Below are 115,343 nucleotides of genomic sequence, written 5' to 3' on the forward strand. Positions count from 1 at the left end.
AGGCACTGACGCCAATAAACGTTACCTCAGAAGGGATAACCACAGACGTGACGCTGGAACCAAAGAAGGCATAATCGCCTATCGCAACAAGGTCGAAGGGCAAATCCACGGCATCCAGGGAATCACACTGGTAATAGCAACGGTCCACTATTTCACGCGCCTCATCATTGGTGAGCGTCATTTCCTCATAGCCATCATCATAAGCGCAGGCCGTGAATAATGCCGTCAGCATCATTAGTGTTGGGTATAGTAGTCTCATTGTTTTCATAAGCGGTATATTTAGATTACAGGTCAGGTTAGGTCAATCATTAGATTCTCATTTGCAAATATATGAAAAACCGAACTGTTTTGCAAATAAATCGAACAAAAAAAACAGCTTTATTGCACATTAGAATAATACTGTGCAATAAAGCCATTGAAAAAGACGGGAAGCGGGCGATAAACCCCTACCGCTTATCTGTATTCTATTTCATCTTCACCACGAGCGGCTGCCTGATGCCACGCATGGTCCAGTCGATGCGCTGCTGCCATTCATCCTGCGTGCGGACATCAAATTTCGACCATGCCGAACCGAAGTAGTAAGTATAGGGCTCGCCAGAGTAGTTGTCCACGATGCCGATGGCATGTCCCTCGTTGCCACCACGCTTATCCTTCATGGGCAGGAACCTCGTCTCGCCTACCCCGTTAGGGAAGAGCGTAGCCACGAAGAGCTGACAGTTGTTGACAGGCACATTATCCGTAGGATCGGCATAATGCAGATAGTCCTTGCCCAGCACAATGCCCCGTTTGGCATCAGAATGGATGACCACACCCGTGGCAAACTCCACAGGCATCGTGATGCCATCATACCAGACGGTCATCTTACAGAAGTTAGAACCCTTGTCGAGGGTGATGATGCGATGCTCTGTCACCGTGTCGCCATTCAGTACCGTAGGCTTATAATTTAATTGTACGCGCATGCGCAGGGGACCCATGTCCAGCATCTGATAGTCGTTGAAGCAGTAAGGATAGACCAGCTCATCATCTACCATCAGGGCCGGCGCACCGCAACCCAGCGTAGCTCCAACCTGATAGACATCCGAACCACGTCCGTGGTCATGATGATAGGAGTTCAGGCGATAGAGCGAGTCGCCACGCTGACGATTAGCCTGACGCAGACGTTCCACCTCGGGCATCATCACCACATCCTCTATCCAGTAACGCTTGTCGAGCACCAGTTCGGGCGTGTTCTTTGTCCACACATCCGTGCCATAGCTCTTCTCGCCAGTTTTCTGGAGGGCAGGTCCATAGACACGGTAGGCACCACGGTCGTTCTCCCATGCAAAGTCATCCTTGCGCTCAGGGAAGATACGTCCGAAACACACCGTCTTATAGACCTTTGGCGTGCCACGGCGAATGGTGAATGTCTGCTTGCCCTTAGGACGTACACCTGCCTCGATGAGCACCTTGCCGTCGGCTGTCAACTGATAAGGCACTTCCAGTCCGGCCACGTCGCAGACAATAAACTGGCGTCCGCCATGGATACGCATTTTCCTGTATACCGAGTCGGCACTCACCTCAATGACCTGCTCACGATACTCGTCAGACGGATTCTCGATGGTCACCGTCAGCGACACACGACTCTTCTTTGCATCCTCGTAACGCAGACGTTCACAGGCAGCCAGAAGGAAGGCACCCACACCGAAGTTGGCCTGCGAACGGGCATTGACCGTCTTCGTGGGATCGGGCTTCTCGCCAATAGGCTGCACATAGCCCACGCTGCCATCGGGCTGCAGAGCCGTGAGCGCCAGGTAATTCCAGGCCTTGCCGATAACCGGCTCATACGTATCCTCATCCAGCAAACCATTGTTCACACCCCACAACAAGCCATAGGTAAAGAAGGCGGTGCCCGACGTCTCAGGACCCGGTGCATCCTCTTCGCAGAGCATCGAACGGCTCCAGTAGCCTTCAGGACGCTGCACGCGTGCCACACCCTGAGCCAGTTCACGAAAACGCTGCAGGAAGAACGCACGGTTCTTATAGTCGGCAGGCATATCGCTGAGCACCTTTGCCAGTCCGGCCAGCACCCATCCGTCGCCACGCGCCCAGAAACTCTTGCCGCCAGTGGATGTCTTTACCTTGGGAAAGATATACTTTGCATCACGATAATAGAGTTGTTCCTCCTTATCGTACATCAGTTCATCAGCCCATTTGAAGTTATCATAGAGCTTATCCAGATACTTCACATCGCCTGTCGCCTTATATAATTTAGTAAACACAGGCATAGCCATATATAGTGCATCAGCCCACCACCAGAAGTCGGCCTGCGGCTGACGAACCTCATAGTCCATCACCTCCAGCGCACGTGCAATCTTGTAGTCATCGGGCTGCATCTCGTAGATATCCAGGTATGTCTGGAAACAAATCTGCCAGTCACCGAAGAGCACATAGTCCTGTCCCTCACCATAGTTGGCATACTTCCATTTCTTCGGGTCCGTCTCGCGTGCACCCTGCCAGAAATTATAACGGGCCCACGCATCACTATAGGCCAGCCAACGGGCATTGCCCAACAGCTTGTATGCCTCCATATTACCCGTGTGATAAGCCGCCTCATCCCAGAAGGAGCGCGTTTTCGGGTTATGGTGCGATTGCCAGTAATCGTTCACCTTCGTGATAATCTCAATCGTTGGCAATGGCCTGACGGGCTTGCGCCTGACCTTTGCATCGGCCGTGAAGCATACGGCCAGACCGATCAATAGTAAGGTTAGTCTTTTCATATCTTCTTTTTTTATTTCAGGTTCTCGTTCATGAAGTTGATGCACTGGCGGAACAAGTGGTTACGCGTGTTGCCGCCAAAGATACTGTGGTTCTTGTTCGTATAGACCAACTGACGGAAATCCTTGTCGGCCTGGACAAGGGCATCCATATAGACTGCCGAGTTCTGATAATGCACGTTGTCGTCGGCCAGTCCGTGAACCAGCAGCAGGGCACCATGCAGTTTCTCTGCACGGGCAATCGGACAAACCTCGTCATAGCCAGATGCATTCTCCTTGGGCGTGCGCATGAAACGCTCCGTATAGACCGTGTCGTAGAAACGCCAGCAGGTAGGCGGTGCGATAGCCACGCCACAACGGAAGACAGGACGGCCCTCCGACATAGACATCAGCGTGTTCCATCCGCCGTACGACCAGCCCCAGATACCGATGCGGTCCTTATCCACATACGACTGTTTTCCCAGCCACAAGGCAGCTTCCACCTGGTCGCGAGCCTCCAGTTCACCAAGTCGCAGGTAGGTACATTTCTCAAACTCAGCCCCACGTCCGCCTGTGCCCCGGTTATCCACGCACACGCAGATATAGCCCTGCTGACAGAGGTACTGCTCCAGGATGGCACCCTGTCGGCCCATACCGATGTTCCAGGCATTCAGCACCTGCTGTGAACCAGGACCGCCATACTGATACATCACCACGGGGTACTTCTTATTCGGATCAAAATCCTTTGGCTTCACCATGTAGCCCATGAGCTGGACGCCCTCGCCGGTCTGGAAACTAAAGAGTTCCTTCGTTCCCATATCGTAAGAGGCGTATTTATCAGCCAGTTCCTTGTTGTCCACCAGCGTGGTCTGCGTCTTTCCCAGGTTATTACAGAGCGTATAGACCGTGGGATGATTCATGTCACTCCATACGCTGAGGAAATTCCTGAAGTCAGACGAGAAGATGGCCGAACTGCAACCCTCCCTATTGGTCAGGCAGTCCACCTTGCCGTCCTTATGCGACACGAAGACCTTCTGGTCGGTAGGACCACCGTTATAGCCTGCGAAATAAAGGTCGCCCGACATGTCATTATATCCATATACCTCCGTAACAACGAGGTTTGAGGGTTGTGCGACGCTGCGCATCAGCTGACCGTTCAGGTTGTACAGATAGATATGATTATAGCCGTCGCGCTCGCTGGTCAGCACCAGGTGCTTGTCGGTCACCACGAGATTGGCAAACACATTCTCGTTGATATATTTGTCCACCTTGTCCTCTACAATCAACTTGCACGTGGTGCTCAGCGGATTCACGGCATACACACGCAGACAGTCCTGATGACGGTTCAGCGTGAAAGCCAGCACCTTTGCGGGATCGCTGGTGGTGACGATACGGGGGATATAGCCGTCGGCATCGAGGGGCAACTGCATCTGGCGCGTCTGATGGCTCTTGATATCATAGCTCATCAAACTGACCTTCGAGTTGTCATCGCCAGCCTTCGGATACTTGTAGGTATAGGCGTAGGCACCCTTGTCCTCGGCATCCAGATGGAACATCGGCATAGAGAACTCCTTCACCTGACTCTCATCATAGCGAATCCAGACGATTTGCCTGGAGTCGGCCGTGAACACCATCGACGAGTTGAACGAGAACTCCTCCTCGTTGACCCAGTCGGGAATACCGTTGATCACCTCATTGAACTTACCATCCTTGGTCACCTGACTCTCGGCATTATTGTAGAGCAACTTCACCAGATGGATATTGTTGTCACGCACGAAAGCCACCTGTTCGCCGTCAGGACTCCACACGGGCGTCTGCTGCGGACCGCCATCGCTCAGCGGTTCCAGTTTATTATTGGCCACATGATAGATATAGTAAACGGCCGTGAACGAACGGCGATAGATGCTTTTCGTCTCTGTCTGGATCAGCAGTCGCTTACCCGTAGGACTCATCACATAGTCGTCAATCTTCTTGAGCTTGGCTCCACGGGCCTTTTCCACATCAAAGAGTACAGCCACCTGCTTGCCAGTCTTGAAGGAATACTGCACAATCTGCTTGCCATCAGCCGATATCTGGGCATACGTCTCACCATCAGACATCGGGGTGACAGCAGCTATCGTTGCTTCACGAAAAGTTCCTTTTGTAATCTCCTTTAAATCCAGTTTTCCTGCAGCCGACATCTGCGCAACAGCAGCTAACATCATTGCACCTATAATTAGTTTTTTCATATCTTTGCTAAATTTTGAAGCAAAAATACGAAAAATCTGCGAAAAACATAAGAATTACGATTAAATAATAGCGACTATTGATGATTTTTAGCACTCAGCAACTCATCATAGCCCACCTCTTTATGCTGCAGCATGTATTTCTCCACCTCCCGGATACGCTCGTTGCTGAAGATGCGCTGCTGCATCACCTGGTTCACCACATACTGGATCTTGGCCATGTGCTCATGGCGCAGCTCTGCGGAATCGGCAGCCTCTTCGGGCGTCGGATAGTGACGCAGGAGATAGAACGCAAGACAGTCGGGCACAATGTATTTTCGCGTCATCATGGCACGCTGCTGCTCCGTATAGCCGTATTTCTGATAGATAGGATAATTGGCACCCAGGTACTTGTCGAGCGAGATGCCCACCATCGAGTCGCCTACGATGACACTCTGGTCCAGCGAACCTATCTGGGTATAGATGCGCGGAATCTCCAATCCCGGAATATGCTTCGTCAGCCGGGTGAAACTCTTCGTCAGATCCTTATTCAGGTCGTCAATGTCGGCATACTGCTCATTGACACCCTGCATCAGGGCCTGCAGCGTGCTGTCCTGGAAGAAAATCAGGAAACGCGTGTTGATATCGGGGTCATCTACCCTACCCAACTTCAGCACATCCTCAATCAGCGTGCCCGTCTCCGTGGGATAGAGCGTCTTCATCTGCTGCAGGGCGGCGAAATCGCCTGATGTGAGGTAGAGGTATTCCATACGGTCGAAGCGCTCCACGACAATATCGCCAGTCTTCTCTGTATCTTCAGGAGACTGGAATTTCCATTGGCAACCTATGCATGCCATCATGGTCAACAGGAGCAGAAAAAAGAGCTTCTTCAACGTATGGAGATTTTAGATTTTGTTAAATTCGAGTGCAAAATTACTAAAATTTCTTGAATAATCCAAATTTTAACCTAATTTTTTTTAATTATAATTCACATTCCATGCTTTTCTGTTACTTTTGTACAAAAACTAAGACATCATGAAGTATCTTTTTCTCGCATTTGCGCTCTGTATGCCCATGGCCATGAGCGCCCAACAGACGTTGAACATCAGTGTAAAAAACCCCTTGTCCACAGACAGGACCGACCAGCCCGTAGTCCTCTCGCTTCAGGCTTATGGCGAGGTGCGCTCAGCCTTGGTGACATGCGGCGGTCAGGAGATTCCCTGTCAGTTGGATGATATCAATCTGGACGAGCAGTTTGACGAACTCTGTTTCCTCTCAGATCTCAAAGGAAAGGAACAGAAGACCTATACCGTGACCCTTTTCAAGGAGGGCGAGCCACGCACCTACCCTGCCCGCGTATATGCCGAGATGCTGATGCGTAATGACAAGGTGAAGGAGAAAAACAAGCACAACAATTTCGTGTCGAGTCTCACCGTGCGTGGCGACTGTGCCAATTCCTACAACCTGCTGCATCATCACGGCGTGGATTTTGAGAGCGAACTCAACGGCATCCGCATCTATTTCGACAAGCGTCAGACGCTCGACCTCTACGGCAAGTTCCAGAAACGCCTGGAGCTAGAGGCTACACAGTTCTATACATCGGCCGATCAGAAGAAAGCCGGTTATGGCGATGATGTGCTATGGGTAGGCAACACCTTCGGACTGGGTGCTTTTCGCGGATGGGACGGCAAGGAGCCTACAATGATTGATCCCGTGAAGAACCGTACCCAGCGCGTCGTTTCCTACGGTCCGCTGCGCACCATCGTGGAAATCATCGACCAAGGCTGGCAATTTCCATCAGCCATCAGCCATCAGCCATCAGCCGTCAACATGACCATCCGCTACACGCAGTATGCAGGTCATCGTGATACCGATGTGGATGTGTTCTTCAACCGCGACATGAAAGGTGCAGAGTTTTCTACCGGCATCATCAATGTGAAGGGGTCTGAGGAGTTCTCCGACAAGAAGGGACTGCGTGCCTGCTGGGGTACCGACTACCCCTCTACGGATACCGTGAAATGGAGCCGGGAGACCGTAGGACTGGGCATCCTGATACCCCGTCAACATATTGTCAGCGAGGAACCGGTCAATAAGGACAACTATGCTTTCGTGGTGAAAACAGACAATCGTCACCTGGCATACAAGGTGGTATATGGCTCAGCCAACGAGACCTTCGGTTTTCATTCTGCCAAGGAGTGGTTCCAGTGGCTGAAGACATGGCGAAAAGAAGTAGAGGCAGCGATTAAGGTAAAAGTGAATAGTGAAAAGTGAAAAATTTGCTACCGCAAGAAATAGTGAAAAGTGAAAAATCAGGCTTTCATCAGTTCAGCCATGATCATGTCGCTGACAAAAAGGCCATTGCGGGTCAGGCGCAGATGCTGCTGTTCATGAACCAGCAGGCCGTCAAGGATAAAACGCTGTGCCAGTCGCAGACAGTAGTCGGCATCCGCAGGCGCCAGTTTCGTAAGGTCAAGTCCTACTGATGTGCGCAAGGCCGTCATCACTATCTCATTATAACGATTATCAGGGGTGAGCTCTTCGTGTTCCACGCAGGGTTCACCCTTTTCCATACCCTCCATATACTGACGGATATCGGCCACGTTCCATTGGCGGTTCCTTCCGTCGAAGGAATGCGCAGCAGCCCCCAGACCGATATAGGGTGTCTGATTCCAGTAACTACTATTATGGCGTGAGTGATGCCCAGGCTTCCCCCAGTTGCTGATTTCGTAATGTTCAAAACCAGCCTCAGCCAATGCGTCCATCAGTAGGAAATACATCTGTCGTTCCAGTTCCTCGTCAATCTCGCTTACCTCACCCCGTTCTAACATTTTATATAGAGGTGTACCCTCCTCATACTGCAGCGCATAGGCCGAGATATGTTCTACGTCCAGCGCTATGGCCTGCTGGATATCACGCTCCCACTCCGCCATCGTCTCGTTGGGAAACCCGTACATCAGATCCACGCTGATATTTCGGATACCAGCCAGCCGCAACCTATCAACGGCCTCCTTCACCTGTTCGGCCGTATGACGGCGATGCAGGAAACGCAGGCGCTGCGACTGGAAGGTCTGGGCCCCCATCGATACTCGATTGACAGGCAGCGTCTTTAGCATTTCGGCAAACGCCTCTGTCACGTCATCCGGGTTACACTCTATCGTCACCTCGGCATCTGGCGAGATGTCAAACGTCTGATACAGATGGTCGAACAACTGGCGCAGCAGCGTGCCGGTCAGCTGTGAGGGCGTGCCGCCACCCAGATATACCGTCTCAACCATCTCGCCTCTTCCATCTTCCATCTTACATCTATCCTCCATTTCCCGACATAATGCATCCACATATCGTTGGCCCAATGCCAGCGACGTGGTGGAATAGAAGTCGCAATACACGCAGCGACTCTTACAAAACGGGATATGAATATAGATACCTGCCATTTATGAATATCTCTCGAGTGTATCAACCAACATTTTCTTCATTTTCTCACGCAGTTCCCCGGGTTCAAGCACCTCAATGCCAACACTATGACGCATGAGTTCGCCCAGGAAATCGGAAGTGGGACGGATATCATACGAGAAATCGGTATAGTCGGGCGTCGACTGCAGTTCGCGCTGCGAGTGATGCAGGGGCAACGTGCGCAAATAGTCGGGCATCCACTTATGGGCACGCAGCACCACATGGGCCAGAGGCGTGTCATTGGTCAGCACACCAAAATATTCCGAGAAATACTTCTGCGCAGAGAAATCTGCAGGCATTTCAAACGTCTCCTCAGTAAGACAGAGCGATGTGATGCGGTCCAGCGCATAGATACGCATCTGGTCTTCGTCGTTTCGGGCCAGCAGGTACCATCGCTGACGAAACAGTTTCAGGGCATAGGGACATACGGTTTTCTCGTAACCCTCGGCCTGAAATTTCTGATAGCCTATGCGCAGGCGGTGATTACAGCGGATGGCATGAATCATCATATCAAGATAGCGCTCGCCAGCGGGTGCATTCTCTAGCACCAGGCGCTCTTTCACGGAAGCACCCTCAGACAATGCGCCATGCACGGTAAGCGTTGAATAAATCCAACGTTCCAGGCTGTCGTCCTCCAGTGCCTCCTGATTGCCTATATAATACTTATAGGTACGGAGGTCGCAGTCAATGATAATGCCAAACATCTCAAGAATGGCATCGCGATGACGATTGAACGACGAGCGTTGCAGGGGTTTACCGCGGCTCACGTCTTCGGCTTTCCATTTCTGATTCAATTCTTCGAACGTAAGTCCACCGCAGCTCCTAAGTGTATTGATAATCCAGATGTACTGGCGAAATATCTGAGAATGTTTCATGACTGCAAAAATAATAAGATTTTCTGAAATCTCCAAATAACCGCGTTTTTTTTCATCCTCCCCTACTGACCTTTTTTCTAGGATAAGACAAACTCCAGAAGATTTATACGACCTTACGGATTCTTGCTTTATTTTTCAAAACGATCAGGAGAAACGTCACCATGATTCCAACGGAGGAAAAGGTTACACCAAAATCCCCGACATCTGCAAATGTCGGGGATATATGAGAAGAGTTAGTATTATCGCTAAGATGTCTTTATTTTACGAGAGCTTTTATTTCATTACTACCTTAATGCTTTTCTCGCCCACCTTGACAATAGCTATTGAGCCAAACTGGATGCTGGTGGCGATAGTCGCAATATTGCCGTGAGATACAGCTGTAGCAGCCAATTTTCCATCAGCAGTAAATACGCTGACATCTGTCCGGTCATCAATGCCTTCAACCGTAACAAATCCATTATCAGTTTTAATCAGGACGGGACGCGCAGCTATCTGAGCGACACCATTCGTTATGCCTTCCGTCTTGGGCAAAGCATCTATCCAACAGAGGGTAGCTGTAGCCAATTCTGAATTCTCACAACCTTCTTTAGTTGCATAGACGCTAATAGTATAAGTTGCATTGAGTTGAACCTCATTTCCACGCCCAGTTTTAATATCTTCATCAGAAATTGAATAATGACATATTGCACCATCGGTTTCAGAACTAAATGTCAATTTGCCGTTTTCATATGATATTGTAGGAACCTTACATTGTTCTCCTTTCATTTCTTCAATAAATACAAAGTCCTTCCAACCTTCTGTCTCTTTATATTTGTTTATAGTCCCTTTTGGCACGTACAGAGTTGCGTTCATTATTGTGTTGTCGCTAAAAACATGAATATAGTCATTCATGTTCCATTTAATAGGAAACGGTTCTTCAATCAATGAGGTGATTGTCATAAGATCAACATTCTGAAAGGCATTCATTCCAATTTCAACAAGATTCTTAGGAAGATTGATGCTTGTCAAACTGCTACAGTTTTGGAAAGCAAATTGACTAATATTTGTAACATTTCTTGGAATAATGATGCTTTCCAAACTACTACAGTCGCCGAATGCCTGAGTACCTAATGATGTTAAACTGTTGGGAAGTATTACTGAGGCTAAATTAACACAGTGATAGAACGTAGCATCCATTATTTCTGTTACGCCATCCGGTATAACTATACTTTTTAAAGCTTCGCAACCTGAAAATGCAGAATAACCAATGGTTGTTATTTTTTGAGGAAGATTAATGCTTTCCAAATTACTACATTCCTGAAAAGCACAGTCCCCTATTGAAACAACACCACTGGGAAGTGTAATAGAGGTCAATTTCTTGCACCCATTGAAGGAATACTTTCCTATAGATGTTACACCATCTGGAATTGTTACACTAGCTAATTCAGAACAACCATCAAAAATTCCATCGTTTATGGATGTTAAACTATTGGGAATGATAACATCAGTAACTTCGCTACCATTTATGTATAAATGATGAGCATAGTGAGTTGGATTTGTTCCTACATAGTCCATGTCGAAATGTATTTTACACCAATCTTCTATACTTGAGATATGAACGCCAGTTAATCCTGAACAATCATAGAAAGCACCGCCACCGATTTCCGTCACACTACTTGGGATAGTAACATCAGTCATCAGAAGACAATATTGAAAAGCCCCACTACCAATATGGCTTACGTTTTCAGGTATAACGAATTTGGTAAAAGCACAACTATAAAAAGCTTGCTTACCGATGGAGTTTATACTATTTGGAATCGATAAACTATTCAAATCTTTGCAACCAGCAAAAGCCGCATCCCCAATAGAAGTAACTTTTCTCGTTCTATTCATATATATCACTTCTCTTGGGATTGTGACAGATCCAGAATAGGTAGTTCTGTTCTGATCATAAACCTTATTAAGATACGTTACTTCCAGCTCTAAACCGCCATTGGTATAATTGTAGTAAATGGTAACGCCATCAGCATTCTTAACTGCAATGTCATAAGCACTTGCCACCAATGGCAGCAGAAACATCACAAGAAATAGTAGTTGTTTCTTCATAATCATATATTTTTTAGTTAATAAAGTTATTTAAATACACACAAAAAGAAAACGTGGACAATTTACTTCGTCTTCGTTCCTGAGGTATCGCCAAACACCTAACAATCTTAAACGAGTAAAAGCCCACGCTATCAAGCGTGAACTATCTACTTCAATTCTTGATTGTTTCTGCAAATTGGCGATTTTCAGGAACAAGAATCTAAAAGTGGATATTCATTCTATATGTCCTATTTCAGTTATATCTTTCTTCAGCCCATAGGCATTCGGTTTTAGAGTTCTACATTATTATTTATCGCTGAATTAGCTCAGCGATTACCTTTACTAACTCGTGAGCTGGTTCTACGATAGTGCTTAATTCTTCTTCATTAATTGAAAAGAAACAGTTGTAATCTCCCTTTTCACGCAATTGCTCCATTCGGGTAAGGAAGCCACCCAGCCTATCTTCTATAACACCTGTTTTGATGAAGTGCAATCCGAACTGGCTCAACATACCAGAATGTCTCTTACTGGCAAGCCCATGATGAATGAACAAAGCCTGAACAGCATGGAAACAAGCATAGTAGTAGCGGTTAGCAGCCAAATCCCATTGCTGCAAACCTCTCACCATTTCTGCCTGCTCCAAAAAGCGATTAGCTTTCTGCATCTGCAGTTCTACCAGGGTCTTTCTCTCTTCGTCATTCAAACTCATAGGGCAATGGCATCTTCTGTTACGTTGTGATAAAACGGAGTTATACGGCTGGCCTCCCACTCCTTCTTTGTATACATGATGGGATTGATCTCGGCGCCCAAATCCCACCCAAGTTTTGTCAATGGGTAGGTGATAGTGTCGTAATCTTCGGGAGTCAGTTTGTCTTTGTCGAGCACAATTAGTATGTCCCAATCAGATTCCTTACGGGCATCACCACGAGCCTGAGACCCATAGAGCAACGCCGTGGCCTGCTTGGGTAGACTCGCATCTAGTGTCTTTTTGATGTTTTCAATGATCGTCTTGTCCATAACCAATCGTTCTTCTCGCTGCAAAAATACAAAAAATTTCGATAACAAAAAAGAATTGCCTGTTTTTTCTTGAAAAAGTTGCATGAACCGAAAAAAGATCATAGTTACTGGTCTTTGATTCTTTGACAATAAACACCGCTTCTTTTCCGTTATTAGATATGGCATTAATATTTAGTTTTTAAAAAAAGTAGTACACCGATGTAAGTTTTCTGTTTTTCATGCGACTGATAGAGTAAAGAGTCAAATGAAACAAAAGAAGAAATGAACCAAAATGAATTAGAACAGCAGTTCGTCGCCCTCGTCGACGACCACAAGCAGATGATCTATAAGGTCTGCTTGATGTACGCTAGCGACGATGAAGGCATCAGCGACCTCTTTCAGGAGGTGGCGCTGAACCTGTGGAAGGCCTTTCCCCGCTTTCGTGGCGAGTGTAAGACATCGACGTGGGTCTATCGCATCAGCGTGAACACCTGCATCTCGCACCTGCGTCATCAGGGCACACAGCCCCTAACGGTGCCACTCACAATGTCGATGACAGACCTCTTCCCCGATGAGTCGGAACGCGAACAACTGCGAGAACTCTATCAGCTAATCAACCGTCTGGGCGAATTGGAACGCGCTCTGATTCTGCTGTGGCTCGACGACAGGTCGTATGAGGAAATAGCAGAGATGCTTGATATCTCGGTCTCGAATGTGGGAGTGCGCATCAACCGCATCAAGGCGAAACTCAAGCAAATGTCTAACAACTAAGAAAACAGAAACAACAATGGAACTACAGGAATTAAAACAGAAATGGACAATGCTCAACGACCGTCTGTCGAAGAGTGAGTTATATAACAAACGTGTGCTGATGGAGACCATCCAAGGTCATAACAAGACGGCCTATGAGCAACTGTCAAAGCAGGGCATCTTCAACTTCCTGACAACGCTGTTCGTGCCAGCTTTCGTGGTGCCCCTGCTCCATGAGAAGGGCATTTTCCACGACACCTCTTTCTATCTCCTTGAGGCTATCTGCGTGCTGGGAGTGCTGATGGTGGTCTGCCGACTCTTCATCACCAGTAAACTAAACGTCGTTGAGGCGCCAGGAAAACAGCTCAAGGCACTTGTCAACTATAAGCGCTGCTACGTCTATGAGTCAATCATCGGCACGCCCCTTGCTGCTTTCGGCATCTGCATCACGCTCTATCTGGAGCATATGACTTCGCCCCTTGGCATCTTCTTCGTGGCCCTCTTTTTCTTTACTGGCCTTTTCTGTGGCTGGATTGGATATCGCAGACACAAGAGTACCATGCAGGAGATTGAGAGAAACCTTAAGGAACTCGAGGGATTGTCGGCCTGAAAAAAGCACGTTTAGATTTTTAGTTTTTTGCGTACGTTTTTTACTATTACCCCCACCTCTCACTCCAAACGCGGGAAATGCCCTGTGGCAAAGGCTTAGAGGCCAGTGAGAGGTCTTTTTACCCTCTCACTGCCCTCTCACTACCCCTCTCACTCGGAATCTTCTGATTTCAGTAACTTTGAAATCGTATCTCTGTAACTATGGCATCGTATCTTAGCGAGTTTGATATCGTATTTTAGTAAATTTGACATCGCAACTCATTATTTTCCTGTTGCCAGGATGATTAAAGCAAATAGCCCGTACGTAGGGCACGGACTGAGAGTCCGCAGGCGTCGGACTCGGAGTTCGCTAACTACGTATTATTCCCTGTCATATGTAGAAACGACATATTACCAAAATTCCCTTTGAGTGAGAGGCCAGTGAGAGGTCAGTGGGAGGTCAAAATGCCCTCTCACTGGCCTCAAAGCCTTTGCCACAGGGCATTTCCCGCGTTTGGAGTGAGAGGTGGGGGAAAACGTCAAAAAAGCCTATTGGAAACTGAATTCCGTCTTCACTACCCCATCGCCATAAATGGTCTTGAAATCATTTTTCATAGAGATGACGGTATAGCCGTTCTTGCGCCATTTCTCCTCACGCTTAGCAGCCTCGGCGAGGTTGGCATGGTCGCGCTCGGCATCGTCGGCCACAAGCATGAAGGTGGCAGTGCGGTACTTAGGATTGCTCAGACAATAGTTGTGCATCGCCTCGTCGCCACTGCTGTTGCCAAACGACAGTACGGGTATCTTGCCTATCTCCTGACTGATCTGGCGCACCTTGTTGGTCTTCAGGTTCTTGATAATCAGACTGTCCGTGCGTACCAGATACTCATCCTTCTTCATGGTGTAGTCTACACCGATATTCCCGCCCTGAGCATTGGTAGCGAGACAAACGTCCATGCCAATGACCCTGTTGGGCTCGATGCCCAGCGACTCCACCAGGGAACGGCAGATAAAGCGGTCGGAACCGGAGACAACGTAATAGGTAAAGTCATGATCCTTCAGGTAGTCGAACACCTCCAGCATGGGCTTGTAGAAGCTCTGGGCGTAGGTCATCCCCGTGAACCCGTTGGCTGGCGTGGCGGCATACTTCTTCACATAGGCATCAAACTCGGCAATGGTCATGCCGGCATAGGCCTTGGCAGCAGCACGGGCATGAATCATATCGAAATGGTCGGGCAGCGCCACGCCCTCACGCACGAAATGGCGGATATTCAATGCAGCTTCGCGCACATCCTCTGGCGCCTTATCCTTATAGTCGGGATCGTCGAGGGCGCGATACTCCAGCAGATTATACTCGAAATAGGTGGGATAGAGTTCGCCAACAAACGTGCCATCCATGTCGAACGTGGCAATGCGGTCCTCCTTACAGATGAAATGGGCCGACTTCGGATTGGTCACATCCTCCACGTATGCTTTTAGCGTATCCAGCGCGTCGCACCGGTTCCACGAGGCAAAATACGTCTTTGGAAGCGGTTTCTCCGTCTGGTTATCATCCTTGCTGCACGACGTGAATAGCGGCCCCTGCGCAACCATGCACAGCAGGGCAAGCATCAATAAAAGATTTTTCTTCATATTCGTTAATAGTTTTATGTTTATCCGATTTTCTGAATTCCGGCTGCAAAATTAATACTTTTACATCAATAATGTATGCGGAAAACGATTTTTTTCATGGTTTTCTTTTTGCGATTTGCTCTCTAATTTGTATCTTTGCACCATGCAAAACTAAAAGAAGTATAATGTAATAGTACGCTATGAATAAGATTAAAACAATAGGTATTTTAACTTCAGGAGGCGACTCGCCAGGCATGAATGCAGCCATCCGCGCCGTGACACGTGCCGGCATTTACAATGGCTTCACAATCAAGGGTATCTACCGCGGCTATGACGGACTGATAAAAGGTGAGGTGAAGACACTGACCACCGAGGACGTATCAGGCATCATCAACCGTGGCGGTACGATTCTGAAAACAGCACGTTCAAAGGAATTTATGACACTCGAGGGCATGCAGAAAGCCTACGAGACCTGTCAGAAGGAAGTGATTGACGCATTGGTGATCATCGGCGGCAACGGTTCGCTGACGGGCGCAAGAAACTTCGGCATGGAGTTTGATTTCCCCGTGATTGGACTGCCAGGCACCATCGACAACGACCTTTATGGTACAGATGCCACCATCGGCTATGACACCACGATGAACACCATCATGGAGTGCGTGGACCGCATCCGCGACACCGCCAACTCGCACGAGCGTATCTTCTTCGTCGAGGTGATGGGACGCGACGCCGGCTTCCTGGCCCAGTACTGTGCTATTGCCAGTGGTGCCGAGGCTGCCATCGTACCAGAGGAGGTGACAGACGAAGACCAGTTGGCCGAATTCATGAAGCGAGGCATCCGCAAGTCAAAGAAGTCGTGTATCGTCATTGTGAGCGAGAGTCCCAAGTGCGGCGCCCTCTACTATGCCGACCGTGTGAAGAAGGAGTTCCCTGAGTTCGATGTACGCGTATCAATCCTTGGTCACCTGCAGCGTGGCGGCACGCCATCTGCCCGTGACCGTGTGCTGGCATCAACCACCGGTGTAGGTGCTATCGAGGCTATCATGCAGGGCCAGCGCAACGTGATGGTAGGCGTAAGAAACAACGACGTGGTCTATGTGCCCTTCTCAGAATGTATCCGCACCGACAAGCGCTTTGACAAGCGTCTGATTACCGTGCTTAATGAGTTGAGTATCTAAGCACAAGTCTTTCAAAATAAAAATACGCCCAAGAAAAAGTAGAAAGATTTTCTTTTTCTTGGGTGTTTTATTAATTCTTCTTATATTTGTAAGCGCTAATACTATACAGTTAGCCTATAGACAAAATAGTACACTTATGAAAAAAGGGCTTTTGGTAGCAATCGCCATCATGACGACGATAGGCGTACAAGCTCAGATATTCCCCGTTGGTATTGTCAGTGCACAGGACACGGTGAAGGGCTTCCAGTTTGGACTTATCTCATCGGTAACGACTGAAGGTGGTTACGGTTTCCAATTTGGCGGCGTATCGAACACATCTGGACATACATTCAACGGTCTGCAGATAGGTGGTGTCAGCAGCATTACCCAAGGCATGGATAAGGGGCTGCAGATGTCGAGCATTCTGAATATCTCATCCAAGCGAATGAACGGATGGCAGATGGGGACTGTCAACTATGCCGATTCGCTCAATGGTGCACAGATTGGTATTTTCAATGTGACACGCCAACATCCTCAAGGCTGGCAGGTGGGACTCGTCAACCTATCGTACGACTCGATAGGCCATAAGATAGGATTAGTGAACATCAACCCGGCGACTCATATCGACGTGATGACATATGCAGGTTCTTCGACCAAAATGAACCTGGCTGCGCGCTTTCGCAATCGCAGCACATACAACATCTTAGGTGTAGGCACACACTTCATGGGACTCGACTCCAAATTCTCGGGTGCCGTGTTCTATCGTCTGGGACAGTATGCACAGTTATCCCCGAAATGGAGTCTGAGCGGCGACGTGGGCTACTATCATGTGGAGACGTTCTCAAAGAATAACAACGACAAGCCGGAGCGCCTGTACTCCCTGCAGGCCCGCATCAATGCCGACTATCAGATAAGCAGTAAGATTGGGGCCTTTGCCTCTGTGGGATGGGGTGTGACCCGCTATTATGACCGTAACGAGACCTACAGGAACAGGCCGTTGGTGGAACTGGGCCTGACCTACCGCCAGCCTCGAAACCAGCACGACTCCTGGAAACGTGCATGGGACGAGAAGCGCTCAAAGATTGTGTTCACCGACTCCACGATGGCACTGCCCGAACCAAAGCGCTATTGGCAGGCTGCTGCCGAGGCAACGGGTATCAACGTAGGCGTACAGTTGTTTGACCGCTATGCCCTCAACTCGGACTTTGCCCAGACCACGCTGAACTCACTGAAGCGCAACTTCACCGACGGTATGGTATGGGATAACGACTTCTTTATCACCAACCTGTTTGCCCACCCCTATCACGGCAACCTCTATTTCAACGCGGCACGCAGCAACGGCCTCAGTTTCTGGGAGTCAGCCCCCTATGCGCTGGGCGGTTCACTGATGTGGGAGTTTCTGGGAGAGACGGAACCGCCTGCCATCAACGATATCATTGCCACCACCTGTGGCGGTATAGCCATCGGTGAGATGACCCACAGGCTGAGTCTCACAGTGCTCGACGACCGTGATAGAGGCTGCAGTCGCTTCCTGCGTGAGGCAGCTGCTACCATCATCAACCCCATACAAGGACTGCATCGTATCTTCAGCGGAGATGCCTGGCGCGTGCGTAGGGACCACTACCGCTATCATGACTTCAGCAAGATTCCCGTGGACATGTCGTTCTCTGTAGGTTGGCGTTATCTGGCCGACAACGGTGCCCTGTTCCGCGGCATCCATGCGCCTTACGTGAACATCACGCTGATGTACGGCACACCGGTAGACGGTGAGCGCCATACAACACCATACGACTTCTTCGACCTGGAGATGAATGCCGCCTTCGGTGGCGGACAGCCCTTCGTCAACACGCTGAACATCGTAGGACGTCTGTGGAGTACGCCTATTCTGGACAAGAAGGACATGGCGGGCGAATTTGGTATCTACCAGCACTTCAACTACTACGACGCCAAGCCCATTGAGGATGGGTCTGAGCTGACCCCCTACCGCATCAGTGAAGCCGCAGGCTTTGGTCCTGGCTTCATCTTGTCATTGCCACAGACAGGCGCCATGACGAAATTGGAACAGCGAATTTTTATGAGCGGCATCCTGCTGGGCGGTACAAAGAGCGACTATTTCAACGTGATTGAGCGCGACTACAACATGGGTAGCGGATTCAGCGTGAAGTCAAAGACGCAGATTGAATTTGGCAAGTTCGGACGGTTCATGCTCAACGCCAAATATTTCCGTATCTACACATGGAAGGGCTATGAGGACAAGGATCTGCAGGCCTTTGCCGACGGCACCAAGGATCTGCACTACCTGAATGTGCAGGGCGACCGCAGCAATGCGATGCTGCTGGTGGTGAACCCCGTCATGGAGATACACCTGGCAAAACAATGGTCTGTCACGCTCTCTGGCGCCTACTACTCACGTCGCACGTTCTACAAATATCACGACATGGTGAAAGCCAACACGTTTGAAACAAAAATGGGAATAACATGCCGATTATAAAAGTCCGATTATCTAGTTTTCTTGAAAGAATTTCCATTTTTCCTTGGGCATTTCGCTCAGATTTCTTAATTTTGTAGGCCGAAAATAAAAAATCAAAAACAAGCAAAGTTATGCTATCAGAAAAAGACCTCAAACAGATTGCTCAGCGTGGTATCACGAAAGAGCAGATCGAGACACAGTTGAAGGAGTTTGAAACAGGCTTCCCCTTCCTGAAATTGGAAGCAGCAGCTGCAGTAGGTAACGGCATCGTAGCCCCCAACGAGAGCGAGCGTCAACAGTACGTGAAAGCCTGGGAGGACTATAAGGCTGCAGGTAAGCGTATCGTGAAGTTCGTACCTGCCAGTGGCGCCGCCAGTCGTATGTTCAAGAATATGTTTGCATTCGTGGATGCCGACTATGACGTGCCTACCACCGATTTCGAGAAAAAATATTTCAACGACATTGAGAAGTTTGCCTTCTACGAGGCGCTGGATGCTGTCTGCGTGAAAAACGAGGGCAAAGGTATCAAGGCTCTGATGGCAGAAGGCAACTATAAGGCTGTGGCTGCCAACATGCTGAAGGCTGAGGGACTGAACTACGGTCAGCTGCCAAAGGGTATGTTGCTGTTCCATAAATACGCAGAGGGTGCCCGTACGCCCATGGAGGAGCACCTCGTGGAGGGCGCACTCTATGCCGCTTCAAAGGGCGAGGCTCACGTACACTTCACCGTGAGTCACGACCACCTGGAGTTCTTCAAGGCAAAGGTGGCAGAGAAGGCCGATGGCTTCGCACAGAAATACGGCATCAAGTATGATATCACATTCTCTGAACAGAAGCCCTCAACAGATACAGTTGCCGCTAATCCCGACAACACGCCATTCCGCGAGGCCGACGGTTCATTGCTGTTCCGTCCGGGCGGTCACGGTGCGCTCATCGAGAACCTGAACGAGATTGAGGCTGACGTTATCTTCATCAAGAATATCGACAACGTGGTGCCCGACCGTCTGAAGCCTGAGACCGTGGAATGGAAGCAGGTCATCGCCGGTGTACTGGTGAGTCTGCAGAAGCAGGCCTTCGAATACCTGCGTATCCTCGACGGTAACCCATCAGATGCCCAAATCGCCCAGATTGCCCAATTCGTAGAAAAGAACCTCTGCACCAATCCTAAGAATAGCAAGGTGGATGCCGAGTACCTGCGTCGCAAACTGAACCGCCCCATGCGTGTGTGTGGCGTGGTGAAAAATGTGGGCGAACCTGGTGGCGGCCCGTTCCTCACCTATAATCAGGACGGCACGGTATCACTGCAGATCTTGGAGAGCAGTCAGATAGATACCAACAATGCGGAATACATGAAGATGTTCACACAGGGCACTCACTTCAACCCCGTTGACCTGGTATGTGCCGTGAAGGACTACAAGGGACAGCCTTTCAACTTGCCCGATTTCGTGGATAAGACCACAGGATTCATCTCTTCCAAGTCAAAGGGGGGAAAGGAACTGAAAGCACTGGAATTGCCTGGGTTGTGGAACGGCGCCATGAGCGACTGGTCAACCATCTTCGTTGAGGTGCCTCTGGGCACGTTCAACCCCGTTAAGACGGTTAACGACCTGCTGCGCGATCAGCACCAATAAATGTTTGAAAAAAAGAAAAGAATGAAAAAATACACAGCCAAATACTACCTGATTCCTGCCACTATCTGCTTGGCAGGAATCGTGGCTATAGGCTACAACTATTTCTTCTCTGCTTTTGCCTCACAGGACAATAAGCAGTATGTCTACATCGATGAGGACGATACGGCAGACTCGGTATATGCAAAACTGGAGCCACTGGCATCACACAGCGCCCTCACAGGATTTCGCACGCTGGCACGTCATTACGACTACGACGGGCATATCCGTTCGGGACGCTATGCCATAGAACCTGGCATGAATACCGTCAGCGTGTTTCGTATGATGAGAAACGGCCGACAGGAGCCCGTGATGCTGACCATCCCGGAATGTCGCACCATGGAACAGATGGCTGCACGCCTATCAAAGAAACTGATGCTCGACAGCACCAGCATAGCGCAGGCACTGACCGATGAGGATTTCTGTGAACAGTTGGGCTACGACACCTGCACCATCGCCAGTATCTTCGTACCCAACACGTATGAGGTCTATTGGAACACCAGCATGGATAAGCTGATGCAGCGCATGATGAGCGAGCACGATAAGTTCTGGACGGAAGAGCGCAAGCAGAAAGCCAGGGAACTGGGATTATCGACAGACGAGGTGTGCACACTGGCCAGCATCATCGACGAGGAGACGGCCAACAATGCCGAGAAGCCCATGATTGCAGGGATGTATCTGAACCGACTGAAAATTGGCATGCCGCTTCAGGCCGACCCAACGGTGAAATTCGCCCTGAAGGACTTCGCCCTGAAACGCATCTATCATAACCACCTGGAGGTGAACAGTCCCTATAACACCTACAAGAACACAGGACTGCCTCCCGGCCCTATCAAGGTGGCTTCCATTCAGGGTATCGACGCTGTGCTCAACCGCGTGGCTCACACCTATATATATATGTGTGCCAAGGAGGACTTCTCGGGCACGCATAATTTCGCCACCAGCTATCAGGAGCATCTCAATAATGCGGCACGCTATGCGAAAGCACTTAACGAGCGAGGGATAAAATAATTATGAATTAAGATTTAAGATTTAAGAATTATTTTGTACCTTTGCAGTCTCAAAAATAAAAAACACAAGAAAAAGATTATATGGCAGAAATGATACAGAACGAAGGCGAGGAGAAGAAAAGCCTCAGCTTCGTAGAACAGATGGTAAAAGATGACTTGGCAGAAGGAAAGAACGGTGGACGCATGCAGACGCGTTTTCCACCAGAGCCTAACGGCTATCTGCACATTGGTCATGCTAAGGCCATTGCCATCGACTTCGGGCTGGCTAAAAAATATGGCGGCGAATGCAATCTGCGCTTCGACGATACCAACCCAGTGAAGGAAGATACCGAATTTATCGAGAATATCGAACAGGATATCAAATGGCTGGGATATGACTGGGCACATGTCTATTATGCCAGTGACTATTTCCAGGAATTGTGGGACTTTGCCGTATGGCTCATCAAGCAGGGACGTGCATACGTAGATGAACAGAGCGCTGAAGTGATTGCCCAGCAGAAGGGTACCACGACCAGCCCTGGTACAAACTCGCCTTATCGCGACCGTCCTGTGGAAGAGAGTCTGAAACTGTTTGAATTCATGAACAGCGGCAAGTGCGAGCCAGGAAAGATGGTGCTGCGCGCCAAGATTGACATGGCTCACCCCAATATGCTGTTCCGCGACCCTCTGATCTATCGCGTGCTGAATATCCCTCACGTGAAGACGGGCGATAAGTGGAACGCTTACCCTATGTACGATTTCACGCACGGACAGTGCGACTTTCTTGAGGGTGTCACACACTCTTGGTGTACACTGGAATTTGTGGAGCACCGCCCCTTATACGACCTCTTTGTTGGTTGGATGAAGGAATGGCTGGGCACGCTGGAGAATCCCCAGAAACTGGGTTGTCTGGAAAATATGGGTAACAAGTTTGCAGACTTTGAGGGTCCCCGTCAGACAGAGTTTAACAAGTTGAACTTGAACTATATCCTGCTGTCAAAGCGCAACCTGCGCACACTGGTCAGCGAAGGACTGGTCAACGGATGGGATGACCCCCGCATGCCGACAATCTGCGGTTTCCGTCGTCGCGGCTATTCTCCAGAAGGCATTAAGAACTTCATGGAGAAGATTGGCTACACAAAGATTGACGCGCTCAACGATATGGCGCTCTTCGAGAGTGCGCTGCGCGATGATTTGAATACGCGTGCCCTGCGTGTCAGCGCCGTGCTCGACCCCGTAAAAGTAGTCATCACCAACTATCCAGAAGGTCAGCAGGAAATGCTCACCGCTATCAACAACCCTGAAAACGAGGCTGATGGCACACATGATGTAGAGTTCAGCCGCGAAATCTGGATTGAACGCGACGACTTCATGGAGGTGGCCGAGAAGAAGTTCATGCGCCTGGCTCCCGGCAAGGAGGTGCGTCTGAAGAACGCTTATATCATCAAGTGTGACGAGGAACATCCCTGCGACAAGGATGCTGACGGAAAGGTGACCACCATCTACTGTACCTACGATCCCGAGACACGCAGTGGGCTGCCTGGCGCTAACCGCAAGATTAAGGGTAAGACACTGCACTGGGTAAGTTGTCACAACGCCGTAAAAGCAGAGGTGCGTCTCTACGAGCGTCTATGGAAAATGGAAAACCCACGCGACGAGTTGAAGCGTCTGGAGGAAGAGGAAGGTATCAAGGGTGCTGATGCATTGCGTCAGATGATGAACCCCGACAACCTACATATCCTTACCGACTGCTATATTGAGCCTTTCGCAGCAAAACTGCCTGCACTGAGCTATCTGCAGTTCCAGCGTATAGGCTACTTCAACGTTGATCCAGACTCTACACCTGAAAAGCCTGTATTCAACAAGACCGTAGGCTTGAAGGATACATGGAAGAAATAATGACGAATACAGGAGATAACTATTTCGACAGTGAGGAGTTTCATAAACTCCTCGATATTTACGAAACATCCATAAACGCAGGAGAACCTGTGTTTATGGATGCTGACGATTTGGTGGATATCGCTGACTACTACCAATACACAGGCGAGAAGGATAAGGCGGAAGAGGCCATCAGTCTTGCCCTGAGTCTTTCACCTGGTTCCTCGTCTCCCCTCACCTATCGCATTCATGAGGCGCTGTTTCAACAGAACGACCCACAGAAGGCGTGGGAGCTGCTGGAACAGATGATTGACAAGGAATCGCCTGACTATATTTTCGACCGCGCAGAGATCCTTATCAGTGAAGGAAATATAGAAGAGGCGGAAGAATATCTTGAGGAGAATTTCCGTGACCTGCCGTCTGACGAGCAACAGGATTTCATAGTCGATGCGGCAAATATCTTCATGGACTGGAGGTTGCCAGAAAAGGTGATACAGTGGGTAACAAGAGGCAATCCCAACGACCCCAATGTAAAGAACTCTACTGAATTCAAGGAAATCCTGGCCAAGGCCTTTGTAGAAATGGGCAAATACGAGGACGGCAAACGTATCTTCAATGAGCTCATCGACAAAGATCCGTTCTCCAAGAAATACTGGAACGCACTGGCATCGGCACAATTCATGAACGAAGACTATAGCGGAGCTATTCAAAGCAGTGAATATGCCATCGCCCTGGAACCTGAAGATCCGGAAGGATTCATCACCAAAGCCAACGGACTGCTGCGTCTGAACAACTTCGAGGAAGCGCTGAAATACTATCAACGTTATTTGGAACTGGAGCCCGATGATGAGTTTGCCCTACTCCACGAAGGAACATGCCTCATCAACATGCTGAAACTGCAAGAGGCTATAGAAGTCTTGAAGAAAGCACAGGCTATCACAACAAAAGACTCGTCTTATTTCTGGGATATCTACCAGGAACTGGCTTTTGCCTATGCGGAGAACAAAGAGCCCGACAAAGCGTTGGAGGTTTTAGATCAAGCAGAGGCTATGGAGTACGACCTTGTACAGATTCTACTCATCAGAGGACATATTTTTCTGACTGCAGAAAAACTGGATGAGGCAAAAGAAGCTTTCGGCAAAGCAATAAGAATGAGTGACTCACGTAAACAGACAATGTTACGCGTTATCGTGTCATTCCATGATAATCGCTATGTGGAAGGCGCATATGCATTCCTACAAAGATTCCTGACCCATTACGACGAGGAAGAAGAAGGCAAAAACACCGAGGGCTATGCCTACATGGCCTTGTGTTGCTACGAACTGAAAAAAAACGAAGAATTTCTCAGCTACCTGAAGAAAGCATGTGAAGTGAATCCTATGGAATGCAGAATAGCTGTAGGAAACTTATTCCCTGAAGATATCAAGCCAGAGAACTATTATCATTATATCAAAGACAAGTTAGACAGGGAATAATGAACGTTGCCACAAAATATTGAATATTAAGAATTAAGAATAAAAGATATGAATTGGATAAGCACCCTACTCGGAAATCTGAACTACGGTACCATACTGCTACTCATGCTACTGGAAAGTACAGTTATTCCTGTACCATCAGAACTCGTCGTTGCTCCTGCTGCCTATCATTCGGCCAGTGGTGAACTGAACATCTTCCTCGTTGTACTCTTTGCAACGATCGGAGCTGACCTGGGTGCTTCCATCAATTATTTCGTGGCGCTCTACGTAGGACGCCCCGTCATCTATAAGTTTGCCAACAGCAAATGGGGCAAGCTATGTCTCCTGAACCAGGAGAAGGTGGAGAAGAGCGAACGCTACTTCGACAACCACGGTGTTGCAGCAACACTGACAGGCCGACTGGTGCCAGGCATCCGTCATCTGATTAGCATTCCTGCAGGGTTGGCACGCATGACTTACTGGAAATTCCTGCTCTATACCACAATAGGTGCCGGTGCCTGGCATGCCATCCTCGCCGGATTGGGTTGGTATCTGCATGCCATCGTACCTGAAAATGAGCTTGAAGATACCATCAAACAGTATAATCACTATATCATTGCAGTCATTTTAGGCATCGTTGCCCTTGCTATTATATATATAGTGGTAAAAAATATCATCAAGGCAAAAAGCAGCAAATAATCCCTCATCTTTTTGATTTGTATCAAAAATAAGGGCTGTTATCGCACACAACAGACAAAAATCCATTGTCAGTTTAAAAAATCGTCGTACCTTTGCATCGTCAAAAGGAACAAAATCCTGATGACGTTAGGATAACAACACATTAATTAGTAAGGTAGGGACCGAAAGAAATTAAACATTAACATTAAAAATTTAAAAGGATAACATAAAAAACTCAAGGTCCCGAGTAAAGAAAAGAAAGGAAAAAGAGTATGAAGAAGATTGTTTTGATGGTAGTAGCCATGTTCACAATGACAATGGCATTCGCTGAGAACGAGAACAACAGCACACTGAACAGTGCAGAGGCCTACGATATGACAGTCAATATGCGTAAGCTGGCTGTTACTTTGGATTTGACTACAGACCAGATGGAAGCTGTGCAGGATATTCACACTGCATTCTGCAACGAGATGATGCTGGCTGCTAATGCACACAGCACAGAACGTAAAGCTCTGGTTGATCAGGCAGTTAAGAAGGATGTTCGCTACATGGGATTCATCCTGGACGAGAAGCAGTACAAGAAATATCTGACACTGCTGAACACCACACTGACCAATCGCGGTCTGAAATAAGAAGAACTAAATCGAAATTCACTTTATGATGAGGATGTCATGCAATTTGGCATCCTTTTTTCATGTTTTTTGGACGCTTTTCCACAAATTATTTGTACCTTTGCGCAGAAAATAATAAATAGACTAAAATGGACAACAAACAAAACAATTACATCTCCGTAAGTTATCAGCTCTACTCCATAGACAAAGACGGTTCAAAGAACCTGGTAGAACAGACAGAGCAGGGACGCCCATTCACTTTCATCAGTGGGTTTGGTTTCTCTCTCGACAGTTTTGAACAGCGCATTGTCAACATGCAAAAAGGCGAGAAATTCGACTTTACCCTGGCTCCCGCTGAAGCTTTTGGCGAGTATTTTGCTGAGGGTGTTCACAAACTTCCCCGTGAGGAATTTGTTATCGACGGTAAGTTTGACAGCGCCAACATCTTCCCCGGTGCAGTCATCACGATGAAGAACGAGGAAGGCCAGCACTTCATGGTGCGCGTCACCAAGGTAGAGGAAGACGGTGTGACACTGGATGCCAACCACCCCTTGGCAGGCGAAACCCTGCAGTTTACCGGTGCTATTCTAGAGAATCGCGAGGCTACTGCCGAAGAGATCCAGAAACTGATTGCACAGATGAGCCATGAATGTGGTGGTTGCGGCAGTTGCGGTGGTGACTGTGGCGGTGACTGTGGTGACGACCACGAATGCGGCGGCGGTGGCTGCGGACATTGCCACCACTAAGAGACGAAATGTCGTGATAACGAGATAATAACAATAACTATGGGCAATACGTTTGGGAAACTATTTACACTGACCACCTTCGGCGAGAGCCATGGTGCCGCCGTAGGAGGAGTGATTGATGGCATGCCGGCAGGCATCGACATTGATATGGATTTTATTCAGAGTGAGTTGAACAGACGTCGCCCTGGACAAAGCAAGCTGACAACATCACGAAAGGAGGCAGATAAAGTTGAGCTGCTCAGTGGTGTGTTTGAAGGCAAGAGCACAGGATGTCCAATAGGCTTCATCGTACGCAATGAGAATCAGCACTCGCAGGATTACGAGAACCTGCGTACGCTGTTCCGTCCTTCGCATGCCGATTTCACCTATTATAACAAATATGGTGTGCGCGACCATCGTGGTGGAGGCCGTTCTTCTGCCCGCATCACCATTAGTCGTGTCGTTGGTGGAGCACTGGCCAAACTGGCCCTTCGTCAGTTGGGCATCAGTATTCAGGCCTATACCTCTCAAGTAGGTTCAATCACCTTGGAGCGTGACTACCGCCAATACGACCTCTCACAGACTGAGACCAATGCCGTGCGCTGTCCTGACGCCAAGAAAGCAGAAGAGATGGCAGCATTAATAGAACAGGTGAAGGCTGAGGGCGATACCATCGGCGGAGTCATAACCTGTGTTATCAAAGGCTGTCCGGTAGGTCTTGGCGAGCCCGAATTCGATAAGCTTCACGCTCAGTTGGGCAGTGCCATGCTGGGTATCAATGCCGTTAAGGGCTTTGAATACGGTGAAGGCTTTGCCGGCGTCACTCAGCGTGGGTCAGAACAAAACGACCGCTTCACTGTGGGGCACGGTTCGCCCGTGACCACGCTCACCAACCACAGTGGGGGCATTCAGGGGGGCATCAGCAACGGACAGGATATTTATTTCCGCGTGGCATTTAAACCCGTGGCTACCCTACTCCGCCCTCAAGACACTGTTGACTTAGAAGGAAATCCCACCACATTTACAGCTCAAGGACGTCATGATCCATGCGTTTTGCCAAGAGCAGTCCCTGTTGTAGAGGCAATGGCAGCAATGGTTATTTTAGACAATTATTTATGCTTATCGGCATATAAAAATTAGGAAATATTCTCTCAAAATGCAAAATAAACAGAAAAATCCATTGTCGAATGGATTTTTTTGTTTATCTTTGCAATCGCTATAAGGGTTTGTGAAAATCCGAATATGCTTTAGTTAAGTCTAGTTTAGTTTTTGTGTTGGTTAAGGGCTGGCGATTGCCAGCCCTTATTTCTTATTAATACATCACTTTTCTCGAAGAAGTCTTACCACTTGCTGTTGTAGCCCGCATGATGTAGATTCCTTTATCTGGCCTACTGACACGTTCACCTGAGAGTGTGAAGAACTCCACACTGACGGGCGTTCCGTCGAGCACGCTACTAATACCAGAGGTGCCTCCCGTATGGTATTCCAACACAACGATGACAGACTGTTGCTCGCCTGTATTAGTAAAAGTAACCTCATCCTGTACGCTATTCAACACGAACTCAGCCTTGTTTGGAGCTGACGTCGTAGCAGTCAGATCAAGAATCTGGGCATCTGCCTCTGTGTAGTTTTTCCCAGCTACCTCTTTCCAATAACTAGTGCGACTACTGCTATTAGTACCAACCACACTCCAAAGCGTTAATTTCGTCACCTTGAAGCCTTCAGGCACATGGATAACATTTTGTGCGCCATTAGAGAGTTTGATACCTGTACGACTGATTCCATCAAACTCATAGGTCATTTTATCCCCCTTGCTGTAAGTCTTATCTATAGCAGAGGTATAGTTCATACTGAATCCAATATTATTAGATGGAGAAGCCTCAGCGCCTTCCAATTTGGTACAAGCAGCATCACTAGGTTGCCGAGACATATTACCCCAAGCCAAACAAACCTTCTTTGTCTCACCTACAGGCTCAGGGTCTGGAGTTGGGTCGTCAGGTTTCTCAGAACCACCAACTACCTTCAAGACACCGCTTGTATAAAGTTCAGATGTGTCCCAAGTCTGTCCTTCTCCAGGAGTAGCAGGAAGAATCTGAGCAAAGGTACCAGTAGCCGTTCCTGTGAATACCTTTATCTCGTCACCAGCATAGTAGGTCTTGTCCTGCATTGCCTCGTTCAACTTCAAAATGGCGGCACTACCTAGCTTCAGTCCACCACTGAATGTCAGGCCTTTATCAGAAGCCAGTGTGTCGCCCACCATCAGCGTACCATTGACTGTTACAGCAGCAGCCAGAGTGCCTTTACCAGCTAATGTGGCACCAGCCGAAACTGTAATGGCTCCCGTGCCAGTATGCTGTCCGTTAACGATGAGTGTACCTGCCTGCACTTGCGTCGTACCACTATAGATATTCTTGCCAGTAAGGCGCCATTCACCAGTACCTTGCTTCACAATGCTGGTCTTACCAATTTTTCCACCTTGAGCACGATCATCAATGATTCCCTTAAACGTCTCGTTCGTATTAGCCGTACCTACAATCCATGTTCCGCTGCCAGCATTCTTCACATCAAAACCAGATAGATAAGTGCCTGCATCACCTGACAGACCTCCAAGGTACAAAGTCGCTTGATTCTTTTTCGAGACAATCTGTGCCGTACCTTTCAAAGTAATAGTACCGTTTTTGATACCAGTACCATTATACGGTGCAAACTGACTATTTCCGGCAGAAGCCGTTCCTTTTACTATGACACGACCTGTGAAGTCATCCCAATTGCCTTCAAGATATTCACGTACCCAGAATACTTCCCATTCCAGCGTACCACTTCCGCTCACTTTATTAGCCATCTCACAATTGCGATAGAATGAGATTTTCGATGTAGTACCTGCCTTTGCCTCAATGGGGAAGGTGTACTTGGGGTTCTTGTCGTTTTCACTATGCGTAATAAACTGTCCACCAGCCATAACGAGTTTGCCAGCTGTTCCAAGACCTGCCTTTGATGTATTCTCCCCTTCAAGTACCAGAGTACCACCATTCAAAACCACGTCACCATCGAATTTGAAGAATTTCGTATTATTCGTTGCAACAGAAATCTGGCCTTCACCATCGATAATCAGGTTACCTTGTCCTTCGAGACTTCCACTCATTGTCACAACGGCCCCACTCTTTGCAATGTTCAACTCAGTATCACTATAAAGCTTTGCAGAACGATTGGTAGAGGTAGAAGCACCTGTATACTTATAGACGCCACCATCCATCACCCAGTTCTGAGCGAACTCCTGACTCATACCAAGTCCGCTGGCAACACCACCGTTCTTCAGTGAAGAGAACTCATAAACGCCGTCGTGCAGTACGGTAGCGCCCTCATATTGCTGATCTGAAGCGATGGCCAGCGTTCCCTTACCAGCCTTGTTCAAAGAAGCTGTACCACTAATATAGCCTGCACCGTTCAACGTCACGTTAGCATCACTCTTCACAACAACAGCCGTCTTCGGTGTAGCCTCACTAAGCGTGACAGTCTCATCGTTTACGGGATTAATCAGCCACTCACCATCACCTGTACCAGTAAAGGTCTCCACATCAATGATATCCACCTGTTCTGGACGCGTCTTCACGGTAAGTTCTGCTGTATAAGCCGACCTCTCCTCACCTTTATAGGCACAAACACGTACGATATAAGGCTTTCCTGCTTCCAACCCAGCATTCTGAATGATAAACTGTGCATCAGTCGTACGACCCATTTCTACGAAAGCACCGTCTTTCTGCAACTCTACTATAAAGCCATCTTCGTTATCGCTGTAATCGGCCCACGAAAGTGTCAGACTATTCGTCGTTGCAGAAGAGAGCTCCAGCAACAAGGGAGCGCGCAGGAAGAACTGACGATTATCCTTACCGATGCTATTGATATAGTTCTCAATATTGGCATAACCATTGTCGGCTATCGTCATCGCATCGTTTTTGGTCTTATCCGTGCCGTTAGCATCTTCCCATGCATCAGGCATACCGTCGCCATCAGTATCAACAGGCTTTGTGCCTTTAAACCAACTCCATGTGGTAGGCACACCGATTGGCAGTTCATTCTCATTTGTAATGAGCTTTCCTTTTGTACCAAACGACAGCACCTCGTCCACCATATAACAGTCGGCCAGATCACGATAAGGCAAAGAGGCACCCACCTCAGGCAGCAGTTTTTCTATCAGTTCATTGCCAGCCCATTTCTCCAGTTCCGGATAAGCGTATGGTGTGCTCACCTTGTCGCCGCCACCAGTACCAGTAAACAGCGTGGGATTCAACATACCATCACGATTTTTATCCTGCCAGTTATCGTTGCCATAGAAATGAAAATCGCTATTACCCCCCGTCAAGGCATCACCTCCCACAGCAGGTCCATTAATAAAGAGGTTGTTCTCTATGTTCACATAACTGCTTCCCTGAGAGTCACCGCCCATATTATAAGCATAGTTTTTCCAGTTATAGACCAAGTTATTGACATATTGGTTCGTACCCTTCACCTTGAAGTTACGAGTGGAGTTGTCTACGAGTAAAACACGATAAAGCGTGATATTGTCAGCCTGCATCAGACCACCAGCAGAGTGAGTCATCAAGCCCTGACCAACAATAGAGTTCATCAGCGTGATGTTCTGCGGAGCCGTTCCCTTGTTGTCCCAGTTTATAGAGAAATTCTCATCTTGTCCCCACGAGAACGAGCAATGATCAAAAATCATGTTCTGACCATTGGCAATACCACCTGCATCCTTATCCTTTGTGCCTACAGCACCCATACGGAAGCGCATATAACGTACGATGATATTATCGGCTGCCGAGAAACTTGTACCATCACCATAAACGGTAATGCCTTCACCCGGAGCCGTCTGACCTGCAACATAAAGGTTTTTGGAGAATACCAGACGTGAATTAATACGTATCACACCGGATACATCAAATACGACAATTCTATTTGGTTTACTCACTGCATCACGCAGAGAACCAGTACCAGAATCGTTAAGGTTTGTCACATGATACACACTTCCCATTCGTCCACCAGTAGCAAAACGGCCAAATCCTTGAGCACCAGGGAAAGCGAGTTGCTGGGCACTTACAGTCAGGCACATGGTCGACAATGCAAGGCTCACAAATAACTTGTTAGGTTTCATTTTTTTTATTGATATTTTTTAGTTTTAGTTGAATATTTGCGGCAAAATTACGATATTTTCTCCATATACCTCTTTTATATTAGAGAAAACGTCTATAATCTTTGGCTAAAAAAAATAGGAGCTACTGAATAGCTCCTACAATATCGTTCACATCGGCAACACCGTGTTTATCAAGCCAATCGTTGATACCATCACGTACCTTTATTGTCACTGCAGGATCAAGAAAATTAGCAGTTCCAATCTCTATAGCACGAGCACCACACATCAGGAATTCTATGGCATCCTCTGCCGTACTGATACCACCAAGACCAATAACAGGTATTTTCACTGCCTTAGCCACCTGATAAACCATGCGCAGAGCCACAGGCTTTACGCAAGGACCACTCAGTCCACCTGTACCGATAGAAAGTGTCTTACAACGTTTCTCTATGTTAACAGCCATTCCCATCAGCGTATTGATAAGGCTCACGCTGTCGGCTCCCTCTGCCTCTACTGCACGGGCAATCTCTGTAATATCCGTCACATTGGGTGATAGTTTGACAATCAGCGTCTTATGGTAAGCCTTACGAACAGCCTTTACCACGCTGGCAGCTCCAGCACAAGTCACACCAAAGGCCATACCACCATCCTTCACGTTAGGACACGAGATATTCAACTCGATAGCAGGAATATGCTCCAGCGCATCCACACGAGCAGCACACTCTGCATAATCCTCTGGCGAGGAACCACTGACATTCACAATATAATTGCCCTCCGTAGGCAACAGTTGGGGATAAATATGCTCACAGAAATAATCCACGCCCTTATTCTGCAGGCCTACGCAGTTCAACATACCCTGTGGCGTCTCTGCCATTCGCGGATAGTCATTGCCCTCACGAGGTTTCAGTGTAGTACCCTTCACAATGATACCACCAATACCTTTAAGATCTACAAAATCCTGGAACTCCAAACCATAGCCAAACGTACCAGAGGCAGTCATCACAGGGTTCTTCATTTTCAGAGCCCCAATATTTACTTCTAATCTTGCCATAACAATCTCTTTATATTAAATACGGGACCATCCTTACATACACACACATTCGTTGCCTCCGTGGTAGACGCATCTCCGTCGACTCTAACTTTCTCCACACAGCACAGGCAGGCGCCTAATCCGCAGGCCATCAGGTTCTCCAGGGATACCTCGCACTCAATGTCCTTTTCACGTGCATAACGAGCCACGGCCTTCATCATAGGTGTAGGACCACATACCTGAATCATATCAAATGATTCCTTCTGTAGCACGCTATGATTGGTAACAAAACCCTTCTCACCCATAGAACCGTCTTCTGTCGTTACTAATACGCGACCATATTTCTCAAACTCAGAGAGCATCAGCAAATCCTTTACAGAGCGGGCTCCAAGCAGGAACGTAATATCAACACCCTGTTCCTTGAGCAACTTACCAAGATAAAGAAGAGGAGCCACGCCAACGCCGCCACCAGCCAATAACATCCTGTGTCCCACGATTCGGTCGCAGGGAATCGTAAACCCATTACCCAGTGGCAGCACGCAATTCAGCTTGTCACCAGGCTTCATCTTTGCCAGCGTTTTTGTGCCTTCACCAACAGTAGCGACAAGCAGCCACAACTCGTTTTTCTCTTTATCTACAAAATTAATGGAAATAGGACGGCGCAGGAAAGTAGAAGCGGAACCGTCTACACGCACCTCAACAAACTGACCAGGGTTCATGGGAGGAAAAGCGTCCTGCTGAGTTAACTTTATCAACACATAGCGCTCGTGAACACGCTCCACAGACCGTACTGTCAAGTCTAGGATATACTTTTTCATTTACACCTTATTATATAATTCTGGGTGCAAAGGTAATACAAAAAAAAGAAAAAAGGAAACGAATGATACGATAATCTCATTCGCTTCCTTCATATTTCTACTTCTTCGCCGGTACAAAACTCTCCCACGTTTGATCATCATAATAAACGCGTATCTCTGTGACATGGCGTAAAGGCTTGTCAACTATTTTTATCTCTTCACGTACAATTTCTGACCGTGTATTTCGTACACCATTATTATAAGAGGGTGTAGAATGCCCCATTTGAGGCCTAAAATTGGCAGATTGAGGGATAACGGAACTGTTTGTGTCAAAATCCAAGACTTGCTCTTGACCAATTTGAGGGGATGAAACCCCATCATCTGTGGAAGCAACTTGATCTCCTGAGGGGGTAGGAGACTGTTGATACATATCTCCAATACCAAACATTAACCATTCAAGGCTAATGTCAGGAAATTTCTTTTTGATACTCTCAATGATGTTAATAGTAGGGCGAGTACGATCATTGAAGATACCACTTAGGGTTGCTGGAGTTGTTCCGATGGCACTAGCAAACACTTGTTGAGTCATGTGCTGCGCCTCCATGATCTGTCTGATTCTATCCTTCATATACTAATCAAGTCATTTTGGAGCCTAAAAAGGCGGTTTTCTTTTCAGTTTACAAAGGTAAAGCAAAAAATTGGATTATGCAACTTTTTAAAGAAGAATTTATAATATTAAAGTTTAAATATTTACTTTCATATTTGTAAATTCAAAGCAATAACTGAAAGTTTTCTTGATTAAGATTCATAAACTTAAAGTATAAGGATGTAAAGAGCATAAACAAAAATATTACAATTTCTTTATAATTTATTGGTATTTACAATATTATGCATGTATATAGCCATAACAACAAGTCCTGTATTCATAGATTTAAAGGTCTAAATCCTATAAATATGGCCTAAGAACAAAGGGATTACTAAAAATTCACGAATTGTACCCATTGCTTTAAATTTGCATACTACACTTTAATAATTAAATCATATCTATTTGATTTATAATATGTTATATCTAAACGTATAAAGCATTATAAATATACATTTATAATATCGAATACCGAGATTAAAATTTTAAAACCTAAAGTTTTAGTATTTTAAAATCCATAAGTTTACATTTTAAAATATATATATCATCTTTACATATTTACACTTTGAAAATTTTAATCTTGTAAAGTACGCGTTTTTAAACCAAAATAAACGTTAACGGTAAATCTGAGAGAGGCAAAAATTCGCAAGAATCAAATGCTTAAAAAATTCTGGACGAGCGTTCAAGAAGCTGAAAATTTTAAAAATATGAGGGTAGTTATTTCAGTGTAAATCCCCTATTTTAAGGCATCTAGAGCCAAAAAAAGCACCCTACCCGGATGCTTGTTCTAGATATTCTAGCGGCTAAAAAATAGCGTTTTTAGTGCAGAATGTAAAAAATAAGTTCTTTCATCAGTTCTTCTGGAGGGGTATTTGGGTTATCCAGGCCCTTACTTTTGGCATCAATCTCGCGTAGTTTAGAAATTATCTGCATCGTTTTCATTGCAGTGAAATTTCTCATGCCAGTCATATAGTCCTTCGCCGCCCACGAAGATCGCAATTCTAACCAGGCTGCAACCTCCTCCTGACTGCCCTTATTTGGCGAATAAAATGCGATCATTAGATTCTGGAAGTAATTAAAGAGCATTGGGAGAAATGAGTAGATACTACCAGCCTTTGGATTCTTGTCAAAATAATTGATTATCTGATTTGCTTTGTACACATTTCGGTTCACGATAGCATCGCGCAATTCAAAACCATTAAAATCCTTGCTCACCCCTATCCTATCTTCCACAACCTGGGGAGTAATCCTTCTGCTCTCCTCTGGCAAACCGAGAAGCACCTTTTCCAGTTCACTCACCAAGCGGCTTAAATCTGACCCAATAGCATCAGCGATAAGTTGCGTAGATTTGGGATCTATGCTAGCATTTTTCTGTTTGACGAATTCTTCGATAAAAGCAGGCAGGTCACGATCCTTCACTTTCTGACTCTCAAACAAGATACCAGCCTGCTGGATAGCCTTCACATATTCACGTTTGCGACCATCTATCTTACCATTTTTATGACAGATAACCAAGACTGTGGTTACTGAAGGCTGTTTCAGGTATTTCTCAAGCGCATCAGTATTCTTCAGATTCTGCGCCTCTTTTACGATAACAACCTGTCGCTCGGCCATCATCGGATAGCGACGTGCTGCATCAACAATCTGCGACGCATTCACATCCGAACCAAACATGATGGTCTGATTAAAATCACGCTCTTCAGGCTGTAGGACATGCTCAGCAATATAATCGCATATTTTATCGATATAATACGATTCCTCGCCCATAAGGTAGTAAACAGGGCGATATTGTCCGCTCCGTAACTCCTTCATAATGCTACTATAGCTCACATTTTTAGTTTCTGCCATTGTTCATTGCCAGATATTTTGTATCTTTGCAGTGCAAAGGTACAAAATAAATGGAAATAAACCTACCTCCATACGAAATAAAATTGCGTGAGCAGAACGGACGTCGTCAGATTTTCGACTTCCTGCGTCGCCGCTACGTGTCTCTGACGCCCGAGGAATGGGTACGCCAGCATTTCGTGCATTTTCTGATAGAACAGAAAGGATATCCCAAGGGGCTGCTGGCTAACGAAGTAGAACAAAAGATTGGTGACAAGAAACTGCGTTGCGACACCTTATTATATAATAAAGAGCTGCGTCCAAGGATGATTATTGAGTACAAAGCCCCTGAGATTGCCATCACGCAACGTGTTTTTAATCAGATTACGGTCTATAATTTCCTGCTCCATGTAGATTACCTCATCGTTTCCAACGGCCGACAGCATTACTGTTGCCGCATGGACTACGAAAAAGGGGAATATACCTTTTTACAGGATATTCCCCATTATACAGAACTATAAACAAATTCCGCTTAAATCATATCGTTGGCATCGGTAGCCTTCTTTGAATTAGAAGTCTTACGAACACTTGCGCCTGTAGCGCGACGACGTGTAGTCTTCTTCTCCTCGGTAGCAGGCTTTTCAGTCTTAACGCCAGCCAGCTCCGGATCAATCAGAATACGTCCACAATATTCGCAAACGATAACCTTCTTATGCATCTTGATATCCAACTGACGCTGGGGTGGAATCTTGTTGAAGCAACCACCACAAGCATCACGCTGCACGTATACGATACCCAGACCATTGCGGGCATTCTTGCGGATACGCTTGAAAGAGGTAAGCAGACGTGGCTCAATCTTTGCCTCCAGTTCGTGAGCTTTCTCCTTCAGTTTCTCCTCCTCTGCGCGCGTCTCGTCCATAATCTCGTCAAGCTCGCTCTTCTTCAGATCCAGGTCGCCCTGCTTTTCCTGCAGCATGTTCTGGTTGCTCTGCAACTCTTCCTGCTTCTCAGCGATACGGTGCTGAGCCTCATTGATTTTCTTGTTACAAAGTTCGATTTCCAAACTCTGGTACTCAATTTCCTTTGACAAGGTATCGTACTCACGGTTGTTACGTACCTCGTTAAGCTGCTGCTTGTAACGCTCAACACTGTTCTGAGCGTCAACAATCTCACCTTTTTTCTGAGAAATAGCACGGTCGAACTCTCCAATCTCACTCTCAATACGCTCAATACGCGTATTCAAACCTTCGATTTCTGCCTCCAAGTCCTCAACCTCGAGGGGAAGTTCACCACGCAAAGCCTTTTTCTCGTCGATAGCCGACAGGGCCTGCTGCAACTGGAAGAGGGTTTTCAGACGCTCTTCTACTGACAAATCTGTAGGATCTTTCTTTGCCATAATTTTCTTATTAATTTATATTGTTATCTCGTTATTTCGTTGTTCCGTAATCTCGTTATTACGTTATCACGTCAAAAATAAAAAATCGGATTCGTGATTGTCTCTGCTATCTCGCAGCGCACACCAGGACATTCCCTTTGAATAATCTCTTTAAAAATTTCCGAGGTAAACTGCTCACTCTCATAGTGACCGATGACGCAGATTTGAATCTCCTGCTCATGACCAAAGAATACATGGTAATGCATCTCGCCTGTGATAAAGGCATCAGCACCCTTGGCAATAGCCTCATCCAACATAAAATCGCCTGCGCCACCACAGATAGCCACTTTCTTCACAGGACGTGTCAGTAACTCATTGCAATGTGCACACTTCACGTCAAATCTCTCCTTCACCAGCGCGATAAAAGCCCTTGCCTCCATCGCTTCCGGCAGTTCTGCTATCACCATCGGTTGCTTGCTTTCTGCGCTCTCCGTGGTTTCTGTATGAACCCGCGCATCCAGTTTCTCAGCGATTTTAAAGTTCACGCCTCCCATTGCATTATCCATATTGGTATGCATGGAGATAACACAGACATCGTGCCTGATAGCCTTTCGTACTGTGCGCTGGACATCGTTCGCATCGCTCACCTGCTTCAATCCACGGAAGAGCAACGGGTGATGGCTCACCACCAAATTACATCCTTTGGCGATGGCCTCATCGACGATTTTTTCAGTCACGTCCAGACACAATAATGCCCCTGAAACCTCCACCTCTGTTAATCCAATCTGCAGGCCAGCATTGTCCCAACTTTCCTGCAGCGGCAGGGGCGCGAACTGTTCAAGGGCGCTCAGCACTTGTTCTATTTTCACGCTTTTAGTCGCTTTTCGGTTGCAAAGTTACAACTTTTTTCGTAAGAAAAACGCTTCGCAACTTCATTTTTACCCTTCTTTAACAATTTAAGCGCTTTTCATTTGTCCATTTTCCAAATAAATCGTATCTTTGCAACGATGAAAAAACTGATTCTTATCACCGGTGGGCAGCGCTCCGGGAAGAGCATGCAGGCCGAGAAAATGGCGCTCGAAATGAGTCCCAATCCCATCTATATGGCTACGGCTCATATATGGGACGACGAGTTTCGCGAACGCGTGCGCCGTCATCAGGAACGACGCGGCCCCGAATGGACTAATATTGAAGAAGAAATATTCCTCTGTCGTCATGATGTATCAGGTCACGTAGTCTTGATTGATTGCGTCACTCTGTGGCTCACCAATCTATTCTTCGCAAAAGAAAATGAGCCCAGCAATTCTGTTGATGAAATCCTCGAATCTGCAAAAATCGAGTTTGACCGTTTCACCAGTCAAGAAGCCACCTTCATCTTCGTCACCAACGAAATAGGACTTGGCGGTGTGAGCGAGAATGCCTTGCAGCGCAAGTTTACTGACCTGCAAGGTTGGATGAACCAATATATTGCCCAAAAAGCCGACGAGGTGATACTCATGGTATCAGGAATAGCGGTAAAAATCAAATAAGTAATGATAACTAAAGACGAGATACAACACAAGATAGACAATCTGAACAAGCCGAAAGGTTCTTTGGGGCGTCTTGAAGAACTGGCTTTGCAGATTTGCCTGATTCAACAAACACTAGAGCCACGCCTTAACCATCCTTGTCACCTTCTTTTAGGCGGGGACCACGGCATTGAACGCGAGGGGGTCAGTGTATCACCTCGCGAGGTCACTTGGCAACAGATGATCAACTTCACACATGGAGGTGGTGGCGTCAACATGTTCTCTCGGCAACACGGTTTCGACCTTAGCATCGTCGACGTAGGCGTGGACTATGATCTTTCGCAGGTGCCTGGCATCCTCAATCGTAAGATAGCTCGAGGCACTAAGAATTTCCTCTATGAGCCCGCTATGAGCGAAGCCGAATATCAGCAAGCCATCAAAGTGGGTGCCGATTTAGTTGACGCCTGCAAAGGAAAAGGCTGTAACATCCTGAGTATCGGCGAGATGGGCATCGGCAATACATCACCTTCCAGTATCTGGATGCACCTCTTCTGCAACATCCCGTTGGAGGAATGCATTGGGGCTGGTTCTGGTCTCAACAACGACGGTATCCGCCATAAATACGAGGTTCTCTCAAAGGCGATAGCTGGGTTTTATGGGTCTAATGGGTCTAATAGGCAGCCCATAAAACCCATTCAGCCCATTAGCCCCATCCCCACGATTCTAGCCTACTTCGGTGGCTTTGAGATGGTGGCTGCTATCGGTGCTATGTTGCGTGCAGCAGAGCTTCGCATGATCATCCTTGTTGATGGCTTTATCATGACGGCCTGTGCACTAGCTGCCATCCAACTACGCCCCGAAGTAAAGGATTTCATGATTTTCGCCCACTGTGGCGACGAGAGCGGCCATAAGCGCATGCTTGACGCCATGGGAGCCAATTCCCTATTAACCCTCGGTCTTCGGCTGGGCGAGGGCACAGGCGCACTCTGCGCCTACCCCATCGTGGATTCCGCAGTACGTATGATTAACGAAATGAACAATTTTCAAAATGCAAACATCACAAAATACTTTTAACAGCCACGGTTCTCCAAGGTCCTCCCTGGGGGCAAGATGGTATGACCGTCCCTGGGCAGCCTTCATTTTCTTCACACGTCTGCCCTTCTGGCGTCTCCACGAGCCTCCTCGTCAGTGCTACAACTCTGTGGTGGAATGGTGGCCACTCACAGGTTGGCTCACAAGTGGCGTAATGGCAGCCATCCTCTATTTCGGCCCCCAACTATCAATTTTCAGTTACCCATTATCAATTCTATTCGCCATCATCGCCCGCATCCTCATAACTGGTGCTCTCCATGAGGACGGACTGGCCGATTTCTTTGATGGCTTTGGTGGCGGTGGCAGCAATCGTGAGCGCATCCTCACCATCATGAAGGACTCCCACATAGGTACCTATGGTGTATTGAGTCTCATCCTCTATCTCGCCCTACTCTATCTCTGCCTCTATAGTATGACGCCACTCATAGCTGCCCTTACCGTACTGGCTGCTGACCCCTACGCAAAAATGTTGGGCGCCCAACTCACGCAGATGATGCCATATGCGCGTACAGAAGAAACCTCAAAAGCTCACACCATCTATCGTCGCATGAGTATCGTTTCCGGTCTGCTTCTTGCCCTGCAGGGGCTGCTTCCACTAGGCATCTATGTCTGGCTCAACTCTCAACTCTCAACTCTCAACTCTCAACTCTCTTGGGAGTGGCTGCTCTTCATACCATGCATCACCATGTATTTCCTCTATCGCTTTGTATGGCATCGCCTACGTGGCTATACAGGAGACTGCTGCGGTGCTTTTTTCCTGCTCATCGAATTGAGTTTCTACCTTGTTGTTGCAGTCAACCAATAAAAAAAAGAAAGAAATCTTTTGCAATCCAACCGACTTTTTGTATCTTTGCAAACACTTTTACGTGCAACTAAAAACTAAACACCCATATTATTTATGACTAAGAAAGAACAAATGGACATGAATCGCAGGCAATTTCTGAAGCGACTGGGCTTTGGAGCTGGTTCTGCTATGGCCTTGATGGCCATGGAGCCCCTGAATGTTCTAGCTAAAGAGAAAGATAAGACAACGGTGGAGAACCGTATGACCTATCGCGTGCAACACGGCTCAGGCGAACAAATCTCATTACTGGGCTTTGGTATGATGCGCCTGCCTAATAATCAGGACGAGGTAAACCGCTTGGTTGACTATGCCATAGAGCATGGCGTGAACTATTTCGACACAGCACCAATGTATATGGGCGGACAGTCGGAGGTACTCACCGGTAACGCTCTGGCCCGTCATCCCAGGGAGAAGTTCTACGTGGCCACAAAGATGTCAAACCAGAACCGACGCACATGGCCATTTGAGGAGTCTAAAGCCATGTACGAGCAGTCAATGGAACGCCTGAAGGTTGACCATATCGACTACTACCTGCTGCATGCTATTGGTGGCGGTATGGAATCACTAAAAGGACGCTTTCTTGACAATGGCATACTCGACTTCCTACTGAAGGAACGTGAGGCAGGCCGTATCAAGCATCTTGGTTTCTCTTATCATGGCGATGTACGCGACTTTGACTGGCTGCTGGATCATCAGGATGAGTATCATTGGGACTTCGTGCAGATTCAGATGAACTTCCTCGACTGGCGTCACGCCTCTATGCGTGGTGGGCGTCGTGCTGATGCAGATGCAGAGTATCTCTATGGAAAATGCGAGAAATTAGGGGTACAAAATGTGGTGATGGAGCCCCTTCGTGGTGGTGCCTTCGGACGCATGGCACAGGAGTTGACAGATCAGTTGAAAGCCGTTCATCCAGACGACAGCACAGCACGCTGGGCATTCCGCTGGGTGGGCAGCCACAACAACATACTGACCACACTAAGTGGCATGAATCGCATGGACCATTTGGAGGATAATATTAAGACTTTCTCACCATTGGATCCCTGCACCGAACAGGAAAACATACTCCTAGCCGAGATTGCCGACCAGATGTCAGGCATCCCCACCATCCCTTGTACAGCCTGCGAATATTGCATGCCTTGCCCGTATGGCGTAGATATCCCAGGCAACTTTGCAGCTTATAATGAGGCAGTAAACACTCACCTGCTGCCTTTACCACACAAGGAAGCAGCCGACTATGCCAAGCGTCAGCAAGCCTTTATTGACGAATACAAGAAAGCACTGCCTGATGACAAGAAATGGGCATCACGCTGTCAAGACTGCGAAGTCTGCCTGTCAAAATGTCCACAACAGATTCGCATTCCCAATCAGATGGCTCGCATCGTTGAGACGCTGCGAAAACGCTAATCGATTATTTTGAGAACAACCCTTTAAAGAAGCCGCCGACAGCACTACCTACCCTGCCGGTGGCTTTTGCTATACTGTCGCCAGTTGCCTCGAGGCCCTCGCCCAAACGGTCACCACGATAAGACAGAAGTTTCTTTGTAAAGCGACCTTTTAGCTTGTTATACTCCTCAACCTGCTTACCTGTGAGCTGTGGCTTAATCTGGCGATACTGTTTCATCAGCGTGTCCTGGCGCGCAATGAGCGAGTCGGCCATCGTTTTGGTAAACGTGGGCTGTTTCTCCACAAAAGCCGCAAACTGGCGATATGCTGTCATAAATTGCAGGGTATCATTCTTCTGGGTAGTCTGAGCGCTAACTGTGGTCAGCATCATCAGAGCTATGATAGTCAGTGATATTTTTTTCATAATCTTTTCACCTTTTCAATTTTTCCATTTTGTGTGCAAATATACAACTTTATACACTAATTACTTTGACCTTTGACATTTTTTTAGTAATTTTGCGACCATAAAACTTAAAACATCAAAACGTATGAAAAAAATATTAACCATCCTTTTGTTGGGCTCTACCTTGACCATTACAGCCCAGACAGCCCGTGAAGAAATCAAAGTCAACCCCTGGTTGGCAGGTTCAAACTATCTGGATTACGACCGCCAGTTACCAAACTTCAACTATACGAAGGCGCCAAAGGGCTACGTACCTTTCTATTTCACCCACTACGGACGCCACGGCTCTCGCTGGCTTATCGGTAAGGACGATTACGAACGTGTGTTGCGCCCACTTCGTAAGGCCAATGAGCAGGGAAAACTGACTGCCGAGGGCAGGAAAGCGCTGCAATTGCTGGAGACGTTCAACAAGACGACCAACAAGCGTCTGGGCGACCTGACCACCGTTGGTGAGCGTCAGCACCATGGCATCGGCAAACGCATAGCACAGCATTTCCCTGAGATTTTCCTGACGAAGAATCTGGCTATTGATGCTCGCAGCACAGTGGTTACACGCTGCATTCTGTCAATGATAGCAGAATGCGAGGAACTCATGGCTGCCAACCCCACCGCTCGCATCCACAACGACGTCAGCGAGAGCCTGCAGTACTATCTTAATCAGGGACATGAAGGTAAGGTGAAAGAGGCCAACAGACATATAGACTGGAGTAAGCTCAATGAATTCAGCGACAGCAAGACGCACCCAGAGCGACTGATGAAGGTGCTGTTTAACGACGAGAAATGGGCAGCCGACAGCGTACGTCAGGGCTCGCTGATGCGCAATCTCTATGAGATGGTCATCAACATGCAGAGCCACGACGACGGTCCTGACATGCTCTATCTCTTCACCGAAGAGGAGCGTTATGATCAGTGGTGCATCGCAAATGCCAGTTGGTATGTGCGCTATGCCAACTCGCCCATGACGGACAATAAGATGCCCTTCAGTCAGTACAACCTGCTAAGAAACATCATCGAGACAGCCGACACCTGCGTGGCACTTGGAAAGCCGCAAGCCACCATGCGCTTTGGTCATGAGGTATGCGTGATGCCTTTGGCTTGTCTGATGGAACTAGGCAATAGCAATGCCAGTATCGATAATCTCAACGAACTGGATAAGAAATGGCAGAACTACAAGATTTTCCCCATGGCCTGCAACATCCAACTCATCTTCTACAAGCCCAAGAAGGGTGAAGGCGACATTCTGGTAAAGGCACTGCTCAATGAGCGTGAAGTAACACTGCCTGTTGCTGCCACTGAAACGCCGTTCTACTACAAGTGGAACGACCTGCGACAATACTGGACAAACAAACTTGATAAATTTAAAGAGGAGAAATAAAGATTTTAAGAATACATAATTGATATGAAGAGATTATTCTTTCTAATTTGTTTTCTGTTGACCATTACCTTCTCGGTGCACGCACAGAAGCAGTTTGGAGAACGCCCCAAACTTGTGGTAGGTGTCGTTGTTGACCAGATGCGTTGGGACTACCTGAGTCGTTATTTCAACCAGATGCCGCCAGGTGGACTGAAACGCCTTATCAATGAGGGTTACTCGTGCAACAACTGTTTGATAAATTACATTCCTACAGTTACGGCTATCGGACACACGTCCATCTATACTGGCACGACACCGGCCTTTCATGGCATCTGCGGCAACTCGTTCTATGTTGACGGCGAAAGTGTAGGATGCGTCAGCGACAAGCGTGTGCAAAGCGTTGGTTCCGACACGAAGAAAGGACAGTCGTCGCCCCATCTGCTTCTTGCATCGACCATTGGCGACCAACTACGTTTACACACAGACTTCCAGTCCAAGGTCATTGGTGTCAGCTACAAGGATCGTGCAGCCATCCTGCCAGCCGGTCGTAGTGCCAACGCCGCTTTCTGGTTCGACAATACCTCTGGCTGCTTTGTCAGCAGCACTTACTACATGCAGGAATTGCCTGATTATGCTAAGAAGATAAACGCCCAGTTAGCCAAGAACGAAGAACTGAAGAAGGTGGGACAGGATGTGTCGCTCTCACCTCTCTGCGGTCATCTCATCACCGATATGGCTATCGCAGCCCTAAAGGGCGAGAACCTGGGGCGCAACGGCACTACGGACATGCTCTGTGTCAGTTATTCTCAGACGGATGCTATCGGACATAAATGGGCTACACGTGGCGAACACACAGACGAGGCCTACAGGGAACTGGATAAGGACATCAAGCGCTTGCTCATGGCACTCGATGCACAGGTGGGTCACGAAAACTACCTGCTTTTCCTTACAGCCGACCACGGTGGTGCTCACAACTGGAAATTCATGCAGGATCACAAGCTCAATGGTGGCAAGTGGCTCTATCAGGACTACCAAAAGCAGGCCGAGGCCTACATTGCCAAGAAGTTAGGTGCCACGAAGAATGTCATTAAGGATATCACCGTTCTTCGCATTTATCTGGACCACCAGTCCATTGCCGACCAGAATTTGAAACTCGACGACGTGAAACAATGCCTCACCGAGTTCTTCCGCACAGCCCCCAATGTAGTCCAAGTGGTTGACTACGAGAAAGTACGCACCAGCAGTCTGCCTGAGCGACTGATGAACATGGCGCTCATGGGATACCATCCCCGCCGTTCTGGTGATATGCTCATCATTGTAGAACCCGGATACTATGAGTATGGCGACTGGTCGTCACCAGTAGGCACCACCCACGGCTCCTGGAATCCTTATGATGCCCATATTCCCCTACTTTTCTATGGCTGGCACATCAAGCATGGCGCTACCAGTCGTGAGGTACATATCAATGATATTGCCCCCACAGTGTGCCAGATGCTGAGCATCCAGCAGCCCAACGCCTGCTCTGGCGAAGCCATCCTGGAAGTGATTGAGAATTGACAATTGATAATTGATAATTATGAAGAGACTGATTTATCTTTGTATACTGTTGATGTGTAGCATCAGCATAAGCGCACAGAGTGCCGACAAGCTCTACGACGAGGGCAAGAAACTCTACGATCAGGAACAGTATAAAGAGGCTGTACCCAAATTGCAGGCTGCAGCCGATAAAGGTCACAAGAAGGCACAGTACCGTTTAGGTCGCTGCTACGACAAAGGCCATGGCGTGAAGGAGAACGACCAGAAAGCCTTTGAGCTCTATCAGAAATCAGCCAAACAAGACTACGCCAAGGCCATGTTTCAACTGGGCAAATGCTATATGAAGGGCAAAGGCGTGGCTGCTAATCAGGAGGAGGCACGCAAATGGATAAAGCGCGCTATCAGCGACGAGAAGCACGGCGACGAGATCCTGAAAGACCTGCGTAAAGCAAAAGCCGACGGTGAGGAGGCCACGCGAATCCTGACACTCATAGGCAAGAACAAATAAAACAATAAAAGGGAACCATCGCGGTTCCCTTTTATCTTAATTATTATTCACTGATTACCTTTCTTACTTCACTTCCTCAATAATCTTAGCTCCTTCTTTCAGGGCCTCCATATTCAGAGGAATCAGTCCATGGTGACGCTCAGGCAGGGTCTTGTAGAGAGCTTTCTCCACGCCCTTGTCACTAACCACTGGAGCCACCTTCAGAAGTCCGCCAAGGATAATCATATTAAACACCTTGCTATTCTTCATCTCCGCAGCCTTATCCATAGCGTTAATCTCATAGACAGTGATGTCCTTACGCGTGGGCTTGTTGATAATACCAAAGCCGTCGTAGATAAGAATACCGCCAGGTTTAATCTTCGGTTCGAACTTCTCCAATGAAGGCTGGTTGAGCACCACGGCAATGTCGTACTTACTGAGGATGGGTGAAGAGATGCGCTCATCACTCACAATCACCGTCACGTTGGCTGTACCACCACGCTGCTCAGGACCGTAAGCAGGCATCCATGTTACCTCCTTATCCTCCATCAGTCCACTATAGGCCAGAATCTTACCCATTGAAAGTACACCCTGACCTCCGAAACCTGAAATAATTATCTCTTTCTTCATCTTTTCTTAATTCTTAATTCTTAACTCTTAATTAAAGATTCGTAGTATCTTTCAGGTCACCTTTGGGATAGAAGGGGAACATATTCTCCTTCATCCATTCGTTAGCCTTAGCGGGCGTCAGCTTCCAACCACTGTTACAGGTAGAGACAAACTCCACGAGAGAAGAACCCTTACCAGCCATAGAAGCCTCGAAAGCCTTACGCAGCGCCTTCTTCGCCTTGTTGATAGAAGCCACGCTCTCTACGCTCTGACGAGTCACATAGCAGGTTCCTTCCAACTGAGCAGCGATATCAGCCATTTTCAGTGGATAACCGTGAATCTCAGGATCACGTCCATAAGGACAGGTAGAGGTCTTCTGGCCAATCAGCGTTGTAGGAGCCATCTGACCACCCGTCATACCATAGATAGCATTGTTGACGAAGATAATCACGATATTCTCACCACGGTTCAAGGCATGGATGGTCTCACAGGTACCGATACATGCCAGGTCACCATCACCCTGATAGGTGAAGACCAGACGATCAGGCCAGGTACGCTTGATACCCGTGGCCAGTGCGGGAGCACGTCCATGGGCAGCCTCCTGCCAGTCGATATCAATATAATTGTAGGCAAATACGGCACAGCCTACGGGCGATACACCTACGGCCTTGTCTGCCATTCCCATCTCTTCGATGACTTCGGCCACAAGTTTATGTACTACACCATGGCTACAGCCAGGGCAGTAGTGCATATTATTGTCGTTCATCAGCGTCGGCTTCTTGCAGACGATATTCTCTGGTTGAACTATTTGATTTCTATCCATAACCTTACATTACCTTCTTAAGTGCATTAACAATTTCCTCTGGATCGGGAACGATACCTCCCAGACGCCCGAACTGCTCCACGGGCACAGCACCGTTCACAGCGAGACGTACGTCCTGTACCATCTGACCAGCGTTAATCTCAGCTACAAGAATACCCTTCACCTTCTTAGAGAGCTCAGCAATCTGCTTCTCAGGGAAGGGGAACAGCGTGATAGGACGGAACAAACCGACCTTAATACCTTGCTCACGGGCAATCTCTACGCTCTTCTCTGCAATACGGGCGGCACTACCGAAAGCTACGATAGCATACTCGGCATCGTCCATCTGCTGCTGCTCAAAACGCACCTCGTTCTCCTGAATCTTGCGATATTTCTCCTGCAGAGCCAGGTTACGCTTCTCCATGGCCTCAGGCTTCAGCTCCAACGAGGTAATCACCACGCGCTCACGGTTCTTGGGCTTACCTGTTGATGCCCAGGGGCACTCCTTGATAACCTCCTCGTCAGTACGACGGGGCTTGAAAGGAGGCAGCACCACCTTCTCCATCATCTGACCAATGACACCATCACTCAGAATCATGGCAGGGTTGCGATACTTGAATGCCAACTCAAAGGCGAGATCTACGAAATCAGCCATCTCCTGTACAGAAGAGGGAGCCAGGACAATCACCTTGTAGTCACCATTACCACCACCACGGGTAGCCTGATTATAGTCACCCTGTGAAGGCTGGATAGTACCCAGACCAGGACCACCACGCTGCACATTGACAAACACACCAGGCACTTCGGCACCAGCCATATAGGTGATACCTTCCTGCATCAAGGCGATACCAGGAGATGATGATGAGGTCATAGCACGCTTACCGGCACCGGCAGCACCATAAACCATATAAATAGAGGCCAGCTCGCTCTCTGCCTGAACCACCTGCATACCAGTGGTCTCCCAAGGCTTCAACTCAGCCAGCGTCTCAATCACCTCACTCTGCGGAGTAATAGGATAGCCGAAATAGCCGTCGCATCCGCATCGAATAGCAGCGTGGGCAATAGCCTCGTTGCCTTTCATCAACACAACTTCTCTTTCTTCTGCCATAGTTTATTCCTCCACTTTTTTACGATACACGGTGATACAGCCATCTGGGCAGACAATGCCACACGAAGCACAGCCCACACAGGCTTCCTCGTTGACAGCCTCCACATAGGGATAACCGTGCAGATTAACTTTGTTGGCCAGGGCGATAACCTTCTGAGGGCAGGCGATGACGCAGAGACTGCATCCCTTACACCTCTCGGTATTCACCTCAATAGCGCCTTTCATTTTTGCCATATTGTATTTGTTTAACGCATTAACCTCTTACGAAATTGGCTGCAAAGGTACTAATTTGTAAGCAAAATGCAAAAGAAAATAGCCTTTTTCTTTCCATTTTTCCATTTTATATGACAATAAGCAAAAAAAGACATCGGGGGAACATTGCTGCTCCCCCGACATCTCCTTTCATTAGGTTTCTAAAGACCTTTGTTTCTTAGTGTGGTGCCCAGTAGTGTCATGTAGGTTTCAAACTGCTCATCATTGAGCACCCTGCGCATCTGCTGTGCATCCTTGCGCACGGCCTGATGGATCAGGTGGCGGCGCTGAAGGCCTCTTGACGTTGCGGCTTCCTGTACCTCGTTATTAAAGCAGTTCTGAATCACTTCTACGGTCTCCATCTGTTCAAATGTCAAACCCAGTTTCACTGCCAAACGGTGCATGTCGAAACTCATGTCGTAGCTCACAGGCTGTCTGTCAAACATCATTCTGTGACTTGGCGTCGTCTCGGCGAAACCCATTGCAAACGTCATCACTGTTACCACTGTTAAAACAACCTTCTTCATAATTTGTTTCCTTTCCCTTTTTATAAGTTATTAATATCGAAATGTTATCCTGTTTTCTGTATATATGACGCAGAAGTCTGGAAAAGGTTTAAACCCAGAACTAAAAAAAAGTTTTCAACTCACTGGAAACACCCGTAAATACAGGTAAAAAAAATAATCCTCAGGGGCTTTCCCTAAGGATTATACATATCTTTGCAATAGAATGCCATAATATCGTCAAGCATACGCTTGGCCTCGACAGCCGGGCTGTCGGGGTCAAGCTCTATGGCTCGTATATAGCAGTTGATGGCTTCATGCCATTGACTCTTCTTTCGGTATTCGTTACCCCGCTCATACCACTCCTGAGCGGAAGCAAATTTTTCACTTTTCACTTTTCCTTTTTCACTTATAATACTCTTTCTTGCCAGCAGCAAGCGTATTCTTCATCAGCGAGCAGATAGTCATCGGACCAACGCCACCAGGAACAGGCGTGATGAATGAGCACTTAGGTGCCACCTCATCAAACTTCACATCGCCTGTCAGGCGGAAGCCACTCTTACGGGTTGCATCGGGCACACGGGTTGTACCTACGTCAACAATCACAGCACCATCCTTCACCATATCAGCTGTCACAAACTCAGGACTACCAATAGCAGCGATGATGATATCAGCAGCGCGACACTCCTCTTTCAGGGTCTTTGAGCGTGAGTGACATACGGTCACGGTAGAGTCACCATACTGTTTCTGCATCATCAGCTGAGCCATGGGTTTACCCACGATATTACTACGGCCAAGAATGACGCACTTCTTTCCAGAGGTCTCTATGCCATAGCGCTTCAGCAGGGTAATGATGCCCAGAGGTGTAGCCGAGATAAAGCAGGGCAGTCCGATAGCCATACGCCCCACATTGATAGGATGAAAGCCATCTACATCCTTACGATAGTCGATAGCCTCGATAATTTTCTGCTCGTCGATGTGCTTGGGCAAAGGAAGCTGTACGATGAAGCCATCTACATCGTCATCCTTATTCAACTTGTCCACACAGGCCAGGAGTTCCTCCTCCGTGATGTCGTCCTCATAGCGGATGAGGGTCGATTTGAAACCGCAGGCCTCACAAGCCAGCACCTTGTTCTTCACGTAGGTCTCAGAACCACCGTCATGGCCCACCAACACTGCAGCCAGATGAGGCTGTTTGCCACCCTTGGCCATAATGGCCTTCACTTCCTCGGCAATCTCGGCCTTAATAGCAGTTGCCGTTGCTTTTCCATCAATTAATTGCATATTACTCGTTTAGTTCTTTAATGTCATAAAAAGCCATGAAGCGGCCCCGTTTAGGGTCGCTTCATGTTTTTCATAGCCGCAGCCATCTGCGCCATTTTTCCTTTATCCATACCGCTTACCATCTTCATCATCTTCTTGGTCTGGTCAAACTGCTTCAGCAGGCGGTTCACCTCTTCAAGCTTGGTGCCAGAACCCTTGGCAATGCGGATCTTTCTGCTCTGATTGATGATATCCGGATTTGAGCGTTCCTTGGGAGTCATCGAGTTGATGATAGCCTCAATGCCCTTGAAAGCATTATCATCGATGTCCACATCCTTCAGAGCCTTGCCCACACCAGGAATCATGCCGGCCAGTTCCTTGATATTACCCATCTTCTTAATCTGCTGAATCTGGGCCATGAAGTCGTTGAAGTCGAACTTGTTCTTACGGATTTTCTTCTCCAACTCACGTGCCTGCTTCTCGTCAAACTGCTGTTGGGCGCGCTCTACCAGTGAGACCACGTCACCCATACCCAGGATACGGTCGGCCATACGCTCGGGGTGGAACACGTCAATAGCCTCCATCTTCTCACCCGTACCAACGAACTTAATAGGTTTCGTTACCACGGTGCGGATACTCAGGGCAGCACCACCACGGGTATCACCATCGAGCTTGGTCAGCACCACGCCATCAAAATCCAGACGGTCGTTAAACTCCTTGGCGGTGTTCACAGCATCCTGACCAGTCATCGAGTCAACCACAAACAGGGTCTCGTCAGGATTAATGGCCTGCTTCAGGTTAGAGATCTCGTTCATCATCTCCTCGTCAACAGCCAGACGGCCGGCGGTATCGACAATGACCACGGTGTAGCTCTCCTGCTTAGCCTTACGGATAGCATTCTGGGCAATCTCTACCACGTTTTTATTACCTTCCTCGGTATAGACATCCACGCCTACGGTCTCAGCCACAACCTTCAACTGCTCAATAGCAGCAGGACGATACACGTCACAAGCTACCAACAGGGGTTTCTTGTGCTGACGGTCCTTCAACATCTTAGCCAGTTTACCCGTGAAGGTAGTCTTACCAGAACCCTGCAGACCAGACATCAGGATGATAGCGGGACGATTCTCAAGGTTGAGCTCTACAGCCTTTCCACCCATGAGTTCTGTCAACTCATCATGCACAATCTTCACCATCAACTGACTTGGTTTGATAGCTGTGAGCACATTCATACCCATAGCTTTCTGCTTCACCGTATCAGTGAACTGCTTGGCTACCTTATAGTTTACGTCGGCATCCAACAGGGCGCGACGCACGTCCTTCAAAGTCTCGGCAACATTAATCTCGGTGATCTTTCCTTCACCTTTCAGTATCTTGAACGACCGTTCCAGTCGCTCACTCAAATTCTCAAACATATTTTATAATTGCAATTATTGGGGTGCAAAATTACAACAAAAAAACGAGAATCACAAATTATGAGTCTCGTTTTTTATGATATCACTTCATCCATCACGACATCATGCGCCTCGGAAGGCACTTCCGCCACACGCTGGAAGGGGAAGCACACACCTATTTTATATATATCAGGATGAGTGCTGAGGAAGCGGTCGTAATAACCCTTGCCTCGTCCCAGACGGTGACCGGCTGCATCAAATGCCATACCTGGCACCAATGCGAAGTCTATCTGGTCAAAAACGACGAAAGGCTCCCCTACTGGCTCCATGATATGAAAGGCACCCTCCTCAAGATCCTCACGCGAAGCATAGTGGCGCAGTTCCATCGTCTCATCACCTGTCACCTTGGGTAGCACTACCGACACGCCCTGGGCAGCCAACTGGTCTACCAAAGGACGGATATCCACCTCGTCGGGCAATGGCCAATAAGCCATCACGGTCCGTACATTCCGTGATTCCGTCATTCTCTGCAACTTCCTGACGATATCTTCCGACATCCTGGCCAACTGCGCCTGATGCTGTTTCTTCGCCTCACGCATCTGGGCTCTCAGCAGGGGTTTCGTGTTCGCACCGTTTCTGGCAGAAAACTCACACCCACAGTATTGTTGGTTATAGAACTGATTCTCCTTGAGCAACTGGTTCCTGCGTTCCTGCAGTCCTCCCTTGCGCCAGTTCTGTGCCCAGAACACGGTTCCAGGTACCTCAGCCATGGCTTTCTGTCCTGCCCGTTCTATCTGTTCCAAACTCTTCCAACGACTGGAGGCCAGTGTGGTAGCAAAATAGCGGAAGCCAAGTTTCTGAGCCTTACGGGCCGTTTCCGTCAATCGCAACGTAAAGCACTGCTCACAGCGCAGTCCCCGCTCAGGCTGGTTTTCCAACCCGCAAACGCCCGTACGCCATCCTTCGTGGTCATAGTCACCGTCTATCCATTCCAATCCCAGACGCCCGGCATGGCGCTTACTCTCGTTCTTGCGAATCTCATATTCCTCACGAGGCCAGATATTGGGGTTGAAATAGAAGATGGTGGGACGCACGCCATTCGCCATCAGCCATTCTACAATAGCTGATGAACATGGTGCGCAACAAGCGTGCAACAGCACCTTGTCGCAACCCTCTGGAATCAAAATAGCCGGCTGTTTCAACTCTAAACTCTTACTTCTTACCTCTTACCTCTTACATCTTACATCAGACATCTTACATCTCAAAGCCCCCTGGCTTTCCAGATGCGATCCTTGGCAGCATTTATCTCCTGGAACTTCTTTTCTGCGGCCTTACGTACGTCATCACCCAGTTTTGCCACACGGTCGGGATGATGTTCCAGAGCCAGACGACGATAGGCTTTCTTCAACTCATCATCGGTAGCATCCGCACTCACGCCAAGCACCTTGTAGGCATCCTCCAGTGAGTCACCCTCCAGGTGCAGCATCGCATCCACTTCCTGGGGCGACATCTGCATCCACTGGGCAACCTCCTTCAGTGCAGCAACCTCCACCTGATCCACACGCCCATCGGCCTGTGCTATCATCACAAGGAAGTTGAGCAACTGCAATCGTCCAGAATAATCTACATGATAGGCAATCTGATTACAGGCCTGCTGGATATTCTGCCTATAGGCGGCATTTCCCTGACGGTCCTGCTCAGCAAACAACTGGCGCATCAACTGATCGCCCTGCTGAGCTGCAGCCTCGCCAAAATTCTGACGGAGCATACCTCGTACCAGTTCCATTTCCGAATGCATCACCTTGCCATCGGCCTTTACGATATAGGCCGCCAGCACCAGCATCGAGATAAAGAAACTATTACGGTCACCTTGTTGCGACTGCTCATCGGTGAGGCGCAAAGTCTCGCCCTCACTACTATTGACAGCCGTATCAAACAGTGCGCCTATTACAAATCCTAAAATACCCCCCAAGGGTCCAAAGGCGCTCCATCCCAGATAGCCGCCAATCCATTTTCCAAAAGCCATATTTTTTTATTATCCTATGACATTCATCAGGAAGTCAACGGCACCGTTCACGCCAAACTGCTTAACGTTCAACGAGACGTCATAGTTGCGGGCATCTTGCCATTCACTGCCTGTAAACGTCTTTGTATAGAGCTCACGACTGTAGTCATTGTCAACGATCATGGCAGCCGCGTCGCTCTCTGAAATATCATACTTCCGCCCTATGCGTTTCTTCCTGCAGTCTACATCTGCATGGATGAATATCTTCAGGGCATTCGGATGATTGCGGAAAATATGGAAGCCGCAACGGCCCACGATGACGCACGACTCCTGTGCTGCAATTTTCCTGATCACTTCAGCCTGCGCCTCAAACAACTGGCGTGAGGTCTGGTCGTGCTCCTGTCCATTATACTCGGCTCCGGCCATATACGAACGGTAGAACTGTGTGAAATCATCACGCCACAACGGATTGCGGGATTCTATTTTCTCTACGGCCTCTTCCACAATATTATATTTACGAGCCATTTCGTTCAGTATCTGCTTATCCAGCAACTTCACATTAAGCCTACGGGCTAATTCGGCTCCAATCTCGTGTCCACCAGTGCCAAACTGTCGGCTGATGGTGATTACAAATTTCTCCTCCTTATTCATAAGCGTATAGATTTATTAGGTTTCACGTAAAGCATTATGTACATCGGCAAAATTACGAATAAAAATGGAATCCGCCAAATTTTCATCCAACTTTTTCCATATACGATGCACACATTTCTGCACAACGCTCACCATCCACGCCAGCCGATACGATACCACCTGCATAACCGGCGCCTTCACCACAAGGGAACAGGCCCTCTACTTGCACATGCATCAGGGTCTCGTTGTCACGGACAATACGCACCGGACTCGATGTTCTGGTCTCCATGGCAATCATCACAGCCTCGTTTGTCAGGAATCCATGTGCCTGCTTACCAAAGGTCTTGAAGCCCTGTTGCAAGCGCGAGGCGATAGGCTTTGGCATCCAGAAGTGCAACGGAGACGACACCAGCCCCGGGGCATATGAACTTCTCGGCAAATCATAGCTCAGTCTGCCATTCACAAAGTCTGCCATACGCTGGGCAGGAGCCGTCTGCTTCATATTACCTTGCTGCCAGCACATCCGCTCCAGTTCCTCCTGGAAATACATCATCGAAAGTGCGGGAGCAAATTTTTCACTCTTCACTCCATACTTTCCACTTTCCAGGTCTTCCGGTCTCACCTCAACCACCATGCCCGAATTACTCCATTGTGTACCTCGGTTGGCAGGACTCATGCCGTTGACCACAATCTGTTCAGGACCCGTAGCGGCTGGAATCACGAAACCGCCCGGACACATACAGAACGAGTACACGCCTCGTCCGTCAGCCTGTGTCACAAAGGCATATTCTGCAGCAGGCAGCCATTGTCCCCTGCCCTCCTTACGATGATACTGTATCTGGTCTATCAATTGCGAGGGATGCTCCAGACGCACGCCCACAGCAATTCCCTTTGCCTCCAGATGAATCTTTGCCTCATTCAGGTAGCGGTAGACATCACGCGCCGAGTGACCTGTCGCCAGGATCACCGGCCCAAGGAATTCTTTTTCATTAGCCACACAACCAATTACTTGCTGCCCCTTCATGATGAGCTCCGTCATCTTAGTCTGGAAATGCACCTCACCACCACAACGGATGATGGTGTTGCGCATAGCCTCGATGACCTGAGGCAACCTGTCCGTACCGATATGGGGATGGGCATCAGCCAGGATATTGGTCGAGGCACCGTGCTGACAGAACACGCGGAGAATCTTCTCGGTATTGCCACGTTTCTTCGAACGGGTATAGAGCTTGCCGTCAGAATAGGCACCAGCACCACCCTCACCAAAACAGTAGTTGCTCTCGCCATCCACCTGTTGGGTACGGGAGATATTCGCCAGGTCCTTCTTGCGTTCGTGCACATCCTTGCCTCGCTCCAGCACAATAGGACGGAGGCCCAATTCGATGAGTCTCAGGGCAGCAAAGAGTCCGCCAGGACCAGCACCCACCACAATCACCTGTGGCTTGTTGCTCACATCCTGATAGTCCACATGCTCAAACTCATCCTCCGTAGGCAGCTCGTTCACGTAGACACGTACCTTCAGGTTCACGAAGATGGTGCGCTGGCGCGCATCTATCGAGCGCTTCAGAATACGCACAGCCTTCAGTGCGCCCAGGGCAAGGCCCTGTTCCTCAGCTATATATTTCCTTAGTTTATCTGCGCTGGCCGCCACCTGCGGCAAAACGCGTAGTTGATATTCGTTTGTCATTGGATGCAAAATTACAAATAAAATATGGAAAAACAACATGCTCCAGCAATTTTTTCACTTGACACTCTTCACTTTTCACTTCAAAATGATTACCTTTGCACCCCGTATCATAAAACCTATAAAAATATGAAATGTCCTAAATGCTCACACGAGAACGACGAGAATGCACTGTACTGCAATAAATGCGGTATCAAGTTTGACAAAAAACAAGACTGGAACAGTATCCTGATCATGGCCTACTGCTTTTCCATCATCTTCATGTCTATCACTAACGCCAGTATTGGCTATCTTTTTGACTGGATAGGATGCACGTGGCAGACCAAGCATTTTGTCTATCTATTCCTGAACATCGTCGCTGCCCTACTCACATTCGTCCTGCCTTTCGGCATCCGCAACACTTGGATGAAGATCGTATCATTCATCCTGATTGCCATAGCAGCCATCATCAACATATCAAGGAATATTTATGCAATTATAGAGACATATAACACAGGATTTTAAGACAATACCGAAAAAATATTGACCAAAAAGGTGGTCGAATAAAAATTTTGCATTACCTTTGCAGCGCCAATGGATTAGTCCCCGCTTGTTGAGGGGTACCATTCGGAAAGATAAATTGCATAGGAATATGAAAGTAATGAAATTCGGCGGAACGTCCGTAGGTTCCGTAAAAAGCATTTTGAGCTTAAAAGAAATTGTGGAGGCAGAGGCTCGGACGCAACCTGTCATAGTAGTAGTAAGCGCACTCAGCGGCATCACCGACAAATTGATTACGATGTCGCAGATGGCAAAACAGGGAGACGAGCGCTATCGCGAGGAATTCGACGCGATGGTCAGACGCCACCACTCGATGATAGACACTATCATCCAGGACATCAACAAGCGCGTAGACTTAATTAATAATGTAGACCAGCTCTTCGATCAGTTGAAGAGTATCTACTATGGTGTTTACCTGATTCACGATCTGTCGAAGAAGACCGAGGACACCATCGTATCCTATGGAGAGCGCCTCAGTTCCCATATCGTTGCTGCGATGGTGAAGAATGGTGTTCGTATGAACAGCCGCGACTTCATCCGCACACAGAAGAAGCAGGGCAAGCATGTTGTCGACACCGAAGAGACCACCAAGCTCGTCAAGGAGGCCTTCAGCAGTGTGTGTTGCGATTCTGTCGCAACAAATAAAATCTACGTCGTTCCCGGCTTCATTGCCCGCGACAGTGACACTCACGAGACAACCAACCTGGGACGTGGCGGTTCCGACTATACCGCTTCTATCCTTGCTGCCGTACTGAATGCTGAGGTGCTGGAGATCTGGACCGATGTCGATGGTTTCATGACAGCCGACCCCAAAGTCATCAAGAGCGCTTATACCATTAACGAACTTTCTTACGTAGAGGCGATGGAGCTGTGCAACTTCGGTGCAAAGGTTATCTACCCGCCAACCATCTATCCCGTCTGCGTAAAAAATATCCCCATCAAGGTTAAGAACACCTTCAATCCTGAACATCCGGGCACGCTTATCAAGGCTAACATTGAGAACGACCAGAAGCCTATCAAGGGTATCTCTTCTATCAAGGGTACTTCCCTGATTACCGTCACTGGTCTGTCAATGGTGGGTGTCATCGGTGTCAACCGCCGTATCTTCACCACCCTGGCCAACAAGGGCATCTCTGTCTTCATGGTATCACAGGCTTCTTCTGAGAACTCTACCTCTATTGGTGTGCGCGACGAGGATGCCGAGGCTGCAGTAGAAGTGCTGAATGCTGAGTTTGCCAAGGAGATTGAGACGGGTGCCATGTTCCCCATGCAGGTAGAGAGCGGACTCGCTACTATCGCCATCGTGGGTGAGAACATGAAGCAGACACCTGGTATCGCCGGCAAACTGTTTGGCACTCTCGGACGCTCAGGTATCTCTGTGATTGCTTGTGCCCAGGGTGCTTCCGAGACGAATATCTCATTCGTGGTCGATGGCAAGTTCCTGCGTAAGTCACTGAACGTGCTCCACGACTCGTTCTTCCTGTCTGAATACAAGGTGCTCAACATCTTCATTTGCGGTATCGGTACCGTGGGTGGCATGTTGCTCGAGCAGATTCGCACCCAACAGCAGTTCCTGATGCAGTCACGCCGTCTGAAGCTGAATGTGGTTGGTATTTCTGATGTAGCCAACTTCGTTCTCGACCGTGACGGTATCGACCTCGATAACTACGAGCAGATTCTGCGTGCAGGCTTCCCCGCTAATACGGAGCATATGCGCGACGAGATTGTCAAGATGAATATCTTCAACTCTGTCTTTGTCGACTGTACCGCCAGCAAGCAGATTGCCACGCTCTACCAGACTTTCCTGGAGCATAATATCTCTGTTGTTGCTGCTAATAAGATTGCCGCATCAAGCGATTACGACAGCTACCTGAAGCTGAAGCAGACGGCCCGCGATCGCGGTGTATGGTTCCGCTATGAGACCAACGTAGGTGCTGGTCTGCCTATCATCGGTACCATCAACGACCTGTGCAACTCGGGTGATAAGATTCTGAAGATCGAGGCCATCCTCTCTGGTACACTGAACTTCATCTTCAATGAGATTGCTGCCGATGTGCCCTTCTCTGAGACTGTTCGTCGCGCCAAGGAGCAGCGCTACTCTGAGCCCGACCCACGTATCGACCTCAGTGGTACGGACGTGATCCGCAAACTGGTTATCCTGACGCGTGAGGCTGGCTATAAGGTAGAGCAGGATGATGTAGAGAAGCATCTCTTCGTGCCCGACAGCTATTTCGAGGGTTCTATCGATGATTTCTGGGCTAAGCTGCCTGAACTCGATGCCGACTTCGAAGCCCGTCGCAAGGTACTGGAGAGCGAGAACAAGCGCTGGCGCTTCGTGGCTACGATGGAAGCCGACGAGAAAGATCCTTCTAACTTCAAGACCAGCGTTGCCCTGAAGGAGGTACCTTACGGACATCCTTTCTATGGTCTGGAGGGTTCCAACAATATCGTGCTCCTCACCACTGAGCGTTATAAGGAGTATCCGATGCTCATCCAGGGCTATGGTGCCGGTGCAGCCGTTACCGCAGCCGGTGTCTTCGCCAATATCATGTCTATCGCTAACATCTAAAATAGTGTGCTGGACGGTTCTGCCGTCCAGCCTTTTTCCTTATGAAGCATATCATTATTTTAGGCGACGGCATGGCCGACCATAAGGTCGACCGCCTTGGCGGGAAGACCCTTCTGCAATATGCACGTCCTGAATACATGAACCGCCTGGCAAAGGCAGGCCGAACAGGCCGTTTGGTTACCGTTCCCGAGGGTTTCCCCCCAGGTTCAGAAGTAGCCAATACCGCCATCCTGGGCTATGACCTCAACAAGGTCTATGAAGGACGCGGTCCTCTGGAAGCAGCTTCTATTGGTTACGAGATGCAAGCCGATGATTTCGCCATCCGCTGTAATATCATCACACTCGAGGATGGAAAGATTATCACCCACAATGGTGGTAACCTCCAAACGGAGGATGCCCGCATACTCATCGATTATCTCAACGAGACTCTCGCCAAGCCCATCAACGAGAAAGAGGGCTGCGAGCGCGTCAAGTTCATCTGTGGCATTCAGTATCGCCATCTGCTCATCATCAAGGGGGGCAACAAGCACATTGTCTGTGCTCCGCCCCACGATCATCCCAACGAGCCCTGGCATCCCCTCCTGGTAACCCCGGAGCCCGGTTTAGCAGACAGCGATACCGTGGTCAGCGATTCGGTCGCTGACACCTCTCATCTCTCCCCCACAGAAACCGCCTCTCTCATCAACGACCTCATCCTGCGTTCGCAGGAGCTCCTCGCCCAGCACCCTTTCAACCAGGCGCGTGCTGCCCGTGGTGAGCGTCAGGCCAACAGCATCTGGCCTTGGAGCGGCGGCTATCGTCCTTCCATGCAGACCCTCATGCAGCAGTACCCCCAGGTAAAGACGGGAGCTGTCATCTCGGCTGTCGATCTTATTCAGGGTATTGGCAAATATGCCGGCCTGCGCATCATCAAGGTGCCCGGTGCCACCGGACTGGCCGACACTAACTACGAAGGCAAGGCGCAGGCTGCCATCGACGCCCTGCAGACTGATGACTTCGTATTTGTGCATGTAGAGGCTACTGACGAGGCTGGCCATGATGGCGACCTCGACCTGAAGCTCAAGGCTATCGACTACCTGGACCAGCGCCTCATCAAGCCCATCTTCGAGGCCACCGAACAGATGAGCGAACCTGTATGCATCGCCATCCTGCCCGATCACCCCACACCCGTTGAGCAGCGCATCCATGTCAACGAGCCAGTGCCTTTCCTTATATATTATAAAGGTATAGAGCCCGACGCTGTGGAGCACTATGATGAGGAGGCATGCGTCACTGGCAGTTATGGACTATTGCGCCTCCAGCAGTTCATGCAAGAATTCATGAGAATCAATTAGAATTATCAATTATCCATTGTCCATTATCAATTCATATGAAATACTATAGCACCAATGGAAAAGCCCCTGTGGCAGATCTTCGCAAAGCCGTGGTAAAAGGCTTGGCAGAAGACCGCGGACTCTATATGCCTGAGGTTATCAACAAACTGCCTCAGCAGTTCTTCACCGACATGCCGAAGATGAAGTTCCAGGGCATCGCTTTCAATGTGGCCAGTGCCTTTTTTGGCGACGATGTAGACCTCGACAGTCTGCAGGACCTGGTATACGACACCCTGCAGTTCCCTTGTCCCGTGGTCAAGGTCAAGGAAAGCATCTACTCCCTCGAACTCTTCCACGGTCCCACCCTGGCCTTCAAGGATGTAGGTGCCCGCTTCATGGCTCGCCTCCTGCAGTATTTCCTGCGTCGTGGCGGTTCCGTATGTGGCGACGGTTCCGTATGTGGCGACGGTTCCGTATGTGGCGACGGTTACGTATGTGGCGACGGTTCCGTATGTGGCTGTGGTACAGCCACCAAATCCAAATCCGTCAACGTCCTCGTTGCCACCTCTGGCGACACCGGTTCTGCCGTGGCCAATGGTTTCCTGGGCGTCGATGGTATCCATGTCTATGTGCTCTATCCCAAGGGCAAGGTATCACCTATCCAAGAGTGCCAGTTCACCACGTTGGGCAAGAACATCACTGCCATTGAGGTCGATGGTGTCTTCGACGACTGTCAGGCTCTGGTCAAGAGCGCCTTCATGGACAAGGAACTCAACGAGCACATGATGCTCACCTCGGCCAACTCCATCAACGTGGCGCGTTTCCTGCCCCAGGCATTCTATTACTTCAATGCCGTGGCACAACTCATGGCCCTTGGCCACAACCCCGAAGACATCGTTATCTGCGTGCCATCAGGCAACTTCGGCAACATCTGTGCCGCCCTGTTTGGCCATCAGATGGGCATGCCCGTGAAGCGCTTCATTGCTGCCAACAATGCCAACGATATCTTCTTCAACTATCTGCAGACGGGCCAGTACAATCCCAAGCCCTCTAAGCAGACATTGGCTAACGCTATGGACGTGGGCGATCCCTCAAACTTTGCCCGTATCATCAACCTCTATTCTGAGAATGGCAAACTGTCGCCCGAGGAGACCCACAAGCGCATCACCAGCCTCATCAGCGGTGCCACCTATAGCGACGAACAGATTCGCGAGACCATGCGCCAGTGCTACAAGGAGACGGGCTATATCCTCGATCCTCACGGAGCATGCGGCTATCGCGCCCTCGAGGAACAGCTCAAGCCCGGCGAGATTGGCGTCTTCTGCGAGACAGCCCATCCCGCGAAGTTCAAGGAGAAGGTGGACGATATCCTGGGCATCGACGTAGCCATCCCCGAACGCCTTGCCGCCTTTATGAAGGGCGAGAAGCAGAGCGTCCCCATGACAAAGGCTTTCGCCGACTTTAAGGCTTATCTCTTAAAGCAGTAAAGGGCTACGATGGCTGCTACCACCGTCGACACGAAGGCAGCCATCATCAGTAAAATCATCACGACAACTGCCGTGGCAGGCGATACGCCGCCCAGCAACATACCTACAAAGAGCAATGGCATGGTCACCAACAGGGGCTGTGCCATTGTTCGTAGCTGGGGCTGTACGGTGGCTCTCAGGGCTCTGCGCACGCTGGGCATCAGCGACTCCAGCAACGTGGCACCGTTGGCCTGCATATACAGGCGGTGTGCTTCCGTATGCGTCAGACTGCGCTGATAGGTCTGCAGCGTCTCCTTCACAGCCACCACCAGATGAGTCACCATCACTGCCGTTATGGGGATAAAGAACCGGCCTGGCATGCAGAGCATCATCACGCCGCTACCAATCAGCGTGCCTGCCGTCAAGGCAGCCACCACAGACGTCAGCATCTGCTTCCATGTCTTCCGCATCTTGTACAGACACCAGCCTGTGGCCAGGGCTATCAGAACCACCAACCACAGCATATCTGCCCACCAGGCGTTCGCTTTACAGGCCGTCCAGGCAATGATGCCTATCACTGCCATCTGACCTGCCATCAGGCCAAACACCCGCAGCACGCGCGCCATCTCCTTACGGTCTATCAACCAATAGACGGCTACTGATGCCAATAGCAACACCACCAACAGGCTCACGCCCCAAAACGATATATCTGAGCTCATCATTTCTTTTCTGTCTTTTTTATAGTTCTATCACGTTATCACTCACACGCAGTATATCCTCATCATCACTGCTCACAATGACGATATGTCCGTCGCGCGCCTGCTGACGCAGATAATCGGCCGAGAGCACATGCGGCTGGTCCACCAGCAGGATGGGTCGCTTTCTCAGCACCGCCACGGCCAGTAGCTGCGCTTTCTTCCTTGGAGCCATCGTGCGTCTTATTTCCTCCTCCAGCAGTCCGTTGGAGATAGCCGCATCCCTGTTCTCCTTCCATTCAAACACCTCCTGCACCGTAGGTGGTTCATACACCGTCACCTCACCGTCGGCCACCAGTTCCTCAGGCACATAGGCCATCATCCTTCTCAGCGTCTTCACGGTCTGCCTGTTCAGCGGTTCCCCGTCAATACTGATGAAGCCGCTTCTCACGGGCGACAGTCCCAGCATGGCCAGGAGCAGATGCGAGCGCACCTCCCGACTGTCTCCCGTCAGGCATGTCACCTCGCCTTCCTTAGCCATCATCGACACCGTCTTTGAGGCTCCTTCTACCACCACATCATTCAGTTCCAGCATACCATTCATTAGTTTATGGCCACAAAAGTACTAAATAATTATCAATTATCAATTGTGAATTATCAATTATTTCGTAACTTTGCACCATGAATACGAAAAAAAGACGCATGCAGGCCGAGTGGGAACCCCAGAGCATGGTACAGCTCACCTGGCCTCACAAGGACACCGACTGGGCCCCTATCCTGCCCGAGATTACCGCTGTCTACGAGGAGATGGCGCGAGAAATCTGTAAGCGTGAGGCCCTGCTCATAGTGGCCCCTGAGAGCCTCACATCAGACATCAAACATCTTACATCAAACATCTTACATCTAACATCTAATGACACCTGGGCGCGCGACCACGGCTTCATTACCGTAGAGGAAACCACCGCCCTCAGCCCTCAGACATCAGACATCAGACATCAGCCCTCTGACATCGTCCTTCTCGATTTCAAGTTCAACGGCTGGGGTGAGAAGTTCGAGGCCAATCTGGATAATCAGATCAACAAGCACCTCTACGACCAAGGCATCGTTAAGGGCAAGTACGAGTCCCACCTCGACTTCGTCCTCGAGGGCGGCTCTATCGAGAGCGATGGCAAGGGCACCATTTTCACAACGACCTGTTGCCTCATGGCGCCTCATCGCAACCAGCCCCTCACGCAGGCCCAGATTGAAGCCCGCCTCAAGGAATATCTCGGTGCCGAGCGCGTTGTATGGCTCAACCACGGCAGCCTCATTGGCGATGATACCGATGGCCATATCGATACCCTGGTACGCATCTGTCCAGACGACACCATCGTCTATACCGGTGGCGATGCCGACCATCCTGATTTGGCACTGATGGAAGAAGAGTTGCGTGCACTTCGCACCCTTGAGGGCCGTCCTTACCGCCTTCTGAAGCTCCCCCTCCCCCGTCCTATCTATGATCCTCCCGTGGCCGAAGGTAGTGTGGTCAGCGATTCCGTCGCTGACAGTGACCGTCTCCCCGCCACCTATGCCAACTATCTGGTCATCAATGGTGCCGTCCTGGTGCCCACCTATGCCCAGCCCGACCTCGACGCCGAGGCCCTCCGTATCATTGGCGAGGCCTATCCCGACCGCGAGATTATCGGCATCGACTGTCGTGCCGTCATCAAGCAGCACGGCTCCCTCCATTGCTGCACCATGCAGTACTATCCATGCCCCCTAAGTTAGGGGGTTGGGGGTCTGAACAAACAAATAATGTATTATGAATTATTCCAACCATCCGGTCACAAAGGAATTTCGTCAACTGCAAAGAAAATACCCTACCCCCGCAGAGCACCGACTATGGACAAGACTACGCAACCGCCAAGTTGATGGTTACAAGTTCAGAAGGCAACATGGTTTTGGACCATATATTATGGACTTCTATTGTCCCCAGCTCAGATTATGTATTGAAGTAGATGGAAGTATACACGATACACAAGAGTGCACTATAAAAGATGCTGATAGAACAGCTTTCTTAAATGAAAACAGAATTGTGGTTATTCGATTCACAAATGAAGAAATTGAAACAACCATTGATAATGTTATTGAAAGAATAAAAGAAATAATTAAAGAGAGATTATCATGAATAAAAAATGTTCAAACCCCCAACCCCCTAACTTAGGGGGCCTTAAAATAGGATTTCTTCAGCAACACAACACATCCAATGTTGTCAACAATATCGAGCGCCTCTGCGATGGCATCCGTGACCTCGCCAAGCGCGGTGCAGAACTCGTTGTTCTGCAGGAGCTCCACAACTCCCTCTATTTCTGTCAGATAGAGGATGTCAACCTCTTCGACCTGGCCGAACCCATCCCAGGTCCCTCCACCGACATCTATGGCCGCGTAGCCAAGGAATGCGGCATCGTGCTCGTCACCTCCCTTTTCGAGCGCCGTGCCCCCGGTCTCTACCATAACACCGCCGTTGTCTTCGAGAAAGACGGCACCATTGCCGGCAAATACCGCAAGATGCATATCCCCGACGACCCCGGCTATTATGAGAAGTTCTATTTCACCCCTGGTGACCTCGGCTTCGAGCCCATCCAGACCTCTGTAGGCCGTCTTGGCGTCCTCGTCTGCTGGGACCAGTGGTATCCCGAGGCAGCCCGTCTCATGGCCCTTGCCGGTGCCGAGCTCCTCATCTACCCCACCGCCATCGGCTTCGACCCCAACGACACCCCCGACGAGCAGGAGCGCCAGCGTATGGCCTGGCAGACCGTGATGCGTGGCCATGCCGTGGCCAACGGACTCCCGGTCGTTGCCGTCAATCGTGTAGGCGATGAAGACGGCGTTCCCTTCTGGGGCACCAGCTTCGTCTGCGGTCCTCAGGGTGAACTCTATTATGAGGCATCAACCACCGACGAGGAAAGCATCATCGTAGATATTGACATGAAGCGATCCGAACAGGTACGCCGCTGGTGGCCCTTCCTCCGCGACCGTCGCATCGAGGCCTATGGCGACCTCACCAAGCGATTCTGCGACTGAATAAATTATCTTGGTAACCTTTTTATCTAAGGAATTAAACAGATACAGTAATTCCATTTTTAAGACAATAATATATCATGAAGAAAAAGTTAGTCTCACTTTTCGCCCTGATGTTCATGACAACGCTGGGTGCACATGCCGATATTGACATCAACGAAACTAACTTTCCCGACAGGAAGTTCCGCAAATTCCTGTTAGCCCAGACGTATGGCGCTGACGGCAAACTGACGCCAGAGGAAATTGACGGTGTGACGAGTATGAAAGTGCAGTTTATGGAAATCCAGAGCCTGAAGGGCATAGAGCACTTCACGGCGCTGACAAGCCTGAAATGCAGCTTCAACCTGCTGAAGACGCTCGACCTGACGCAGAACACGGCGCTGGAAGAACTCCTCTGCGACAACAACCTGCTGACGGCTCTCGACCTGACGAAGAACACGGCGCTGACAAGACTCTTCTGCTACGAAAACAACATCCTATCGATCGACCTGTCGCAGAATACGGAACTGGAAACCCTGTCGTGCAGCGAAAACCAGCTGAGGACGCTCGACCTGTCGAAGAACACGGTGCTGTCATGGGTGAATTGCTCCAACAATCTGCTGACGGCTCTCGACCTGTCGCAGAACGCGGCGCTTGAGGAGCTGAACATTTCTCTGAACCAGATAAAGGGCGAGACAATGGACGCATTGGTAGCGAGCCTGCCTGCCGTATCTAAAGGCAAACTGTATGCTATCTATAACAAACAGGATCAGAACGAGATAACCACCACGCAGGTGACGGCCGCTAATGCCAATGGCTGGACGATATACACCTACGACGGTAACGACTGGAAGGTGTATGCAGATCCTACCGCCGTGCAGAATGTAAAGGCTGCTGCTAACGACACTTCCGCTAACAAGAAGAAATACTTCAAGGACGGAAAAATTGTCATCGAGGCTAACGGCAAGGAGTTTGACGCTGCCGGAGCACAAGTGAAGTAGCGACAGAGAGTAGTCAAAGAACCGTCTCGTGATTATCCAAAATTTGCTCAGCGTGTTCCTTGGTCTTCACCTGCTTCCCTGCAAATATCTTCTCGATGATGCCTTCCTCGTTGATGATAAAAGTAGTGCGTATGGTACCCATCGTCTTCTTGCCATACATATTCTTCTCACCCCAAGCACCCATCGCCTCCAGCAATTCATGATTGATGTCAGCAATCAAGGGGAACGGCAACTGGAACTTCTCCTTAAACTTCACGTGCGAAGCAGCCGAGTCTTTGCTCACACCAACCACCTCATAGTCCCTACCCTGCAGTTCGCTGTAGTGGTCGCGCAAGCTGCAAGCCTCTGCGGTACATCCACTCGTATTGTCCTTCGGGTAGAAGTATAGCACCAGCTTCCTACCCTTGTAATCACTCAGACGGATGTCCCGTCCCTGTTCGTCCTTGCCCAGAATCTCGGGCGCTTTGTCTCCAATAGTCATAATCATTTCTTCCTGATTTCGTCTTATATTTGCTTTTTCATTTTCTCCACCACTTCTACATCTGCTGGCAGCCACTTCACGCTACCCAGCTCGTCCTTCGCGAGCCATCGTGCCGCCTCGTGTTCGTTCAGCGTCAGGCTGCCACTTTCAATATGACACCAATAGCAATGCATCGTCAGGTGAAATTTCGGATAATCATACTTCACAGTACACAGAAATTCATCCACACAGATCTCCGTTTCCAGTTCTTCCTGTATTTCACGCTTCAGTGCTTCCTCGGGAGTCTCCCCAGCCTCAATTTTCCCGCCAGGAAATTCCCACCAGTCCTTCCACTCGCCATATCCACGCTGAGTGCCGAATACGCGTCCTTCCTCATCGCGGATGATTGCTGCTACAACTTCTATCTGTTTCATATTGCTTCCTCCGCAGCTTTCAGGTAATTCTCGCTTTCCTCTTCCATCTGAGGATACATCTTACTTCCTACATCAGCCATCTTACATTTTCTGTCTTGCAGAAATATGTGGTTCAGCGTAAACGCTAATGCCTCCAGCGTTTCTTCACGCTTCGACGGCTTCAGCTCACACTCCCACACCGTGATACAGTGCCATCCCATCTCTGCCAACTTCTGCTGTTCCTTCTTGTCTCGTTCTTTGTTCCTGCGAATCTTCGCCACCCAAAACTCACGGTTCGTCTTCGGTATCTTACAGCACTCCGAACTCTCAATGACATCATCCTTCTTACATCTTACATCAGACATCACATTGTGTCCATGCCAGAAGCAGCCGTTCACAAAGATGCACGTTCTGTATTTCCTCAGCACTAAGTCCGGATGCCCAGGCAACCGCTTGTGGTTAAGTCTGTATCTGAATCCCCTACTCCACAACCCACGCCGCACAATCAGCTCTGGCTTCGTGTCCTTCGATCGGATTGCCGCCATGTTCGTGTGTCGTTGTTGTGGTGAGAGTTTATCCATGCTAAGATAATACTTCAAATAGAGGGAATAAATACGAACAAAACGTACATGGAACTTTTTTGCAACTATTTTGTGATCTTCTTCATGAGTTCACTCAGTTTCACAGGTTCAGGTATAGCCACTCTATTGCCTGTTCTGTTTGTTATATTACTTATTTTCCATTTATATTGAGCCCATTCCGGTTCGGTTCGTTCAGGCTCCAAGCGATAGACAATGTATATGTCGTCCTTCTTCTTCTCTTCGTCCTTAGCAGGTGGATAACCCATGCGGAGCAAGTCAGAACGCCTAAACACTCGGGGGCCTTCATCTGCCAGTCTTACGAACTCGATGCTCTCGCCCTTGGCATGCAAAAGGATATATCGACTTGAGACAAGGTTACGACTCAAACGCACAGAGCCATTCTGTGTTCCAGTACGGAAGTTGTAAAGTCCAGTCTTGCGAATCCACTCCAAGTGCTGAACATCTTTCACGTATCCCAACACCACCCACGTTTCGTTCGGCAGGAAATCACGGTTTTCACCCTCTGATTCTGGCAGACTTTCCATCGTCATTGACTCGTTTGCTTTCAAGTGTACGTCATACTGATAGTACGACAGTTTTTCACGGTCTGACGTGCGGTCCATCAAGTGGGCTTTCACCTCTGCTAAGAATTGTTTCAGATATACTGAGTCCTGTTGCCAATGTCCGGGACGGATACTGAAAGCGCCTAAACCAGGAATGATTTCGTGGAAACCTCGGAGCTCCCTGTTCTCATCACCAGGATATAGAACATAAGCACCACTCGTTCGTCTGATGGCGTCCTTATAGGCATGCATCTTCAGCAGGTCACCTCGCTTATAGATTTTAAGTTCCTGCTCTCGCTTTTCTTCTGCCAGATCTTTCTCGATATTCTCTTCAATGTCTTTATCCTCGAGCAACACCTTATTCAGTCGATATTTTGCATCGAAGTGGATGTGTATCATCAGCTCCTGACGCTCAGCCTCCTGTTCGGATATTTCGCCAGGCCATAACGACAGCGTATAGTCTGGACGCATGGTCATCGTCCAACTACCAGCTTTGTGGATTGGGTCGTTGTTTTCAGAGACTTTGTTAAACGTCCTGTTGTAATAGAAAGCAACATTCAATATGCGAGAGAAAGTCTCTTGTTTTCCATACACCATTTTCATCTGCCCCTGTTTCAGACTCAAATTGATGCCATCGTTATCTGTTTGAACCAAGTCTTTCAAGGCTTGTGGCTCGATATTGAAGAATTCGCTCACCAGTTCCAGTAATTTGAAGAACAGCCAGTATTCGTAAAGCGTCGCCACATTCTTTTTGCCCGCATCATAGACGTCATCTCCGCCACTCCAGTTCAGCTTTGCAGCCAAGTCGAATAACAACCAAGCCTGTAATACTTCTCTGTAGCCTTCCTTGCGCTGCAAGACGGGACTGTTCATATTCATGTGCGAGGGTTGAGATATTAGGCGGAAGAACTGGTTATCAAGATGCTCGTATAAGCGTTCTGTCGTCTCTTTTGCCTCTGCTTTCAAACGTTCTGTAGCATTGGGAAGCATTTGGATGTCCGAACAGAAGTTCACAAAGGTACGCAGCACAAACTTTACGAATTGGTTTTCCTGGCAGTCCGTCGTGTCGCGTTTATATTCCACATCAATTCTCCGAGGTACACTGGTCAGACCTTCCGGCATACCCATTCGCATTCCCATCGGTAGTTGAATCCTATCCGTGCTTGCTACTATCTGACGGATGTTTTTGCGGCTAAGACGTTTTACGCCTACAATGTTACGCTCAATATTAGCATCCGTCCACTTCCTCACAGGGTTTGAGATGATTTTGTGGATAGCCTCTGAAAAAGCATCGCTATCAATCAATGAGCGCACAAATGAGAATCGCTGATAGAGCGTCTTTGACGAGCACGACTGATCTATCTCCAGTTTTTGCGTCACAGGCGAGCCTTGCTGCAGAACCAAGTCTGTGTAGTATTCCGCAATCTCGTCCAACATCAGGCGATAGTCACTCCTATATTCCGACTTAGTGCTCCTTATCTCCAAGCTCACACTCCCAACTTGTTTCTGTGTGTCCACTTCCACCACTTGCAATGCCAGATGCCCCACATAGATACCCGTAGTCAAAGTTCCTTCACTTGCATGACTTGTCTTGTTAGGGTGGAACCGTACAATATCATTCTCCCTCTCAAACTGGTATCGGCAGTTTGCCTTTTCATCCACAAACTCATATGCATAAGTACATCCTTCTACCAGCTGCCACCTTGATTCGCCAGGTAGCGGCTCCCGTTCCTCAAAGACCATCGCCTTTGAGGACTGTGGATACACTATTAGCCTCAGTCCGCTGTGTTTTCCCTTGACCGATATGTTAAGATATTCTGACATATCCTTTTTATGCTTGGATTTTCTGCGAAGATAAGAAATAATTGATTATCAGCAACTTATCTAAAATTTGAATTTTCTGCGAAGATAAAACTATGCATAAAATGGTACATAAGAGACAAACTTCCGAGAGTCTGATTCAGGGTTAGCTGATTTTATCAATCCTTTTGACACTGTATCAGAAATGATGTGAGAAGCAATTGTTCCCTGATTCTTGTTTAACCCGAAGCGCTCTCTGACAGATTGATTGTTCATACTCTCATTGTCTGCATAAGCAAGACAACAATGCTGGTAACAGGCCTCAATTCTTTCTTCTCTTGTCATTGCAGATATTGCTTTTTGGGGATATAGTGTAATTCTTGTAAAGTCATCTCCACTTTCAGCCTTGTATGCTGGTAAAAACATCTTTTCCAAAGCTTCTACCGCACGGTCAACCCCGCTACCGCGCCTTTCACACAGTCCTAATTGCAGCATCAATTGCGCCATCTTTTCGTTACGCGAATGTGGAGGTAGGTCAATCAGTCGATTTACATCATTAAGAGAATACCCAGGATTGGTAATGACAAGCCTGTTCGCAAATATTTCAATTGTAATAGGCATCCCCTTTATCGCAAAGTCTTGATGTACCAAAGCATTAGCAATAAATTCACGTATAGCCACACGAGGATAAGTAGGAATTAGTTCTCTTTTAGCCCCATCTATATGCTCTGTTCCAGTATTCTTCATCACAAAAGTAATTAGACCTTCCAGCCCGACGGCATATCCCATTGCACCTTCCTGTTCCAAAAGCATTTGTCTGTTATTGTTTCCAGTATATCTGCGAACAATAACACCTTTACCTGTCATTGTCTCAAAAGTAGAAAGTGTGTTTGCAAACAACAGGGCACCGAGGTTAGTGATATTATACCCCACGCTGCTACTTCGGCAAATGTCGAGTTCTTCCATGAATCCCAAAATACCATCTTCTGTAGATGGAAGCTGTCGTTCAAGCAGTTCAAATATTTTTTTATAGTTCAACAATCTTAGAACCTCTGCCCCAGTAAGTCCATACTTTGCAATTCGATTTTCGTAACTTACCCCTTCTGAATCAGCAATCATCTGCCTAACTTGCTGACGTGATGCTCTTACTGTATGTCCTGCAGAACGAATGTAGCTATTATATATATCTGAGCCACGTAGATACATTGGCTTTTCTCGGAATTCGGGAATATATACAAACAGTAATGCATGACCGTCATAATCCATGACTGCATGCTCTAATTGTATAGGCGTGAACATCCTGTTTTGAGCAATATTATCAAGTCTATTAACTATAAGCTCAATGCGCTCTTGTGTCAATTCACCAAATGATGCATCATTATTGACGCCATATACTAAAACGCCTCCCCCTATAAGATTAGAAAATGCACATATATGCTGTGCCAACCTTTCTTTGTCATCTGACAAACCACCTTTCCAATCAATTTCGTTGAGCTCCTGTGGCACTGGCTTTAGACTTTTGTCAAGCAAGATTAATGCCTTTTCTTTCCAATTCATATATTATATTGTTTATTCGTCTACAAAAATATTCATTATTTACGCTTCCGCAAAGCTTGTAAATCCGTTAGCCGTTGCCGACTCGTACATACGGCGGATCTTGTCGGCACTCTCTTTGTATTGGGCCTTCTCCACATTCTCCTTTGCTATATTCAAATCCTTGCCCGCACCCGTAAAGCAGAGCTTCCAAAGTTGGGCGAGCACAGGCTCTAGCTTCTTTCGCGAACCATGCAGTTTGGGCAGCAGTTTCTGTACGATTGCAGCATCCAGGATCTCCTCGTCGGTCATCTTTTTGTCAGTATCATCGTTAGCCTTAGCCTGACAGATAAAGCGGAATATCTCTGTTGCCGAACGGTAACCGAACTCAGCATTCACGTTCTTCAGTTCGTCAAAGAACTTCTGCAGCATCTCAACAGCTTCACTGTCCTGGGCCAAGTCCTTTTTACATGCCTTTGCCACAAAGTCTGCTCCCATTCCAGCTGCCTTGCCGATAATGTTGTCACGGTCTATCTCACGCATTTCTTGCAGGAACTCACCCATCTCCTTCGACGAAATCTTAAACTCTATCACATTAGCGCGGTCCAGCACCTTGGGTGAGAACATATACGTTGTCTCGTCCACGTTGATGGTACCAATAATAAAGAGATTCTTTGGCAGGTCAATTCGCTGCGGCACACCGTCAATCACTTTATCGGAGTCCGTATTGCTATTCCACAGACTAATTTTCTCCCTGCTCTCCATTGCCGACAGGAAGTCTGCGAAGTATCGCTCCACATAGCTCATGTTCATCTCATCAAGTACCAAGAAGAACGGCTTGTCCGCATTCTCCTTGCGATTTACCTCTATCAGCAGGTCCAGCACGCCGCTCTCTGGCTTCACGTACTTCTCTGGCTGTAACGCATTGGGGAATCCCAACAGTGGTTCACGGTTCGTCCAGTCTGCACCTACACTCACCACACACATCTGCTTATCCTTGTTCTTCACCAATGCACTTGCAAATGCCAACGCCAACTGCGTCTTACCCGAACCAGCCAGACCGCTCAGTATCAGGAATCGTTTCGACATCAACGAGAAAGCAAAACGCTTTATCAGGTTTTCACTATAAAGTAATCCCGTCTCTTTGATATGACCAATCATTTTATTGATAGAAAAACCTAAATCTATGTTATCAGACAGATTAGACACTTCTATTGGTGGCAGAATGTTGACTTTTCCTTCTTTATGCTCCATATACGTATTATACGCATGAATAAATGCGATTAAAAGTCTTTCGCAATATGCATTGTCATTACATTTCCATTCATTTGAGTAAATGGCACATGCTTTATACTCTTCACTATCTATTTCTTGATCGTTAAAGTGGAGAAGTAAATCATTCTTTAGACGCAGCTCACTTCTTAAAGTATCGCGATTCTTTATTATTTCGGGCAGTTTCAAATTGGTTACTCCCTGAGCCAATGACAGATATACCTTCTTCAAACCTCTAGAAAAGAGAAATACCAGATAGATTCCACTTTGGGTCGACTCTGTCTCTTTTTTATTCATGATGGCTACCCAAGGACATTTGGAAACACGTCCAGTTCCTATTGAGCCCTTGATTCGATAGTTGTTCGTCGAGAACAACTCCTTAAGCTTATTTGGAATAGCACCTCTTAGAATCTCACCACATTGAGACTCTAGCGACACACCTTTCCCTATATTGCTTTCATAATTAGCACCAGCCTTTTGGAAGTCTGCAAATAACGCATTCAGTTCCTTGATAAATCCTTCTCTCATATGTTACACATTTAATTCTATCACTTCCAAAATCTTATTTGCTATCGCCTTCGCCATAAGTGGTGGTACCGCATTACCAACCATTGTGTATTGTGGAGTTTCGGATTTTCGCTTGTCGCCGCCCGTTGTTCTCTTTCCTTGAAACACAAACGAATCGTCAAAAGATTGCAGACGTGCCATCTCTCTTACCGTTGGTGCACGATGGCTGCGGTAGTGAATGAAATCGTCTGGCAAGGTAACAACTGTTGGAGATTGACCGTCTGGCTTCAGTACTGTATAGTTACGCTTGTCGGAGTTGAGTCCCATATCCGACAGCTGCTTTTTTACTTCATCAGTATAGTCACCAGCCTCAGCGATGACAGACAAGCGATTAAGCACCTCTTCACTCTGCTTGCTTGTCTGATGATTGAAGAGGTGAGCATGTTCAATAATCTCGTTTTCAAGATTATCAAGACTCCTCACATAGAAAGGCTCTTTGACAGTAAAACGGTGTCCAAGTCGTCCTTGTCTTGACCACTCAGAATAGGTCTCACCGTTTTCATCTAGTCTTCCGTCAATATTTCTAGTAACATCCAAAGCTGCGAATTGGTCAATGTCAGGTACTTCTGAATAGTCATTCGCAGATTCACCATTATTCAAGAAATCCAAGTCGTGCAATGCCTCATAGACAGTTACTTTGTTATCCACAGTTGTGGCAGGTATTTCCGATATCACTGGCTGATCTTTACGGCACCCAATGAAAATAACCCTTTCTCTATTCTGAGGTACACCATAATCCGACGAATTCAGTATTAGCGGCTTCTTGATCCGATAAAGGTGTATCTCATTCATTATCTGCTCGTATTCATCAAGAGAATTGTCGTCCTCTGCATATTTCCGCAATTCGCCAAAGACTTCTTCGAGGCTCAATGTATAAAGATTTACCAACAGTTTGAACCTTTCCACGATTTCTGGCTGAGCCTTAAATTCCTCAACCCAATAAAGATGTCTGTTTATGGTTTCTACCAAATCATCATCGCTTATTGCGTATAGGAACTTATTGAATTTGTCAACTAATTGGTCGTTGTCAACATCAGCCTCTGCCTTCAGATGCTGTATGGAATTCATCAGCTTCTGACGTTCCGAAGAAAGCTTAAGTAAAGACAGCGCATGGCGTATCGTTGTGATATGCTTATTGCTTTTGCTAACTTTAAGCGTAACAGGCTTTGTCAGTTGCTTATAAACAGATTCCACAATTTGGAAATACTTGTCTATGAAAAAGTCTTCTTCTCCATCCTCAACGGCCTCTATTCTTATCTTGTTAATGAAGCATTGACGAACTGAATCATTGGCCATTCTGCTTAAAACACCGTTGAAATAGGCGAGCATATTATCCACCTGATTCTCGTCGATAATAGAGCGGATTTCATTCATTACTGCCGTTTTGAACTTACCCTTGTCTTTCGTCAGAATACCCTTCACATTCTCCATCACAAAATATTTGGGACGGAGTTTGCGGATAACTTTCAGATAGTGAATAAAGAGATTGTCGCGTTTGTCAAACTTCCTTCTTCTGCCAGACAAGCTAAACGACTGACAACTTGGGCCACCCGTTACAACATCAATATTCTGGTCACCTATCTCCTTTTCAAGACGTGCCAAGAAATCATCTGACATAATATCTTCTGTTATGAACGCAGTATCTAACCCCAATTGGCGATTATATCTCACTTTATGGGTCAGTTCGCAGTTACTATTGATGTCACTTGCCAGAACAAATTCGAAATATTTATCGTCAGTATATGCTTGCAAAAAACCCTCGCTAATGCCACCAGCACCAGCGAAAAGGTCAATGAATTTTATCGGAGTCTTTCCTTGTTTAAACTCTTCTATTTCTGCCATATATTATCTTCTCTTATGCTTCTTGCTCTTTTTATGCTTCTTCTTTTTCTTAGGAGCGATACCTGCTGCTGCCATTGCCTCGTCACGCTCCTTCTTCTCTTTCTTTCTGTCGCCCTGACTCTTAATGATGTCTCTACTTGCAACCAGAAAATCATAGAAGTCTTGGCTCGTATATGCAGATACCTCTATTACACCTGCCAGCTTGTTTACTAACTGAACTACGCCCTTAGGTGCTGTAATACGATATTCGAAATATTTATCAAAGACAGTATCTTCGCCACGATCTTTCTTGTCCATTTCTTCTATGCAGAAACGAAGTACCCCCTTTAAAGCCTCTGGATTTCTAAACACAGTAGCAGAAGGCATGATACCTCTATTACGCAGGTTCTGCTCTCTGAAAAGGAACTTGGTATAAGTGTAGTCAAGTACTCCGTCTTCGTTAGTTTGAACGGTATTCTTGAAAGACCAATATAGGCCCTCCAGCCAATTTCTGTTTTGCTTGTAGAACCAGTGTTCAGCAATGTAATTAGGGTCACAATCCTGTTCGTCAATTTTATTCCAACGTCTTCTCATGTAATCATACAAGTCAACGTGAGAAAGATATTGCCAAAAATGACTTTGAGCTGCTTGCATAGGAGTAAGGTCTTTGAACGCCTCAAAGAGGATCTTTCCCGCTTCATAGTCATCGCCTGAAGTTTTGGAATCTGCGTATGCAAGCATACCAGACAAATCAGGTTTCTCTAAATCAGTCTCATACAACCCATCATGTTTTTCGGCTTCTTCTCGCCAATTAAATGTGGGGTTAAGATAATTGGGGAGATTATCTTGAACGTGAATTCTTAATACCTCGGCAAATTCTGGGGTAAAGATTGTCTGCTTCATGAATCTGAATCTTTTGGTTCGATTTTTTCTTTTACTTCCTCTAATGCGTTAAGCATGACATCAGGCAAAATTTTGTCTACTATTTGTAGAACATCACCAATTGAATAGTCATATCCTTCTAGTTCAGGCAATTCGTCTTCTGAAACCATTTGTTTGATAAATTGCGTTAGATAGAAAATCCAATCCTTTTTATCGTCATCATAACATAAACGCAACTTGTAAACCGCTTCTATAAGTGCATTCCTTACCAAAATTGCCTCGAACACATTGGGGCACTGGTTCAAAACCAATTTTCCTGCATTCTCATAGGAGTATGGCAGCTGTATCAAGATAATGCCATCAATAACATTCGTGACCTTCTGAACATTTGCATATTCGTACTTAACAAATTTACTCAGATTAGCCATATCATCGCTAGGTGTTAATGATACGTTAAATTTTTCCACCAATGCAATCATTGCACCTTTCTGGTAATCTACAATACCCTCATAGAATTCATCTACATCAAGATAATTGCAACTATTGATGTTCTCTGTTGCTACTATTTCAATCTTAACGGAGAATCTTTTGTTCACTTTCGAACAGGGTATTTTGATTGTGAAATAAGATTCTTCCCTCTTTTCTATCTGGGTATAGTAGGTTGAAGAACATTGTATGATGCAAAGATAAGACGCAAGATTTTCTGCGATAAGTCTATCTACACCTTCATTATGCGTGGTCACCTCATACTCCAAAATGAAAACATCTTCATCGGAATCCTTTTTCAAGCCTACTCTATGCCCAGCAGGATCATCTCCCTTGTAATTATCGGGTAAGCCCCAGATGGGGTACGGATATGTTGCAGTTGTTTTAATGTCCATAAACCTTGATGTTTAAACTATACAATGTGACGTTCTCCTGTGGAGTAAACTTAATAACATTAGGAGTATCGGCTTTCAAATCAAATCCGTAAATCTCATTCGATACACCAGACCTAATTTGGTAACCGGCAGATACATTTTTCAAATCAAGCGGGAACAATCCCTCGTCTGCCTGAATATCAAGGACAAGCCTGCAATCATAATAGTCTTTTGGAACTCTAATTTCGAGTTTGCATGCAAAATCCTCATTATGAAGTGGCTTAAGACGTTTGTTTCGTCCATCCAGCTTAATTTCTCTCTCACGTTCAACGTTGGGATTCTCTGTCTCACCAATACCATCATCTTCACCTTCGTTACCTTCTACGTAAGTCGGGGCTTTTTTAGGCGGCTCTGGTGTCGGAGGTGTTGGTGTTGGAGGCGTTGGAGTTGGAGGCGTTGGAGGCTCTTGACGAGGTACTGGATCTGTTTCAGGTTCTACGTCAGTTATGGTTCCCTTTTTCTTCTTTTTCTTTCGTCCCTTAGTTTCTTCAAAGATAGTAAATAAGCCAGACTTTGAGCTCTGATTCTTCTCCTTTTCAATCACATTTGTAGTCGGCCAGATATTATCTTCTTCGTTTTCTTCACTTCGACTTCCAAACTTTCCAATTCTTCTTTTCTTTAGCGACTTTATTTCAAGTTGCTTATCATGCTCTTCAGGAAAGAGAACTTTTATACACTCTTTTTGGAACGAATCGAGTTCTCGAAGTGCCTTTCTTGCATTTCTCTTGTCTTCATCGCTCATATCCTTCAACTCTTTTACATCCCATTTGTCATGCCTTACATCTTCCAGCATTCGTAAATATCTGGCACCTTCTCCATCACAAACCATAATACCGTAGAAGCCCTTAGAAGAATTATACTTCCTTACTTCCACCGTCATTAGTTTGTTTCGCATGAAGATAATCTTATCCAAGGACTTTGCTGCTGTGATATCCTCGCTTTTCCATATTTGCAAGGTAGCATGCCCCAAGGTAGGGAATTGGCCTGGGAAATCATCTGTCGTGAACCGCATATGATTCTCGTCGCTACTACACATAGCAATTTCAAAAAGATAGGGACGGGGGTTAAAGTTCAGTTCTGGACGGTTGCTCCTGTCTATGTCTATATTGGTATAATCAGGCTCAGGGAAATATTCAAGCATCTTGTCGCCAATATTTGCCTTGGTGAATAACTCACCGCATATGTCAACATCAAGCAACTCCATGTAAATAGCATAGAAGAATCCACGAAGAAGTTCTTTCTTCATCGTTTTGACATCTTCTGCATTCTCTTCCATTCCCAGCACAAATGCATCAGTTCCAGATTTCTCTCTTCTGAAAACAACGGGAATATCATCTCCTGAATTAGGTGCCCCACCTTTGTTGTAGAATGCATCGGCTTCAAAAAGAACCTTCTCTCCGTTCTCATTCCTATATTTATGAGTACACAATCGTACTACTCCTTCTCCAAATGTTTGCCCACTTTCATCATCCTTTGTCGAATAATAAACTGCATTGAATGGAGAATTGACAAATCCTACAGTTTTACCAAGCCCATGACTGCCGCCTGCATAACCACCATCAGGCTTGTAACTTGATGATGAACAATGCACGCATGAATCAAAAGCAGACGGAACATCGTCGTCATCAACATAATTCATGCCCGTCGTGTAATAGTCAGACACTTTCAAAAAACCGATGGTGCTGTTCTTGCGGGAGTTTAAAAACTCGTACTTGCTCTTATAGATATCTTTTGAGCCTGGCAATTGTTGACTTCTTTCACTACAAGCTTTAAGTCGTCCAATTAATGACTGTATCAAATTGGGATAGTCAGCGCAAACCATTTCACCATAAGAGAAAGTCACAAGTACTTTCTTACTTCTATTATCATCTTTTTTCTGCGCAGCGTCTATGGAATTCTGAATGTATTCGCGCACAAGACAGCGAACCTCATTGTCCTTAAAGGGGTCAAACGAAGAATCCTCACGATCTCGCTTCATCGTACCTCTTGGCTTCTGCACAAAGTTCCACTTACAGCCAAGATCCTTATCTCCTTTTGTTGCTGGCAGATCATTTTCAATCTGACTAAACAAATCCAAAGTCTCCATAGGCAATTATTTATTAAAGGTAAAACCAGATTTTCCATTTCCTTTGCTAAGTTCGTTTGCATAAACAGCCTTAGCGTCCTTGAGAGCTTTTGAGATTTCCTCAAACATATGATTCACATCATCCTCGTCATACTCGTAATTTCTGCGATTAGAACAATTCTGCAAGAGGTTCAGATAATCAATGATTTTCTGAACACGATTGGTTGCAACTTTAGTAAACCTTTTACGTCTAGAATTTTCAGTCATAAATGTTAATTTTTGATTTTTGATTGCAAATATAGTCTATATTTTTGAAATATAGTACATATATCAAAAAAACAAATCCGATATTTAGACATTATTAACCATTTATCATGCTAACTATTACGTCAACTTTCTACAAATAATGAAGAAGACAATCCTATCGCAAATATCTATACCCCCATAAACACCTTTTCCCTATGATATGCCAAGAAATCTCTGTCCGGCTTGTAATCAGATGGTAAGATGATTTGTTTACCAGCAATGCAGGCAAAGTGCTTGTCGAAATACTCTTTGCTCTCATACTCCAGTAAAGCGGAAGAAAGGCTAACCTTGTAATCGTCAGGTGAGATGGTGATAAGGCCTGCATCGAAAGCTTTGTCGTATAGGGCTGAAAGGCAGATGCCATTACAAGGGTTAAGACGCTCTTTCTTATGAGTCTTGTCTTCCCATGGTATGATATGGCTTGCTATTAATAATTGTGGTATATCAATCCCCGTTAGGGCACAGCGGTTTCCGTAATTGACAAGAATCATACGACGGAAATAATCCTGTCCCTTCCTTCTTTTTGTTTGAGAAATCTTGTCCTCTCCCTCTTTGGTAATATCAAAGTGGGTAATCAGTTTCTTTGAGATAGCTTGTGGATTATGCTCCTGTGCAACAATGCGGTCTGCCGTAATTACTTCCTGTTCGTACACAGCATAGTCCATCAGGCTCTTTAATGCAGCTGAACAAAAGTTGTTTAGAGGATAACTTCTTTGGTTCGGATTACCATAGTCAAAGATGTTCTGCTTATTTTCTTTCATCTTCTTTACTTCCTCTTTGACAAGGTTGAGAACATTCTCAATAACCGAAATATCTGTAACACTATAGAGTGATTGGCCATGAAGATTTACTACATCTTGATGCTTCAGAACATTGTCAAGAATCTGGATAGCCCGAGCATAGCTGTCAGCCTTTCCAGAGTTTTCAGCTGACAGACGAGTATTAAAATCTATAAACCCTTTTTTATCCATAATGCTTTTCCCGTTTTTGGGCAAAATGCATCCGCAAAGGTAATTAAAATAATTGAAAAAGAAAAGCTTTTCAGGGAAAAATCTGAAAACAACTTTCAATAGCTACATGTACGTCTCTTCTACGAACCCACTACGAACTCACTCCGAAGGTAAAAGCAAGGCCTATGCTACGCCTACGCTCTGCCTACGCTACAATATCTCTATAAAGAGCAAATGGTGGTATATACATATAATTTAATTCTTATCTTTTGCTACAATATAGCATGGAGTATTCGAAGAATTGCCACAAAGTTAGGAATTATTTTTTAGATAAAAGACTAAACACCAAAAAAATCTTCAAGAATCATGCAAATATAGTAAATACCCCAAAAACCTCACTCGAGTGAGATTTTGGGGGTATTACGTGACAGGAAGGATTGATGTCAATCATAAATTGCCTAATAATGTCTCTTTCATTGTCTTCTATGTTGCTTTCCAAATAATTGAATCACTTTTTATTTCTAGACTACCAAATCACGAGATAGGGAATTTTTCTTGGCTTCGCCACTTCTATCAGTTATTTCATTAGTAAGTCATTATGTATAGCGTCGGATTAAAGAGACGTATTCTCGTCCAAAGCGAGCCGTAATCTCGCATGGCGTGTGATTATGGCTCGCTTCTTATAAGCCTTTACCATTCAAAGAGCATGGAGTATGACGATACTTTTTCAACACCCACCCCAAGAGCATAGAAATCTCCTGGAAAGCCTTTAAATACAGGGGAATGCGCTGGGGGGAGTGTTGCCTTAACACTAACCCCAACACCCAACCCAACACTCCACCCGACACCCAACCCTAAGGATATCATGAAAGATTAACCCTGACGGCACGTGTCAAATAAATTCCAGGTTCATTAATCTTGGCTATTTACTCCTTAACCAAGAAAAAATTGCGCTCTGCCTAAGAAAATATTTTTTCCTAGTGAGGGCGCAATTGCTACATTTAATGGTAGTAAAATTGCTTCCGTATAGTGTAAAGAAAATTCTGCAATATCAATTAAAGCCAAGAGTCTCAAGGGGGAGTGTAGGGGTTACTGTTGGGGTTAGTGTCAGGGGGAGTGTTGACACAACACTAACCCCTGCTGAATATATTGTATTTAGAGGCTTTTCAGACAATATATCTATTCTTGGGGTGGGTGTTGCACACAAAAATAATTGTGCGTTAAAAATAGTATCGAGAAAGGTTGTTTCTCTGCAAGCAACTCGTCGTTTCTCGGACAGAGATACGACGTTATGGTCATTCGTGTAGCGTCGCAGACAAAAATATCCATGACCAATTCAAGCAAGATAAAAAAAGCAAACAAAAAACGTGGGTGCTTAACTTCTGCCTGTTGCTGTTCGAGGCCTTCCACAGCCTATGCGGTAAACAGACAGAGTAAACACCCACGTAGGAGTATATAGTACACCCGTAAAGTGTGCTAGTGAGGACATGGTTAGCCCTCGCAGCACACTACGGAGAGTATATACTACACCCCGTGGAGTTACATCTGCATTATCTTTAACCGCATATTCGATTGTGGAAGTTTCGAACAGCTAAAAACAAAGCGTCAGTAACGCCTTTCAATATGTAGTGCTCCACCTTACAGCTTCGCGCATCTCAATACGCATCCCAGCCACCATAGGCAGATAGCACCTGCAATGGTAGTAAAAAAATTGCAATCTGGTTTCTTTTCGAAGAAAAAAAATGGAATGAACATAATAATCGCTCACATAAGGAAAACATAATTTCACATGTGAGCGAATAGAGGTGCCAGGAATCAGGCAGTGACACGAAACACCTTAATTACTTTCATTGTTCATCAATTCATAGATATACGCTGGGCCCTGCACATAGAGTTCCCCTTCCTCATCCTGGATGGCGGGCATCAAAGGGGAATTGTAAACACGCTCCATAGCCTCTTCAATAGAGCAGCCGGTATCCTCCATCACGTACTTAACCAATTCGCTAAGAGTATAATTGATTAAATAATTTGCAATCTGATGATGAGTGGGTTCGGTCATACGCTTTCTACATAAAGCTTATTAAGATAGCATAAGGCACGCTCTGTTTCAAGATAGAGTATCATGCAAGCGTTCCTCCGTTCTTTTGACAGATAATGAGTACGTCATCAATTGTTTCATCCATCGACTGCAGATGCTCTACATCGTAAAACTCGATAAGGAATGCCAGTCCCTTATGCTCATGCAGATAGCGGAATGCGGCCTGGCGTGACATAGAGAAACGTCGACCGAAAGCTTGAATACATGCAGTCAAAAATGGAATCTGATACTTACTCATATCTCCTTTTTATTTATATTATGGCGCAAAGGTAGTAAAAAATTGGCAATCTGGTTTCTTTTCAAACAAAAAAAATTGGAATGAACATAATATTCGCTCACATAAGGAAAACATAAATCCGGTGCAGCGACAACTCCTACCGTCCTAACTCCCGACCTATATACATAGGATCAATCTTCAGCGTAACCATCTCCATTTTGCCAAGGAAAAAGCAGAAAAGTCACCCTATAATACCCCCAAAATCGTCACTCGAGTGAAATCATCGAATTAGCTAGCTGAATTCATGAAATCACTCGAGTCAATTCACGATTTGAGCTATATATAGTAACTAATTTACGTCGCCTCCGGGATATCACTCCATCGGGTGGTATAACAGGGACTGCGGAAGTCATGCTTGATGCTGTCCTTGAACACGCCTGCTTTTCCTTTACCCTGGGGCTTCGTGTATTGCTGCGACCCCAGCACCAGCGTTTCCGACCCGTATTCGCGATTGATCTTGTCAAGCGCCTCGTCGAGCCGTTTCATCTTCTCATGTCGCTCAGAATCATAGTCAATGAAGTTAGTCTGCACGCCATTGTCTGGACTGATGCCCATCACGATGACGCCCGCACGCTTATAGTGGTAACCCTGTCGGAAGACACGCTCCATGCAACGGGTGGCCGTCTGTACAATCTGCTGGGTGGAGTTCGACGGCGTGAGCAGTCGCTCTTCAGCCATGTTCCAATACTGAGGTAAGTCCTCACGGAAGTGGTTGGTATCAATAAATACAGAAACAGACTGCGCCACCGACTGCTGTTTCCTGAGTTTCTCGGCACAGCGGGCAGCAAAGTTGGACACACTGGTTCGCAAGGTGTCCATATCCGTCACCATGCCAGGAAACGAGCGCGAAGTGCAGATGCTCTTTTTCTTGCTCATATCTTCCATGGGGACACAGTCGATTCCGTTCAACTCCTTCCAGGTGCGAATGACCACCACATTATTGAGCATGGCCCGGACCCACGTCTCAGGATGCTTGGAAAAGTCTAGCGCTGTTCTGACGCCCAGTGCCTGCAAGCGGGCCGCATAGCGCCGGCCGATGCCCCACACCTCGTCAATCTCGTACATCTCCAGCGCTTTCTGGCGACGCTCGTCATTGTCGATGAAGCAGCAATGCTTATAGCCTTTGAATTTCTTCGCAAAGTGACTGGCCATCTTTGCCAGTGTCTTGGTGGGTGCAATGCCGATGCTGACGGGCATTCTCGTGGCTTTCCAGATATAGGCCGACAGGTCTTCGCCCCAGCGTTTCAAGTCGAGATGCTCCATGCCCTTGAGGTCGCAGAAGCCCTCGTCAATAGAATAGCGGTAGAACGTGGGCGAGGCTTTCCTTACAAGCGACATCACACGATCTGTGATATCACCATAGAGTTCGTAGTTGGAAGAGAATACGGTCACTTCACCATGCGGGAAACGCTCTTTCAACTGGTAGTAAGGCAGTCCCGCCTTGATGCCCAGTGCCTTTGCCTCATTACTCCGGGCCACTACACATCCGTCATTGTTGGACAGCACAACAACAGGTTTCCCGTTCAAGTCTGGACGGAAAACACGCTCGCACGATACGTAGCAGTTGTCGCAGTCAACAATGGCGTACATAATCAGTGTCTCCTGATATCTCGGTGAATGGAGGTTACCCTCCCCTGAATGATAAACTGGTCATTAGCATCAATGATGATGGGCTTGAAGTCGGGATTGGCGGGCAGCAAACGCAGATAACCTTTATCCCTTGTGGATGTGTCGAGGGTCTTCACCGTCAGGCCTCCATTCACAAAGGCCACGACGATATGTCCGTCGGCCACTTCTTCCTGCCTGTCGGCCAAACAGATGTCGCCGTCGAGGATACCCAGACCTATCATTGACTCGCCCTTGACACGCACGAAGTACGACGCCTCTGGGTGATGCACGAACTTCTCGTTCAGATCCAGGCTCTCATGCTGATAGTCGGCCGCGGGCGAAGGGAAACCTGCTGCAGCCCCCTCAAAGTAGGGCAACTTCAGTCGTTTAGCTTCCTCCAGCGTGATATATTCCGCACCGTCAATAGGTTTCTTCTCTTCCATAGTCTTCATTAATTTGCCTGCAAATATAAGAAAAATGTCAGACATAGCCAAACAGTGTACGATTCTTTAATTTTGCTTAATGTTTAGCAAGTATGATTATAATCCAGAGAAAAAATCGTATCTTTGTCGCTGAGAATCATGCGTGCAAAAGACAGAATAACAATTCGGATGATTCAGTAACAGATAATATGTTTACGAAAGAGAAAAGAAGTTCTACTAATGAAAAAGATATTATTCCTGCACGGATTCTTTGCTAGCGGTCAGTGTGTGCCAGCTGTGGCTCTGAGGGAGGCATTCGAAGGACGTGCCGAGGTGCTTACGCCCGACCTGCCTATACATCCGAACATGGCGTTGGAGCTAATCAGGAACATCTGTGACAGGGAGCATCCCGACCTGCTGGTGGGCAACAGTTGCGGCTCTTTCTATGCCCAGATGCTGGCGCCCATAGTTGGCATTCCGGCCCTGCTTGGCAACCCACATTTTCAGATGACCGCATTCCTGGGAGAGCGCATTGGGACACATGAATACAAGTCACCACGCAAAGACGGCAACCAGCACTTTGTCATTGATGAGCCTCTGATACAGGAATTTGCAGAACTGGAAGCCACTCAGTTCCACTATTGTAATCCCCTTTTTAAGGACAAAGTATGGGGATTATTCGGGGAACAGGACACTCTGGCTCACTTCGAGCCGCTGTTTCTGGAGCATTACAACCTTTCATTCCATTTTCCCGGTGCTCACACCCCAACAGCCGAGGAAGTACGCACATGGTATGTTCCACTGATTGAGAAGATGTTATTAAGAGAACACTAAATGACCACAACCTTATATGCCACAATGCACTTGCTGGCAGCAATATATTTCTGGATATAAGTTTCACCTGCAGACAGCCCTACAAGTGTGTTGTCTTGTATGGCGGCTCTCACGCCATCAGCAAAGACGAAAGAGTCGCCATCCTCGCAGGTGAGTATGCCATTCACCTGGAGCGTTAGCGTTTCCGGCTGTACCTTGTAATAGGTGAATGGTCCCGTATTCGTCATCACCCCGAGTGCATTCCCAGTCAGTTCCGTGATATACCAGTTGTATCGCCGCTGATAGCCATATCCATTCGACTGCAGGGTAAGCATGGCACCTATCTGTGACCACCAGCCATACGTCATCGTATTGAAGCCATACTCAAAGAAATAGTCATATCCCGTATAGGTGTGGTCCTCATTGATGGTCAACAGCTCATAATACCCCATCACCGTATTTCCCCAGAACCAACTGCCGATGAGTGTCACCTCCTCCGCAGGCGTATCCTTCTGCACAAACGTGATACTATCCATCTGCTCAATAGGAATATCACTCACCGCCCCACCCTTATAATGGATGCGCATATGGTGCTGGGCCATACAAGTAATGCTCAGGCCCAACAGACAATATATGATGACTACCGTTCTCTTCATACCTTTCTCAAATACTAACGTACCTTTCTCGCCCCATTGGCATCAACAATAATATAGAAGCCATGAGATGGCGCTTTTGAGAGGCGACGGCCAAGCATGTCATAGAGACCGTAAGCCTGCCCACCCGCAACATGCTGAACGTCGACAGACGAGGGGATGGTGGTTGACTGGGGGTGAATATCTATCAACACCGCCTGTCCCCGATAATAGCCACCCATAGCCTCAGGCGACTCGTCAGCAGGATAATAGCCATCACCATCGCCACCCCATCCAAAGTTGAAGTGATAGAGGTTGGTCTCACTGTCATACCCATCAAGCACAAAGGCATGTCCCGAAGGACCGGAGCCCGAACCAGAACAGATAACGGGATAGCCCTTGGCCACCTGTGCATAGAGCATTCCCTCCCAATCCGGCAGACTGTCGCCACGACTGATATATTCCGACAGTATCCTGTATTGCGAATACAAGGCATTACCCACATCACGGATAGAGCCACCCGTAGATGAGGCATAGTTCAGATAGGCCGTGGTACCAAGGACATAGCACAACTGTGCCACTGCGGCTCGCGATTCCGCTGGACTATCGTTATCGTATTTATCGAGCATCAATGCCCAGTTATTAGGACTTCCCTTGGGGATGCTCCTCGTGACGGGGGCCCCGCCATACTCATAAGTAGGTGTATCCTTTAGGGTGGATGCAGGATTATAGTTGCGCCAGTAGTAAGCCACCTGAGCAGCAGCCAGGGCAACACAACCGGCCACGGTCTTGACCTGTCCATCCTGGATAACAGGTGCCAGGTCGTTGAAAGGCGATTGCTGGTGCCAATGGCAAGTGAGCAGCGGACGCACATCGGCCTTGGAGAGAGTATTCGGAGCACGTCTCTGTGCGCTCGCAGGTTGGAGCGTATCCAGGCCGTCGAGCCATTCCAAGACAGCAGGCGGCATGGCGGCTTCATCCCAACGGCTCTCAAGGGAGAAAGCCAGCAGACGCGGATTCCCCTCTCCCTGAACCGACACAATAGCATATCCACCCTGCTCCTTGCCACTGAAGATACAATATGTCGCAGTACGCTTGGCAAGAATCACATGACTGGTGCCCAACTGCCGCTCAGCGATAGTCATGGCACGTTGGAAACGATCATTGGCAAATGCTGTCACAGCCAACAACAAAGATAAGACAGATATAACTATTGTTCTCATCAGACTGGGGATTTTTGAAAAAGACAGGAGGCTGTGCCCCGCTAACCTGCAGACACAGTCTCCCATTAAAACTATCTATTTACTTAAACATAGAGAAGCGATATGCCCTTGGCGTCGATTCATCAATCACGCTATAGTGCTGTCCGGGTTCTGCTGCTCTTGCCTGAGAATACGTGTGCCACTGGTTGTTGTTGGCCACTCCGAAATAAGGATTGCCCACCTCAAAATAATCCCAGTAAGCCAGATAGGTGTTACCGCTACTGATGGTTACGTTCTTCTGGCCATAACCTGTAAAGGAGCTTGATCCCTTAGGTACGTAGCCAAAGAAGATCTCCGGATTGGGCGACAAGATATAGAAGTAGTCATACAGGTTAGACTTGAAATAAGTCCAGCTGCTATCGAAATCAGATGGTTCCATCCTATCTGACAGGAAATACCAAGAGCTGCTACCAGCATCATCCAGATAGATATAGTGGTTGGATGAACTGGGATCCAGACGGTAAGAAACAGCTACATTTCTAGCATATAGGCAGAGCGCACGAATACCATTGTCGGCTACAGTACCATAGGTTGACTCACTCTTATACTGGAAGTTCTGGAGGAAGATATAACCCAATGCACCGACGGGACGAGGGTTCAGACGGATAGTTGTCTTCTGACCAGAGACGATATTGACCACAGAGGCATCATAAGACATGATACACCATTTTGAGAAACGGTTTCTGACATTCATCTTCGCCGTTGACAGTTTCTGCTTATCAGCCAGCCACCACCATGACGCATCGTCGCCCGATGTCTTGTCGGCAAACGTCAGCGTAGTTACAACGGTATATCTACCCTCTGGCAGTCCCTTAGAGATGTTCAGTTCATTGAGATTGGTGGAATACTTTATCAGCGAGTCAACAAGTACGCCATTTGAATTATAGAACAGCACACGTGTCTGAATATATAAATCGTGCTCTGAATGGAACGTACGATAATCGTCGGTCACATTGATATCGTGACGTGTGTCGTTATAATTGTAACTCGAATAGAAATTATTCAGCGACACCGTGATATCCGTATCGTAGAGCGTGCCGCTATCTTCATCACCATCATCGCCACATGCTGCAAAGAGCATCATTGCCAAGGCAATAGCTCCGAAATAATATTTCTTCATCATATAAGTAGTTTTTAAAGGTTAGTACTAGGAAAATCAGAATCTTGAGGCATTAAACAGCCACGCCAGTGACACCTCAAACGAGTTCATCTTGCTCTTAAAGGAACTAGACAGGTCGCTGGTGCCGATATAATAGCGAGCGTTGATATCGAGCCCCGTGTTAGGAATGGTGTAGCCCAGGCCTACGAGCGGACGAACATCCATGCCCTTCACCTTACTGCCATTATTGTCAATGTTGAAGGTGGTGACAGCAAGCGTGTTCTTGTCTGTAATCTCAAGGGTGTTAGGCTTGCGGTCCATGGTACCGGCAATCGACGCACCAGCCTCGAAATAGAGGGTGTTCATCGACATCGAAGTGGCAAAAGGATAAACCTGAGCAAAGACAGGCACCTCGAAATAGCTGATGGTGAGGTCGGCATTCTTCTTGCCACCCTGATCCGTGCCCAATGTCTTCACCTTGTTCTGCTTATACTTCAGTTCGGCACCTATGGCAAAATAGCCTGTACCACCAACAGAAGCCTCAGAAGCCTGTCCGAAACGGATCTTCATGGCCAGACCGCCTGAGAATCCGAAACCGGCAGCATCATAGAGCTTACCCTGTTTGGGCTGAGTCATGGTGGTCAGCACACCACCTACCTTAGGACCAATGAAGAAGGCATTCTTCTTGACTTTTGCACCAGAAGAATAAACATCTTCTTCATCATCACTTTGTGCGAATGTGGGCATTGCTGTTACAAGCGCCACAAAAAGGAAAAGAAACTTTTTCATGTTAATACTTTTTTTATAGTTAATAAAATAGGTTATTTTTTTATGATTAGTGTACGCCCTGATACGGACATTCGCTGATTTTCTTGCCACAGGTAGGACAGATTTTCTCTACCTTTTTATTTTTTTCGCCCTCGTCGTTCTTACCATTTTCACCTTTCTTAGTAGTCTCTACCTTCGGACGTTCCTTCATCGTAAACGAGTAGGCAACCGGCCCCTCGAAGAGTTTCAGTCCCTCGGCAAAGACAGCCACTTCAAACTGTTTCTTACAGCTGCCCTGAAGGTTCAGGGTAAACGAATAATTATTATCCGACTTCTTCACCAGTGCCACGATATTGCCTTTTTCGTCGCGCATCTTCACGTCGACAGCCTTGTCGCGCCATACGCTGGGCGACAGCAGGGTGAAAGCGCAGTCCACCTTATTGCCCTCCATGAAGGTAAGCTGTCCGTTCTGAGGGGTAGCTACAAAGCCGTTGCCTGGGATATACTTCAAGATACCTATCTGACCATTCAGGGTGACGATAGCCAGATTATCCTCAAAGGGAGTGGCTGCAGAGAGCTGTGCAGGCAAAACGGTCTTGCCACTCTCCTCATAGCCATACAGTCCGCTGTTGGTGACAGGCGACAGTCCCACCTGACCGGCCTTCACCACCATCTTCTTGAACGGCACTTCCTTGGTACGTCCTGTGACCGACTGATAGCAGTACAGATAGTCGGTAGCGGTATTCTTGATACGTCCCGTCTTCTCCAGCCTGCTCTTTGCCTTGGCATCATAGAGGTAGTAAGAACGGTCGGCACCACCAAACTCGTCATAGACATAGGCCTTGCCCTGATAGACGTTGGTACATCCACCGATAGCCGGACCGATGCCATTGCCGCCATACATGAACTTCGCCTCGTTGCCATCCTTGTCGATCAGCACATATTTCTTATTCTTCATCACAGCAGCAAAACCTTCTGTGAAGGGTTTTATCCTACTGTATTTACCCTCGAAGCCCACCACGGCCTTGCCGTAGTCGTCGATATAGCCCAGGTTGCCTCGTTCGTCGGCTACCGACAGCAGACCGTCGGAATAGAACTTCTGTCCGTTCAGCGTATAGTAGCTGGTGGCAAAACCATGATACACCCCTTCGTCGGTCAGGATGCCAGCCACACGCTCGCCATGTCCGTCGGTACGTGTCACCAGGGCCTTATGTTCATAGAGGTCGCCTATCTGGTCATTGTCTATCGGAGCCACGATGGTACCGTCTGAGTTTATCAGGCCTACCTTACCGTTATGCTTCACGACATACAGGTTCCTGCCCAACCGGGAGATATCGTTATAGGTTGTGGGCTTCAACTCCCATACCACGGTCTGTGCGTTAGCCGACAGACAGAGAGTTGTCATCAGAGTTGTTAGAAGTGCTTTTGCTTTCATCTTCTGTGATATGTTTCGGGTTTATAAATTCTTTTTCAGTTCCTCCACCTTGGGCAGTATCTTCTCGTCGATAACCTTCTTTGTCTTGGGTGAGGTGACAAACATCTTCTGGCTTGGCCAGATATTCTTCGTGCAGTCGAAGGCTTCGCCACTGACATGCGACTCGATATCCGCTACCTTCTGCTTGTTGGGCGCAGGTACCTTTTCTTTCAGCGTCGTCAGCAGTTGTTTCACCGTCTTGGTGAATGCCTCACTCTTCTTGGAGGCATCTTTCCTGTCCTTCTCATTGATAGCCTTCAGCCCATTCAGTTGCGCTACCACCTGCTCCAGCATCTCCTTCACGGTCTGTCCCGCCTTGTCTTGCTGCTCGGCCTGCGTTTCTTTCAACTTTTTTATCTGTCGTCCCAGGGAGTCATTCTCCTCCGTGATAGTCGTCACCTTGCCTTCAGCCTTCTCTGTCACCGATGCGGTCTCAATCGTAGCTATCGGTTCTTCTGACGAAGTCAAACTGCCACTTTCTGCCACCGGCACGCCACCGGCACCTGAATCATTGACAGCCACCGCATGATTGCTCATCTTGACCAACAACAGGATATTCAGGATGATGCTGACCAGCAGCATGCACGACAGTGCTGCCAGGAGTATTTTTACTTGCTTACTCATTTTTTCCTTTAAGATTGAGTCTGTTTTCGTTTCTATGATAGCCAGCGTGTGGTTGTCGTGATGGCCACCGGCAGCAAAGCCTATACGGTCCACCTCTGCCGAGAGATTGCCTACCTTTGAGGCGATATCCTGCACAGACGTGAGGCGCTGCAACAGGTCCTCATGGCGCATAGAGCCCCAGACACCATCCGTACAAAGTACGAAACAGTCGCCCTTCCGATAGGGCACCTCCACCACATCTGCCACATGGTTGGAGGTATTCCCCAGTCCACGGGTAATCACATTCGACTGAGGCGACACGCGTGCCTGTTCCTCCGTCAGCACCTTGCCTCGCACCAGATCGCCCACCAGCGAGTGATCGTCCGTGCGATACCTCACCCGCCTGCCACGCAACTGATAGCAGCGGCTGTCGCCCAGATGAGCGATGAAGGCCGACTGTCTGCTGATCAGTACTGCCACCAACGTAGAACCCATGCCTCGCAGTTCGGGCACCTGGTTCATCTTCTCTTCCATGGCATCATTGGCACGGCTCACAGCCATCCTCAACGCGGTGGCCGGCGGTGTCTGGGCATTGCATTGCATCAACGTGGAAAGAAACTCGTTTTTGGCAATATAGGATGCCGTCTTTCCGCCAGGACCGCCACCCATGCCATCGCATACCACCAGGGCAAAGCCGAGGGGAGTCTCCGCAAAACCGAAATCATCCTGGTTTTCCGGACGGCCACCTTGCATGGAGTTTGCAAAGCCGAACAGCTGATATGTGGGTGACGTAATCTGAATCATAGCATGCATTTATGATAAGGCAGAGATAAGGGCTGCATAGAAGAGGAATACGCTCAGGAAGGCCAGCACATCGAGTACAAAGATGATGATACCCGCAATGTCCCATCCGTGTTGTGTCGCCATGAAGTCGGCAGCACTGCGCCATGACCTGTTCTGCCATGCCCACCGGGTGCCGTAGACGCCAAAGATGATATTGGGGATGGGGAACAGCCACCCTACGAAGAAGCCAATGAGGAAGGCCCACCAGCAACCGTTGAAGAAACCCCAGAGCGGATAGAGGCTGAAGGCGCCCCAGTTCCACTTCGAGAGATTCAGCGAGTCGCCCTCGTCAACAGGTGCCTGCATAGCGGGCTGTTGATAAGACTGTTGGAAGGGCTGCTGGTACGACTGCTGTGGTGGCATCTGTTGCTGTGGGCGGCCGGGGAAATAGACATCAATCTGATTCCAGCTTATCTGATACTTGCCAGCCACCATGATGGTATCTCCGCGACGGATGGGCACAGCACGATGCTTCACACTGACATTGTTGATCATCGTTCCGTTACTACTACAGTCTCTGTACATCAACTGGTTGCCATCATAGTAGATGGTGGCATGATGACTACTGGCATAGATACATCTTTCGTCCAGATAGATGTCACAATCCTTAGAGCGTCCTATGGTTACTTCCCTCAGCATCATAACGTATTCTTTTTTATTTGCTTACTTAATAATAAAAGGTATAGCCTTCTTGTTCTTGGCGTCATACAAGGCAAAGGTGCCCTGACCGCCTACGATATACTCGGCCTTGGTGGTGTGGTTCACACTCGTCTCAACAGAGACAGGACGGATGGTAGAGTTGACCAGGTCGCGATAGCTCACGCCGTACATAGTCTTCTTCTCCTTCTTATTCTCTATCTTATTGACCTTAACCACCTGATAGGCCTCGATATTGGCACCGTTGGCATTGCGGTATTCCACCGTGACACGGGTGTTGTTCTGGGGGTCTTTCTTGATGACCACCTTCTCGCTCAGGCTGTCGAGTACGCTGTTCTCACCTTTCTCGGTGATACCCGTCATCACTACCTCCTGACGGTTAATCAGCACCTCGCCCTCCTTCAGCAGGACGTCGAACTTAGGATCGAACTTGGGGTTCTCTTCCTTTCGGGTCTCCAGGATATCAGACACCTTGATGCTCTGGATAGCGCCTGAAGGCTGCTGCACCAGGAAATAGTTCTCTGAGTCTTTCGCGCTGGTATAGTTCTGCTCAATGATGATACCCTTTGTCTCGTTGCCGTTCTTGGTCTTCACAATATTCAGCAATTCACTTTGGGCGAAGATGTCCTGATTGGGATTGATGGGACGGAACGTGTACTTGATTACATCGTTGATCTTGAACGACTGGCGGATACCATTGTTCAGATAGAGCGTCAACAGCGAGTCGGTCTCCTCGGCATACTGTCCCTCGAACTCCATGCCCGACTTCAACTGGAAGATACGGTTAATGCCCGACAGGGCCGTCTTGCAACGCTTCTCGCCCTTGATAGCCAGCACATCCTTCCAGGGGATGGTATAGATATCAGGACTCATCTCCAGATACCTCACCAGTTCACCACGCTCAATGATTTTCACCTTTGCCACCGTCTTTGACTTCGAGGTAACATCAGCCAGATACAGGGTGCGCTGGTTGCCAGTACCTTCGAAGGCCTCGTTTTTCTCGGCCCATTCTACCCAGTTCTTGTCCAGTTCGCCAACGGTGTAGTTTTTCTCGTTGCTGATGGTGGCCTGACTGCTCTTCAGGCATATCTCAGCCACATCAGAATGGATGGTCAGGTTACCGTTATCATCCTGCTTCTGGATATAGCCACTCAACACAGAACCATCCTTCAGATAGATTTTCTGTACGATGACTGCCTCAGCGCTGCCGGCAATAGCCAGGGCAGCGACCATGATTGAAAGTATCTTTTTCATAAGTCCTGTTTTTAGTTACGTGCTTTGTTCTTGTCGTAGAGCGCCTTCAAATGTTTGATATTGCAGCCATAAGCCACATCCGTGCCCCTATAGCTTCCGAACACAACACCAACGAGTCTGTGTTCCTTGTCAATGATTGGTGAGCCACTCTGCCCTCCTACCACATTGCTCTGCAGTTGGAACATGTCATCATCAGGTGTCTTGCTCACATAGGTTCTGTGAACGGTAGGCAGATACTCTGTACCTTTTGTAATCAGATTCATACCTGTGCCAAACTCAGAGGGATAGCCAATGGTAGTCAGCTCTTCTTCCTGAGGAATCAGGGACGTCTCGTCCACCCTGGCATTCTCTATGTCAAAGATACCGCCTTTTATAATATCGTCTGGCGTCTTTTTGGAGTTAAGACGGATTAAGGCAACATCTCTTTCTTTAGCACCACTCTCTGCTATCACCTGACAAGAATACAAGTCGGCAATCGTGGTAAAGTTAGTACCAGTCAATGCCACACCAATATATTCCATTGAACCAGAGATGTTTATTTCAGATTTTTGAAGACGAGTAAACCATGCCCTTGCTTCTTCAACAGGCACCTTGCCAGAATTGATGGCGGCATTCAACAGGGGCACAAGAATACTTGATGAATTGTCGTTAAGATTCTTCTCCATTGCCTGTTTGATGGTTTCCACGGCATTTTCTGGCAGATACTCCCATGGCAAAGCGATATGACGGTTTGTACCCATTTCACCATCTTTAGAAATGAAGAATGCCGTACCTCTTGCACCAATGGGAGAAATGTTTGAGCCTGGTGTACCTAAGGCTAGATTGCCCTTATTGTCAATACCAAATGTCCATTTCTCCGGCCATCCCTTAATTTGACCAATAAACGGATCATCCTTATAGGTCACTTGTACATAGTACTGCTCAAAAACACAGGCTGTAGCTTTTTCCAGTGCCTTGATATTGGGTTTGCTATTAGGCCATGCAGCCCAGATGCCAACACCAACGCCAACAAGTACCAATAAGGAGGCTGCAATGCCCACAACGGCCTTCCATGCCTCACTGGGCCACTGGATAGGCGCTGCCTTCAGGTTGACAGGCACACCACCACAGACCACCGCACTGCTCTTCTTGATACGTGTGGGAACATTGGCGGCAATCTTCCTGCCATCTACCGTGGTACCGTTCTTGCTATGGTCTACGATATACACCTTGTTGTCACGCCCCACCTTGATAGTGGCATGATAGCGGCTGACGGTATTGCCCGAAATCTGGATGTCGTTATTGAAATGCGAACCGATGCCGTAGATAGCCTTGTAGGCCGAGTTATCCTCGGGCTGAGGCACCTGGCTCCACTGCAGTTCCACATCGGCAAAGCGCACGGCATCACCACGACGGATGTTAACGGGCTTGCCGGGCTTGATAGGCTGGTTCATCACGAAGGTACCATTACGGCTACCCTTGTCTTCCAACTGTATGTCACCGCTATTGAGCAGGGTGAGTTCTGCATGTAGTGAACTGACATTCTCACTGTATAATACAATATCACAGGCTGCGTCGCGGCCAATCTTTAGTAGTCTCATATTTCCTATAGTTTTAAGTTGTTATCAGTAATCTGTTTCTTCTTATCCACGTACACGTGTGGGCTTCGGCTCTTCCTTCTTGGGTTCTGCCTTTTCCTTGGCATTGTCTTTCTTAGGCTCTGCCTTCTTCACGTTCTTTTTGGATGCAGCCTTTTCTGCTGCCTCCTTCTGCGCCTTCTCTATAGAGTCCTGCACGTGTTTCGCGATAGAATCCTGGATATGCTTCTCTTGCTCAGCAATCCGCTGCTGTTCGTTCTTCAACTCAGTTGAGTCAACAGCAACAGGCACAGGCTCTTCAGGTGCTTCACTGCCAAACCAAGTAAAGAATCCCCAGGCACCACCAGCCACCAGCAATACTGCTATAACACCGATGATACTCCAACGCACGATAGCCCCACTGGTATTAGGAATCTGGTTCCAGTCCAGACGAGCCACATGGGCAAACGAGATATTGTCCTTGCGAGTTACGGGCACCGGCACATTCGATGAGATACGGATACCGTTAACATAGGTACCATTGTGGCTCTGGTCCACAATCGTCATTTTCCCGGACGGCGCTACGTTCAGAATAGCGTGCCGTCTGCTGATGACGTCGGAATTGTCGTCAATGACGATATTACAGGCGGCATCTCTTCCAATTGAATAGACTTTCATAGTTTTATTTTTTGTTTTTGTTATTAGGTTCTTTTACTTGGTTCACGATAGCCTTTATCTGATCCAGACTGGCATTCACTTTGGATATACTGTCATTCAGCCGATTGATACTATCAGCACTGAGACTATCTTTCTGTTGCAATTCAGCCACCTGTTTATCCAGTTCTGCCGTATCGGGCCTTGTGGCATATTGGGCTATATTGCATACGATGCTGATGGCGCAGACTGCTGCCAGACACAACATCAAAATCTTGGTTTGCTTTGACATGGTTGTTTTAAGTTTTGAGTTAATACGTGTTTCTACAAGGGCTATCGTCAGGTTGTCATGCCCGCCGCCTTCCCTGCGTCCCAGTTCGTCTACTACTGTAGCAATATTATCTGTGATGGGACCTAATGCCCTACCCTTCTCCGTGGCCAGTTTGATGAGCTCCTCCTCAGGCATCGAACCGTGGATGCCGTCTGAGCAGAGCAGAAAACGGTCGCCCTTCAGGTAAGGCACCTCCTGCACCTCCACCTCCACATCGGGTTTGGCACCCAGTGCACGCGTAATCACGTTCGACTGTGCCGACAGGCGTGCCTGTTCTTCCGTGATCACCTTTTGTTTCACCAGGTCAAACACCATGGAGTGGTCAAAGGTACGGAATACCTTCTTCCTGCCTCGGAATTGATAGATGCGACTATCGCCCACATGGGCCACGAAGGCCGACTGGTCGGTGAGCAGCAGTACGGTGGCCGTAGAGCCCATGCCCTTCAGGGCAGGCGTCTCGTTGCCAGCCTCTATGATGGCCATATTGGCACGTCTGATAGCCTTGATAATCACATTGGCAGTTGCCTCGTCCTTATTGGCCTCGTCGATACCCGCTATAATCTCGTTGACAGCAATGGCAGATGCCGTCTTGCCACCAGGACCGCCTCCCATACCGTCGCACACGGTAACGACAAATCCGCGCTCCGTCTGTTTCGAGAGATAGGAGTCCTGATTCTCTGCCCTACCACCAATGCGGGATTCCGCAAAGCCGATAAAGATATCCTCTTCACTATAATGCAACTTTTTCAGTTCCATAACATGATTAAAATTATGATGATTATACTAATGATGACAAACAGCCCCACAGCGATTCCTGCCGCCAGGACCCAGTATTGCCCGAGCCACACGCCTATTCTCTCCGACATGGGCGGGTCTGGCAGGAGGGATGCCTCTATGGCCTCCCTGAATGCCCTCGCCGTCTGGTAGCGCTTGGCCTGCTCCTTCTCCGTGGCCTTCCACAGCACGTCCATCAGCTTATGCGGAATCAGGTCGCTACTGGGAAGTGGGTTCTTCATCTGACGTGTCAGGGTCTCGGCCTCCACATTACTGGCCATCGGGTTACTGCCCGTCAGCAGTTCATAGAAGGTGATACCCAGGGCATAAATGTCCGTCGTCGCGTTGATCTGTACGCTGGTACCGTTCTGTTCGCGTGTAATCTGCTCTGGAGCGGAATACTCCGGTGTGCCGATGAAGCCAAAGGCCGAGAACTTGTTACCGCCGTTCATACGGGCGATACCCAGGTCCATGAGTCGGATATTGGAGTCGTTCTCTACCATGATATTCGAAGGCTTGATATCACGATGAATCACCCCGCGGGAGTGTACATAGTCCAGGGCGTCGAGCACGGAATACATGGCGTTGCAGATCTTCTCCACCCTGTTAGGACTGTTGGCCAGCTTCTTCACGAACACATCGATATTCTCGCCTTGCACGAAATTACTGATCATGAAGATAGGACCGCTGTCGGGGGCATACTCGCAATAACCCACCATCTCCACCAGGTTAGGATGACGGAATGCCAGCGATGCCTCCTGTCTGGCGCGTTCTCGTATCATCTTGCTGTTGGCATAGGCATCCTTCACGCGCTTGATGGCCACAGGTGCGCCATTCTTGCATCTGAACCCACGGTACACGTCGCCCATGGCACCACTGCCCACAGGTGGTTCCTGCGGATTGTAGCAATACCACTCGTTCATGACCCATAAGTAGATATACGGGTCACCCTTCCTTGTGACTACTGTTTGTCTGACTGTATTAGGCATCGTTAAAACAGTTTCTTTTTATTTCATTTTCTCTACCTGACGTTTCCACTTAGGCAACTGGGAACGGTATTCAGATATATCCTTCACATTATCAAGCCACTTCACGATATCTGCACGATAGCCAGTTATCATACGGATGTACAGCCTGTCGTTTGCCCGTCTGGCATGCTCCATGGCCTTGCAGAAACAGTCTATCGCCTTGTCGGCATCGCGCTTCTGCACAGCCTCCGTACGCTGGGCACCCTTCCAGTAGTCGCAGGCCAGTTCATACAGAGCCTGGTAGTTCCTGGGATTCTGTTCAATGCTAATCTCCAGCAGACGGTGAGCCTTACGGTTGTCAACACCTATCTTCAGCATCTTCTGCATCCTCGTAATGGAGTCAGGACAGTAGTCATCCTTGAGCTTGCTCTTGAAATAGAGGCGACTCACCAGGTAGGTAGCATCGGCATTGCCGTCTTTCGAAAGGCTTTCCAACTGTGCAAAACCCTCTGAGGCTGTCGTCGCCCGGTGCAGGGCTGCAATAGCAGAGCCAAAGGTCACAGGTGCCGGTTCGGGCGCAGGTGCTGGGGCTACTTCAGGCGCAACGGTGTCGGCCTGCGCCGTAAGGTTTTCATCCTCCATAGCCTTTACCTCGTCTGGAACAAAGACATACGGCTTTTCTTCGATATTCTGTTCCTTTTCGCCCGACAGGGATGTGATAGCAAGAACTGCACCACCGACGATGATGCCACAAGCAGCTACGCCACCTATTATATATGTATAGAGGGGTTTCCACTCGAAGCCACCGCCCGTGCCGTTCAGTGCTATCTGGTCCAGGGCCACACGGAATTCCGCTGCACTCCTGAAACGCTTGGCACGCGTCTTGTCGGTTGCCGTCTCGATAATCTTGCGTATCTGCTTGTTCTTGATAAGTCCCAGCGGCATCTTCTGGTGCAACTGCTTGTTCATCACCTCATGCCTGTCGCCTTCAAAGGGCGGATGGCCAATGATACACTGGAATAGCAGGATACCAACGGCATAGATATCCGTGGTCTTGTCCTGACTCTTGATATCACCCAGAATCAGCTCCGGTGCTGCGTATTCCGGCTTACCCATAAACACGCCTGCCACCGTCAGCGACTTGTCGTTCGTGGTGAGCGACTGCATCTGCTTGGCTATACCAAAGTCAATCAGCTTGATATGGCCGTTGGATGTAATCATGATGTTAGTAGGGTCAATATCACGATGGATATAACCGGCATCATGCAGCGCCATCAAGCCCGACAACACATTCCTGATGATATACGTAGCGAAGTGATAGGGATCACGCTGATAGTCGTTGTACAACTTCTGGGCAAACGGCATCGGCTCGCCGCGCTTATTGGTCAACTTTCCTGCCAGCAGGTCGTCCAGCATAATGCCGTCCAGCAGTTCACTCACCACGTGGTAGTGATGCTGGATATCTCCCAGCGGACCTTTCTCCTCTATATCTATGAAGCCCAGCATCTCCACCAGGTTGTCATGGCGTATCTGGATGGAGGCTTCTCTTCGAGCTCGCTCGATGGCATGAGCAGGCAGGTCGCTAAACATGAACTTGATAGCCACATCAAAGGCAGTGCCTGTCACCTCGTTGACACAGCGTCCCTTATACACCTTGCCCATGCCGCCCTCGCCTAGTGGTTCCTCTGAGGGGTCAAACTCATAATAGATGCCACTGCGTTTCTCGGCTTTGCCCTGTAATCTGTATATTGCCATGCTCTATCGTTAAAGACCTACAGTACCACCCTTGTCAAAGGGGTTTGAACCATCCAATCCCACGGTGCCGCCGCCAGGATTATAATCATACGGGTTGAAATCGTCGCCTGGTCTGGTGGGGCGCTGACTGCCGGGGAAGAATGGCTCCGGTCCGTCGTTCACCTCTTCCTCTGCTGCCTCGGTAGCGATAAAGCCCTCTACCGGTTTCAGGCCCAGTGAAGCGGCATCAATCAGAATCAGGTAAAGCTCGTAGTTGTCGCCAATGGTAATGATATCACCATTCTTGCATTCCTCGGCCGAGAAGCCAAGGCTCTGTCCGTTCAGCATGGTGCCATTCGTAGAGCGGGCATCGCTGATAGAGGCAATCACCTTCTCGGGGTTCTTCATCTTCCTGACCACCAGCACGGCATGATCTGACGATACGGTGCCTTCCTGCAGACAGATATCGCACGAAGGAGCCTTGCCGATGGTGTTCTGACCGATATGCAGGGGCCAGTACTCGCCTGCAGGCGTACGCGATACAGAATAGAGGAAACCGATCACGGGTTTGCCCGTAGGATTTGCCTGGCGCTGCTGTGGACGGTTGTCGGCAGAGACATCGGGGGTGTTTGCACCCATGCCCGGGATAACAGTACCACGAGAGGCAGCCTGTGAATTACGAGAATAGAAATTAGAAGATGCATTACCTTGACCATAGTTTGCATCTGCCGGCTCTAAGCCTGGGATAACGGTTTTGTTCTGTGACATAATATTTATATTTTAAATTAACTAAAGTTTCGCAAGTGATGGCGCACCTGCATAATTTAACATAAAATAGGAATAAAAATGGCTTCGAAGTTTGCTCAACTCACTGAAAATGAGTAACTTTATAGTCGCCAAACAATAAAGTTCAAACTTAGAAGCCGTGAGCAAAGGTACAACAATTATTTCAGATTTGAGAAGCTTTTTCTCAGAAAATGAGAATAACCGTGCAATTAATGCGATTATGAGAGTGATGGAGTGCATAAACATACGTCCGGAGCAGATAGGGCCAGAGAAGAAAGAGAACTGCAAGTTCACGAACGTGCAGGTCCTTAATCTTTTGATGCTGTTCCCTTTCTTCGTCGTCAGGAATGCATACCGGTACTCTGGCTCTTCATTAAGCCGCTTGTTCTGTTGTGAGAAGGACATGTTCTATCGTTTTATGAATGATGGTGATATCAAGTGGCGCAAACTGCTGTATGCGATGAACCTCCAGCTGCTGCGTAAGATCAGCCGTAGCACCGAGGCTGAGCATGACAAGCCTGTCTGCCTGATTATCGATGACACAGACGCTCCAAAGAGTGGTCGCAAGAGTGAACTTATCGGCAAGGTTTTCTCTCATATCCAACATAAGAGCATCCTCGGCTACAAATGTCTGACGCTGCTTCTGTGCGATGGCATGAGCCAATTGTTTCTCGATTTCTCGCTTCATGGTGAAGAAGGCAGTAATCCTGACAAGAAGCAAGGGTTGACGGACAAGCAACGCAGTGAGCGTTTCTCTGCCGACTATACGGGGCAATGTGTTGAGGAGCGCATAAAAGAATACACCATGAAGAAGACTGACAAGGCAATCGAGATGGTGAAGTACGCTATCAAGCGTGGAATACGTTTCGACTATCTGCTGGTTGACAGTTGGTTTACCAGTGCAGACTTCGTTCGCCTGATTACCAGCCGCCACATCAAGTGTCATTTGATTGGTATGATAAAGATTGGAAAAACCAAATACCACACCCAGTGGGGTGATTTGACTGCTAAGCAGATTATCAAGAAGCTCCAGAAGCAGGGTCTCACCAAACATAACAGGACACTCAGATGTACCTACTGCACCATCGATGTGAAGTTTGCAGGTACCACCGTGCGTTTGTTCTTCTCGAAACGAGGCAGGAATGGGCTTTGGAATGGATTGCTCACTACGGACCTCTCGCTTAGTTTTCTCAAAGCATACAGGACGTACGCTATCCGCTGGACTACCGAGGTGGCTTATCACGACCAGAAGCAACTGCTCGACTTCGGCAGATGTCAGAGCGTACACTTCTCTGCACAGATTGCCAGCTTTACGCTGATCATGATGCAGTACAACATACTTTGCACGGTGAAGCGGTTTGAAGCCTACGAAACCGTCGGGGCGCTCTTCCGTGATACCACTGGCAACACTCTCGAGCTGTCCGCTTCGGACAGGATATGGGAACTTATATTGGACACCATCCTGGAAATCGCAGAGATGATCTCTGCCGATGCCAGTGAACTGCTTTCTGCGGTTATTGATGCCAATCCTAAGTTCCATAAGCTATATCAAATGTATAAATTAGTCGCTTGATGAATGAATATTCACTTGCGAAAGTTCAGTAAATTAACTAAAGTTTCGCAAGTGATGGCGCACCTGCATAATTTAACATAAAATAGGAATAAAAATGGCTTCGAAGTTTGCTCAACTCACTGAAAATGAGTAACTTTATAGTCGCCAAACAATAAAGTTCAAACTTAGAAGCCGTGAGCAAAGGTACAACAATTATTTCAGATTTGAGAAGCTTTTTCTCAGAAAATGAGAATAACCGTGCAATTAATGCGATTATGAGAGTGATGGAGTGCATAAACATACGTCCGGAGCAGATAGGGCCAGAGAAGAAAGAGAACTGCAAGTTCACGAACGTGCAGGTCCTTAATCTTTTGATGCTGTTCCCTTTCTTCGTCGTCAGGAATGCATACCGGTACTCTGGCTCTTCATTAAGCCGCTTGTTCTGTTGTGAGAAGGACATGTTCTATCGTTTTATGAATGATGGTGATATCAAGTGGCGCAAACTGCTGTATGCGATGAACCTCCAGCTGCTGCGTAAGATCAGCCGTAGCACCGAGGCTGAGCATGACAAGCCTGTCTGCCTGATTATCGATGACACAGACGCTCCAAAGAGTGGTCGCAAGAGTGAACTTATCGGCAAGGTTTTCTCTCATATCCAACATAAGAGCATCCTCGGCTACAAATGTCTGACGCTGCTTCTGTGCGATGGCATGAGCCAATTGTTTCTCGATTTCTCGCTTCATGGTGAAGAAGGCAGTAATCCTGACAAGAAGCAAGGGTTGACGGACAAGCAACGCAGTGAGCGTTTCTCTGCCGACTATACGGGGCAATGTGTTGAGGAGCGCATAAAAGAATACACCATGAAGAAGACTGACAAGGCAATCGAGATGGTGAAGTACGCTATCAAGCGTGGAATACGTTTCGACTATCTGCTGGTTGACAGTTGGTTTACCAGTGCAGACTTCGTTCGCCTGATTACCAGCCGCCACATCAAGTGTCATTTGATTGGTATGATAAAGATTGGAAAAACCAAATACCACACCCAGTGGGGTGATTTGACTGCTAAGCAGATTATCAAGAAGCTCCAGAAGCAGGGTCTCACCAAACATAACAGGACACTCAGATGTACCTACTGCACCATCGATGTGAAGTTTGCAGGTACCACCGTGCGTTTGTTCTTCTCGAAACGAGGCAGGAATGGGCTTTGGAATGGATTGCTCACTACGGACCTCTCGCTTAGTTTTCTCAAAGCATACAGGACGTACGCTATCCGCTGGACTACCGAGGTGGCTTATCACGACCAGAAGCAACTGCTCGACTTCGGCAGATGTCAGAGCGTACACTTCTCTGCACAGATTGCCAGCTTTACGCTGATCATGATGCAGTACAACATACTTTGCACGGTGAAGCGGTTTGAAGCCTACGAAACCGTCGGGGCGCTCTTCCGTGATACCACTGGCAACACTCTCGAGCTGTCCGCTTCGGACAGGATATGGGAACTTATATTGGACACCATCCTGGAAATCGCAGAGATGATCTCTGCCGATGCCAGTGAACTGCTTTCTGCGGTTATTGATGCCAATCCTAAGTTCCATAAGCTATATCAAATGTATAAATTAGTCGCTTGATGAATGAATATTCACTTGCGAAAGTTCAGTAAATTAATAGTTCTGGTTATTTCAAGTCGCAATACACTTCACAGTGTTTATTTAATATTTGCAAATTTAAACATTTCCGAGCCATCATCCAAATTTCCGTCATGCTTTTTCAAGCCCCAAAAAGCACCTAAAAGAGCATAAAATACCTTTTACATTGCAAAATTTACCTCTTATCGACTGATATGTCATTTTAACCAAAAAGTAACCACTCACTCAGAATAAAAAGATTGTATTATTGTCAATTTCTTAAAAAAAAACTATCTTTGCACCACGATTTTGAAAACATGGTTAACCCTACAAAAACAAAGATAAGAACTGGTATCATGCTTGTCGCCCTGACAAGTATTGCCTCCTTGCTGTCCTGCGACGACACGCCCACCACCGCCATACCCATGCAGCAGACCATGGATTCGCTGAAGATGTGGTACACACAGATGGAGGGCGACTCCATGTATGCTGCCAGCACACGCATTGCGCAATTCCTTGAGCAGCACCAAGACGACATGAGTGAACCTGTGCGCAGACTAAGAGCTGAATGGCTGAAGGCAAAAGGTGTCTATTATACTGCCATCAAGGGTCAGCCCGACAGCGGGCTGGTGTACACCGAACAGGCCCTGGCCGAGATGCAGGGACTGAAGGGCATGGACGAGATACGCGTGCTGGCAATGGCCAACAGGGCCGACTTCTACCGCCAGCTGGGTCAGCTCGACCGCAGTGCCGACGGCTACCTGCAGGCCATGCAGACGGCCGACTCTACCGGCATGGGCGACGAGATGAAGATTCCCCTGATGCTGGGTATCAGCACGGCCTATACCTTCATGGGCGACTATGCCAACAGTCAGCGCTGGTGGCAGCGCCTGGGCACTATGCTGCCCACCATGCAACGGGGCGATCAGTTTATATATTACAACAACCTGGGTAATGACCATTATTTTCAGGCACATTACCAAGAGGCACGCGACTGTTTCCTGAAGGCTGCTGCACTGGTTAAGGACGACGAGGCCAAGCTGTGGGACTACTACACCTCTCTTGGAAACCTGGGCGAGATCTACATCTGCCTGGAACAGGCCGACTCTGCCCGTCAGATTATCAGCGAGGCCGACTCCTTCTTCCGCCGCGTCAATTTCCCACCTCTTATTTACTATATGGCCACATCCAGCATGAAACTGAAGATGCTGGAGGGCGATATTCCCGCTGCACAGGCCATCGCCGCTGCAAGTCCCAAGGACGACATCAGCATCCCTGCCGCCAAGGTGTTAAGACTGCAGGCCCTGGAACAGCTGATGAAGAAGACCGGACGCTGGCAGGAGGCCACGGAGATTCACGACGAACTGCACCAGCTGACCGACTCCATCCAGAAGAAACAGTCGGCCATGAGGATGAGTACCCAACTGCTGCAATACAAGCACGACAAGCAGCTGATGGCGCAACAGCAGGAGATAAACCAGCAGCAGATGAGTTTCCACCTGGCCCTGGCATTACTGGCCATTGCCCTGCTGATCATCGTCGTCACCGTTGTGCTCTACCAGCTGCACCGTCGCCGCCATCGCCTGCAGGAGATAACCTCCCAGCAGCAGATCATCGTGCTGCGCATGGAGAATATCCGCAACCGCATCACGCCGCATTTCATCTATAACGCCCTGTCTCACGAGATGCTCGCACAGATGGATGGCAAAGCGGTCGACCTGAGTGCCCTCACGCAATTGCTGCGCCGTGGCGTCGACCAGGCCGATATGCTGGAGACCACGCTCAGCGAGGAACTGCGCTTCGTGGACTACTATGTGGAGATAGAGGGCCGGCAGATGGGCAACAAGCTGCATTACGAGAAAATCATCGCGCCAGACGTTGCGCCCGAAGAGGTACACCTGCCTGCCATGACCATACAGATCTTTGTTGAGAATGCCATCAAGCATGGACTGCAGCGCCAGGGTGGCGAACTCACCATCCGCGTCAACCGTCAGGGCGACAGCACCCTGATAGAAGTCATCGACAACGGCAAGGGACTGGGCAACAAGAGTCCAATGGAACATACCGGCATGAGGGTGGTACGTCAAACCATACAGATGCTCAACGAGCACAACCACCAGCAAATCACATTTGGCATCGCCAACAGGCAACCGTCAGGCTGCAGAGCCTGGTTGCTGGTGCCTAGCGAATATAACTATTCCATCATCTCACAATCTTAACTGAAAAAACAATTTTAGGAAATATGCAGAAACTGACCAAGGTATTTATAGTAGACGACAATCAGGAAGCAATAGAGGTGTTACAACGCCTCTTGGAGAAGAATTATTCCGTAGACATCGTAGGCACGGCCTGCGATGCCAAGTCGGCGGCTGAGACTATCATCCAGACCGAACCCGACATCATCTTCATTGATATCGAACTGCCCACCATGTCTGGTCTGGAATTCTGCTCACTCATCCGTCAGGACATTAAGCCCGAGACCAAGGTCGTATTCTATACCGGTCACGAGAAATATATGTTGGACGCCATCCGTCACCAGGCTTTCGACTACCTGATGAAGCCACCCACAGAGCAAGACCTCAGCCAAATTATGACACGCTACTATGAAAACAAACTGGCTGGCATTCCATCTGTAGGGTCAAACGCCGAACAGCTTCCCATTATCCTGGTTGTCAACGCCATGAACGAGCACACCACCCTGCGTATCAGCGACATAGCCTATTTCCGTTATAACCAGGAACGCAAAATATGGGAGACCATCTGCATGGATGGAACCATCTACCTGTTGCGCCATCGTACCACGGCCGACGTGATTCTGAACTACTCTACTGACTTCGTTCAGATACACAAGCGCTACATCGTCAACATCAATCAGATAAAAAAGATACAGGAGTCTGCCTGTATCCTGATGGAGCCCATGGAGTCAGTCACCGAACTGCGCATCAGCAAAAACTACCGCACCCAACTGATGTCAGCATTCTATTCGCTATAGACGCGAAGGGACTCTTGTCACAGGAGTAAAGAGTCGCCTTCCTCGCTAAAGAGCCCCCCATCAACCTGATTTAAGCCTCCATACGTCATTGCTCAAAAAAATCAAAAAAATTTGGTTTTTTAATTGCTTCGTCGTATCTTTGTGGTCTTTTACCAAAAAACCTTATAAAGACAAAGATTTACGACACGACAAATGATACGTATTGTTATACTTTCCTTATTGATTATTCTGTCTGTCCCAACTAACATAAAGGCAGACGTATCGAAACTGCTGTTTTCGCGCCTGACGGCAGAGGACGGACTGTGTGACAATCAGGTGATGCACGTTATGCAGCTGCCCGACGAACGGATGCTGTTTACGACGTTAGGGAATATCAACATCTATGATGGAGTGAATTTCAGTCATATTCATCATGCCGACATCGAGCCATTCCACCTGAAAGATTATCACGGGTTTTACCATGTGTATGTGGATAAGAGGCAGATAGTGTGGATCAAGAACACGCAGTCACTCATGTGTTTCGACCTACAGCAGAACCGATACATTACTGATATTCCGAAATTCATAAAGGAGATATGGCCTGAAAAGAATACCATTACAGATGTTTTTGTTGACACGGACTACCACCTTTGGCTATTGTCGGGCAGGGCATTATGGAACGACTATTCATGCAAGTCTGTCAATCTGAGTCCAGCATGGGGAGAGGTACAGGACGTGGATGTGTATGGCCAATACGGTTATGTGTTCTTCAGTACTGGCCATATTGTCTGCCTTGACCTGAAAACCTCATCAGTAGTCTATGCCAAGGCAGCCTACTCATCGCAGGAGGCCAAAAAATACGATTTGACATCCATGGTAGTGAGAACTGCAGATGGTCATTTCTATCAGATACGCAATGGTATCGAGGGACTGTTTCTCTGCTTCGACACAAAGAGCAGGACATGGAGCAAGTTGTTCACGGCACACTTCACGCTCCACACGCTGGCAGTAAAGGATGATGCAGATATCTACTTTACCAGTTCCAGAGGGCTGTGGCGATATCATGTAAAGAATAAAACGAGAGAAGAAATAGATAATTACACGCTTTTTGATGGCAACAAGATGAGTGCCTCAGCCAATACTATCTGTTTCGACCGCCAGGGAGGTGTCTGGGTAGGCACATATCGCGACGGACTGCTATATGCACATCCCGACAGGTACCCCTTCCGCAACATAGATTCCACATCCCTCAGTTTTGATACACAAGCCACTAGTGTGGTGGACAGCCGTGGATATCTGTGGGAGTGTACCACCGATGGTCTCAGACTGACAAGGAATGGGAAGGTTAGTATGGTGTATTCTGAGGATGGTCTGTCGAACGACTGCGTCTGCGCTATCGTAGAGGACAAAGAGCACTGTATGTGGGCTTCAACGGCAAACGGGATTTCGTGTATCGAAGTGAAGAAGGACGGCGGTCTGAAGATCAACAGTTATCGCCATGAAGATGGGGTGCAACGAGGCGACTACATCATAGGCAGGGCGAAGTTGCTCGACGATGGAAGCATCGCTATGGAAGGAAAGAACGGCTGCACAGTATTCCATCCCAACGAGTTGATGAGGATGCGAAACATCCAATTAAATCCGATACTCAGAAGAATGACGAAGAATGATCATGAGATATCTCTTGACTTCTCGGCACTTAACTATGCTTTTCCTCAGCATACATATTATAAATATACGCTCACGCTAGACAGGGACTCTACCGTTACGATACTGAGACCTGGCGTTGACAGAAGCTATATTGATGACAATGGTGCGCTACATCTGACGCTACTGAAGCTGAAACCTGGCAAATATCAACTGAAGGTGGAGGCATCACTCGATGCTGACCGGTGGACGGGGAAGGCAAAAGTAGTATCTTTTGAAATTCTGCCTCCATGGTGGCAATCTACATGGGCATATGTGATATATACACTCCTGACTATCTGCATTGTGGTGGGTGGTATGGCCCTCTATTCATACAACCAGCGCAAGCGGATGATGCGACAGATGAAGGAGGAAAGACTGATGGCCCGTATAGAGGGCTTGATGGAGCAATGTGCCCGCTATGAAGATGAGCATCAAAGCGTGAAGCCAACACAGGAAAAAGCAGAGAACGATATGGATGCCCAGGACTCTGAATTTCTGAAAAAAGCCATCGCTCTTGTTGAGAAGAATCTTGGCAAACAATATACGGTAGAACAGTTGAGTAGCGATTTGTGCATGGAGAGAACAGGACTGTATAAGAAACTCTCAGCCATTGTAGATAAGTCGCCAAGTCTCTTCATGCGAAGCATACGCCTGAGCCATGCTGCTCGTCTGATACGTGAAGGCAACCATTCTCTGGCCGAGATTGCCACAAAGACTGGATTCTCATCGGCCAGTTACTTAAGCCGTTGTTTCCAAGAGGAATATGGGTGCAAGCCCTCTGAATATGCGCGCCAATAGCCTATTTTCAACATGGTTACCATTTGTTTCAACATGGTTGTTACGTCTATTCTGCAGAATAGCAGTACTTTTGCAGCCGAAAACAATCTTTTAGTAAAGTGTTATGAAACGAATGTTCCTTGTGGCTTTGTTAGCCACCACCCTGACGCAAGCAAAAGCTCAGGACTACACGGTAACCACAGGTGGTATCGTGACAGAAGTTAAGTTCTACTCGCCCAACATCGTGCGAGTAACAAAGTATCAAAAGGCAGATGCTCTAAGCAAGACCGACCCGAAGGTGGTGGTGACGATGAAGCCACAGAAGGTGAACCCAACTAAGAGAGAGGGCGCCAAGGAAGACACGCTGCTGACAGGCAAGGTGATGGTGACCTGCAACAAGCAGACGGGCGTACTTGGTTTCTTCCGCCCAGACGGCACCGTACTTATCAAGGAGCGCACAAAGCCTACATTCACCAAGCGCACGGCACACACCATAGATCCCTACAATGTGTCACAGTCGTTCCGCCTCTCAACAGGCGAGGCCATCTACGGACTGGGACAGGTTCAGGACGGCACACTGAACCATCGTAACAAGAATTACAACCACATGGTGCAGAACAACATGTCGGTATGGATTCCATTCATCCACTCCACCCGCGGCTACGGTCTGTATTGGGATCTCTACGGTCCCTGCGATTTCAGCGACGACGCGACCAATGGTGCCACCTTCAAAACCGAAGCAGCACATGCCGTAGATTATTATGTACTGGTGGGTGCTGCGGAGCGTGGCGACGAGGTACAGCAACTGGTACGCCAGTTGTCGGGACAGGCCACGATGGTGCCGCTCTGGACCTTCGGCTACTTCCAAAGCAAGGAGCGCTATAAGAGCGCTACAGAGACACTGGGGGTGCTGCAAAAGTATCGCTCACAGAAGGTACCCATCGACTGCGTGGTGCAGGACTGGCAGTATTGGGGAGGTAACAACCAATGGAACGCAATGGAATTCCTTAATCCAGAATTCAAGACCACATATCCTCAGATGATCAACGGAATGCACGCTGATGGTGCTCATCTGCTGATTTCCATTTGGGCGAATTTCGGACGCGATACTAAGCAGTTTGCACACTTTAAGGAGAAAAACCAACTGATGAAGATGGGCAACGACATCATGTCGTCAACATGGCCCAACAATGAGGGGGTTGGCATCTACTGCCCTTATCAGCAATCGGCTCGCAAATACTACTGGCAATGTCTATATGAAGGACTGGTCAACAAAGGTGTGGATGCATATTGGGTGGATTCTTCCGAACCCGATCACTACCAAGGTGGTGAGGATTGGGAGAAGACCAATGACTTCATCGTGTTGAACAAAGATGATGAAGACAATGCCACATTAAATCCTCATTCGCTCGAAACGTCCCATACGTGGCGTGCGATGCGTAATGTGTTCCCGCTGATGCATGCCAGCGGTGTATATGAAGGACACCGTGGACAGAAAGCTCCTGAGACCGAGGCCCGCCGTGTGATGATTATGACCCGTTCTGGTTTTATCGGCATGCAACGATATGGCGCTGGAACATGGAGCGGCGACATCACTGCTTCGTGGGAGACATTAGGAAATCAGATTCCAGCAGCCCTAAACTATTCTGCCTGCGGTATTCCAAGTTGGAACAGTGACATCGGCGGTTTCTTCAACGGTTCATTCAAGGGCGCCGGACAGGATATCTACAACGAGCTCTACTGCCGATGGATTCAGTTCGGCACATTCTGCACCATCATGCGCAGTCATGGTTCAAGCACCGATCGTGCCATCTACCAGTTTGGCAAGGAAGGCGAGAGTTATTATGACATCATCAACAGATATATCAACCTGCGCTATGCCCTACTGCCTTATATCTATAGCATGGACCGACGGGTTTACAACGAAGGTTATTCCTTCATGAGGGCGATGGGTATTGCTTATCCAACAGATGCAGCCACCCACAACCTGAAAGACCAGTTCATGTTTGGAAGTAATCTGCTTGTAGCTCCCGTCGTGAAGTCGCAGGCTACACAGCGAAGTGTTTATCTGCCAAAGGGCGATGGCTGGACGGATGTATGGAACGGACAGCAATACGATGGTGGACAGACCGTGAAACGTGATGTCAATCTGGCACTGATGCCCCTTTATGTACGACAGGGTACCATTATGCCATGGGGGCCCAAGGTGCAGTACAGCGAACAGAGCAACTGGGACAACCTTGAGATACGTATCTACCCCGGTGCCGACGGCACGTTCACCCTCTACGAAGACGAGCGCGACAACTATAACTACGAGCAAGGACACTTCACAGAGATTCCCTTTTCATGGAACGACAAGACAAAGACACTCACCATCGGTGCTCGCAGCGGTGCTTTTGACGGTATGCTAAAGAATCGTACCTTCCGCATTGTACTGGTCGATGCCGAGAAGCATATGGGATTAGGCATACAACAGTCACAACGCTTCAGTAAGGAGGTGAAATACACGGGCAGCGAAGTCAACGTAAAAATTGACAATGATCATACAACAAACGAGGATGTTACCGCCATTCGGAGTATCCAGGCTACACCCTCAAATGTCAATCTCTTTTTGGGCCAGAGCCAGACCTTTGCCGTTAAGGCAAAGCTGGCCGACGGCTCGTCAAAATTTATCACTCTCGATGCTGTATACGAGAGTAGCGACACGCTGGTGACCACTGTGCGAGACGGCATTATCCATGCAGGTCAGAAAGAAGGCCACGCCGACATCAACGTCACCTATACCGACGGACTGGGTACTACTCATCAGACCACTATCGGTGTAGATGCCTCCGTTCCCACGAACCTCTACAACTGGAAAGCCTACGATTGGTATAAAAACCGTGTGGCCGACCGCCTCGGAGCTTCCGACATTGCCTACAGCAGCAAGGACAACACCATCACAATCACCAAGACTGGAGCGCAGAATATCGCGCTAAAATATTCGGATAAGAAATACATGGAGCCGGGCACAAAATACCTCGTGGCAGTGGCAACAGACGTTTCAAAAAACAAAGACGACTCGCAACTATGGTACATCAACGGTAACTGGGTGAACATCGTCAATCCTACTGATGTGCGCACCCTGAAAGACGGACGTATCATGATTGCATGGACCATTGATGAATGCAAAGGATACCAACTGACAGGAGAGACCATCTTTGGTATGACATCCACCAATGTGCAGGGACGTTCCGTCATTAGCTACGTGGGCTTTACGTCCGACCTGAAGAAGCTCCAGCAGGAGTTTAACGTTGCCGTAGGAATTGCACCCATTACCTCCAACCAGCACACGATGCACTCTATCTACGCCATCAACGGTACTCCACGCACCCATTTATCTACCGATATCAACATCATAGCCAACGGCAGCAAAACAGTAAAACTGCTCAAGAGATAGTCCTATTTTTACGAAAAAGCTTCTAGCCTGCTATCACTCTGCTCCTAGCCTGCTCCTAGGCTGCTCCTAGGTTGCTCCTAAGCTGCTCCATGGAGCAGGCTAGAAGCAGGCTAAAGCGAAGGTAAGGCGATGCTAATAGCTCCGATCACTGCCAATGCAAACTATAAAACGGGGCTGACAAACTATGAGTTGTCAGCCCTTTTTATTGTCTTTACCAAAGAACTTGTGGGGTACTTGAGGGGGTGCTTGTGGGGTGCTTGTCGGGGTACTTGAGGGGGTACTTGTCGGGTGCTTGTCGGGTACTTGCCCTGTACTTGTACCTGCTTTCACTCTGCTTCTAAGCTGCTTCCAAGCTGCTTCCAAGCTGCTTCTAGCCTTACTCACGAGTATGGCTAGACTATGGCTACAGTATGGCTGGACTATGGCTAGACTATGGCTACAGTATGACTAAAGCGAGGGAAAAGCTAAAGAGATCAATGCTATATGTAGATTTTCAAAAAGGGGACTGACAGACATTTTCTAGCATAAAGTCATCAGAAGTCCACATTATTTCGTACCTTTGCAGCGAGAATGACAACACATAAGGATTTACAACATGGTAGAAACAGGTCTGAAATATACAAGCGAGTTGACGGTGACTGATGATGTCACAGCCGTAAAGATGGGTTCCGGCGATATGCCCGTGCTGGCGACTCCCGCCATGATGGCATTGATGGAGAATGCGGCCATGATGGCCGTCGCCAAGGAGTTGCCAGAGGGATGCACCACCGTTGGCGGCCATATCGAGTCATCTCATCTCAGACCCACGAAAGTGGGCGACAAGGTGACTGCCACCGCAGAGGTGACAAAGGTTGACGGCAAGAAAATCACATTCAAAGTGGCCGCCTACTCAGGTGACACACTACTTGGAGAGGGCACCCACCTCAGGTTCATTGTCGACAAGGAGCGCTTCATGTCGAAATTGTAGGTCCCTACCCTAGCTGCTTCTCCAGATAGCGGCCGATGTCGCAGATTACCATCTTGTTGAAACTAATTATATAGTGCAAAAATCGTTTTTATTTGACGAAAGAAGTAAGGAAAAAATCGTATCTTTGCAGAACCTAAACAATAATTACTCTAACATCACATAAAACCATTTAATTCTGGAAGATACGTTTATCTGGGGAATGTATGAAAAATGGGGGCGAATTATACTTTACGGGTATAAATTTGATGAATACGCTGATAACAACTTATAATCTGATGGGCCTAGCGTATCGCAATGGTTCTGAAGAACAGGCCATTTCCGTTATCAGTCGATAATGT

100 protein-coding genes and 1 pseudogene (2 of these 101 cut by a window edge) are annotated in these 115,343 nt (G+C 47.9%); 37 read left to right on the forward strand and 64 right to left on the reverse strand.

Annotation, left to right across the window (positions count from 1 at the left end):
* The 4 genes from L6468_RS10115 to L6468_RS10130 all read right to left on the reverse strand — a co-directional run.
* Nucleotides 1–259 carry the 5' end (the start) of a leucine-rich repeat domain-containing protein gene (locus tag L6468_RS10115; RefSeq protein ID WP_176756945.1) on the reverse strand. It extends 548 nt beyond the left edge of the window, so 259 of the gene's 807 nt are visible here — the first part of the coding sequence; its start codon is at nucleotides 257–259; the stop codon falls past the left edge of the window.
* A 205-nt stretch (nucleotides 260–464) separates the two neighbouring features.
* Nucleotides 465–2,756: a BT3233 family polysaccharide utilization protein gene (locus L6468_RS10120; RefSeq protein ID WP_237793149.1), complete on the reverse strand. Its 2,292-nt coding sequence runs from the start codon at nucleotides 2,754–2,756 to the stop codon at nucleotides 465–467.
* A gap of 11 nt (nucleotides 2,757–2,767) precedes the next feature.
* Nucleotides 2,768–4,960, reverse strand: a complete 2,193-nt coding sequence (locus L6468_RS10125; RefSeq protein WP_237793150.1) for a S9 family peptidase — start codon at nucleotides 4,958–4,960, stop codon at nucleotides 2,768–2,770.
* Nucleotides 4,961–5,034: 74 nt separating this feature from the next.
* Nucleotides 5,035–5,829 (reverse strand): gliding motility protein GldB-related protein, encoded by a 795-nt coding sequence (locus tag L6468_RS10130; RefSeq protein WP_237793151.1) that lies wholly within the window; start codon nucleotides 5,827–5,829, stop codon nucleotides 5,035–5,037.
* 142 nt (nucleotides 5,830–5,971) lie between these two features.
* On the opposite strand from L6468_RS10130, the gene L6468_RS10135 reads away from it, so the two are divergent.
* The gene (locus L6468_RS10135; protein WP_237793152.1) at nucleotides 5,972–7,207 is read left to right on the forward strand and encodes a DUF4861 domain-containing protein; all 1,236 of its coding nucleotides are present in this window, start codon (nucleotides 5,972–5,974) and stop codon (nucleotides 7,205–7,207) included.
* A gap of 38 nt (nucleotides 7,208–7,245) precedes the next feature.
* On the opposite strand, the gene hemW is transcribed toward L6468_RS10135, so the two are convergent.
* From hemW to L6468_RS10160, 5 genes are all read right to left on the reverse strand, one after another.
* Entirely contained in the window at nucleotides 7,246–8,367 is a 1,122-nt protein-coding gene (gene hemW, locus L6468_RS10140; protein WP_237793153.1) for a radical SAM family heme chaperone HemW, read from the reverse strand.
* The gene (locus tag L6468_RS10145; RefSeq protein ID WP_237793154.1) at nucleotides 8,368–9,261 is read right to left on the reverse strand and encodes a helix-turn-helix transcriptional regulator; all 894 of its coding nucleotides are present in this window, start codon (nucleotides 9,259–9,261) and stop codon (nucleotides 8,368–8,370) included.
* 273 nt (nucleotides 9,262–9,534) lie between these two features.
* Complete coding sequence (locus L6468_RS10150) at nucleotides 9,535–11,346, reverse strand: leucine-rich repeat domain-containing protein (RefSeq protein ID WP_237793155.1); 1,812 nt, start codon at nucleotides 11,344–11,346, stop codon at nucleotides 9,535–9,537.
* A gap of 289 nt (nucleotides 11,347–11,635) precedes the next feature.
* Entirely contained in the window at nucleotides 11,636–12,034 is a 399-nt protein-coding gene (locus tag L6468_RS10155) for a HEPN domain-containing protein (RefSeq protein ID WP_237793156.1), read from the reverse strand.
* Nucleotides 12,031–12,342, reverse strand: coding sequence for a nucleotidyltransferase domain-containing protein (locus L6468_RS10160; protein ID WP_091852982.1), 312 nt, complete (start codon nucleotides 12,340–12,342; stop codon nucleotides 12,031–12,033). The genes L6468_RS10155 and L6468_RS10160 overlap by 4 nt, the downstream gene beginning before the upstream one ends.
* A gap of 261 nt (nucleotides 12,343–12,603) precedes the next feature.
* Here L6468_RS10160 and L6468_RS10165 point away from each other — a divergent pair, with 261 nt between their 5' ends.
* Both L6468_RS10165 and L6468_RS10170 read left to right on the forward strand, forming a co-directional pair.
* A complete protein-coding gene (locus L6468_RS10165) occupies nucleotides 12,604–13,092 on the forward strand; it encodes an RNA polymerase sigma factor (RefSeq protein WP_237793157.1) in 489 nt (162 codons plus the stop codon).
* Between the two features lie 16 nt (nucleotides 13,093–13,108).
* The gene (locus tag L6468_RS10170; protein ID WP_143005717.1) at nucleotides 13,109–13,681 is read left to right on the forward strand and encodes a hypothetical protein; all 573 of its coding nucleotides are present in this window, start codon (nucleotides 13,109–13,111) and stop codon (nucleotides 13,679–13,681) included.
* Nucleotides 13,682–14,208: 527 nt separating this feature from the next.
* On the opposite strand, the gene L6468_RS10175 is transcribed toward L6468_RS10170, so the two are convergent.
* Entirely contained in the window at nucleotides 14,209–15,291 is a 1,083-nt protein-coding gene (locus L6468_RS10175) for an HAD family hydrolase (protein WP_237793158.1), read from the reverse strand.
* Between the two features lie 179 nt (nucleotides 15,292–15,470).
* Here L6468_RS10175 and pfkA point away from each other — a divergent pair, with 179 nt between their 5' ends.
* From pfkA to aroC, 10 genes are all read left to right on the forward strand, one after another.
* Entirely contained in the window at nucleotides 15,471–16,448 is a 978-nt protein-coding gene (pfkA, locus tag L6468_RS10180; protein ID WP_237793159.1) for a 6-phosphofructokinase, read from the forward strand.
* Nucleotides 16,449–16,584: 136 nt separating this feature from the next.
* Nucleotides 16,585–18,918, forward strand: coding sequence for a DUF3943 domain-containing protein (locus L6468_RS10185; RefSeq protein WP_237793160.1), 2,334 nt, complete (start codon nucleotides 16,585–16,587; stop codon nucleotides 18,916–18,918).
* Nucleotides 18,919–19,028: 110 nt separating this feature from the next.
* Nucleotides 19,029–20,528, forward strand: coding sequence for a DUF4301 family protein (locus L6468_RS10190; protein ID WP_237793161.1), 1,500 nt, complete (start codon nucleotides 19,029–19,031; stop codon nucleotides 20,526–20,528).
* A gap of 21 nt (nucleotides 20,529–20,549) precedes the next feature.
* Nucleotides 20,550–21,575 (forward strand): endolytic transglycosylase MltG, encoded by a 1,026-nt coding sequence (mltG, locus tag L6468_RS10195; RefSeq protein ID WP_091818056.1) that lies wholly within the window; start codon nucleotides 20,550–20,552, stop codon nucleotides 21,573–21,575.
* Nucleotides 21,576–21,655: 80 nt separating this feature from the next.
* Nucleotides 21,656–23,452 carry a glutamine--tRNA ligase/YqeY domain fusion protein gene (locus L6468_RS10200; protein WP_237793162.1) on the forward strand — a complete coding sequence of 599 codons (1,797 nt, stop codon included), beginning with the start codon at nucleotides 21,656–21,658 and terminating at the stop codon, nucleotides 23,450–23,452.
* On the forward strand, nucleotides 23,452–24,906 hold the full coding sequence (locus L6468_RS10205; RefSeq protein WP_237793163.1) for a tetratricopeptide repeat protein: 1,455 nt from the start codon (nucleotides 23,452–23,454) through the stop codon (nucleotides 24,904–24,906). The genes L6468_RS10200 and L6468_RS10205 overlap by 1 nt, the downstream gene beginning before the upstream one ends.
* Before the next feature lie 48 nt (nucleotides 24,907–24,954).
* Nucleotides 24,955–25,584 (forward strand): DedA family protein, encoded by a 630-nt coding sequence (locus L6468_RS10210; protein WP_237793164.1) that lies wholly within the window; start codon nucleotides 24,955–24,957, stop codon nucleotides 25,582–25,584.
* Between the two features lie 251 nt (nucleotides 25,585–25,835).
* The gene (locus tag L6468_RS10215; protein WP_091818007.1) at nucleotides 25,836–26,195 is read left to right on the forward strand and encodes a hypothetical protein; all 360 of its coding nucleotides are present in this window, start codon (nucleotides 25,836–25,838) and stop codon (nucleotides 26,193–26,195) included.
* A 128-nt stretch (nucleotides 26,196–26,323) separates the two neighbouring features.
* Nucleotides 26,324–26,920, forward strand: coding sequence for an FKBP-type peptidyl-prolyl cis-trans isomerase (locus tag L6468_RS10220; RefSeq protein WP_091852935.1), 597 nt, complete (start codon nucleotides 26,324–26,326; stop codon nucleotides 26,918–26,920).
* Nucleotides 26,921–26,959: 39 nt separating this feature from the next.
* A complete protein-coding gene (gene aroC / locus L6468_RS10225; protein WP_091818001.1) occupies nucleotides 26,960–28,039 on the forward strand; it encodes a chorismate synthase in 1,080 nt (359 codons plus the stop codon).
* Nucleotides 28,040–28,211: 172 nt separating this feature from the next.
* Here the strand turns inward: aroC and L6468_RS10230 are convergent, their stop codons facing one another.
* The 5 genes from L6468_RS10230 to holA all read right to left on the reverse strand — a co-directional run bounded on the left by L6468_RS10230 (nucleotide 28,212) and on the right by holA (nucleotide 36,345).
* Nucleotides 28,212–32,048: an autotransporter-associated beta strand repeat-containing protein gene (locus L6468_RS10230; protein ID WP_237793165.1), complete on the reverse strand. Its 3,837-nt coding sequence runs from the start codon at nucleotides 32,046–32,048 to the stop codon at nucleotides 28,212–28,214.
* A 121-nt stretch (nucleotides 32,049–32,169) separates the two neighbouring features.
* The gene (locus tag L6468_RS10235) at nucleotides 32,170–33,078 is read right to left on the reverse strand and encodes a dihydroorotate dehydrogenase (protein WP_237793166.1); all 909 of its coding nucleotides are present in this window, start codon (nucleotides 33,076–33,078) and stop codon (nucleotides 32,170–32,172) included.
* Nucleotides 33,066–33,875 (reverse strand): dihydroorotate dehydrogenase electron transfer subunit, encoded by an 810-nt coding sequence (locus tag L6468_RS10240; protein WP_237793167.1) that lies wholly within the window; start codon nucleotides 33,873–33,875, stop codon nucleotides 33,066–33,068. The genes L6468_RS10235 and L6468_RS10240 overlap by 13 nt, the downstream gene beginning before the upstream one ends.
* Nucleotides 33,876–33,972: 97 nt before the next feature.
* A complete protein-coding gene (locus L6468_RS10245) occupies nucleotides 33,973–34,482 on the reverse strand; it encodes a helix-turn-helix domain-containing protein (RefSeq protein WP_091817993.1) in 510 nt (169 codons plus the stop codon).
* An 834-nt stretch (nucleotides 34,483–35,316) separates the two neighbouring features.
* Nucleotides 35,317–36,345: a DNA polymerase III subunit delta gene (gene holA, locus L6468_RS10250; RefSeq protein ID WP_091852928.1), complete on the reverse strand. Its 1,029-nt coding sequence runs from the start codon at nucleotides 36,343–36,345 to the stop codon at nucleotides 35,317–35,319.
* A 50-nt stretch (nucleotides 36,346–36,395) separates the two neighbouring features.
* On the opposite strand from holA, the gene L6468_RS10255 reads away from it, so the two are divergent.
* A complete protein-coding gene (locus tag L6468_RS10255; RefSeq protein ID WP_091817990.1) occupies nucleotides 36,396–36,842 on the forward strand; it encodes a type I restriction enzyme HsdR N-terminal domain-containing protein in 447 nt (148 codons plus the stop codon).
* A gap of 11 nt (nucleotides 36,843–36,853) precedes the next feature.
* On the opposite strand, the gene L6468_RS10260 is transcribed toward L6468_RS10255, so the two are convergent.
* Together L6468_RS10260 and L6468_RS10265 are read right to left on the reverse strand one after the other, a co-directional pair.
* Nucleotides 36,854–37,717: a zinc ribbon domain-containing protein gene (locus L6468_RS10260; protein ID WP_091817988.1), complete on the reverse strand. Its 864-nt coding sequence runs from the start codon at nucleotides 37,715–37,717 to the stop codon at nucleotides 36,854–36,856.
* A gap of 71 nt (nucleotides 37,718–37,788) precedes the next feature.
* Nucleotides 37,789–38,565, reverse strand: coding sequence for a Nif3-like dinuclear metal center hexameric protein (locus tag L6468_RS10265; protein ID WP_237793168.1), 777 nt, complete (start codon nucleotides 38,563–38,565; stop codon nucleotides 37,789–37,791).
* Between the two features lie 138 nt (nucleotides 38,566–38,703).
* Between L6468_RS10265 and cobU the strand changes: the two genes are divergently transcribed.
* The 4 genes from cobU to L6468_RS10285 all read left to right on the forward strand — a co-directional run bounded on the left by cobU (nucleotide 38,704) and on the right by L6468_RS10285 (nucleotide 42,547).
* Nucleotides 38,704–39,225 carry a bifunctional adenosylcobinamide kinase/adenosylcobinamide-phosphate guanylyltransferase gene (cobU, locus tag L6468_RS10270; protein ID WP_091817984.1) on the forward strand — a complete coding sequence of 174 codons (522 nt, stop codon included), beginning with the start codon at nucleotides 38,704–38,706 and terminating at the stop codon, nucleotides 39,223–39,225.
* Between the two features lie 3 nt (nucleotides 39,226–39,228).
* On the forward strand, nucleotides 39,229–40,278 hold the full coding sequence (gene cobT, locus L6468_RS10275) for a nicotinate-nucleotide--dimethylbenzimidazole phosphoribosyltransferase (RefSeq protein WP_237793169.1): 1,050 nt from the start codon (nucleotides 39,229–39,231) through the stop codon (nucleotides 40,276–40,278).
* Nucleotides 40,253–41,101 carry an adenosylcobinamide-GDP ribazoletransferase gene (locus L6468_RS10280; RefSeq protein ID WP_091817981.1) on the forward strand — a complete coding sequence of 283 codons (849 nt, stop codon included), beginning with the start codon at nucleotides 40,253–40,255 and terminating at the stop codon, nucleotides 41,099–41,101. The genes cobT and L6468_RS10280 overlap by 26 nt, the downstream gene beginning before the upstream one ends.
* 93 nt (nucleotides 41,102–41,194) lie before the next feature.
* Nucleotides 41,195–42,547, forward strand: coding sequence for an aldo/keto reductase (locus tag L6468_RS10285; protein WP_237793170.1), 1,353 nt, complete (start codon nucleotides 41,195–41,197; stop codon nucleotides 42,545–42,547).
* 4 nt (nucleotides 42,548–42,551) lie between these two features.
* Here the strand turns inward: L6468_RS10285 and L6468_RS10290 are convergent, their stop codons facing one another.
* Nucleotides 42,552–42,950: a hypothetical protein gene (locus L6468_RS10290; protein WP_143005714.1), complete on the reverse strand. Its 399-nt coding sequence runs from the start codon at nucleotides 42,948–42,950 to the stop codon at nucleotides 42,552–42,554.
* A gap of 124 nt (nucleotides 42,951–43,074) precedes the next feature.
* Here L6468_RS10290 and L6468_RS10295 point away from each other — a divergent pair, with 124 nt between their 5' ends.
* The 3 genes from L6468_RS10295 to L6468_RS10305 are packed head-to-tail and all read left to right on the forward strand — an operon-like array spanning nucleotide 43,075 to nucleotide 46,387.
* Complete coding sequence (locus tag L6468_RS10295; RefSeq protein WP_237793171.1) at nucleotides 43,075–44,364, forward strand: histidine phosphatase family protein; 1,290 nt, start codon at nucleotides 43,075–43,077, stop codon at nucleotides 44,362–44,364.
* A gap of 24 nt (nucleotides 44,365–44,388) precedes the next feature.
* Nucleotides 44,389–45,900: an alkaline phosphatase family protein gene (locus tag L6468_RS10300; RefSeq protein WP_237793172.1), complete on the forward strand. Its 1,512-nt coding sequence runs from the start codon at nucleotides 44,389–44,391 to the stop codon at nucleotides 45,898–45,900.
* A 19-nt stretch (nucleotides 45,901–45,919) separates the two neighbouring features.
* Nucleotides 45,920–46,387, forward strand: a complete 468-nt coding sequence (locus L6468_RS10305) for a tetratricopeptide repeat protein (RefSeq protein WP_091817971.1) — start codon at nucleotides 45,920–45,922, stop codon at nucleotides 46,385–46,387.
* Nucleotides 46,388–46,450: 63 nt separating this feature from the next.
* Here the strand turns inward: L6468_RS10305 and L6468_RS10310 are convergent, their stop codons facing one another.
* The 12 genes from L6468_RS10310 to L6468_RS10370 form a co-directional block, all read right to left on the reverse strand.
* On the reverse strand, nucleotides 46,451–46,996 hold the full coding sequence (locus tag L6468_RS10310; RefSeq protein ID WP_091817969.1) for a 2-oxoacid:ferredoxin oxidoreductase subunit gamma family protein: 546 nt from the start codon (nucleotides 46,994–46,996) through the stop codon (nucleotides 46,451–46,453).
* A gap of 31 nt (nucleotides 46,997–47,027) precedes the next feature.
* The gene (locus L6468_RS10315) at nucleotides 47,028–47,798 is read right to left on the reverse strand and encodes a thiamine pyrophosphate-dependent enzyme (RefSeq protein ID WP_091817968.1); all 771 of its coding nucleotides are present in this window, start codon (nucleotides 47,796–47,798) and stop codon (nucleotides 47,028–47,030) included.
* 4 nt (nucleotides 47,799–47,802) lie between these two features.
* A complete protein-coding gene (locus L6468_RS10320; RefSeq protein WP_091817966.1) occupies nucleotides 47,803–48,885 on the reverse strand; it encodes a 3-methyl-2-oxobutanoate dehydrogenase subunit VorB in 1,083 nt (360 codons plus the stop codon).
* A 3-nt stretch (nucleotides 48,886–48,888) separates the two neighbouring features.
* A complete protein-coding gene (locus tag L6468_RS10325) occupies nucleotides 48,889–49,119 on the reverse strand; it encodes a 4Fe-4S dicluster domain-containing protein (protein ID WP_091817964.1) in 231 nt (76 codons plus the stop codon).
* 179 nt (nucleotides 49,120–49,298) lie between these two features.
* A complete protein-coding gene (locus L6468_RS10330; RefSeq protein WP_143005713.1) occupies nucleotides 49,299–49,664 on the reverse strand; it encodes a hypothetical protein in 366 nt (121 codons plus the stop codon).
* 173 nt (nucleotides 49,665–49,837) lie between these two features.
* Entirely contained in the window at nucleotides 49,838–50,035 is a 198-nt protein-coding gene (locus L6468_RS10335; RefSeq protein ID WP_237793173.1) for a tetratricopeptide repeat protein, read from the reverse strand.
* A 10-nt stretch (nucleotides 50,036–50,045) separates the two neighbouring features.
* A complete protein-coding gene (gene folD, locus L6468_RS10340; RefSeq protein WP_091817957.1) occupies nucleotides 50,046–50,924 on the reverse strand; it encodes a bifunctional methylenetetrahydrofolate dehydrogenase/methenyltetrahydrofolate cyclohydrolase FolD in 879 nt (292 codons plus the stop codon).
* A gap of 50 nt (nucleotides 50,925–50,974) precedes the next feature.
* Nucleotides 50,975–52,318, reverse strand: a complete 1,344-nt coding sequence (gene ffh / locus L6468_RS10345) for a signal recognition particle protein (RefSeq protein WP_091817956.1) — start codon at nucleotides 52,316–52,318, stop codon at nucleotides 50,975–50,977.
* A 74-nt stretch (nucleotides 52,319–52,392) separates the two neighbouring features.
* On the reverse strand, nucleotides 52,393–53,499 hold the full coding sequence (locus L6468_RS14810; RefSeq protein WP_431356687.1) for a 5-formyltetrahydrofolate cyclo-ligase: 1,107 nt from the start codon (nucleotides 53,497–53,499) through the stop codon (nucleotides 52,393–52,395).
* A gap of 59 nt (nucleotides 53,500–53,558) precedes the next feature.
* Nucleotides 53,559–54,323 (reverse strand): TerB family tellurite resistance protein, encoded by a 765-nt coding sequence (locus L6468_RS10360; RefSeq protein WP_091817952.1) that lies wholly within the window; start codon nucleotides 54,321–54,323, stop codon nucleotides 53,559–53,561.
* A 9-nt stretch (nucleotides 54,324–54,332) separates the two neighbouring features.
* Nucleotides 54,333–54,953: a cytidylate kinase-like family protein gene (locus tag L6468_RS10365; RefSeq protein ID WP_091852899.1), complete on the reverse strand. Its 621-nt coding sequence runs from the start codon at nucleotides 54,951–54,953 to the stop codon at nucleotides 54,333–54,335.
* A gap of 82 nt (nucleotides 54,954–55,035) precedes the next feature.
* Nucleotides 55,036–56,619, reverse strand: a complete 1,584-nt coding sequence (locus tag L6468_RS10370) for an NAD(P)/FAD-dependent oxidoreductase (RefSeq protein WP_237793174.1) — start codon at nucleotides 56,617–56,619, stop codon at nucleotides 55,036–55,038.
* Between the two features lie 126 nt (nucleotides 56,620–56,745).
* On the opposite strand from L6468_RS10370, the gene L6468_RS10375 reads away from it, so the two are divergent.
* From L6468_RS10375 to thrC, 4 genes are all read left to right on the forward strand, one after another.
* Entirely contained in the window at nucleotides 56,746–57,120 is a 375-nt protein-coding gene (locus L6468_RS10375) for a zinc ribbon domain-containing protein (protein ID WP_237793175.1), read from the forward strand.
* A gap of 127 nt (nucleotides 57,121–57,247) precedes the next feature.
* Complete coding sequence (gene thrA, locus L6468_RS10380) at nucleotides 57,248–59,725, forward strand: bifunctional aspartate kinase/homoserine dehydrogenase I (RefSeq protein ID WP_237793176.1); 2,478 nt, start codon at nucleotides 57,248–57,250, stop codon at nucleotides 59,723–59,725.
* A 41-nt stretch (nucleotides 59,726–59,766) separates the two neighbouring features.
* Nucleotides 59,767–61,059: a cofactor-independent phosphoglycerate mutase gene (locus tag L6468_RS10385; RefSeq protein WP_237793177.1), complete on the forward strand. Its 1,293-nt coding sequence runs from the start codon at nucleotides 59,767–59,769 to the stop codon at nucleotides 61,057–61,059.
* 35 nt (nucleotides 61,060–61,094) lie between these two features.
* Entirely contained in the window at nucleotides 61,095–62,525 is a 1,431-nt protein-coding gene (thrC, locus tag L6468_RS10390) for a threonine synthase (protein ID WP_237793178.1), read from the forward strand.
* Here thrC and L6468_RS10395 read toward each other — a convergent pair.
* Entirely contained in the window at nucleotides 62,507–63,226 is a 720-nt protein-coding gene (locus L6468_RS10395; protein WP_091817934.1) for an ABC transporter permease, read from the reverse strand. The genes thrC and L6468_RS10395 overlap by 19 nt on opposite strands.
* A gap of 16 nt (nucleotides 63,227–63,242) precedes the next feature.
* On the reverse strand, nucleotides 63,243–63,803 hold the full coding sequence (locus L6468_RS10400; RefSeq protein ID WP_237793179.1) for an ATP-binding cassette domain-containing protein: 561 nt from the start codon (nucleotides 63,801–63,803) through the stop codon (nucleotides 63,243–63,245).
* 77 nt (nucleotides 63,804–63,880) lie between these two features.
* Between L6468_RS10400 and L6468_RS10405 the strand changes: the two genes are divergently transcribed.
* From L6468_RS10405 to L6468_RS10420, 4 genes are all read left to right on the forward strand, one after another.
* Nucleotides 63,881–64,966 carry an agmatine deiminase family protein gene (locus tag L6468_RS10405; RefSeq protein ID WP_237793180.1) on the forward strand — a complete coding sequence of 362 codons (1,086 nt, stop codon included), beginning with the start codon at nucleotides 63,881–63,883 and terminating at the stop codon, nucleotides 64,964–64,966.
* Between the two features lie 34 nt (nucleotides 64,967–65,000).
* Nucleotides 65,001–65,366, forward strand: coding sequence for an endonuclease domain-containing protein (locus tag L6468_RS10410; protein ID WP_237793181.1), 366 nt, complete (start codon nucleotides 65,001–65,003; stop codon nucleotides 65,364–65,366).
* Nucleotides 65,363–66,262, forward strand: coding sequence for a carbon-nitrogen hydrolase (locus tag L6468_RS10415; protein ID WP_237793182.1), 900 nt, complete (start codon nucleotides 65,363–65,365; stop codon nucleotides 66,260–66,262). The genes L6468_RS10410 and L6468_RS10415 overlap by 4 nt, the downstream gene beginning before the upstream one ends.
* A gap of 77 nt (nucleotides 66,263–66,339) precedes the next feature.
* A complete protein-coding gene (locus tag L6468_RS10420) occupies nucleotides 66,340–67,239 on the forward strand; it encodes a leucine-rich repeat domain-containing protein (RefSeq protein WP_237793183.1) in 900 nt (299 codons plus the stop codon).
* Between the two features lie 13 nt (nucleotides 67,240–67,252).
* Here L6468_RS10420 and bcp read toward each other — a convergent pair whose 3' ends face one another.
* The 17 genes and pseudogenes from bcp to L6468_RS10505 form a co-directional block, all read right to left on the reverse strand.
* On the reverse strand, nucleotides 67,253–67,720 hold the full coding sequence (bcp, locus tag L6468_RS10425; protein ID WP_237796672.1) for a thioredoxin-dependent thiol peroxidase: 468 nt from the start codon (nucleotides 67,718–67,720) through the stop codon (nucleotides 67,253–67,255).
* 23 nt (nucleotides 67,721–67,743) lie between these two features.
* Nucleotides 67,744–68,133, reverse strand: a complete 390-nt coding sequence (mutT, locus tag L6468_RS10430; protein ID WP_237793184.1) for an 8-oxo-dGTP diphosphatase MutT — start codon at nucleotides 68,131–68,133, stop codon at nucleotides 67,744–67,746.
* Complete coding sequence (locus L6468_RS10435) at nucleotides 68,130–68,693, reverse strand: very short patch repair endonuclease (RefSeq protein WP_237793185.1); 564 nt, start codon at nucleotides 68,691–68,693, stop codon at nucleotides 68,130–68,132. Before L6468_RS10435 ends, mutT begins: the two co-directional genes overlap by 4 nt.
* A 65-nt stretch (nucleotides 68,694–68,758) precedes the next feature.
* Nucleotides 68,759–71,080: a DUF2357 domain-containing protein gene (locus tag L6468_RS10440; RefSeq protein WP_237793186.1), complete on the reverse strand. Its 2,322-nt coding sequence runs from the start codon at nucleotides 71,078–71,080 to the stop codon at nucleotides 68,759–68,761.
* 90 nt (nucleotides 71,081–71,170) lie between these two features.
* Nucleotides 71,171–72,613, reverse strand: a complete 1,443-nt coding sequence (locus L6468_RS10445) for an ATP-binding protein (RefSeq protein WP_237793187.1) — start codon at nucleotides 72,611–72,613, stop codon at nucleotides 71,171–71,173.
* Nucleotides 72,614–72,652: 39 nt separating this feature from the next.
* The gene (locus L6468_RS10450) at nucleotides 72,653–73,750 is read right to left on the reverse strand and encodes an McrB family protein (RefSeq protein ID WP_237796691.1); all 1,098 of its coding nucleotides are present in this window, start codon (nucleotides 73,748–73,750) and stop codon (nucleotides 72,653–72,655) included.
* A 156-nt stretch (nucleotides 73,751–73,906) separates the two neighbouring features.
* Nucleotides 73,907–74,389: pseudogene (locus L6468_RS14815) on the reverse strand (MrcB family domain-containing protein); the annotation flags it as partial.
* A 3-nt stretch (nucleotides 74,390–74,392) separates the two neighbouring features.
* The gene (locus L6468_RS10460; protein WP_237793188.1) at nucleotides 74,393–76,270 is read right to left on the reverse strand and encodes a DNA cytosine methyltransferase; all 1,878 of its coding nucleotides are present in this window, start codon (nucleotides 76,268–76,270) and stop codon (nucleotides 74,393–74,395) included.
* Between the two features lie 3 nt (nucleotides 76,271–76,273).
* Nucleotides 76,274–77,152: a DUF6339 family protein gene (locus L6468_RS10465; protein WP_237793189.1), complete on the reverse strand. Its 879-nt coding sequence runs from the start codon at nucleotides 77,150–77,152 to the stop codon at nucleotides 76,274–76,276.
* Nucleotides 77,149–78,012, reverse strand: coding sequence for a hypothetical protein (locus L6468_RS10470; RefSeq protein ID WP_237793190.1), 864 nt, complete (start codon nucleotides 78,010–78,012; stop codon nucleotides 77,149–77,151). The genes L6468_RS10465 and L6468_RS10470 overlap by 4 nt, the downstream gene beginning before the upstream one ends.
* Nucleotides 78,002–80,137 (reverse strand): hypothetical protein, encoded by a 2,136-nt coding sequence (locus tag L6468_RS10475; protein WP_237793191.1) that lies wholly within the window; start codon nucleotides 80,135–80,137, stop codon nucleotides 78,002–78,004. Before L6468_RS10475 ends, L6468_RS10470 begins: the two co-directional genes overlap by 11 nt.
* Nucleotides 80,138–80,143: 6 nt before the next feature.
* Nucleotides 80,144–80,383: a hypothetical protein gene (locus L6468_RS10480; protein WP_237793192.1), complete on the reverse strand. Its 240-nt coding sequence runs from the start codon at nucleotides 80,381–80,383 to the stop codon at nucleotides 80,144–80,146.
* Nucleotides 80,384–80,550: 167 nt separating this feature from the next.
* Nucleotides 80,551–81,393 carry an HNH endonuclease gene (locus tag L6468_RS10485; protein WP_237793193.1) on the reverse strand — a complete coding sequence of 281 codons (843 nt, stop codon included), beginning with the start codon at nucleotides 81,391–81,393 and terminating at the stop codon, nucleotides 80,551–80,553.
* A 1,816-nt stretch (nucleotides 81,394–83,209) separates the two neighbouring features.
* A complete protein-coding gene (locus tag L6468_RS10490; RefSeq protein ID WP_091817911.1) occupies nucleotides 83,210–83,431 on the reverse strand; it encodes a hypothetical protein in 222 nt (73 codons plus the stop codon).
* Between the two features lie 61 nt (nucleotides 83,432–83,492).
* On the reverse strand, nucleotides 83,493–83,708 hold the full coding sequence (locus L6468_RS10495; protein ID WP_091817909.1) for a DUF3791 domain-containing protein: 216 nt from the start codon (nucleotides 83,706–83,708) through the stop codon (nucleotides 83,493–83,495).
* Between the two features lie 333 nt (nucleotides 83,709–84,041).
* Complete coding sequence (locus tag L6468_RS10500; protein ID WP_237793195.1) at nucleotides 84,042–85,337, reverse strand: Y-family DNA polymerase; 1,296 nt, start codon at nucleotides 85,335–85,337, stop codon at nucleotides 84,042–84,044.
* 2 nt (nucleotides 85,338–85,339) lie between these two features.
* Nucleotides 85,340–85,798, reverse strand: a complete 459-nt coding sequence (locus tag L6468_RS10505; RefSeq protein WP_237793196.1) for a LexA family protein — start codon at nucleotides 85,796–85,798, stop codon at nucleotides 85,340–85,342.
* A gap of 219 nt (nucleotides 85,799–86,017) precedes the next feature.
* On the opposite strand from L6468_RS10505, the gene L6468_RS10510 reads away from it, so the two are divergent.
* Nucleotides 86,018–86,611, forward strand: a complete 594-nt coding sequence (locus L6468_RS10510) for a YqiA/YcfP family alpha/beta fold hydrolase (RefSeq protein ID WP_091817903.1) — start codon at nucleotides 86,018–86,020, stop codon at nucleotides 86,609–86,611.
* Here L6468_RS10510 and L6468_RS10515 read toward each other — a convergent pair.
* The 14 genes from L6468_RS10515 to L6468_RS10580 form a co-directional block, all read right to left on the reverse strand.
* Nucleotides 86,608–87,246 carry a hypothetical protein gene (locus L6468_RS10515; protein ID WP_091817901.1) on the reverse strand — a complete coding sequence of 213 codons (639 nt, stop codon included), beginning with the start codon at nucleotides 87,244–87,246 and terminating at the stop codon, nucleotides 86,608–86,610. The two genes, L6468_RS10510 and L6468_RS10515, sit on opposite strands and share 4 nt — an antisense overlap.
* 14 nt (nucleotides 87,247–87,260) lie before the next feature.
* Entirely contained in the window at nucleotides 87,261–88,445 is a 1,185-nt protein-coding gene (locus L6468_RS10520; protein ID WP_237793197.1) for a C10 family peptidase, read from the reverse strand.
* A 79-nt stretch (nucleotides 88,446–88,524) separates the two neighbouring features.
* Complete coding sequence (locus L6468_RS10525; RefSeq protein ID WP_237793198.1) at nucleotides 88,525–89,607, reverse strand: hypothetical protein; 1,083 nt, start codon at nucleotides 89,605–89,607, stop codon at nucleotides 88,525–88,527.
* Between the two features lie 33 nt (nucleotides 89,608–89,640).
* A complete protein-coding gene (locus tag L6468_RS10530) occupies nucleotides 89,641–90,372 on the reverse strand; it encodes an outer membrane beta-barrel protein (protein ID WP_237793199.1) in 732 nt (243 codons plus the stop codon).
* A gap of 46 nt (nucleotides 90,373–90,418) precedes the next feature.
* Complete coding sequence (locus L6468_RS10535) at nucleotides 90,419–91,786, reverse strand: WG repeat-containing protein (protein ID WP_237793200.1); 1,368 nt, start codon at nucleotides 91,784–91,786, stop codon at nucleotides 90,419–90,421.
* A 21-nt stretch (nucleotides 91,787–91,807) separates the two neighbouring features.
* Entirely contained in the window at nucleotides 91,808–93,232 is a 1,425-nt protein-coding gene (locus tag L6468_RS10540) for a PP2C family protein-serine/threonine phosphatase (protein ID WP_237793201.1), read from the reverse strand.
* 9 nt (nucleotides 93,233–93,241) lie between these two features.
* Nucleotides 93,242–93,913, reverse strand: a complete 672-nt coding sequence (locus tag L6468_RS10545) for an FHA domain-containing protein (protein ID WP_237793202.1) — start codon at nucleotides 93,911–93,913, stop codon at nucleotides 93,242–93,244.
* A 21-nt stretch (nucleotides 93,914–93,934) separates the two neighbouring features.
* Entirely contained in the window at nucleotides 93,935–95,182 is a 1,248-nt protein-coding gene (locus L6468_RS10550) for a hypothetical protein (RefSeq protein WP_237793203.1), read from the reverse strand.
* 11 nt (nucleotides 95,183–95,193) lie between these two features.
* The gene (locus L6468_RS10555) at nucleotides 95,194–96,762 is read right to left on the reverse strand and encodes an FHA domain-containing protein (protein WP_237793204.1); all 1,569 of its coding nucleotides are present in this window, start codon (nucleotides 96,760–96,762) and stop codon (nucleotides 95,194–95,196) included.
* 42 nt (nucleotides 96,763–96,804) lie between these two features.
* Nucleotides 96,805–97,416, reverse strand: a complete 612-nt coding sequence (locus L6468_RS10560; RefSeq protein ID WP_237793205.1) for an FHA domain-containing protein — start codon at nucleotides 97,414–97,416, stop codon at nucleotides 96,805–96,807.
* Nucleotides 97,417–97,420: 4 nt separating this feature from the next.
* Nucleotides 97,421–98,479: a PP2C family protein-serine/threonine phosphatase gene (locus L6468_RS10565; protein ID WP_237793206.1), complete on the reverse strand. Its 1,059-nt coding sequence runs from the start codon at nucleotides 98,477–98,479 to the stop codon at nucleotides 97,421–97,423.
* Nucleotides 98,470–99,486 (reverse strand): serine/threonine protein kinase, encoded by a 1,017-nt coding sequence (locus L6468_RS10570; RefSeq protein WP_237793207.1) that lies wholly within the window; start codon nucleotides 99,484–99,486, stop codon nucleotides 98,470–98,472. Before L6468_RS10570 ends, L6468_RS10565 begins: the two co-directional genes overlap by 10 nt.
* An 18-nt stretch (nucleotides 99,487–99,504) precedes the next feature.
* A complete protein-coding gene (locus tag L6468_RS10575) occupies nucleotides 99,505–101,220 on the reverse strand; it encodes a serine/threonine protein kinase (protein ID WP_237793208.1) in 1,716 nt (571 codons plus the stop codon).
* A gap of 9 nt (nucleotides 101,221–101,229) precedes the next feature.
* Nucleotides 101,230–101,967 (reverse strand): FHA domain-containing protein, encoded by a 738-nt coding sequence (locus L6468_RS10580; RefSeq protein ID WP_237793209.1) that lies wholly within the window; start codon nucleotides 101,965–101,967, stop codon nucleotides 101,230–101,232.
* A gap of 157 nt (nucleotides 101,968–102,124) precedes the next feature.
* On the opposite strand from L6468_RS10580, the gene L6468_RS10585 reads away from it, so the two are divergent.
* The 7 genes from L6468_RS10585 (at nucleotide 102,125) to L6468_RS10615 (ending at nucleotide 115,005) form a co-directional block, all read left to right on the forward strand.
* The gene (locus tag L6468_RS10585; RefSeq protein WP_431356549.1) at nucleotides 102,125–103,558 is read left to right on the forward strand and encodes an IS4 family transposase; all 1,434 of its coding nucleotides are present in this window, start codon (nucleotides 102,125–102,127) and stop codon (nucleotides 103,556–103,558) included.
* A gap of 173 nt (nucleotides 103,559–103,731) precedes the next feature.
* Complete coding sequence (locus L6468_RS10590; RefSeq protein ID WP_431356549.1) at nucleotides 103,732–105,165, forward strand: IS4 family transposase; 1,434 nt, start codon at nucleotides 103,732–103,734, stop codon at nucleotides 105,163–105,165.
* 314 nt (nucleotides 105,166–105,479) lie between these two features.
* A complete protein-coding gene (locus tag L6468_RS10595) occupies nucleotides 105,480–107,381 on the forward strand; it encodes a tetratricopeptide repeat-containing sensor histidine kinase (protein ID WP_237793210.1) in 1,902 nt (633 codons plus the stop codon).
* A 23-nt stretch (nucleotides 107,382–107,404) separates the two neighbouring features.
* Nucleotides 107,405–108,154 carry a LytR/AlgR family response regulator transcription factor gene (locus L6468_RS10600; protein WP_237793211.1) on the forward strand — a complete coding sequence of 250 codons (750 nt, stop codon included), beginning with the start codon at nucleotides 107,405–107,407 and terminating at the stop codon, nucleotides 108,152–108,154.
* Nucleotides 108,155–108,346: 192 nt separating this feature from the next.
* Nucleotides 108,347–110,620: a helix-turn-helix domain-containing protein gene (locus L6468_RS10605; RefSeq protein ID WP_237793212.1), complete on the forward strand. Its 2,274-nt coding sequence runs from the start codon at nucleotides 108,347–108,349 to the stop codon at nucleotides 110,618–110,620.
* A gap of 103 nt (nucleotides 110,621–110,723) precedes the next feature.
* Complete coding sequence (locus L6468_RS10610; protein ID WP_237793213.1) at nucleotides 110,724–114,038, forward strand: glycoside hydrolase family 31 protein; 3,315 nt, start codon at nucleotides 110,724–110,726, stop codon at nucleotides 114,036–114,038.
* A gap of 595 nt (nucleotides 114,039–114,633) precedes the next feature.
* Entirely contained in the window at nucleotides 114,634–115,005 is a 372-nt protein-coding gene (locus L6468_RS10615) for a thioesterase family protein (protein ID WP_237793214.1), read from the forward strand.
* A gap of 265 nt (nucleotides 115,006–115,270) precedes the next feature.
* Here L6468_RS10615 and L6468_RS10620 read toward each other — a convergent pair whose 3' ends face one another.
* A protein-coding gene (locus L6468_RS10620; RefSeq protein WP_237793215.1) for a histidine phosphatase family protein crosses the window boundary here: on the reverse strand, nucleotides 115,271–115,343 show its 3' end. The gene runs 596 nt beyond the window's last position; 73 of the gene's 669 nt are visible here — the last part of the coding sequence; the start codon falls outside the window, past its right edge; it ends in the stop codon at nucleotides 115,271–115,273.

It is taken from the genome of Prevotella communis, from assembly GCF_022024115.1.
Classification (GTDB): Bacteria; Bacteroidota; Bacteroidia; order Bacteroidales; family Bacteroidaceae; genus Prevotella; species Prevotella communis.

Excerpts from the sequence above, each read along its gene's own strand:
- L6468_RS10120 (WP_237793149.1), bottom strand. The coding sequence starts at position 2,756 with ATGAAAAGACTAACCTTACTATTGATCGGTCTGGCCGTATGCTTCACG.
- L6468_RS10125 (WP_237793150.1), bottom strand. The coding sequence starts at position 4,960 with ATGAAAAAACTAATTATAGGTGCAATGATGTTAGCTGCTGTTGCGCAG.
- L6468_RS10135 (WP_237793152.1), top strand. The coding sequence starts at position 5,972 with ATGAAGTATCTTTTTCTCGCATTTGCGCTCTGTATGCCCATGGCCATG.
- hemW (WP_237793153.1), bottom strand. The coding sequence starts at position 8,367 with ATGGCAGGTATCTATATTCATATCCCGTTTTGTAAGAGTCGCTGCGTG.
- L6468_RS10145 (WP_237793154.1), bottom strand. The coding sequence starts at position 9,261 with ATGAAACATTCTCAGATATTTCGCCAGTACATCTGGATTATCAATACA.
- L6468_RS10150 (WP_237793155.1), bottom strand. The coding sequence starts at position 11,346 with ATGAAGAAACAACTACTATTTCTTGTGATGTTTCTGCTGCCATTGGTG.
- L6468_RS10155 (WP_237793156.1), bottom strand. The coding sequence starts at position 12,034 with ATGAGTTTGAATGACGAAGAGAGAAAGACCCTGGTAGAACTGCAGATG.
- L6468_RS10160 (WP_091852982.1), bottom strand. The coding sequence starts at position 12,342 with ATGGACAAGACGATCATTGAAAACATCAAAAAGACACTAGATGCGAGT.
- L6468_RS10165 (WP_237793157.1), top strand. The coding sequence starts at position 12,604 with ATGAACCAAAATGAATTAGAACAGCAGTTCGTCGCCCTCGTCGACGAC.
- L6468_RS10170 (WP_143005717.1), top strand. The coding sequence starts at position 13,109 with ATGGAACTACAGGAATTAAAACAGAAATGGACAATGCTCAACGACCGT.
- L6468_RS10175 (WP_237793158.1), bottom strand. The coding sequence starts at position 15,291 with ATGAAGAAAAATCTTTTATTGATGCTTGCCCTGCTGTGCATGGTTGCG.
- pfkA (WP_237793159.1), top strand. The coding sequence starts at position 15,471 with ATGAATAAGATTAAAACAATAGGTATTTTAACTTCAGGAGGCGACTCG.
- L6468_RS10185 (WP_237793160.1), top strand. The coding sequence starts at position 16,585 with ATGAAAAAAGGGCTTTTGGTAGCAATCGCCATCATGACGACGATAGGC.
- L6468_RS10190 (WP_237793161.1), top strand. The coding sequence starts at position 19,029 with ATGCTATCAGAAAAAGACCTCAAACAGATTGCTCAGCGTGGTATCACG.
- mltG (WP_091818056.1), top strand. The coding sequence starts at position 20,550 with ATGAAAAAATACACAGCCAAATACTACCTGATTCCTGCCACTATCTGC.
- L6468_RS10200 (WP_237793162.1), top strand. The coding sequence starts at position 21,656 with ATGGCAGAAATGATACAGAACGAAGGCGAGGAGAAGAAAAGCCTCAGC.
- L6468_RS10205 (WP_237793163.1), top strand. The coding sequence starts at position 23,452 with ATGACGAATACAGGAGATAACTATTTCGACAGTGAGGAGTTTCATAAA.
- L6468_RS10210 (WP_237793164.1), top strand. The coding sequence starts at position 24,955 with ATGAATTGGATAAGCACCCTACTCGGAAATCTGAACTACGGTACCATA.
- L6468_RS10215 (WP_091818007.1), top strand. The coding sequence starts at position 25,836 with ATGAAGAAGATTGTTTTGATGGTAGTAGCCATGTTCACAATGACAATG.
- L6468_RS10220 (WP_091852935.1), top strand. The coding sequence starts at position 26,324 with ATGGACAACAAACAAAACAATTACATCTCCGTAAGTTATCAGCTCTAC.
- aroC (WP_091818001.1), top strand. The coding sequence starts at position 26,960 with ATGGGCAATACGTTTGGGAAACTATTTACACTGACCACCTTCGGCGAG.
- L6468_RS10230 (WP_237793165.1), bottom strand. The coding sequence starts at position 32,048 with ATGAAACCTAACAAGTTATTTGTGAGCCTTGCATTGTCGACCATGTGC.
- L6468_RS10235 (WP_237793166.1), bottom strand. The coding sequence starts at position 33,078 with ATGGCAAGATTAGAAGTAAATATTGGGGCTCTGAAAATGAAGAACCCT.
- L6468_RS10240 (WP_237793167.1), bottom strand. The coding sequence starts at position 33,875 with ATGAAAAAGTATATCCTAGACTTGACAGTACGGTCTGTGGAGCGTGTT.
- L6468_RS10245 (WP_091817993.1), bottom strand. The coding sequence starts at position 34,482 with ATGAAGGATAGAATCAGACAGATCATGGAGGCGCAGCACATGACTCAA.
- holA (WP_091852928.1), bottom strand. The coding sequence starts at position 36,345 with ATGGCAGAAACTAAAAATGTGAGCTATAGTAGCATTATGAAGGAGTTA.
- L6468_RS10255 (WP_091817990.1), top strand. The coding sequence starts at position 36,396 with ATGGAAATAAACCTACCTCCATACGAAATAAAATTGCGTGAGCAGAAC.
- L6468_RS10260 (WP_091817988.1), bottom strand. The coding sequence starts at position 37,717 with ATGGCAAAGAAAGATCCTACAGATTTGTCAGTAGAAGAGCGTCTGAAA.
- cobU (WP_091817984.1), top strand. The coding sequence starts at position 38,704 with ATGAAAAAACTGATTCTTATCACCGGTGGGCAGCGCTCCGGGAAGAGC.
- cobT (WP_237793169.1), top strand. The coding sequence starts at position 39,229 with ATGATAACTAAAGACGAGATACAACACAAGATAGACAATCTGAACAAG.
- L6468_RS10280 (WP_091817981.1), top strand. The coding sequence starts at position 40,253 with ATGCAAACATCACAAAATACTTTTAACAGCCACGGTTCTCCAAGGTCC.
- L6468_RS10285 (WP_237793170.1), top strand. The coding sequence starts at position 41,195 with ATGACTAAGAAAGAACAAATGGACATGAATCGCAGGCAATTTCTGAAG.
- L6468_RS10290 (WP_143005714.1), bottom strand. The coding sequence starts at position 42,950 with ATGAAAAAAATATCACTGACTATCATAGCTCTGATGATGCTGACCACA.
- L6468_RS10295 (WP_237793171.1), top strand. The coding sequence starts at position 43,075 with ATGAAAAAAATATTAACCATCCTTTTGTTGGGCTCTACCTTGACCATT.
- L6468_RS10300 (WP_237793172.1), top strand. The coding sequence starts at position 44,389 with ATGAAGAGATTATTCTTTCTAATTTGTTTTCTGTTGACCATTACCTTC.
- L6468_RS10305 (WP_091817971.1), top strand. The coding sequence starts at position 45,920 with ATGAAGAGACTGATTTATCTTTGTATACTGTTGATGTGTAGCATCAGC.
- L6468_RS10310 (WP_091817969.1), bottom strand. The coding sequence starts at position 46,996 with ATGAAGAAAGAGATAATTATTTCAGGTTTCGGAGGTCAGGGTGTACTT.
- L6468_RS10315 (WP_091817968.1), bottom strand. The coding sequence starts at position 47,798 with ATGGATAGAAATCAAATAGTTCAACCAGAGAATATCGTCTGCAAGAAG.
- L6468_RS10320 (WP_091817966.1), bottom strand. The coding sequence starts at position 48,885 with ATGGCAGAAGAAAGAGAAGTTGTGTTGATGAAAGGCAACGAGGCTATT.
- L6468_RS10325 (WP_091817964.1), bottom strand. The coding sequence starts at position 49,119 with ATGGCAAAAATGAAAGGCGCTATTGAGGTGAATACCGAGAGGTGTAAG.
- L6468_RS10330 (WP_143005713.1), bottom strand. The coding sequence starts at position 49,664 with ATGAAGAAGGTTGTTTTAACAGTGGTAACAGTGATGACGTTTGCAATG.
- folD (WP_091817957.1), bottom strand. The coding sequence starts at position 50,924 with ATGCAATTAATTGATGGAAAAGCAACGGCAACTGCTATTAAGGCCGAG.
- ffh (WP_091817956.1), bottom strand. The coding sequence starts at position 52,318 with ATGTTTGAGAATTTGAGTGAGCGACTGGAACGGTCGTTCAAGATACTG.
- L6468_RS10360 (WP_091817952.1), bottom strand. The coding sequence starts at position 54,323 with ATGGCTTTTGGAAAATGGATTGGCGGCTATCTGGGATGGAGCGCCTTT.
- L6468_RS10365 (WP_091852899.1), bottom strand. The coding sequence starts at position 54,953 with ATGAATAAGGAGGAGAAATTTGTAATCACCATCAGCCGACAGTTTGGC.
- L6468_RS10370 (WP_237793174.1), bottom strand. The coding sequence starts at position 56,619 with ATGACAAACGAATATCAACTACGCGTTTTGCCGCAGGTGGCGGCCAGC.
- L6468_RS10375 (WP_237793175.1), top strand. The coding sequence starts at position 56,746 with ATGAAATGTCCTAAATGCTCACACGAGAACGACGAGAATGCACTGTAC.
- thrA (WP_237793176.1), top strand. The coding sequence starts at position 57,248 with ATGAAAGTAATGAAATTCGGCGGAACGTCCGTAGGTTCCGTAAAAAGC.
- L6468_RS10385 (WP_237793177.1), top strand. The coding sequence starts at position 59,767 with ATGAAGCATATCATTATTTTAGGCGACGGCATGGCCGACCATAAGGTC.
- thrC (WP_237793178.1), top strand. The coding sequence starts at position 61,095 with ATGAAATACTATAGCACCAATGGAAAAGCCCCTGTGGCAGATCTTCGC.
- L6468_RS10395 (WP_091817934.1), bottom strand. The coding sequence starts at position 63,226 with ATGATGAGCTCAGATATATCGTTTTGGGGCGTGAGCCTGTTGGTGGTG.
- L6468_RS10400 (WP_237793179.1), bottom strand. The coding sequence starts at position 63,803 with ATGAATGGTATGCTGGAACTGAATGATGTGGTGGTAGAAGGAGCCTCA.
- L6468_RS10405 (WP_237793180.1), top strand. The coding sequence starts at position 63,881 with ATGAATACGAAAAAAAGACGCATGCAGGCCGAGTGGGAACCCCAGAGC.
- L6468_RS10410 (WP_237793181.1), top strand. The coding sequence starts at position 65,001 with ATGAATTATTCCAACCATCCGGTCACAAAGGAATTTCGTCAACTGCAA.
- L6468_RS10415 (WP_237793182.1), top strand. The coding sequence starts at position 65,363 with ATGAATAAAAAATGTTCAAACCCCCAACCCCCTAACTTAGGGGGCCTT.
- L6468_RS10420 (WP_237793183.1), top strand. The coding sequence starts at position 66,340 with ATGAAGAAAAAGTTAGTCTCACTTTTCGCCCTGATGTTCATGACAACG.
- bcp (WP_237796672.1), bottom strand. The coding sequence starts at position 67,720 with ATGACTATTGGAGACAAAGCGCCCGAGATTCTGGGCAAGGACGAACAG.
- mutT (WP_237793184.1), bottom strand. The coding sequence starts at position 68,133 with ATGAAACAGATAGAAGTTGTAGCAGCAATCATCCGCGATGAGGAAGGA.
- L6468_RS10435 (WP_237793185.1), bottom strand. The coding sequence starts at position 68,693 with ATGGATAAACTCTCACCACAACAACGACACACGAACATGGCGGCAATC.
- L6468_RS10440 (WP_237793186.1), bottom strand. The coding sequence starts at position 71,080 with ATGTCAGAATATCTTAACATATCGGTCAAGGGAAAACACAGCGGACTG.
- L6468_RS10445 (WP_237793187.1), bottom strand. The coding sequence starts at position 72,613 with ATGAATTGGAAAGAAAAGGCATTAATCTTGCTTGACAAAAGTCTAAAG.
- L6468_RS10450 (WP_237796691.1), bottom strand. The coding sequence starts at position 73,750 with ATGATTGGTCATATCAAAGAGACGGGATTACTTTATAGTGAAAACCTG.
- L6468_RS10460 (WP_237793188.1), bottom strand. The coding sequence starts at position 76,270 with ATGGCAGAAATAGAAGAGTTTAAACAAGGAAAGACTCCGATAAAATTC.
- L6468_RS10465 (WP_237793189.1), bottom strand. The coding sequence starts at position 77,152 with ATGAAGCAGACAATCTTTACCCCAGAATTTGCCGAGGTATTAAGAATT.
- L6468_RS10470 (WP_237793190.1), bottom strand. The coding sequence starts at position 78,012 with ATGGACATTAAAACAACTGCAACATATCCGTACCCCATCTGGGGCTTA.
- L6468_RS10475 (WP_237793191.1), bottom strand. The coding sequence starts at position 80,137 with ATGGAGACTTTGGATTTGTTTAGTCAGATTGAAAATGATCTGCCAGCA.
- L6468_RS10480 (WP_237793192.1), bottom strand. The coding sequence starts at position 80,383 with ATGACTGAAAATTCTAGACGTAAAAGGTTTACTAAAGTTGCAACCAAT.
- L6468_RS10485 (WP_237793193.1), bottom strand. The coding sequence starts at position 81,393 with ATGGATAAAAAAGGGTTTATAGATTTTAATACTCGTCTGTCAGCTGAA.
- L6468_RS10490 (WP_091817911.1), bottom strand. The coding sequence starts at position 83,431 with ATGACCGAACCCACTCATCATCAGATTGCAAATTATTTAATCAATTAT.
- L6468_RS10495 (WP_091817909.1), bottom strand. The coding sequence starts at position 83,708 with ATGAGTAAGTATCAGATTCCATTTTTGACTGCATGTATTCAAGCTTTC.
- L6468_RS10500 (WP_237793195.1), bottom strand. The coding sequence starts at position 85,337 with ATGTACGCCATTGTTGACTGCGACAACTGCTACGTATCGTGCGAGCGT.
- L6468_RS10505 (WP_237793196.1), bottom strand. The coding sequence starts at position 85,798 with ATGGAAGAGAAGAAACCTATTGACGGTGCGGAATATATCACGCTGGAG.
- L6468_RS10510 (WP_091817903.1), top strand. The coding sequence starts at position 86,018 with ATGAAAAAGATATTATTCCTGCACGGATTCTTTGCTAGCGGTCAGTGT.
- L6468_RS10515 (WP_091817901.1), bottom strand. The coding sequence starts at position 87,246 with ATGAAGAGAACGGTAGTCATCATATATTGTCTGTTGGGCCTGAGCATT.
- L6468_RS10520 (WP_237793197.1), bottom strand. The coding sequence starts at position 88,445 with ATGAGAACAATAGTTATATCTGTCTTATCTTTGTTGTTGGCTGTGACA.
- L6468_RS10525 (WP_237793198.1), bottom strand. The coding sequence starts at position 89,607 with ATGATGAAGAAATATTATTTCGGAGCTATTGCCTTGGCAATGATGCTC.
- L6468_RS10530 (WP_237793199.1), bottom strand. The coding sequence starts at position 90,372 with ATGAAAAAGTTTCTTTTCCTTTTTGTGGCGCTTGTAACAGCAATGCCC.
- L6468_RS10535 (WP_237793200.1), bottom strand. The coding sequence starts at position 91,786 with ATGAAAGCAAAAGCACTTCTAACAACTCTGATGACAACTCTCTGTCTG.
- L6468_RS10540 (WP_237793201.1), bottom strand. The coding sequence starts at position 93,232 with ATGATTCAGATTACGTCACCCACATATCAGCTGTTCGGCTTTGCAAAC.
- L6468_RS10545 (WP_237793202.1), bottom strand. The coding sequence starts at position 93,913 with ATGATGCTGAGGGAAGTAACCATAGGACGCTCTAAGGATTGTGACATC.
- L6468_RS10550 (WP_237793203.1), bottom strand. The coding sequence starts at position 95,182 with ATGAAAAAGATACTTTCAATCATGGTCGCTGCCCTGGCTATTGCCGGC.
- L6468_RS10555 (WP_237793204.1), bottom strand. The coding sequence starts at position 96,762 with ATGAGACTACTAAAGATTGGCCGCGACGCAGCCTGTGATATTGTATTA.
- L6468_RS10560 (WP_237793205.1), bottom strand. The coding sequence starts at position 97,416 with ATGAAAGTCTATTCAATTGGAAGAGATGCCGCCTGTAATATCGTCATT.
- L6468_RS10565 (WP_237793206.1), bottom strand. The coding sequence starts at position 98,479 with ATGGAACTGAAAAAGTTGCATTATAGTGAAGAGGATATCTTTATCGGC.
- L6468_RS10570 (WP_237793207.1), bottom strand. The coding sequence starts at position 99,486 with ATGCCTAATACAGTCAGACAAACAGTAGTCACAAGGAAGGGTGACCCG.
- L6468_RS10575 (WP_237793208.1), bottom strand. The coding sequence starts at position 101,220 with ATGGCAATATACAGATTACAGGGCAAAGCCGAGAAACGCAGTGGCATC.
- L6468_RS10580 (WP_237793209.1), bottom strand. The coding sequence starts at position 101,967 with ATGTCACAGAACAAAACCGTTATCCCAGGCTTAGAGCCGGCAGATGCA.
- L6468_RS10595 (WP_237793210.1), top strand. The coding sequence starts at position 105,480 with ATGGTTAACCCTACAAAAACAAAGATAAGAACTGGTATCATGCTTGTC.
- L6468_RS10600 (WP_237793211.1), top strand. The coding sequence starts at position 107,405 with ATGCAGAAACTGACCAAGGTATTTATAGTAGACGACAATCAGGAAGCA.
- L6468_RS10605 (WP_237793212.1), top strand. The coding sequence starts at position 108,347 with ATGATACGTATTGTTATACTTTCCTTATTGATTATTCTGTCTGTCCCA.
- L6468_RS10610 (WP_237793213.1), top strand. The coding sequence starts at position 110,724 with ATGAAACGAATGTTCCTTGTGGCTTTGTTAGCCACCACCCTGACGCAA.
- L6468_RS10615 (WP_237793214.1), top strand. The coding sequence starts at position 114,634 with ATGGTAGAAACAGGTCTGAAATATACAAGCGAGTTGACGGTGACTGAT.